Raw genomic sequence first — 115,343 nt, forward strand, 5'->3', positions numbered from 1 at the left:
TCTCCGCTGTTCTTGCTTTATCGTTCATTTCCTATTTAATGAACTGGAAGGCAGACCAAAGCCAGGCAGGAACAATGCTGGATAAGAGTATAAAATCTTCAAACATCTTCGGTAAGGCCGGAGATTGGTTTGGAAATATTTTCATATTTGAAAGCATCGGTATAGCCTCATTTATTATAGCATTCCTATTTCTGGTTGTTGGAACTCTGATTCTTAAAAAGAAGACCTTCAAGCCATGGAAAACAATTGGTCATTCTCTGTTTTTCATTTGCTGGCTTCCTATTTTTATGGGAGCGCTTACCAAAGGACAAGGTGTTCTTGGAGGTGTTTACGGATACCAGGTTATGGATTACTTAAATGCAATTATCGGATCTGTAGGATTATGGACTGTATTGGCAGCAAGTATCCTTTTATATTTTATTCTTGAATTTAATCTTCGCCCAAGTTCTATCAAAGCAAAACTAAGTAAGATCAACGAAAATACTATTGGAAAAGTAAAATCAATGATGCCTGATTCTAATGAGGACTTTGAATCAGATGAAGAATTAAAAGAAGAAATTAATGAAACAGAAATCGAAAAAGAAGTAGCTCCAAATGTTAAAGTAAGTGACATCACCAATTCTATATCTAATGGCTCCATCAATAAGGTTAAAGAACCGGAACCGGTAAATACTCCAAAAGGGTTCCCTGAAGTTCCGGCAACAAGTACTATTGAAACAATCACTACTCCTAATCATACTTCATTTGATAATGAGCCACAACAGGTTGCTCAACCTGTAAGCTTAAATCTTTCTACAAAGCCAACAATTCCGGTTTCAAGCCCGGAAGATGCTTTTGATATGAACCCTGCTATTTCTATTCCTGTTCCTACTCCGGCTCCTGTAGTTCCTGCAACACCAGCGCCTGCACAGGAAAACATTAAGTTTAATGTAGAAGTAGCCCCGGTAATTGATGTTTTGGATGATTCTGACAAAAAATCTCAGGAGCTTGTTGAAAAACATGGTTTGTATGATCATAAATTAGATCTGGCTAATTTCCAAATGCCGCCTGTTGAATTATTAAAAGATTATGGTAACGAGGAAATTTCCATCAACAAAGAAGAATTAGAAGAAAATAAAAACAAAATCGTTGGACTTCTGAAGAACTTCAACGTAGGAATTGCAGAGATTAAAGCGACCATTGGTCCAACAGTTACTTTATACGAGATTGTACCCGAAGCTGGAATCCGTGTTGCAGCCATTAAAAAGTTACAGGACGATATCGCATTAAACCTTTCTGCATTGGGAATCAGAATTATTGCTCCAATGCCAGGAAAAGGAACCATTGGTATTGAAGTACCAAGAAAAAATCCTACGATGGTTTCTATGCGTTCTGTAATTGCCTCTCATAAATTCCAGAATACGGATATGGATCTTCCGGTGGTTTTCGGAAAAACGATTTCCAACGAGATCTTTATGGCTGACCTTTCAAAAATGCCTCACTTATTGATGGCTGGAGCAACAGGACAAGGTAAGTCTGTCGGGATTAATGCAATCCTTACTTCCCTACTCTACAAGAAGCATCCAAGCGAACTTAAATTCGTAATGGTTGACCCTAAAAAAGTGGAACTTTCTCTATATTCAAAAATTGAAAGACATTATTTAGCAAAATTACCGGATGCTGAAGAAGCCATTATCACAGATACCAATAAAGTAATCAATACCCTGAACTCCTTGTGTATTGAAATGGATACAAGATATGACCTTCTTAAGAATGCTTTCTGTAAAAACCTTAAAGAATACAACAAGAAGTTTGCGGAAAGAAAATTAAATCCTGAAAACGGACACCGTTTCCTTCCTTATATTGTATTGGTAGTAGACGAGTTTGCAGACTTAATTATGACTGCAGGAAAAGAAGTTGAATTACCGATTGCCAGATTAGCACAGCTTGCAAGAGCTGTAGGTATCCACCTAATTGTTGCAACTCAGAGACCATCCGTGAATGTAATTACAGGTATGATTAAAGCCAACTTCCCGGCAAGAGCTGCCTTTAGAGTAATATCAAGTGTAGACTCAAGAACGATCCTTGATTCTCCGGGAGCAGATCAGCTGATTGGTAAAGGAGATATGCTTTATTTCAACGGTAATGAAATACTAAGACTTCAGTGTGCTTTTGTAGATACTCCGGAAGTTGAAAGACTTGCAGAATTCATTGGAGAACAGAAAGGATATTCATCTGCATTCCTTCTGCCGGAATATGTTTCAGAAGATGCGAACAGTTCTGCTGTAGGTGCTTTTGATCCTAATGAAAAGGATGCATTATTTGAAGAAGCTGCAAGAATTATTGTTTCTACCCAACAGGGATCCACTTCAATGCTTCAGAGACAATTGAAACTTGGATACAACAGAGCCGGAAGAATCATGGATCAGCTAGAAGCAAGTGGTATTGTAGGCGGTTTCAATGGAGCTAAAGCAAGAGAAGTTATCATCAGTGACCTTCATTCTTTGGAACAGTTTTTGGAAGATCTGCGTAGTTAAAGGGAAAATGTCAAAATCTTTAACCTTGAAAGTTTAAAATTATCTAAAGATTATTAAATAAGAAAAATGAAAAATATTATTTCAAAAGTTATATTGGGAAGTTTTGTTGTAGGTGCAGTAGGTATGGCAAATGCTCAGAAAATAGATGCAAAAGCTAAAAAGATATTGGATGATATTACAGCCAACTATAATTCTAAAAAGAATTCTTACTTCAAATTTTCTTTTGGAAGCGGACTGAACGGACAGGTTAACAAAACAGAACCTGGTATCTATTATACTGCCGGAGATAAATACAAACTGAAGATTATGGATACGGAACAAATCTTCGATGGAAATAAAATCTACAACATCAATGCAGATGATATGGAAGTAACCATTGCAAAGCCTAACGGAAACAGTGCCATGTTCTCCCCTATCAACTATCTTACTACCTACAGAAACGAATACAACGTAACTTATAATGGTAAGAAAACAGTAAATGGTGTAAATGCAGATTTCATTAAGCTTACTCCGATAAAAGCAAATGGAATCCAATTTGTTTACATTTTTGTAGACTCTGTGAAAAAGCAAATGGTAAAACTGGAACAGCACGGAAATAATAAAGACGTTGCAGTAATTGCGATTAAAGAGTACAAAGAGAATCAGGATCTGGATCCTAATATGTTCGTTTTCGACAAAAATAAGTTCAAAAACTACGTAATTACAGAACTTTAAAAGTTGAAAATCAAAAGGGTAAATTCACCTTTTGGGAATTTCACTTCAGAAAAAAAATAACAAAATATAAAAGCCGCAAGTTTGCGGCTTTTTGATTAATTTTGGTGCATGTTAAAAATACTAGACAAATATATTATAAAAACCTTCTTTGGACCGTTTTTCTTTATATTCAGCGTATTGTTTTTCATTTTCATTGTAAACATTATCTGGGTTCAATTAGGACAGTTTATGGGAAAAGGATTAAGCTACTGGCAGATCCTGAAACTTCTTTTTTACCTTGGGGTAAACGTTATCAGTATGGTTCTTCCGCTCACGATTCTTCTGGCGAGTATCATGTCATTTGGAGAATTTGGAGAACGTTATGAGCTGGCGGCCATGAAAGCGGCAGGAATTCCCCTTACCAGAGTAATGGCACCTCTGTTAGGAATTACTACGATTCTTGCCATCATGCTGTTTTTCTTCTCCAACAATATTATTCCGGATTTTCAGAGGAAGGCAAAGAATATGCTTTTTAATATTGCTCAAACAAAACCTGCGATCAACTTTACTCCCGGGCAGTTCATTGACCAAATCCCAGGATACATGGTGAAGTTCGACAAGATCTATGGGGAGAACGGAGAAAATATTGAAGGTGTTTTTGTTCATAAAAAAGCCAATACTTACGAAAACCAGCAATCTGTTGTGGCTGAAAAAGGAAAATTTGTACCGGCAGCCAATAAGAATTTTCTAAAACTAATCCTTTATAATGGATATGTATTTGAAGATAATTTTGCAGGAAAAGGAGAAGATGTAAGAAAAAAACAGCCTGACCAGGCAATTAAGTTCGATACTCTCGTGAATCACTTTGACATTAGTGAGCTCATCAACAAGGCCATCGAAAAAGAGCAGATTACGGATGATTATCGTTTTCAAACTTATAATGAACTTAATACAACCATTGCAGTCAGTAAAAAGGAAAATGCATTGTTCTTTAAGGGTGTAGGAACTGATGTTTTAAACCAAACCAATAGTGTAATTGCTTATATGGATCAGTCTAACAAACCTAAAGTAGCGCCAAAAGCACAGATAAAAATGGATACTGTAAAAAGTGATAAAAAGCTTGAAATGATTTACAGTTCCTACAACAGACTTGAAAATCTGAAATCAACACTTGAGGTTAAAAAGAATGAGTTCAGTACTAATGTAAAATACTTCAGTAAGGTTGTTATTTATCAGCAGAGATACATCTCTTATTCAGTTACCTGTCTTATTTTCTTTCTGATTGGTGCAAGTTTGGGATCTATCATCAGAAAAGGAGGAATGGGACTTCCGGTAATTATAGCGATTGTTATCTTCATCATTTTCTATGTGATTAATGTTGGGGTGGAAAACATGTCCTGGAGTGGTAAAATAAACCCTTATTTAGCAGCATGGCTTCCTAATTTCATTCTATTTCCATTCGGAGTATGGATGACTTATAAAGCGCTTACAGATTCACAGTTGTTTGATGCAGAAAAATACAAAGTCCTGCTCAAACCGATTACAAAAAGATTCTCAAAAAGTAAAGAGCATAAGAGATATCAATAATTTCAAGAAACAGACAGGCCCGGAAAATCCGGGCCTGTTTGTTTCTTGAAATCCGGAAGAGAGAAGCAGAAAGTTCATATTGGCCATTTCATCAATAAAGATAAATAGATTTTAAAGTAGTTCTGGAGACTTATGATTCTTGATTTTTATTCACCCTAAAAATTTATACTTTTCCTTCCCTTAAAAACGAACTCGACCTGCTGGGTAAACGACTATAAACTTCCCTCTTCCAGCCTCCAGCTTCCAACGTTTCAAAAACTATTTTCCCAGAAACGATAAAAGATTATATTTGTAAAAAATAAAACTGTAACTACATGAAAAAAGTACTGGCTTTAAGCCTGTTTGCAATGGTTTCTTTAAATGCTTACGCACAGGAAGACAACAACACGGATTATGCATTAAGAGGCGATGAAATATATGGTTATATTATAGACAAAAGTGGTAAAAAAACCGAAGGGATCGTAAGACTGAACGGAGATGCCATGTCTCCCTGGGACAATCAGAAGAAAGTAAAATTTGTTGCCGTATCTGACATTGATAAATCTAAAAAGAAACAGAAGTTTAAAACACTGGATACTGATGACATCAAAGAATATGTTGCTATTGATAATGACAATAGCGAAAGGCACTTTGAAAACATTAAGTACACTAATACCAAAGAAGGATTCAATACAGCAACAGGAGGTTTAAGCGGTAATATCAAAGCTTTTAATAACCTTACAAAAAGCACACAGTTTGCCGAAATCGTAACAGACGGCAAGATTAAGGTATATAAATTATATGGTTATCCTACTACCTTTTCAGCCGGAATCAGCCAAATTGCTGCCGCCGATGCAGAAACCAAGAAAATGAGAGAAAACCCATCTTATATCTACAGTAAAAAAGGTGGTAAAATTGAAGAACTTACTTTAGCCAAAGCCAAAATAATCATTGGAGACTGCAGCTATACTAAAAGCAAAATGACCAGTGGTACTTATGCTTCCCTAAAAAATGACGAAAAGAAAAGATCTGGTCTTGGCAGACTGATTAAAAGCCAGATTGACGATGTTATGTCAAACATCCCGGAAATTGTAGAGGAAGTCATTATGGATTACAATAAAAACTGTAAATAAATTACTAAATATGATAAAGAGACTACCAGAATCTGGAGTCTCTTTTTTGTTAAAAATCGAATTTATTTAATGAATGATTAAAACTGATAAACAAAAGCGTTAATATTCATGCCAGCTCCTACTGAAGCAAATAGAACAACATCATTCTTTTTGATCTCATGATCTTCTAATTCACCCTTTAAAATCATAGCAAGTAAAGATGGAATAGTTGCAACACTGCTGTTACCCAGTTTATGAATCACCATAGGCATGATGTGCTCCGGAGTTGGAGTATTATATAGCTGATAAAACCTACTAACAATGGCTTCATCCATTTTTTCATTAGCCTGATGAATGATAATTTTATTTAATTCATGGATTGAATATCCACTACTATCCAGACACTTTTTCATGGCTTCAGGAACATGCACAAGGGCAAATTCATAAATTTTCCTTCCATCCATTTTAATATATTTGGTATCCGGACAACGCTCATTGTTGTAAGACTTTCCAAAATATAAGTAGTCTTTTTCTGTAAAAGTATGGGAAGCAGATAAATGAGATTTGATCCCCGATTCGTTATCTGTATTAGTTTCAAGAACAGCGGCACCGGCGCCATCTGCATAAATCATACTATCTCTGTCATGGACATCCACAACACGGGAAAGTGTTTCAGCTCCAATCACCAAACAACGCTTGGCAATCCCTGCCTTGATAAATGCATTCGCCTGTATTACTCCTTCAATCCATCCCGGACATCCGAACAAAACATCGTATGCAACACAGAAATTATTTCGTATTCTTAATAAATGCTTCACGCGGGCCGCAAGACTTGGAACCATATCAGATTGAACAGTTCCAAACCGAACATCTCCAAAATTATGGGCGAATATAATATAGTCTAATGTTTCAGGATCTATTCCTGCATTTTCTATGGCAGCCTGAGCCGCTTTAAGTCCCAAATCTGAAGTGACTTGTGTACTTTTGGCATATCTTCTTTCTTCAATGCCTGTAATTTTTTTTAGTTTCTCTGTGATAGAGGCATTATTGTCTTTTAATAAAACACCTTCCTCATTAAGGAAAATATGCTTGTCAAAAAATAAATTGGTAATTGTTTCAGATGGGATATAGTTCCCCACTCCAATAATTCTGGTCATCATCTTTATGCTGTTATCCTGCTCTATAGTACTTTCAGGAATAATCCGATAAATATAACGATAATACTTAGCAATATATTATAACAAACTGATAATTCTAATTAATTTATAAATAATATTATGCAAAAAAGAGGATTCCATTGTTGGAATCCTCTTTCTATATTTTCAAAAACTGAAAATTATACTTTCATAATTTCAGCTTCTTTTGTCTTAAGATGCTCATCGCAAAGCTTCACATACTTATCTGTATACGTCTGGATTTCTTCTTCCACACCTTTCACAACATCTTCAGAAACTCCATCCAACTTTTTAAGCTCTTTCAAACCTTCCTGTCTTGCGTTTCTTACAACAATTTTTGTCTGCTCAGTTTCGCTTTTAGCTTGTTTTGCCAAATCTCTTCTTCTTTCCTCCGTTAAAGGTGGTACATTAAGAATGATATTTTCCCCATTGTTAGAAGGTGCAAAACCTAAATTAGAATTGATAATTGCTTTTTCAATAGCATTGATTGCTGTTCTGTCCCAAGGTTGAATAGAGATAGTCATTGCATCTGGAATAGAAACATTGGCAACCTGGTTGATTGGAGTCATTGCTCCATAATATTCAACCATTACATCCTGAACCATTGATGTAGAAGCACGTCCTGCTCTGATTCTTTGAAATGCATGGTCAAGGTGTTTTACCGCTGCATCCATGTCCTGTTTTACAGATTCTAATATTAGATCTAATTCTTCCATTATTATAGTATAGTTTGATAAATTACACATTAATTAATACTTACTGTAAATCAAATAGTTAAATCTTGTGAACTTTCTATTTTCAAGCTGTTTTTTTACTATTTTTTACTATTCAGTGGTGCAAAAATAATGATTGTTTTCGATATTTCACTAAGCTTACATTCTCTATTTTTGGGAAAACAGCTCTTTTTTACGATCAATCGTTACTTGTTTAGTGTTTGCTATTCATAGTTTCTTATGATGAAGGATTAGAATGGAGTATATTCATCAGCTCAAAATTTATCCTTTCCATTCAAAAGAAAAGAATTGACACATAAACAATTAAAATACAACTTTACCAATTTATCAAATACGGTTTTATTTTGCTTTACTTAGGTTTAATACCTGAAAATCTGTGAATCATTACCCATATAAAAACGACAGGTACAAATACCTACAGAACATTTCGGATGTTTCCACGCTTATAGACATCATTTTTTCTCCCTTACTTTACAATATTCTTTTTAATAAAGCTTTTTTATTCAGAAACATCACAGATTACAGAATCTGGAAATGAATATCCATACAGGCCTAAAAGACCCGATTAAAATCATTTATCTATAATTTGTGATGAAGTGCAATTATGGAATGGAGTATTCTACAAAGGTTACTCCACAGAAATAAACAACCTTACTCATTTTTAAACTCATTTTAAATTACCCAAATCATGACAAATCCATCGTTAGATGCCTATCAGCAGATCTTCAGCCTTGCATGCCTCGCAAACCGTGCCGGAGGCTATAATGGCACTCGCAGTCAGTTGCAAGAACAGCTTCAGTATGACTTATCCTTTTACTTCAATACTGTTCCGCCTGTTGCAGTAGCAGGGCAGCAGAGCCCTTCAGTTGCTGACCCTTCGGTTCTACCGATGCTAGGGAGCTGGAATCTTGTCTGGGGCCCGGCACTGGTTGAAGAAACAGACCCAAATAGCCAACCGACAGGAGTTGCAGACAATGCATTATATGTAGCCCAATGTGATGCTCTTGCATTTCCTGGAGGCCCTATATTGCCTGTCTATGTAGTAGCAATTGCAGCTACCAACCCAGCCTCTCTCTATGACTGGGAGACAGAAGATTTTTCAGTATCGGAGGTTGTTAACTGGACAACCTATGATCCTTCAGAAATCATAATATCAGACTATAATAAAAACGATCCGTTTATTTCAAAAGGCACTGCCACAGGTATAAGTATACTTCTCGGGCTCACCAGCCCTGAAACAGCAGCCTCTCCCGGCACTACTCTTCAGCAGTTCCTTGCGGGTTTACAACCCGATACTGAAACAGCAATTATATTTTGCGGTCATAGTCTGGCTGGAGCCTTATCTCCTACTTTGGCTCTTTATCTGCAAGAACAGCAACAACTGGAAGCCTTCGGTATTACCCTTGTATACCCTACCGCCGGGCCTACTCCGGGTGACGTCAACTTTGCCAATCGATTTAACGATACATTTCCTCCATTACCGTCAGGCTGGGTGTCTCAACCGGGAGATTACCAGAGCTGGAATACCATGCACTGGAATGATCTGGATGTTGTGCCACACGCCTGGCAGGAAACTGACATGGAGCTGATTGCAGACCTATACGGTACATCGCTTGATCCATACACATACGGTATCTTGAAAGCACTCCAGGACTTTGCGGTTATTGATTCGCTGAAATCAGACGCACCTTATACCATGATCAGAAATCAATCATTACCTGGTATACTTCAAAACTATGGATCTTCAGGTAAAATTGCTAGCCCGCCTCAGTCTATTCATGATTACATTTCTCAGTTGTTCCTGCAACATACTTATCTGTATTATGGCCGTATTGCCAGCAAGAATACCCCTGCAATATCCGGAATTATCCTATCACATCCACTCCCTGAGTCAAAAACTGATTACTTGGTACCGGGAATAACTTCAGTAACAGAGGATGAGATGATTTTAAAAATAATCGGACAGATTAGTCAATGGATTAAATCTCATATTCATTTTACAGAAAAACAATCCATAGAAACTGAAGCTAATAAATAATACTCAGAAATTTTTTAATACTATGGAGGAAGCCGAAAATCCTAATAAGAGTAGGCCTAAAATTAATACCAATACAAAATGAACTCATTACAACAAATCACAGATGCCTGGGGTAAATGGTACTCACAGCAACATGGCACTACCTGCAGATTTACCGCAAGTACAGATTATTCAAGCCAAAGCTTTCTCGATGATTACCATCAGTATCAGGTAAGCACCACAGCTCAGAGCATCGTTTATGATGGTAGTTCACTGCCAACCAATGGTTCAAACGTGGCTTTTGAAACCATTTATAACAACAATACACAGGTTTCCAATCAGCAAAGCCTTATAGAAACGGAAACATCAACCCAAACATTTGAATGGTCTATTACAGAAGCTCTTTCTATTGGCGTTGAAATATCAGCTACCGAGGGCGTTCCTGCCGTTGCGTCCAGTACTCAAAAAGTAACCGTTAATCTATCACTTTCCTCAACACAAAAAAGTACTGTTACCAATACACAGTCCTGGTCTGTAAACACCATGTTAACCATACCTCCACAAAGCTCCATAAAAGCAGATATTGTGATTGGTACTCAGAGTTATAATATCAATTTTACAGTATCTGTCATGCTAAACGGATATGTAGCCATCTGGAACAATGATAAAGTAAATGGCCACTGGCTGTGGTTTATTCCTATTACTCAGGTTTTTTCAGATTGTATAGCAAATAATATCATAGATACTTCAGGGTATGATATTGTAGGCGGAGGAGTATCCACTACTGCAAGCGGTGTATTTACGGGAAGTCAGGGGGTAAATGTTGTTGTCAACACCATTCAGTATCCATTAAACAGTAATGATACATCGGCAAAAAATTCCGATTTCATTGACCCTCCTAAAGTAAATACCATAGTCGCTATGACAGGTAAAGAATAAATGAAGGACAAATAAAAACCACTTGCCATGGCTTTAATTACCGCGACAAGTGGTTTATTTTTTATAGAAAACTGATTTCCGGCAAAAGATAAGAAATAACAGGATATATTGTAATCCTACCTTGTATTCTTTAATCTTTGTTCTGCCTGATATCTGATTATAAATCAACTAGAGTACCTACATTTTCCCCATCCACAATTTTCACTAAATTTCCATCTTTATTCATATCGAATACAATGATAGGTAATTTATTCTCGTGGCTCAAAGTAAAGGCAGTCATATCCATTACCTTAAGGTTTTTCTCAAATACTTCGTCGAAAGATAATGAGTTATATTTTACTGCATCAGCATTCTTCTCGGGATCGCTGTCATAAATTCCGTCTACTCTTGTTCCTTTAAGAATTACATCTGCCCCAATTTCAATTGCTCTCAATGTTGCTGCTGTATCTGTTGTAAAATAAGGGTTTCCTGTTCCTGCACCGAAGATCACTACTCTCCCTTTTTCAAGGTGTCTTACCGCTCTTCTTTTGATGAAAGGTTCAGCTACTTTATCCATTTCAATCGCAGACTGAAGTCTTGTCTTGATACCAGCATCCTCCAATGCACCCTGTAATGCCATACCATTGATTACAGTGGCTAACATTCCCATGTAGTCTCCCTGTACTCTGTCCATTCCTTTAGCAGCCCCTGCAACACCACGGAAAATATTTCCTCCTCCAATGACGATCGCTACTTCACAGCCTCTTTCAACTACTTTTTTGATCTCCGCAGCATATTCCTGCAGTCTTTCGTTGTCAATACCGTACTGTCTGTTCCCCATTAAGGCCTCACCACTAAGTTTTAGAAGGATTCTTTTATATTTCATCTTTTATTTTTAATAAGCTTTTATTAGAATGGGTTTCCCCAAAATTTGATTTTGCAAATATAATCATTAAAAATATTGGTAAAAGAAAAATATTTAATTAGAAATAATGTAAGAAATATTTTGAAAAGTACGAAAAAGGATTATTTTTGCATTAATTATAAATTGAGTTGAAGAAAATTATCATTTTTTCATTATTTCTATCAGGAATTGTTTCTTATGCGCAAACAGGAACAAATGTGTATCCGTTCTTAAATGTACCTGTATCTGCAAGACAGGCAGCCTTGGGTGGAGATGCAATTTCGATAAGAGATTATGATGTTTCCTTTGCTATTGCAAACCCGGCCCTGTTAAACAAAGATTCAGATAAACAGCTTTCTGTTAACGCTACCGCTTATCTTGCCGACTCCAAATACGGAACCATTGCTTATGCCAAAGACTTTGAAAATGGTCACATGGCCACTATCAATGCCAGGTATATGAGCTATGGAAGTATTCCGAGAACTGATGAAAGTGGTTTTCAGGACGGAGAATATAAGGCTTCCGATGTTGCTATCGGCGCCGGATATGCTTACCAGTTTGAAGAAGACTGGACCATTGGTGGAGGATTAAACTTCATTACCTCAAAAATAGACAACTATACTTCTTCGGCAATCTCAGGAACTGCCGGAATTACGTATCATAATAAAAAGAACAAAGAAGTTCTTTCCCTTGTATTGAGAAACTTTGGTTTCCAGCTGAAATCATTCAACGGAACCCGTGAAAATCTTCCATTCAGAGTGGATGTGGGATATACAAGAATATTGAAAAACTTCCCTCTTGCCATAACCATTACGGCACACGATCTTCAGCAATTTAATATTTCATCAGAATATAATAAGGATGGTCAGGAAGTGAAGGCAGGCAGAAAAATTGCAGATCACTTCTCTTTAGGGGCAGAATTATTCCCTGAAAAAAACTTTAATATCAGATTGGGGTATAATGTAAAAAGAGGAAATGAACTTGCTGTGGCAGATCAAAGAAACTTTTCAGGACTTTCCGGCGGATTCGGAATTAAAGTTTCAAGATTTCGTATAGATTATGCTCACATAAGATACCACAACTCCTCGAACGTCAATCAGATAGGGATTTCCATGGACCTTTCCAGCCACAGAGGAGAATAAAAAAATCTTAAATACCTCTTAAAATTTCTTATTAGTTCTTGATTTTCTAAAAAAAATCTTGAAATTTGCAGTATGAAAAAACCTGTAATAGCTATCGATGGGTACTCGTCTACCGGAAAAAGTTCTATCTCCAAAATCATTGCTGATAAGCTAGGACTTATTCATATGGATACAGGAGCGCTTTACAGAGGAGTTACCTGGTTTGCTCTGCAACATTGTCTGAATGAAGAAGGCAGGATTAATCTGAACTCTTTATTTTCATCTTTAGATCAAATTCATCTTGAATTTAAAAATAATGATGGAACACTTGTTCTTTATCTTAATAATGTAGATATTTCTAAGAAAATCCGCACCCATGAAGTTTCTGATAATGTAAGCCTTGTAGCTAAGCAAAAAGAAGTGAGAGATTATTTATTACAATCTCAACGTTCTATCGCAGAAAAAGGAGGTGTCATTATGGATGGACGTGACATAGGGACAGTAGTTCTGCCAAATGCGGACTATAAATTCTTTCTTACTGCCAGCATAGATGAAAGAACCAACAGAAGATTTCTGGAATTAAAAGGACTGGGAATTGAAGCAGATAAAGATCAGGTAAAGCAAAACCTCATTGAAAGAGACAAGATCGACAGTGAACGTGAAATAGCACCATTGAAGCAGGCTGATGATGCTACGGTAATTGATAACTCTGAGCTTACTAAAGAAGAAACCATAGAACTGATTCTTTCTTACATCGAAAAGATTTAACAATTTTTAATAGGCATAGAGTCTCCTTTGGTATACAAATTGTAAGTTTTACTAGTGTAAAAACTAATCTATTATTAACTATTAAAAAACTTAAAATGTCTAAAAACGGAAAAAATACAGCAGGTATATTAGCGGGACTTCTTGCAGGTGCTGCAGCAGGTGTAATCTTAGGAATGTTATATGCACCGGAAGAAGGAAAAGAAACAAGAAAAAAAATCAGAAATAAAGCCAATGATCTGAAGGATCAGGCAAAAGACAAATACGGAGAGGTTTCTGAAAAAGTAAAAGATCAATATGGCAATATTTCTTCTACTTTTAAAGAAACAGCTAATAACGTAGCACATACTGTGAAAGACGGATATGACAAATACAAAGATCAGATTGTTTCTAAAACAGCGGATGTAGTAAAAGATGTAGAAGCGGAACTGAACGATCTTAAATCATAAGTAATTTATCTTTTTTAAGTAAATTACAGAAAGGAACTTTTGTGCGAAAGTTCCTTTTTTTGTAACTTTAAAAAAAAACAATGATAGAAACTATTAAAGAATACGCCTCCAAGAGAATAGACCTTCTGAAAATAGAAGCTACAGAAAAGTCTTCCCTTTCTGCCGGGCTCATTACCTACTTTGTAGTACTGCTTGTTGCTTTTGCTTTTTTTATTATCCTTTTCAATTTTGGAATTGCTTTTCTTATTGGCAAGGCATTGGATAATTACTCGTACGGTTTCTTAATTGTTGCGGCATTTTATGCTGTAGTAATGGCTTTCGTCATTGCATTCAAAAACAAAATCGTGAATACAGTTGCAGATCAGGTTATTAAATTTTTAAATCATTAAGCTATGGGCAGAAAATACGAAAGCATAGAAGAGCTAAGAAGAAAGAAAAAACTGCTTCAAGGTGAAATTAATGATCTGGAAAACCTTCTTACTTTTAAGAATACAAAAGAAAGTCTTAGTGCTTTCACCAACGGTCTAAGCGATCAATACCTTCAGGAAAAAATAGATGAAGATGGTGATGAAAAAGTGGTTCTGAGAAAGGATATCATTGCCAAGCAACTTACTTCAGAGGTTAAAGACCTTCTGATCAGTAAAAATACAGCAGTAGGACTTGCCAGTACGGCCTTCAAGGGGAATATTGCGGATAGTATTATTAAGTTGGGTGTTACTGCTATTATTGGTAACTATGCCAAAAAGAATATGAAAAGTTCCAATTGGAAGAATAAACTGGTAGGAGCTGCATTAATTTACCTCGCTCCTATTGCTCTGAAATATGTCAGAAAAAAATTGGAAGTATACCAAAAAAATAAAAGTGTTTCCAGTATGGAACAGTTAATTTAAGGAATTATGGCTTAGGAAATATAAATTATTCTCTAAGCCATAATTTTTTTATTTCGAAAATAATTGTCCTAAAATAATTCCGGCCGCCATTGATACATTCAGGCTTTCTGTAGACTGGGATTTTCCAAATCGTGGAATGGTGATGCATTTTTGCAATAATTTTTCTGTTTCCGGTCTCATTCCGTTTCCTTCATTTCCAAGAATCAGATTGATTTTTTCAGGTTTCTCAAATGTATAGATGTTTTCTCCATCCATATCTGTTCCGATATTTACATTTTCCGTTTTAGAAAGGTATTCAACAAGATCTGTATACACCATATTTACTCTTGTAAACGATCCCATTGTTGCCTGAATTACCTTTGGGTTATAAACATCTACCGTATCTTCACTGCAGATGATCTGTTCTATACCAAACCAATCTGCCAACCGGATGATTGTTCCCAAATTCCCAGGATCCTGTATTCCATCCAAAACAAGCTGTATTTTCTTATCTGTCCATGATTCTTCCTCTGCCAGATAGCACACGGCAGCAGAATCTTTCGGGGTTTTAAGAAAACTGATTTTTTTTAACTCATTTTCAGAGATATGGGTAATAGGGATATCAGTACGGTCCAATTTTTGCGGATCGGTTGATAATATTTCTTTAACTTTAAAGTTAGAATTGAAAAGTTCACAAATGATTTTATTACCTTCAACCAAAAACAAATTGTATTTTTGTCTGAACTTCTTTTTATCTAAAGATTGTAAAACTTTTATTGTATGAGCTGTAAGCATTATAAGAATTCTCCTCAAAAATATTATAAAATTATTTCATTTGCAACATTTGTTGGTCTCCTTTATGCTTGTAGTACCACAAAAAAAGTTCCAGATGGTGATTACCTGCTTACTAAGAATAATTTTGAATTCGAGGATAAGAAAGAATTTTTTGATGAAGAGCTGAAAGATTACGTTCAGCAGAAGCCTAATAAGAAGCAAGTTCTTTTTATGCCATTGGGTCTTATGTTTTATAATATGGCCACTCCAAAATATGACACAATCTTTAATGAATATATGACCTATCCTCGTGAAATGAGAGATCAGAAACTGAGGGACTCTTTATTTATTAAGTATAATATGAAAAACAGTGTTGGGAAAAACCTTTTCTTTGACCGTTTATTGCATACATGGGGTTCACCACCGGTTATTTTAGATCAGACCAGAAGTGAAAAGGGTGCAGAGTCCATCAAAAAAAGATTGACTTACAGAGGGTTTTGGGATGCAGAAGTGAAATACAGACATGATTTAGATTCTGCTTCTAAGAAAGCAACAGTAAACTATTTCATCAAACATAATGATCCTACCTATATTAAAGATTACTTTTTTAATATTCCGGACCAAGGTATCAAACAGATTTACAATGCTCATCTGAATAAAACATTGGTAAGATCAGGTAAGATCCTTGACCAGACTGTTCTTGAAAAGGAAGTAACGAGGATTACAGACTTAATGCGAGAATATGGGTATTATAAATTCAACAATACCAATGAAGAAGTGTATTTTGTTGCTGACTCCTTAAAAAGCAAGAAACAAGTTCCTGTTACTCTGGAAATTCATAAAGATTCTCTGGACCGACCTTATAAAAAGGCTACTTTCGGCAATATTGACGTTGCTATTGTAGATGATGTTAATGATTATCCTAAAAATACAGTTAAAGATAGCTTGAGGAGGATCAGATTCCATAAAATGAATGACAAATACAGAACATCATCATTATGGAGAACCATTATTGTAGATAGTAAACAGGCTTACGATCAGCAGAAGCTGGACGTCACCAAGAGGAATCTTCTTACGATGAACAATTTCAGTATTGTAAAAGCAAGAGATTCTTTAAGACAAGGTGGTTTTACTGCACCTAATGACAGTATTGTAGATGTTTTATATATCTTGAAACCGCTTCCTAAGTATGAGCTTAAAGTAGGAACAGACCTTAATTATTCCCAGATTCTGAATCTTGGGGTCTCTCCTTCTGTAGACCTTACTACCCGAAATCTTTTCAAAGGGGCAGAAAACCTTTCTACCAGCCTTTCCGGTACATTTGGATCTATTGCAAGCACGGAAAATACTGATAAGAGAGTATTAGCATATGAAATATCAGCTCAGGCATCCCTGAACTTCCCAAGATTGCTGTTGCCGTTTAATTATTATAAATTCATTCCTAAAAGGTATACCCCTACTTCATCTATTCTGTTGGGAGCATCTATACAGAATAATATTGGTCTGGGAAGGGTTAACTTTAACACCGGATTAAATTACCAGGCAACGGTAAATGATTTGGTATATCATAAGCTTACCTTATTTAATACACAAATCAGTTTAACAAAAAATAAAAGTGCCTATTATGATTACTTCGTTAACGATGAAGTGGTAAGAAAAGCAATATTTGCTGACTATTCCGCTCATTATCCAGGGCCTACTCTTGATGAAAAAATAAAAGCCGGTGAGCTTACCATAGACAGTGCTTCCGAGCAAATCATTAATGATCCTAAATATCGTGCTTCTCTTAATGAACAAGGTTTAGATCTATTAACAACATTCAGAGGAAGTCTTATTAATAAAGAAAGACAGACGGAAGATGTCTTTATTTCTTCTATGATCTACAATTTTGTTTATAATGAAATTGGGAAAAAAGATTATCCTAATGCATTTTATTTTAATGGTAAAGTGGAACTTGCCGGTAATATCCTAAGTTTATTCAATAAGAAAAGTAATGACGGAGGAATTGTTACAGCACCACAAAAAACAATTTTTGGTATTCCTTATGCTCAATTCGTAAAGTTTGATATTGATACAAGAAAGTATTTCAAATTCAATGGCAACCAGACTTTGGTTCTTCGTCAATTTATTGGGGTGGGTATTCCGTACGGAAACTCCAAAGACATGCCGATCATCAAATCTTATTTCAATGGAGGTTCTAATGATATCAGAGCTTGGGTGGCATTCGGAGGGTTGGGTCCTGCCGCTTCCCAGGTAGATGAAAGAATACGTGCTTACATGACCAATGATGTAAAACTGACAACCAATATTGAGTACAGAATTCCTTTTAATAGTATGTATGAAGGAGCCTTATTTACGGATATAGGAAACACATGGAGCCTTCGTAACCATAATGATGCTCATCAGGATGAATTCAGGTTCAATAAGTTCTTAGGACAAATGGGTATTGGTAGCGGATTCGGCTTAAGAATAAATGTAGCCTATATCACCCTGAGATTAGATTTTGCTTATAAGATCTTTGACCCTAATAAGCCAGAAGGTGACCGCTGGAGATTCAAAACGTTACAGCCTTTCAAACCAACCATTAACTTTGCTTTCGGATATCCTTTCTAATCCGGAGAAACTCCCAAAATAAAATACACTACAGCAATAACACGGGCGAGGATTTCCCTCGCCTGATTTCTGTAGAAACTTTCAGGCTTCGTTACGTCCTGCGCATCAAAACCCAGCGCATTCATATCATTATTTCTTGCAAAAAATAAAGCGCGGAGGTTATGGTATCCCTGAGAAACAATAATGACATTTTTCTTCTTATAAACATCTTTACAACGAAGAATACTTTTGTAAGTGTTAAAACCTTTCGGATCTTCAACAATAATATCTTCAGGAACACCTTCCTGATAGATTAGATAGTTTTTCATTGCAGCAGGTTCATTGTAACCTTTACTTTTCTCCCCACTTACAATAATTTTCTTGATTTTTCCATGGTGATAAAGAAGAGCTGCAGCATCCATCCTTTTGGTAAAATAAGGATTGGAAAGACCTGATCTCATCTTTGGAGAAGTTCCCAGCACTAAGGCTACTTCCCTTGGCGGGATTTTTGAAATTTTGGTATAGGTACGTCCGTTGGTGAGTCCGAAAACCCACACATTACAGAAACATATCATTAAAATTCCTAATTCTAATGATATAAAACTCAAGTTAAATATGTTCCTAATAATTCTCAACTAAGATCAAAGTTAAGCTTTATTTTTTTACTTTTCACTATTGACATGCAAGCTAATATATGTCCCTGCCTTTCCTCTTTCTCGGTAAGATACTCATTCTCCAGCAGTTCCACTTCACCTTCTTCTAAAGAACATTCACAACTTCCGCAGATTCCTGATTTGCATGAATAAGGAACCGGAAATTTCTGAAGCAAAAGTTGCTGTAGGATTCTACCCTTATTATCAGGGAGTTGAGTTGCATATTTCTTTCCTAGCATCGTAAATTCCACCTCTATATTTTCAATCAATGGAAATTCTTTTTCTACAGGATAAATATCATCATTATATTCTTCAAAAAGTTCAAAATGAATATTTCTTTTCAGAATCCCGTGATGGTAACAAGCGTTTGCCAAAGTTTTAATCATCTCTCCTTTTCCGCAGATCAACACTTCATCCACAGCATCCCAAATGGTAGATTCTTCATCAGTGTCATCCAAATGAAGAATTTGATTGATAATTAAGTTTAATTTCTTCTCATCCAGCCGCCCAAAGAAAAACTGATCGGCCGTTTTCTCCTGTGAAAAGAAGTAAAAAATCTGAAGTCTGTCTCCACAGGTTCTGGCAAGGTTATCCAGCTGGTCTCTGTAAATAAGTTCTTCTGAGTTTTTATTTCCAAAAAATAAAAACAGCCTTGTTCTGGGTTCGTTATGAAGAATATTCTTGAAATGGCTTAAAATAGGTGTAATTCCAATACCGGCAGCAAAAGCAACAATTGTTCTGAACTCACTGGGCTTAGATACAATCGTAAATCTGCCTGCAGGTTCACTTATCATTAACTCATCACCTTCACTGTAGTTTTGAAACAGCTGAGAAGTAGCTCCGTCAGGAGAATTAATCTTGATTCCCAGACATATTTTCCCTTCATAAGGAGCAGAAGTCATCGAGTAATCATTAATAACCTCTTCCCCATGCGATTGAAATTTAACACTAACGAACTGCCCGGCATCAAACTTAAAGTTTTCTTTCAAATTCTCCGGAATATCGAACTCCAGAGAAAAAGTATTTTTGGTCAGCTCTACCTTTTTCGCTATTTTTAACGGATGAAACTGTATCAGTTTCCCTTTATAGATTTGTTGTTCCATACTTCAATTCAAAAATAGATAAAAAATAATTTATGAAGAAGATAATTTTATCCACGTTGATCCTTACTGCTCTTTACAGCTGTAAAAAAGAAGCTTCAAAAACAGAAGATGGTACTACGGCTACAGATTCAGTAGCTGTAACCCAAAATACACCGGATCAAACGGCTACATATATTCCTAAAGAACTTTCTCCTGAAAATGTAGGTCAGCACTTAGCTAAAAATAATGACACTTTATATGTTACCAATTTTTTTGCAACATGGTGTGGCCCATGCATCAGAGAAATTCCAAGTTTTAAAAATAAAATGCAGGAATTAAAAGATAAACCTGTAAAGTTTACCTTCGTAAACCTTGATGACAGGGCAGATTGGGATACTGCTGTGAAAGATTTTGTGATAGAAAACAATCTTGGAACTAATGTCATTTTATTGGATGGACAAAAACTGGATCCAAATTTCTTTTCCAAAAACTTTAAACAGTGGGATGGTGGTTCCATTCCTTTTACTTTCATGAGAAAAGGAGATAAAACAGATGAATTTTTAGGAATGATGACTGAGGAAGCATTAAACTCTAAAATTGATGCTTTTCTAAAATAAAATATACATCTTTCTGAATCATGTCAAAAAGATTTAAGATCCTGTGTTTATTGTTGGCCATTGCAATCATTGGAGGCGCAATTGTTAATCTGAACACAGGATTTTTGAGTTTAAGCCTTCAGGATTTCTTTCAGGATTCTGCACAAAGTCAAATCGCTGAAATCCGTATTAACAGGGTTCTTGTTATGTTGCTGGCCGGAATTTCAATTCCAACTTCAGGTTTCCTGATGCAGGAATATTTTCAAAATCCATTAGCCGGACCTGACATTCTTGGAATCACCTCTGTTGCCAGCTTATCGGTAACATTTTATATTTTCTTCTCTCATAATATCCTGATCCCGGAATTTCTGCAAAACAGTTTTCTGAGCCTATCAGCTATTGGAGGAAGTTTATTATTGATGCTGATCCTGCTATCTATGTCTCATAAATTTCAGGATAAATCTTATCTGATTATTTTCGGATTTCTGGTGTCAGCTTTTGCCGGAGCTATCGTTTCTCTATTACAGTTTTATGCAGAAAATCAAAGTCTGAAAAACTATATTCTATGGTCTTTTGGGGCTAATAATATGGTCACAAGAAATCAGATTTATGTTTTATCTATCTTAGTATTGATAGGATTATTTTTCTGTTTCAGGTCTATAAAACCATTAATAGGAAATTCTCTGGGCACGTCATATGCTCAGAGCTTGGGAGTTAATCTAAAGCATTTAAAGCTTTTAATAATAGTAGCTTCTTCCCTACTTTCCGCATCTATTACCGCTTTTTTAGGGCCTATCCTGTTTATTGGAATTATTGTTCCTCACTTTTGCCGGTTAATCTATAATCCTTCAAAACTATGGCAACAATGGATCTTAAATATGTTCCTGGGAATGCTAATTATGTTATTTTTTTCTGTTATTGCAGAAAAAACCCAGATCCCTCTGAATGTGATAAGTTCTGTATTTGGAATTCCTGTGATCTTGTTAATGCTTTTGAAACAGAATAAAGTTTAGTTTTTGTTAGGTAAACGCAAAGACGCAAGTTGTTTTACCTACATCATGCTTTAAGGCGCAAAGATTTTATCTCCGATAAAATTGAATACTTAGATTTAAATTTAAAACTCTACACTCACGCTTGTTGAAAATCTTTGATTTCTTGCGCCTTAAAAATATGTACTATATTATGATAAATCTTTGCGCCTTTGTACTTATCCAACATTCCTTATAATAAGTATAAAGCACAACAAATGATAGAAAATAGGTCCTCTATTTGAAATCCATGTGAACTTATTTATACTCTTAAAATAAAATGTAGTTTTTGTTGATAATCGCAAAGACGCAAGTTGTTTTACCTACATCATGCTTTAAGGCGCAAAGATTTTATCTCCGATAAAATTGAATACTTAGATTTAAATTTAAAACTCTACACTCACGCTTGCTGAAAATCTTTGATTTTCTTGCGCCTTAAAATATGCGCTATATTATGATAAATCTTTGCGCCCTTGCGTTTATCCAACAATCCTTATATTTATTAAGTATAAAACACAACAAATGATAGAAAATGAATTATCAAAAATTGTTTTTGAAGCAGGTTTAAAAATTCATAAAAAGCTTGGATCAGGCCTATTTGAACACGTATATGAAGAATGCATGTTCTACGAACTAACAAAATCAGGATTCTTGGTGGAGAAACAAAAGCTTCTTCCTATTATTTATGAGGATTTGAAAATTGAAAATGCCTTCAGACTCGATATAATAATAGAAAACAAAGTCATCTTAGAAATAAAAACAGTAGACTTTATCAGTCCAATTCATAAAGCTCAACTTTTAACGTATTTGAAAATGACTCATTGCAAACTAGGAATGTTACTCAATTTTCAATCAGATGTTTTTAAAAATGGAGTCACAAGAGTTGTCAATCATTTATAAATTAAAAACAATATAAAAATTTGACAAAGTCAAATTCATTGTGCCTTAAAACAGTATTTTTGCAAAAAACAATTAGCAACTTTGCTTTTTATCCAACATCAAATATGCACCTACATATCAAACAAGCCAATATCGGATATAATAAAACATTAATTTCAAATGCTAATGCAGAATTGAAGCTTGGTGATGTATGTTTACTGATTGGAAATAATGGAGTGGGAAAAACAACTTTAATCAAATCAATTCTTCATCAGACCCCTTTACTGGATGGAGAAATATTAATAAATGGTAAGAATGTAAAAAAGCTTTCTGTAAAAGAAATTGCAGAAAATATTGCTATTGTTTTTTCAAAATCGGTGATTCCGCAGCATTATACAGTGGAAGATCTTATCTCTTTAGGGAAATACATCTACTACCCTTTTTATTTTGAATTGAAGAAAGAAGATCGTGAAGAGGTGGCCAATATCATTGAAGAGTTAGATCTGGGACAATACAAATACACACTTCTTAAGAATCTTTCGGATGGAAACCTTCAAAAAGCATTTATTGGCCGTGCTATTACCCAAAACTCCCCTGTTATTATTCTGGATGAACCAACTACCCATTTGGATGAAAAAAATAAGATCATTATTCTGAAAGCCCTGAGAAAGCTGGCTAAGGGACAAAACAAAATCATTCTGTTTTCTTCACACGACTGGCGTCTGGCCAAAGAATTTGCCGATAAAATATGGTACGTGAAAGACTCTCAGCTTTATACAGGAATTGTGGAAGATGTATTACTGCAACATGATGAACTTACCAACCCTTCATTATTTCAAATACACGAGAGTTTTATTCCGCCACACATCTCTGCACCACAGGTTCAGAAGGAAATGCTCTATTCTTTGCTTCAGAAAAACTTCTCGAAAGACCTTTCTTCTCTTAGTTTTGAATATCAGAACAGTTTTTGGGTGATTACTAATGAATCCCAGAAACAACAATGCGAATCCTTCGAAGAAATCATAAATTTCATTGGAAACATTTACTAATCAATAGTTTTCTTTGATTATTCCACATACTATGCATGCATAGTATTATGCTAATCATACAATTTAAAACACTAACTATCAGATTATTAACAAAATTTAACGTTAATAAATATTATGCATGCATAATATTTACTAAATTTGGATAAAACCATTGGCGCAAAAATGATGGATAATAATAAGGAAAAAATAGAAAACGTAGATTTAATTTTAAAACAGACCTGGCTGGCTGTTTCTAAAATGTACACAGAATTGGCTCAGGAACACGATTCCACAGCAGTACAAGCCCTCACCCTTCTTAAAATTGATCCCAAAGAAGGTACGCGAAGTACAAATCTTGGACCTAAAATGGCCATAGAACCCACTTCCCTCACAAGAATCATTAAACTTCTGGAAGATAACGGATATATCTATAAGGAGAAAACCACCACTGATAAAAGAGAGGTGATTATCAAACTTACAGATAAAGGATTAAACTCCAGAAACATGTCCAAAGAAGTTGTTGTCAACTTTAATAAAAAGGTAATGGAAAAAATTAGCCCGGAAAAAATGGACACTTTTAAGGATGTGATGACTGAGATCATGAAAATAGCCAATGAGCTTTTAAACAACAGAAAGTAAATTATAGTAAAACCGTATGGTTCGTATAACCTTATAAATAATAAAAAATTAGATATGAAAAGAAGAATCAAACATGTAACGGTTCTTGGTTCAGGAATTATGGGTAGCGGTATCGCAGCTCACTTCGCCAACATTGGTGTGGAAGTGTCACTTTTGGATATTGTTCCCTTTGAATTGACTGAAGCTGAACAGAAGAAAGGTTTGACCAAAGAAGATAAGGTAGTAAGAAACAGAATTGCTACTGAAAACTTCGAAAAACTTAAAAAAGCAAGTCCTGCACTTCTTTATTCACCAAAGTTCGCAGACAGAATCAAAGTAGGAAACTTTGACGATGATTTACCAAAAATTAAAAATACTGACTGGATTATTGAAGTAGTTGTTGAAAGACTTGATATCAAAAAGTCTGTATACGAAAAAATAGAACAGTTCAGAAAACCGGGAACATTAATTTCTTCCAATACTTCTGGGATTCCAATTCACTTTTTAACAGAAGGAAGAAGCGAAGATTTCAAAAAATACTTTGCAGGAACTCACTTCTTCAACCCGGTAAGATATCTGCCTCTTCTTGAGATTATTCCAACAAATGATACAGATCCGGAAATCATTGATTTCTACATGAATTATGGAGCTAAATTCCTAGGTAAAACTACCGTTTTAGCAAAAGATACTCCTGCTTTCATCGCAAACAGAATTGGGGTATTCTCTATGATGGATCTTCTTCACAATGTACAGAAATTAGGACTTACCGTTTCTGACGTTGATAAATTAACAGGTCCTGTAATCGGACGTCCAAAATCGGCTACTTTCAGAACAGCTGACGTTGTAGGTCTTGATACATTAGTAATGGTAGCCAACGGTGTTCGTCAAAGCGGTGCTGAAGCCAATGACTTTAACGATGTATTTGCTCTTCCTGCCTATATCCAGAAAATGATGGATAATAAATGGTTAGGCTCAAAAACTGAGCAGGGATTCTATAAAAAAGTGAAAAACGCAGAGGGTAAATCTGAAATTCACGGATTGAATCTTGATACTTTGGAATATGAACTTCAAGGAAAATCTTCATTCCCTACTTTAGAATTAACAAAATCCATTGATAAGCCAATCGACAGATTCAAGGTATTAATTGGTGGTAAAGATAAAGCTGGTGAACTATACAGAAAGTCATTAGGAGCATTATTCGCTTATGTTTCTCATAAAGTTCCGGAAATTTCTGACGAAGTTTACAAAATCGACGACGCTATGAGAGCTGGTTTCGGATGGGAAAACGGTCCATTTGAAATCTGGGATGCCGTAGGTGTTCAGAAAGGTATTGAATTAGCTAAAGATGCCGGCTACGAAGTTTCTGAATGGGTTAAAAATGTAGAAACATTCTACAAAGTTAATGATGAAGGTCAAAGCATTTATGTGGATAAAAATTCAGGAGCATACAACAAGATCCCTGGACAGGATGCTTTCATTATCCTTGATAACATCAGAAAAAACAAAACACTTTGGAGTAATTCAGGTGCTGCTATTTTAGATTTAGGTGATGGTATCATCAACTTCGAGATCCGTTCCAAAATGAATTCTCTTGGAGGCGAAGTTTTAGATGGACTAAACAGAGCTATTGATTTAGCTGAAAAAGAATACGACGGATTAGTAGTAGGAAACCAAGGGGCAAATTTCTCTGTAGGAGCTAACCTTGCAATGATCCTTATGATGGCTATTGAGCAGGATTGGGATGATTTGAATATGGCTATTGCTTACTTCCAGAAATCGATGATGAGAGTACGCTACTCCTCTATTCCTGTTGTAGTTGCTCCTCACGGAATGACTTTAGGAGGTGGATGTGAAATGACAATGCACGCAGACAGAGTGGTTGCAGCAGCAGAAACATACATTGGACTGGTTGAAACCGGAGTGGGTGTAATTCCTGGTGGTGGTGGTACTAAAGAACTTACTTTAAGAACTTCCAGAGAATTCCACAGTGATGATGTGAAGAATAACAGACTTCGTGATGCTTTCATGAACATTGCTATGGGTAAAGTAGCTACATCAGCTTATGAAGCTTACGATATGGGAATTCTTGAAAAAGGTAAAGACATCGTTTCTGTAAGCAAAAACAGACAGATTGCAGAAGCTAAAAAAGTAGCAAAACTATTAGCGGAACAAGGTTATACTCAACCTATCGAGCAAAAAGTAAAAGTTCTTGGTAAAGATGCCCTTGGGATGTTCTACGTAGGAACAGACCAGATGTTAACAGGAAACTTCATTTCCGCCCACGATAAGAAAATTGCCGATAAACTAGCTAACGTAATGGTAGGTGGAAACTTATCTGAACCAACAGTGGTTACTGAGCAATATCTATTGAATCTTGAAAGAGAAACGTTCCTTCAGCTTTGTGGTGAAAGAAAAACTTTGGAGAGAATTCAGTATATGTTACAGAACGGAAAACCATTGAGAAACTAACGGGGAGCTCCGTAGGAGCGAACTGTTAATAGAAACGAATAATATAAAAAATCAGAGCCTCGTAGAGGCGACCTGTTAGTTTTATGGCCAATACCTATACACAGATTTATATTCAAATTGTTTTCGCAGTAAAAGGAAGACAAAATCTGATTTCAAAAGAAAACAGAGAAGAATTACATAAATTGATTACAGGTATAGTCGCTAACAGAAATCAAAAATTATTCGCAGTTTTTGCAATGCCTGACCACGTTCATATCCTTATAAGTATGAATCCAACATTGTCAGTTTCAGATTTAGTAAGAGATATTAAAGCAGGTTCTTCAAAATTCATCAATGAAAAAGGATGGACAAATGGAAAGTTCAATTGGCAGGAAGGATACGGAGCTTTCTCTTATTCTAAAAGCAATGTTGATGCGGTTGTAAAATATATTTTAAACCAGGAAGAACATCATAAAAAGAAAACTTTTAGAGAAGAATATCTGGATTTTATGTCAAAGTTTGAAATTGAATATGATTCAAAATATTTATTTGAATGGATTGAGAACTAACAGGTCGCTCCTACGGAGCTCCACAAATTGCAAAACAATAGATCTATGAACAGTTTACCGCTATGAGGCAAAATCTTTCAAAAACAATTTAATTAAACAAAAAAAATGAAAACAGCATATATTGTAAAAGGATTCAGATCAGCAGTAGGAAAAGCACCCAAAGGTTCCTTACGCTTTACACGTCCTGACGTAATGGCAGCTACCGTTATTGAAAAATTAATGGCTGAGCTACCGCAATTAGATAAAAACAGAATTGATGACCTTATTGTAGGAAATGCAATGCCTGAGGCAGAGCAAGGATTAAACGTAGCCCGTTTGATTTCCTTAATGGGTTTAAATACAGATAAAGTTCCGGGAGTAACCGTAAACAGATACTGTGCATCAGGAAGTGAAGCCATTGCGATTGCTTCTGCAAAAATTCAGGCTGGAATGGCAGATTGCATCATCGCTGGAGGTACAGAATCTATGTCTTATATTCCAATGGGTGGTTATAAGCCTGTTCCGGAAACGGAGATTGCAAAAACAAACCCTGATTATTATTGGGGAATGGGTTACACTGCTGAAGAAGTAGCAAAACAATACAATATTACCAGAGAAGAACAAGATCAGTTTGCTTTTGAATCTCACATGAAAGCTTTAAAAGCAAATCAGGAAGGGAAATTTGCTAACCAAATTGTTCCGATCCCTGTAGAATATAACTTTTTAGATGAAAATCAGAAGCTTCAGACTAAGAAATTTGATTTCTCTGTAGATGAAGGTCCAAGAGCAGATACTTCTCTTGCTGGTTTGGCTAAACTTAGACCTGTTTTCGCTAACGGAGGAAGCGTAACTGCCGGAAACTCTTCTCAGATGAGTGATGGTGCTGCTTTTGTGGTAGTAATGAGCGAGGAAATGGTAAAAGAATTAGGTCTTGAGCCAGAAGCAAGGTTAGCAGCGTACGCAGCGGCTGGTCTTGAACCAAGAATTATGGGAATGGGACCAGTGTATGCTATTCCAAAAGCTTTGAAACAAGCAGGTCTTGAATTAAAAGATATCGACTTGATCGAATTAAACGAAGCATTCGCATCACAATCAGTTGCAATTAAGAAAGAATTAGGATTAAATCCTGATATCTTAAACGTAAACGGAGGAGCAATCGCTTTAGGGCACCCACTAGGATGTACCGGAACAAAATTAACCGTTCAACTTCTAGACGAAATGAGAAGACGTGGTAACAAATATGGAATGGTTTCTATGTGTGTGGGAACCGGACAAGGAGCAGCAAGTATTTTTGAACTACTTTAATTAATTATAAATTTTAGATGAGTTTCAAGGAAGACAATCTGATTCAAACCAAAACATTTGAATTTGCTTTAAGAATAATAAAATTTTATACTGAGTGTAAATCTCAAAACGAATTTATTTTATCAAAACAAATTCTTCGTTCTGGAACTTCTATTGGAGCAAATGTAGAAGAAGCTATTGCAGCTCAATCTAAAAAAGATTTTATATCAAAACTTTCTATTGCAAATAAAGAAGCGAGAGAAACAAGGTATTGGCTGAAGCTGTATCATTCTTCGAACCTTGTTCAAATTGAAATCGATACTTATTTAAAAGATATAGAAATGATTATTAATATTTTGACTAAAATCATTAAAACGTCATCTGAAAATTTATAACGACAAAATCTAATTTAAAATTTATAATCTAAAATTTAAAATAATAACAAATGAGCAACATAGTTAAAGGCGGGGAATTCTTAATTAAACAAATTCCTGCAAACGAAATTTTCAGTATTGAAGAACTGAATGAAGAACAAAAAATGCTTCGCGATTCTGCGAAGGAATTCATAGATAGAGAGGTTGTCCCTCAAAGAGAGCGCTTTGAAAAGAAAGATTATGCATTTACTGAAGAAACAATGCGTAAGCTTGGAGATATGGGAATGTTGGGAATTGCAGTTCCTGAAGAGTACGGAGGTCTTGGAATGGGCTTTGTAACAACGATGTTAGCTTGTGATTACCTTTCGGGAACTACGGGTTCATTGGCTACTGCATATGGAGCACATACAGGAATCGGAACTTTACCAATTGTTCTTTATGGAACTGAAGAGCAAAAGAAAAAATACCTTCCGGACTTAGCAACAGGAACAAAATTCGGAGCTTACTGCTTAACGGAGCCGGATGCAGGTTCTGACGCCAACTCAGGAAAAACAAGAGCTAAACTTTCCGAAGACGGAAAACATTATATCATCAATGGTCAGAAAATGTGGATTTCTAATGCAGGATTTGCAGATACATTCACTTTATTTGCTAAAATTGATGATGATAAAAACATCACTGGTTTTGTCATCAACCGTTCTGAACTGGAAAACCCTGAAAGCTTAACTTTCGGTGAAGAAGAGCACAAATTAGGTATTCGTGCCTCTTCTACCCGTCAGGTTTTCTTCAATGATATGAAGATTCCTGTAGAGAACCTTTTAGGAGAAAGAAACAATGGTTTCAAAATCGCTTTAAATGCATTGAACGTGGGTCGTATCAAATTAGCGGCGGCTTGTTTAGATGCACAAAGAAGAATCTTAAACCACTCTATTCAGTATTCTAACGAAAGAAAGCAGTTTGGAGTTTCCATCGCTACTTTCGGAGCCATCAGAAAGAAGCTTGCTGAAATGGCAACAGGTATTTTCGTAAGTGAGGCAGGTTCTTACAGAGCAGCGAAAAATGTTCAGGATAAAATTGACGAATTGGTAGCGGGTGGAATGGATCACCAAGCTGCAGAGCTTAAAGGTGTTGAAGAATTTGCTGTAGAATGTTCAATCCTTAAAGTATTCGTTTCTGATCTTGCACAACACACTGCTGATGAAGGAATCCAGGTATACGGAGGTATGGGATTCTCTGAAGATACTCCAATGGAAGCTGCTTGGAGAGATTCAAGAATTTCAAGAATCTATGAAGGGACGAACGAAATCAACAGATTACTAGCAGTAGGAATGCTTATTAAGAGAGCAATGAAAGGTGAATTAGACCTTTTATCTCCTGCCATGGCAATCAGCAAAGAATTAATGGGTATTCCTTCATTCGAAGCTCCTGATTATTCAGAATTTATGAGCGAAGAAAAAGCAATTATCGCTAACCTTAAGAAAGTATTCCTTATGGTTTCCGGAGCAGCTCTTCAAAAATATATGACGGAAATTGAAAAACAACAACACTTATTATTAAATGCTTCTGAAATCCTTAACCAGATTTATATGGCAGAATCTGCTGTATTAAGAGCAGAGAAACACTTCTCTTCTGATTCTGTAGAAGCGGCTATGGCTCAATTGAACCTTTATAAAGCTGTTGAGAAAATCACCGTTGCAGCTAAAGAAGGAATTATTTCTTTCGCTGAAGGAGATGAGCAGAGAATGATGCTTTCTGGATTAAGAAGATTCACTAAATATACTAATCATCCTAATGTAGTGGCATTAACTGAAAAAGTGGCTGCTCACTATATTGAAAAAGGAACTTATTAGTCTTTATAACATAAATTTGATTTCAAAACGTCCCATTTGGGGCGTTTTTTTATTGAATTTTTACTATTGAAATCTTAAAGAATTTCAGATTTCAATATTTTTTCTTAATTTTATTATAGCTAAAACCATTTAACTCAAAATACAAACTTATGGGAAAATTTATTATTTCTAAAAGAGCCAATGGCGATTTTCAATTCAATCTTAAAGCCGGAAACGGTCAGGTTATCTTAACAAGCCAGGGATACAGTACAAAACCATCCTGTGAAAATGGGATCAATTCTGTAAAGACCAATTCACAGGAAGATGCCAAATTTGAAAGGAATACGGCCAGAGATGGCAGATGTTATTTTAGCCTTAAAGCCGGGAATGGACAAATCATTGGAACCAGCCAGATGTATGAAACAGATAACGGAATGGAAAACGGAATAGAATCAGTAAAAAACAATGCTCCCAATGCCTCCATAGAGGATGAAATAATTTTGTAGAATAATCATAAATATTCTCTAAAAAAAATGCTTTATTTTTTAAGGCATTTTTTATTTTTGTACTCTATTTTCATAGAAAAAATGACAAAAGAAGAATTACTAAATAAAGCTATAAAGATTGCTGACAAAGCACATAAAGGACAAACTGATAAATACCATGCTCCTTATATAGGACATGTTATGCGTGTAATGGAATATGGCAAAACAATAGATGAGAAAATCGTTGGTGTATTGCATGATGTAGTAGAAGATCATCCATTAGAATTCAGCCTTGATTATTTAAGAGCCGAAGGATTTCCTGAATATATCATTTTTGCCATCAGCTGCCTTACTAAATTTGATCCGGAAGAAGATTATGATGAATTCATTAAAAGAACGGAAAGATCTCTCTTATCCGTTGCCGTAAAAATTAATGACCTTCGTGATAATATGGACCTTAGAAGGGTAAACCGTGAGCTTACTCCTAAGGACATTAAAAGGTTCAATAAATATCTTAAAGCCTATCGTTATCTGATAGAGAAATACTAATAAAAACAAAATGACTAATAACCTGCCCAAAATTTCAACTGCTTATCAATCTAAGCTGATTTCTGCTATCGTATCAGTTTCAGCTTTTTTTTTCATTTACTTAGTACTCATTGTGGCCTCTCTCCTGATGATTTTCCTCTTAGGGTATGGTGCAATAAAGCTATTGATAATTAAAGTCAATTATTTTACGATTTTTGGCGCTGTAGGTTTATTGAGTATAGGTGTTTTTGTATTCATCTTTCTTATCAGATTTATTTTCAGGAAAAACTATTACAGTACCCGTCATCTGATAGAAATTTCACGCTCCCATCAGCCCGAACTTTTTGACATGATTGATGAAATTGTAAAGGAAACAAAAGTTCAGTCTCCCAAAAAAGTTTTTCTTTCACCGGATGTAAACGCCAGTGTAAGCTATAATTCTATTTTCTGGAGTATGTTTTTACCTGTAAAGAAAAACCTTACTATTGGCATGGGACTGATTAATACAACAAGTGCAGGAGAATTAAAAACAGTTCTTGCTCACGAGTTTGGTCATTTTTCTCAAAGAAGTATGAAGATAGGTGGCTATGTGAACCAGGCTGAAAAAATTATTTTTGAAACCGTTTACAATAATAAGGACTATGAAAATTTCATTATGGAGTTTTCGGGAGGTAATGTATTTTTTAAAATTTTTGGCTTAATATCTGTAAGCTTTATTAGTGCATTTCAATATATTCTTAAGAGCATATCCAATTTTCTTTTTAAAAACCATGCTTCTCTACAAAGAGAGATGGAATATCATGCAGATGCCATTTCAACTTTTGTAACGAATCCGGATGAGCAGATTTCATCCTTATTAAGATTAGAATTAAGTGATGCAGCCTTTAACTATGCAACCAATTTCTATATTGAAAGCAATCAGAAATATCTTCCAAAAAATCTTTATGAAAATCAGATTTCTTTAATGAAGATTTTCAGCGAAAGAAATAATCATCCTTATGTAAATGGACTTCCAAAAATAGATATTGCGGATTTGACCCGTTATAATAAATCCAGAATAGAGATTGAAGACCAATGGTCATCCCACCCTGACATTGACAAAAGAGTTGAAAGAATTAGAAAGAATATAACCCAAAATACAGCCAGTGACCATAGACACGCCGGAGAAATCATAAAAGGCTATGAAAATATATGCGAAACGCTCACTGCAAAATACCTCACACTGCTAAGTATTAAAAATGTTGGAGAAGTTATAGATGGTACAACCTTTACAACGCTCTATCTGGAAAACAATAGGTATCAGAATCTGATTTCCGGATTTAATGGCTATTATGAAAGACATAACCCCATTTTAGAAAATATTGAAACGATGATTCCGGATTCCGGGTTTTATCATGAATCTGATTTGTTCAGCGATAAAAAGGTTTCTCTTGTGTATGAAAAAATGGGTATAGAACAAGATCTGCAAACTTTAAAATATTTGGTTTCACAACCAAAAGAAATAAAAACATTCAGGTATAATGGGACTTTACACAAGGCAAAAGATGCAGGAAACATGATTTCTCAACTTGAAAATGAGCTTAAAAATGTGACAGCTGAACTTCATGAAAACGATAAATTAGTTTTCCAGTATTATTATCACATAGGCAATAATGAATACAAAATGAGTCTGATGAGTAAGTACAAAAAAATGACTGCAATAGATAAAGAATTCGATGAATTTCAGGCAAGTCTTAATGAATTTATCGGGTACTTACAGTTTATGACGGTCACTTTACCTTTTGAAGAAATCCGTAAGCACAGAGCAAAGCTTTTGAAGGCTGAGAAACCGTTTAAACAAAAGATCAGAAACCTTCTTGAAGATTCTGCTTACAAAGAATTACTCACTGTTGAAGAAAGTAATCTTCTTCAACAGTTTGTAAATGCTGAATATATTTATTTCAACAATGACAGATACCTTCAGAATGAAGTTGATTCCGTGTCATTATTGATTGAAAAATATCAAGGTCTATTAAATACTTATTACCTTAATACGAAACAAGAACTTTTAAAATTACAGTCAGAGATAAGCCAGGCATCTTAATCCGCACCAGGGAAATCGTATGTTTTCACTTCATGGTTTGTACCATCAATATTGATGTTTAAGGCCAGGTAGATGAAATGTAGGTTTTTATTTCCTTTTGCTTCAAATTCACGCTGCCAAAGGTATCCGCTCACAATTCCGAAATAATCATCGATCTGATAGCCGAAACCGCCATAGACTCTGTTTCGGGCAAAAGTAGGCTTCATAGGGGTTACCAGGAAAAGTTCATCATAAGCATTGGCAAAAACAGTCCCTTTTTTAATCGTTTTAGAGTTTAGAGGAACACTTATATTCAGACGGTAACGATAACGCATTCTTTGAGAGGCTTTGTCAATTTGTGGCTCATAAAACCAGCTTTTTTCCACACGAAAACGGTTTTCAAACTTCACAATGCCTTTTTTAATATCAATGACATCCTGAAGCCAAACCCTGAATTCTTCTCTGCTTAATTTCTTATCCTTATAGTTGACATATCTTCCAAGCCCCACAAATGGTTTGTGATTCTTGGTAAGGTTATACCCTATTCCCCCTTTTATTTCGTAATAATCCGGGTAAGTGTAATCTTCGTTACCTCGCAACTGACCTTCTCCGTAGATAAAAAATTTAGGATGAAACTTATAGGTTAGAGTCACTGCATTGAAGCTGGAAATATTTTCCTGAGCTTTGAAGAAAGATAGACTAAGAAGTAGACTTATACCTAGAAAACGTTTCATAAAAAATTTTTGCAAAAATAATTTTTTTAACAATTTGTTAATATTAACTTTAATTAATATTGAATTAACACTTACTTCATATTAATTGTGTAAGAAAAACCAATATGGAACCACCTTTGCGGCATTTCCACTCCAAATGCTTCTGTGTATTTTGTATTGGTGATATTATTCACTAAAATATATACAGAATAATCTTTTTTGCTAAAGCTTAATTTATCATCCAATAGCTGATAGCTTCCTAAATTCATTCTTTCGTTGTACCTGTAAACAACTTCATTAGTAAAAGCACCAAGGAATTTTGTTTCCACTTTACCGATGAACTGGTGTCTCAGGTTATCCATAATATACTTTGAAACAAACTCATTGGATTTCTGAAATTGACCATCAATATAAGTATACCCTGCCATCATTTTCAGCCAGTTAGTCATTTTATAGTTGATCTCAGTTTCTATTCCTTTAATTTTTATGTTTCCTACATTTTCAGCGGCCCAAGTTTTATCATTGATATCTTTTTTTATCCAATCAATAGAATTCTTTGAATCTCTTAAAAACCCACTGATTTTGGCTAAAATCTTCTGATCCTGATATTGGTATCCCACCTCAGATGAAATCCCATTTTCAGGCAACAGATTTGGGTTACCGCGTTCCTGCGGACTTACATAATAAAGATCGGTAAAAGTCGGAATACGGTGCACCTTAGCAATATTTCCATACACTTTGTTGTTAGGATTAAAGTTATACCCTACATCCAACCCCGGATAGAAAAAGTTTCCTTCTTTAGAATAGTTAGCCCATGAAATTCCCGGGCTGATGTTCAGTTTTTTATCCAATAATGAGAAATGATGTTCAAAGAAAACCTGAGAAACAAAACGGTTCGGATTTCCCAAATTGCTGCTCACCAGAAACTCTTTTCTCAGTTCCACACCCACTCCGGTAGTTCCCAAGCCCCATTGGTAGCTGGAGTTTACTTCCCCACCTATATTATTCCCAATATGCATATTCCTATAAACAGAAGGCTTTTGCCTGTTGTAAAGGTACATGTCTTGCCCTCTTCTCCAGTATATATTGGAATTAAGCTTTAGTTTCCCGAAAGTCTGCTGATGGGCAACGCTTACAATGGAAGCCTGCATTTCCTCATATTGGTCTATGGCAGCTTTGGATGCATAAAATCCGTTAGCTCCAAATTTCTTTTCTGAAAAACCAGCCTGAAGCCTCAAATCTCCGTTCTTAATATTCAGTTTTCCCTGATAAAATACATTTCGGATTTCATAATCCGTATTGTACATGTATCCTTGTGATCCTGAAGCATTAGCCTGAAGGGTATTGGCAAATTTTTCATTTCCCATCTGAGCATTAAACCCTAGTCCATAAGAACTATAATCACCACCTTCTGCACTTATTTTAACCTTTTTACCTATTCCAGGTCTGGTAATTACATTAATAACTCCAGCATAGGCATTCTGTCCAAAACGTCTCGCAGCAGGCCCTTTTATGATCTCAATCTTTTCCACATCTTCCAAATCAACCGGAAGATTCATAGAGTTGTGTCCTGTTTGTGAATCGTTTATTCTTACCCCGTTCAGCAATAACAGAACCTGTTCAAAGGAACTTCCACGGAAACTGATATCACTCTGAACTCCATTGGATCCTCTCCTTCTGATGTCCATACCCGGAACCTGCTGAAGGATTTCATCAATACTTTTAGATGGAGCATTGGCAATATCTTCTTTGGTAATAACAGTGATATTCTGGTTGGCACTTTTATAAGGAGTGGAGATAAATTTCCCCTGAAATTCAATGTTTTCAATATCTGTAGTTTTTTCCTGTGCATTTACCAAAAGTAAAGATCCCAGAAAAAAAACACTTCCTATCTTTTTGATCATAATCATTTCCGTAGTTTCTTTTAACAAGGTTCAAAAGTAAGGGAGTTCATGAAGACAGGCAAATGATACTTGTCATAAAAAAAGACGCAGTGTAGATGCTGCGTCTTTGTTTTTTGAGGGAATTCTTCTATCTTTTTCTCATTAAATGTGTAACTAGATCTCTGAATAGTTTTCTCATTTCTATATTACATATTTATGAATACAATTTTAAATAATTTTAAAACATAAAACAATACCCAGATAAAAAAACCTGTTAAAAAATCAAAAACTATTTTAAATTCAACAAAAACGAATGATAAAAAGAAAATAATTCCACAAAAAATACCTGAAATATTCTTTTTTTGAGTACCATATTTGGGTATCAACACCTCATTTTTTATTTTTTGTATATCATTTTAGTCATAAGAGAAGCATATAATTTTCGCTAAAAAATTCGTAATTTTGTGGGTCTTAATTTTACAATGAAAACATATTTTTTATCTATATTCTTTTTTAGCATTTCTGTAAATGCACAGTTTACTTATCCGGACCCTAAAATATCTAATCCTGAAGAAGATATGGCAGAAAAGGATGAGCTTATTAATTTGATTATTGGCAAGCAGAAGATTAAGGAATCATATACAAAAACACATGGAGTAGAGAATGAGACTATTATCGAACTTAAGAAATTTGACACTCAGGGAAATATACTTTTTGCTAGTAATATAACAGAGGTATTCAATAAACCAACAAGAAAAGATGAATATAAAATTGCTGTATCAAGCAATAAAATCGTTTCTTTTGAGCAATCATCTCTTGACCTTCCAACAGATAAAAGTGAGATATTTTATGACTTAAAAAATAATATTTCAAAAATAACAGGAAAGGGAAAAGAATATGAATATATATATGAAAAGGGAAAACTGATAAAAAAAAAGGAAAATTATGCGGGGGAAAAGGGAGTAAACACCTATAAATATAGTGCTAAAGGAAAAGTTACGGCAATATCCACTGAATATATTTCTTCCAAAGGCAAGTTATCAACAAGCCTTAATTCTTTTGTATATGATATGGATGATAATATTCTATCAAATTCTCTTGAAAGCACAGGAACCGTTATAGAAAAAAAATATTCTTATACAGACAATCTTCTCACAAACTACACTCTTACTTTCAATGGAAATAAAGCTGAAGAAGAACAATATGATTACGATGAAGATCGAAGAATAAAAAAAAAGGTAAAAGCTTCATACAACCCGGATAAAAACACTTCTATCAGTACCAGTTCACTTGTTTTTAAGTACAATTACAAAAATGGCTTACTGGCTGAAAGAATCACATTATTTGATGGTAAAGAACCCGGCTATGTGGAAACATTTTATTATGATGATCAGAAAAGAATGGTTAAAGTTAAAACTCAATCAGAAAATAAAGTTGTGGCAAATGTAAACATTAGTTACGAAAACAAAACAATCACACTGGCTGGTGGTACCTTCAAGTCAGAATATACTTTATATGAATAAACAAAATATGGCTGATACTACAGAAATAGACATAAAAAAACAGATTTTTGTTAAGAATGCCCATCTTAATAATCTGAAACATATAGATGTCCTGATCCCGAAAAATAAACTGATTGTTATTACCGGAGTATCAGGAAGTGGTAAATCATCTTTGGCTTTTGACACAATTTATGCTGAAGGACAAAGAAGATATGTGGAAAGTTTGAGTTCTTATGCCCGTCAGTTCTTGGGAAAATTAGAAAAACCTAAAGTTGATGACATTAAAGGACTGGCTCCATCCATCGCAATCCAGCAGAAAGTAATTTCATCCAATCCGCGTTCTACAGTAGGAACGTCTACAGAAATCTATGATTATATGAAGCTTTTGTTTGCGAGGATTGGAAAAACGTTTTCTCCGGTTTCAGGAGAAGAAGTGAAAAAAGATTCCGTTTCGGATGTGGTTGACTTTATTAAGGCTTCCAAAAAAGATACGTCCTTTTTATTAACCGCTCCTTTGGAGTATGATGCTGATAATTTTAAGGAAACTTTAAACATTTTAAAACTAGCTGGTTTCACAAGACTTGAGATCAACGGAAATCTAGCAGGAATTGAGGATCTGGAAAGCTTCGGATTTGCTCCGGAAAAAGGAATGAAGATCAATCTTGTGATTGACCGTTTTTCTTATGAAGAGGATGAAAGCTTTTTACAGCGATTGGCAGATTCTATTCAGATGGCATTTTATGAGGGTCGTGGCTACTGTTCTTTAAAAAATACAGACACTGAAAAGGTAAAGGAGTTTTCCAATAAATTTGAATTGGATGGAATGGAATTCCTTGAACCGAATGTTCATTTCTTCAGTTTCAATAACCCGTACGGCGCCTGTCCGGCTTGTGAAGGTTATGGAAAGGTAATCGGAATAGATGAAGACCTGGTAATTCCTAATAAAACATTATCCATCTACGAAGACGCCGTAGTTTGCTGGAAAGGAGAAACTATGAGCGAATGGAAAAAAGATTTTATCAAAAAAGCCGGAGACTTTCCTATTCATAAACCCTACCATCAGTTAACCAAGGAGCAGAAAAACTTCCTTTGGAAAGGCGATGGTAAAAGCAATTTCCCATGCATCAACAATTTCTTCAAAATGCTTGAAGAAAACCTTTATAAAATCCAGTACAGAGTTATGCTTTCCCGTTACAGAGGGAAAACGCTTTGCCCAACCTGTGAAGGATTGAGACTGCGTGAAGAAACAAGCTGGGTAAAAGTAGATGGTCACAACATCCAATCAATGATCGAGCTTCCATTGGACGAACTGGAACCAATGATTAACAGTTTACAACTATCTGACCATGATAAAGAGGTTGCCAAGAGATTATTGTACGAGATTACCACTCGTCTTGAGTTCTTATTAAAGGTTGGTTTAGGATATTTAACATTAAACAGAACATCCAATACCCTTTCCGGGGGAGAAAGTCAAAGAATTAATCTGGCAACAAGTTTAGGAAGTTCTTTAGTAGGTTCCATTTATATATTGGATGAGCCTTCTATCGGATTACATTCCAAGGATACTGAAAATCTCATCGAAGTATTGAAAAACCTTCGTGATTTAGGAAATACTGTGATCGTAGTAGAACACGATGAAGATGTGATGCGTGCTGCCGATTATATCATTGATATTGGTCCGGAAGCAGGTTATCTTGGTGGTGAACTCGTATTTGCAGGAGATTATAAGGATTTGAAAAAAGCCAATACCCTTACTTCAGAATATCTTACCGGAAGACTGGAAATAGAAGTTCCTAAGAAACGCCGAAAAGCAAAAGAATGGATTCATATTAAAGGAGCCCGTCAGAATAACCTTAAAAATATTGATGTAGATGTTCCTTTAGAAAGTTTAACCGTTATTTCAGGAGTTTCAGGAAGTGGAAAATCTACTTTGATGAAGGAAATCCTTACCAATGACATTCAGATTCAGCTGGGAATGGGTGGCAAAAAAGGAGACTATGATTCTGTAGAATTCCCGAAAAAACTCATCAAAAATATTGAATTGATTGATCAGAACCCTATTGGAAAATCTTCTCGTTCAAACCCTGTAACCTACCTTAAAGCTTATGATGACATCCGTGATCTTTTTGCCAAGCAGAAAATAGCTAAAATGATGGGCTACAAACCTAAACACTTCTCTTTTAACGTAGATGGTGGAAGATGTGATGAATGTAAAGGAGAAGGCGTAATCAATGTTTCGATGCAGTTTATGGCTGATATTGAACTGGAATGCGAAGTTTGTAAAGGCACCCGTTTCAAAAGTGAAATCCTTGAGGTGAAGTTCGATGAGAAAAGTATTTCCGATATTCTTCACATGACTGTGGATGAAGCACTGGAATTCTTTAAAGATAATAATGAAGAGAAAATTGTGACTAAACTGAGACCTTTACAGGAAGTTGGATTGGGTTATTTACAGCTGGGACAAAGCTCTTCTACCCTTTCCGGTGGTGAGGCACAACGTGTGAAGCTGGCTTCATTCCTTGTGAAAGGTGTTACTACGGACAAAACATTATTTATCTTCGATGAGCCTTCTACAGGTCTTCATTTCCATGATATTCAAAAGCTGTTGAAATCATTACAGGCATTGATTGACCTTGGACATTCAGTGATTGTTATTGAACACCAGCCGGATATTATCAAATGTGCTGATTATATCATTGATATTGGCCCTGAAGCAGGAAAACATGGTGGCGAGGTAGTTTTTGCCGGCACACCTGAAGATCTGATAAAAAATAAAAAGTCTTATACAGCAAAATACATCAAGGAAAAACTTGAGAAATAAATAAAGAACAGAGAGCCGTTGAGCTCTCTGTTTTTTTTGATTAACACTCATAAAAATTATTTTAAAAACAACCTCTTTATATCAGGAAAATTCAGACTTTTGTAATCAACCTATTTTACCATGACATTTAAAAAAACAATACACTTTCTCCCTGCCTCTCTCCTTCTTTTGAATTGTTCTGTAAAGAATAATGTAAGTTCGGATCATGATTATGAAGTGAAGCGGGATACGTTAACGCTATTTGACCAAAGCAGAAACCGCAAAATCCCTGTTGCTTATTATCTGCCCAAAACCCATAAGAAAATTCCGAATCAGCAGGTGATTATTTTTAATCATGGATATGGTTTTAATAAAGGCGGCGATTATTTTGTATACTCTTATTTAACAGAAAAACTAGCTTCAAAAGGATATTTTACTGTAAGCATTCAACATGAACAGACTACAGATGCTCCACTGCCTGTGGAAGGAAATCTGCAGATGGTAAGAAGGCCGTTCTGGCAAAGCGGTTCTGACAATATATTGTATGTATTGAATGAACTTAAAAAAACGAATCCTGATCTGGATTATAAACACCTTACTTTAATCGGACATTCCAATGGCGGTGATATGGTCGCTTTATTTGGAAATCAGCATCCTAATCTTGTATATAAAATGATTACCATGGATAATCGCAGAATGTTCCTTCCAAGGACAAGCATTCCTAAAATTTATTCATTACGTTCCAATGACTATCCTGCTGATGAAGGCGTACTCCCTACAGAAGAAGAACAGAAAAAGTATCACATGACGATTCAGCCTACTTCCATCAACCATAGTCATATGGACAATAAAGGCAGTGATGATGAGAAAAAGATATTGAATGATTTTGTCTTAAAATATCTGGAAGAAGGCTAGTATTATTAGCAGGTTAGTCTTTTTAAAAATAAAAGAATTCGCTCTTTAGGAGCGAATTCAGTAGATAAGACATCTCATTTTTTTAATTAGACAACAATAAAAAAGCACAGCCGACAATGCTGTGCTTAAATTTTTATTTCAAATTTAATTGCAATTTCAATAGTAGTAAGAAAAGCAAATAAAGTTTCCACTTCGATGTTTATTACATAGTAAATGTAGTAATATTTTTAATACGAAATATGAATTTAATGTTAAAATTCACAAGTTATCCACAATTTACTGTGGATAAACCTACCGCTACTCCATAAATCGCCTCTTTAAAAGGGAAAAGCATCCAACAGCATTGTAATTATTCAATAGAGAAACGCAGGCATCTGTGGTTAAATAAGATCCAATATATAAACATTCGATTTTAAAGTATTTAAAAGAATAATTTGTATTTTTATTTTCCAATAGGCCTCATAGTTCAATGGATAGAACAAAAGTTTCCTAAACTTTAGATCCAGGTTCGATTCCTGGTGAGGCCACTCACAGAATCCCAATACCCAATATGCTTATCAGTCTTTATACTCACCCAACAATTTCCTCATATCCCCAGCACTCCTATTCAACTTCTCTTGTTTCTCTTTCAGCCATACTTGCTTTATTTTAAAAATAAAGCCTAAACTAAAGCAACTAAACTGCATTACATAAAATTGATTGAATAACCAGATTTTGAATCCCTTTTTTAAAACGGTTGGAAAATAGTAATTTGCTGTCTAATATACCTTAGCTACATTTTTATTAGTTTATTAAGGATAAATATTTTACTATAACAGATGAAAAACGCACCAAATTTATTGATGCGTTTTTTAAATGTTTTTTTTAATCAATAAACTGCATATTTTCAAAGAATCAAAAAAAACGTATTCCGTAAAATCCTAAATGAGATAAGCTGTCACTACTTACCAACTTAAGAAAGTTCGTCAATTATAGCAGTATAATCCGGAAAAATTTGTTTCAAATGATCTAAAAAAACTTTGCGTTCCTTGTCATCACTTGGTAAAGATGTACTGCAGCCGTCATGAAAACCTGGTGCTAAACTGCAACTGCTTACATTAAAATCTTCATTTACAACTTTAGCGCCAAACCATGTATTTTTAGGTACTATAACTTGTAACTTTTCTCCTTTACTGGTATTCCGCCCTATCACTTTAACAACAGCTTTCTTTTTCTCCAAATCGAAAATATAAATTTGCAATGGAGAACCTTCGTGAAAAAACCATTGTTCATCCATCGTAAGTTTATGCAGTTTTAGCTTTGGTTGATTATCTATCAGAATAAAATTCAAGGAATAGGTGCTATCTTTGTCAGCTTCATGAGTATGATCAATACCAAAATAACCGACACCGTTTACTAACTTAAGCCCCAAATCTTTAATCCACGCTTTTTTAGTCTTCTGCAATGCGAAGTTAACAGTAGTACCCAAAATTTCAAATTCATTTGTTGAACATCGCCATAAACCCTTTTGTGTAAGAATAGGCTGTTGCGATCCGTCTGGTAGCTGTATTACTTCGCGATGATTCAATAATGGGACACCGGACTTTCGTACAGCTTCATCATCTTTTACATGTTGTGCTCTATCATCAATTGTCCCTATAATATCAGAGACAGAACTTCCTACTAATTTTGCAAAGTTTTCATTGCAAAATACAAATCTGGAATCAACATCTTTTACGCAGGTATAGACACCGTCCATATTTAATATAGAACTTGAATCCAGCCTAGTTTCTACAAGTGTAGCCGTTTCGTTATTATCCATAATACTTAAAATTTAGATTGGTCCATTAAAGAAAAAGCTTCAATAGGTTCGGTATATTCACCATTAGCATGTTTTCCTGTACCGTTAACATTTTTAGCTTTAATACCCTTACGCGCTTCTTTTGCAGCAAATCTTTTATCAGCTAATTGTAATGCCATTGCTGTCATGGTCAAAGTAGGATTCCAGGCACCGCTCTGTGCCCATAGTGACGCTCCTGTTATAAATAAATTAGATACAGGTTTGTCTGGGTTTAGCAATTGATACTCTAAATTTACTACAGCTTTAATACCATTCTCATTTTCTATAGGTAATGTAGAACCTTCGTGCACCATTGCCGGGACGTGCGGGTAAAGTGTACGTGCATCTTTCTTTACCCATGAATTTTGCATTTCAGAACGCTTCTCCAAATCTTTGACCACATCCTTGCCTAATTGAGACTCTTGATAATAGTTCAAATCGCTATACCAGTATTCAGGGTCACCAAATAAGTAATCAAGAATATCATAGGTTGCTTTACCCATATCATCCCATGTTTCTTTATCCAGATCACTTGGATTACAGCGCAATACACTTGCAGTAGTAGCATCGTGATCGTGATTAGCATGGAAATATGCATTTGGATTATGAATATCTAATTCACCCAGAATAGCACACACTAATATCACATGGTTTTCTGAGTGTGCCAATTGTTCCGGAGAGGCTGTAGATACAACATCCGGCATATAGCGCATGGCAAGTTCTCTATTCTTATCCGGGTGAGGATCATGAATGATGGACAACTGAATATGAAACTGCTGCTTATTTTTCGCAAAAAATGGCAGGTAAATGGCTCCCATCTGCAAATTGTCATTTTCTGAAATCGAATCTTTTCCTATAAGCTCCAAAAATTTATATTTCTCTACTCTAGCCGTTATTGCAGAAATCGTATGGGCTGTAAAATGCTGACCAGCCGATTCATGATTGAATGATTTCTGAATCAGCGTAGCAGGCGGCATAGCTCCGGTTGCTAATATCAATTCTGCATCATTCAATGCTATTGTACCCCTAGTTGTTGATAAGCCATAGGCTTTATTATCTTCATTCAAAATCTCTTCTACCACACACTCTGTAAGAATATGTAACCTGTTTGGATACATATTATTTCTTTCTTTTCGTCTTTTTTCTTCAATAGGATCTTTTTTAGTGTCAAATGCAGTACTGTCTACCAAATTCAAAATCGCAGTTGGAGTAGAGAACTTATTAAAATCAATCCCTTTATTCTCGCCATCACCACAAGCCAAAGAAGCGTATTCAACCTTCATCAGTTGAGCACCTGTATTATTTCCTCCATAAACATTCGAGTTAAAATTTTTTCTATTGTTATTAAATTTATCGTAAATAGCATCTTGCAATACTCCATATTCTGGTAATTGTAATTTACTCAAATTGTCTTCCAAATCCAGTCCTTTTAATTTTTTTAAGTTTTTCACAAAAGGCAAACTATTAGACTTATGAACATGCAATAACTCGGTGGCATCTTCAAAATAAGACTTTGCTTTACCGTCCTTTTCTGTTAGAGATTTAAATAAAACTGGAGACCATTTTTCAGCTTGATCTACTTCGGGTTGTGGACACCAGGCACTCCACAAGAAACTTCTCCCACCAAAATAAGGTAACATACCATGCTGTGTTACACGATAAGGTGCCTTTTCAAGCATAGTAGATTGAGATAAGCTCCAAGGGAAAGTTTCAGAGATAGGGCCAACCAGTTTCTTATAGCTTGCCCCTAAATTCTGAAAATGGGTTGGCAATAAGAATCCTCCCCTTTCAATCATTAGAATTGTAGCTTCTTTGTCTTTTTCCAAAATTCTTTTAGCGAAGGCATACCCACAGAACCCCGAGCCAATAACGATATAGTCATAAGAATTATTTTCTTTTGCTTCTTTCCATTGACCTTCTGTCAAGAAATAAGCGTGATTCATGATATCCTGAATGTCAGGTCGCTGAGGGCCCGGAGTTGGATATCCATTACCCAGATTTTTTGATGATGCAAAATTTCCCATAGTTATTAGTTTATTTTTATGGATTAATATTATGGGATAAAAATAATAAGTTCAAAATAATACATATTCAGTATTTATACTTAATTATGACATAAATATCAATAATTCAAACAAAAAATAATAAATAAATGATTGACATCAATCTCTGCTTTTTGAAGGCAGGAATTTAAAATGTTAATAGGATTTACAATACAATATTTAAATATTTTGTTAAATTTGCCAGATTTTTTAAAAATACTAAACTAATTTCAATGAAAACAAGAAAATTATTCACACCACTGTTTATAATGTTATGTCTTGGCATTAATGCACAGATAAAGATTAATGATAATAAATACAATAAATTAATTAAAGGAGAAAAGTATACCGAGGCATTAGCCTATTTAAAAGAAAAAGGAGGTGTTAATAATCAAAGTTATTGGTTCAGTGAAGATGCTAAACAATTAGTCACTTATTGCTTTGATCCTAATTTTGATGACAACAAGTACAATATCATCATTTCATACGTGAATAGCTGCTTCAAAGGTATGGACCACAAGGACAGAAGTTATTATGATGTTGCCAACTGATATCTTGTGAAGGCCAATCATTATTTATGGAAAGAGGATTATCAAAATGCAGCACTGGCTTACAAAGAATCTTTGGAAAGATTAGATAAATTTAAGAAAGAAAGCGATATTAATCCTGAAGACATAAAAAAAATAAAAAGTGTCATTGACAGATATTATTTCAATCAGGTAGAAACTCATAAAATGGCGCAGGCATTAAGAAATTTCGATGTGAGTAAGTTAAATTTATCTGAACAGCAAACTTTTGAAACAAAGCAGGCGATAAAAACATTACTGGCTGAGTATGATAAGCCTCATAAGGTTCATTTCATTACCTATGAGAATAATTCTACTATCAATAAAGATTTCGCATCTTATTATTTTACAATGGGTAATTATTTTGCTAATTATTTCAGTGGCAGTTTTTTCTATAATATGTCTAAAACAATGAAGGATAAACTTTTCCCAACCATTGATTTAAAAACTCTTTTTGATAATGATAAATATAAAACCAAAGAGGAGGAATCACAGCAAACGGAACAAAGAAAAGCTTCATTAGTTAAAAAGTATGGTAAAAACTTTGGAGAATCAATTTTTAATGGAAAGATAATTATAGGAATGACTAAGAAGATACTGGAAGATGAATTTAATAAACCAAGAGCTGTAGATACTTATGAGTATTCTGAGTTTTGGACATGGTCTAATATAATGGTTACCATTGATAAAAAAACACAGAAAGTAACAGGTGTAACTCAGTTACAATAATCTGATAAAATAACTCAATATAAAGGCTTTTCTTTTTTACAAGGAAAGCCTTTTTAATAGATCTTTTTTACAACAATAATTTATCTGTAATAGCCACGACTTGGTCTAACATTATAAAAGGTTCTATAATTATATTTTGACATAGCATAAACAATCTTTCAACTGTTTTTCAATGTATTCTATATAATCATATTCCATAAGACCTATCGTGTATTTCTCCCATGGAGCTACTAGATTTTCATTTTTGTTGATATAAAAATTAATTAACTCTAACAGGGCTTTTCTACTAAATTCCTCTTCTGTATAATTTTCAATTCTTTCAAATTCTTCATTATTGATAATTACATTGTACAGAGATAATAACTGCTGTTTACAATTATTTTCGCCAAAAAGAATTATTGAATTTTCTAGTTTGGAAGATGAAAATCTTTTTAAAATGAAAACAGGAGTATAATCCTGATAAGGCTCTCCCCATTCAAATTTTCCCTCTTCAATTTTACAATTAGGTATTGTTTTTATGTCTATATAATTCTCCATAATCTAGTAAACCTCATGTTTCTTTACCTGTTTTAAATTTCTATATCAACAGCGATTTGATTTCCTGCCTATTATAAAATAATTAATACTCTTTTCATGTATTAATCTTCACCAATATAAATATATACATTCTCTTCCTTTACTGGTTTAATACAGCTTTATATTCCTTTACATTAATCAAAAATTTCCGACATTTGCACCAATTAAATAATAATGGAAGAATTTGAACTCCCCGTAACCTATAAAGGAAAAGAAGAACTTTTCAATGTAAAACTGGCAACATTTACCCATGGTTATAAATTCTATGTAGATGTAAAGGGTAACGAAGTTGTTTTTGAACGGGATGATTCAGGCAATATGCGGGCGCTTGTACAGGATACCTCATCAGAATCTAAAGTAGATAAAGGACTTATTGAAGCCATTATGGAGGTATTTAATGCTCTTTAATCTAAGCTGATTCCAGTTTATAGGCTTTAAGGCGTTTCACACATTGAGAATCATTTTATAGGTCCGTTGTATGAGTTAATAGAAAAGAATGGCTAGACACCATCACAGGATTGGCCATCACCAATTCTTTATAAACTTTAAAATACTTCCAGATCCTTAGTTCCCTTGGGACGATAGAGATAAAGGGTAATATAAGTTGTAGTTATATTATCCTTACCTTTTCTTTTAAAGCCACCCCAAAGAGTTGATTTTTCATTATTGATTTTCTGCAGGCATACGATTTTACCCTCAGCATAAAAAGTCATTTTATAGTCTTCTATTGGTTTTAAATCAAAAAATGTAATATCAGTATTTGTTCGGAATACATATTCATTCCATCTATCCTTTATCTCATTTGGCAGTAAGTACAGTTGTTTTGCTACTCTTTTTTCTCTGTTATAATAAATCGTTGCCAATGTGCTCCATGAGCCGGTCATGTAAATATCTCTTATCTTATTGTATTTAGCAGCTACTTCCTGCTCTAGAGCCTGCAGTTTATCTTTATCATCAGTTAATAAAACCTCAGCATTTTCAAGAGTTTCTATATGATAAGGAATGTCTGCAAAAAAAGTGAATGCATCTTCAAAAGTATTATTATTTACCCGTTTCTTTTTAGATGTTGAATATTTTCTCACTTCGTCTTCTTCAGGGTTTCCAGTCTTATTTTTCAGTGATTTTACAATCTTCACCTGTATTTCTGAATTAGGAGAAAGCTCCGTATTTAAAACATTCTTATCCTGATTAAATCCCGGAGTCATTTTAATGGTAATTTTCTGATTTCCTTTTTTTGTAATCCATTCATTCAATGGAAAATAAGAACCGGCCAGACCACTACCGGAGATATCAATATGTTTTATAACAGGAATATCATTAATTAAGACTTCAAAAGAACAGTTGTTGGTAGAGATATAAACACCATAACGCGGTCCATCCTCAAAATATCGGATTCCCTGAACCGTTGTGGGATTATTCTGATGGAATATAACAGGCTCAGTGTTCTTCTCAGCATGAGCTGGCAAGGATAATATCAAGCCTACTAAAATATATTTTTTCATAATTATTACCTTATCTTATAATTTGCAAAGATTTAGCTCCTTTCGGAATATATAACAGCATATCAATAAAAGTTGTTCTGCTCATCCCATTTTTACCGCTTTCCGTATACCTCAACAGTGATTCTCCCCGATGAACTCCATCTTTGGGTTCTAATCTCACCATTTTATTGTTGCCATACAGTTTCATCACATAGTTTTCAATGGGATAGATACTCTGCATAGAAATTTCTGAATCCGAACGCACTGAAGCATTGGATTTTCCTTTTCTTCCTTTTAAAGTTTGAAATTTAGTCATAATATCCTTAGGAAAATACTCCGCCTGATACCATTCTGTGTCTGCATTCAGAAATTGGGTATTCAAATAATCATAATCTTTTTCTTTGAGAGCAGAAGCAATGGTATTATAAAAACTAACCACTTTTAATTCCAAATCTTTTTGATCCATTTGAGACAGGTCTTCTCCATTTCCCCAGCCTTGGAGAGTGTATGGGACAGAAGCATCAAAATTTAAACTGGTTCTATAGTCTGTTAATTTAGAAAAATCAATTTTCTGTTCATTATTTTTAAATACTAATACCTGTGTAGGTTCTATCAGGGATTTATCTTTATTCCAACCTGTTTTTTCTATTTTTAAAATAAAGTTTTCACCATTTTCAAGATAATGCTTTTGAATTCCATCCTTTTCATATCCGGGATAAAGTTCAATTTCTATTTTCTGCTTTCCAGCCTTTAGGATAGATGGATTAATATTTACTCTTGTTGTTACCGGAGATTGATCAAAATTTGAAAAAACAGGACACCCATTTATTAGTATTTTAAAATTAAATAAAGATTGAATATCCATTTGGTAAAGCGGTTCATTTTTATACGGAATGATCTTCCCTGATAAATGCTCCAATCTTTGCTCAGTTGGCATTGTGACTTTTTTGTCCTGACTGTTGCAGGGTATAGAAAAAAGGAAATAGAAAAACAATAAGTTTAAACGCATAAGTTTTCAGGATAATTAGTTCATTCTCTATACAATCAAGAATAATTATTTTCCTGATCTGATAAAAATAAGAATATTTTTATATTATTCTAATGGTTAAAAATAGACTTATGCATCTAGGTGGGAATAAAGTATGTTTTAAAATATACAAAGGAGACCTTTTCGGGATCTCCTTTTCTTTTTACACTATTCTATAATGATTATTGAAACACTACATAATTAACTTTATCTACGCCGGTATTCCCTGTCTTCTCATGATAAGCATAGAGGGTAAGTTCATAATTTCCCGGAGTGTTAATGATATGATTTCCTTCAAATAAGTTGGTGGTCACCCATGACATATCAATATTTTTAATGAATTTCCCGTCTTTCTTCAGAATTCCTTTCACTTCAATCTCATCAGAATTCCATACGCCGCCTTTTTCAATCACACAGCCACACATCATCACAATATTGGCCTGAAACAGGAAAGGTTTATCCTTAATGGTGTTCAATGCAATATACTGATGGGTTCTTGGTTTCAAAATATCAATAATATATCCTGGAATTTCGAGGATGATGCCCTCTCCTAAAATATTTTTCCCGGGAATCAGCCATAACTCAGTACTTACAACAGCCTGTGCCTGTCTGCTGTTTAAGGGGGAAATCACTTCTATTGTAACCAATGTAGGTTCTTCAATATCAACCGTTGCTATAAATCCGCCTGTTTGATCGTCAGTAATTGAATTTCCTCTCACTTTAGGAGTTTTCATAATCAGATCAGTGTTTCCAGTGCTTCCCGTTGTATTTCCCTCTGCTAAAATTCGTTGATTTAGTTTATTTCGGACAATAATGTGAGCGCCGCCCAATGAACTTCCAATAAATTTAGCATCCCTTGCTTTTGCTCTTACCATCACTTTAGTTTCGGTAGCAAAAATCATAAGATGAGAAAAGAATAATGCGGTAATGAGAAAAATTGTTTTCATGATTGTATTGATTTTAAGTATTCCTTTTTGAAACGTTTGTGGAAAGATTCATCTTTCAGCTCCTGATCTATTGCATCCAGGTAAGAAAAAACAGATAAATCCTCTGACAGTAATTTTAAAATAGCCTTTTCACAGCTGTCCCAAACCTTTTCCAATTTGGGAAGCATCTCAATAGCTTTAGGAGACAATGAGATCATCTGTTTTCGTTTATCCTCATGATCTTTTTTAATAATCAGATATCCTTTTTCTGTCATTTTCTTTACAATAACCACTACAGACGGATGAGAATATCCTAACGGTTCTGCAATATCCGTAATGGAAATCTCACCTCTTTTCTGAAGCAACATAAAAACCAGGTACCAGTTAGGTTCAACATCAATTCCAAATTCTTTGTAAAATTTCCTGACATCATGAGACATTCGATCACTGATTCTTTTCAATCTGCTGTCCAATGCTTTATATCCCAATTCTTTAATAAAGTCAAAATCCATCTTAAATATCTTTGATGTAAATATATAAAAAATACATAGCAAACTATATAGTCAACTATATTAATTTCAAAAATACCTTTAAAATATAATGAATCAACGATTTACACCGCCAAAGAAATAGATATATAACAGTACTTTCTACTTATTTTTCTTCCTGTATTCACCGGGAGTAACTCCTCTATACTTTTTAAAGAGTTTGGAAAGATGGCTCTCATCACTAAACTGTAACTCATAAGCAATCTCACTCAGCCTTATACTGCTGTATTTCAGATAGGTTTCAACCAACTTCAACCGATAATCCAGTAAATAATCCTGATAAGAAACTCCGGTTTGCTGTTTAAAATATTCTCCGAAATAATTTCCTGAAATCCCAAAATGATCTGCAATAACCTGAATCCCTGTCTTTTCTCTATCTTTTATATGCTTTTGAATATACGTAATGATCTTCATAATAGAGAAAGCTTTTTTATTTTCCTGCAGGTCTGAAGTCTCACTTTGGATGATATTTCTGGCAATAAGATTAAGCAGAATCGAAATGCAGTTGCGAATGATAAGATAATCCTCTGCTTTATTCCTGAATTCATTCGCTATCTGTTGAATAATAGTCTTCGCAAAATCTTCATCATTTTTATTCCTAAACACACATCCGGCACGAGCATGGTAGTTATTACTAATATATTGCAGCTTGTATAAGTTTTCGCAACTTTCAATACGGTCTGCTTCCAGACGAATCTTATCTATAAACTCTATTGGACATTCTATACTAATCAGTTCTGCATTCTCACTTTCAAAACAATAAGATTCCTGTTGTGGAATAATAAAAAGTTTACCCTCAGTAAATTCAATATAGCGTTCGTCATACAGTAGTTTCCCTTTTCCTTTTACGATATAGATAAATGAAAGAAAAGTTGTAGTCTTAAAAACAGTTTCTCCTTTAAGCTTTATTTCTTTCACGTTAATTCCTTCAAAATGGAGTCCTTTCATGGGTACACACTATATTTTCCTCCAAAAGTACAATTTTACCAGAACACAGCGAGGTTATTTTTGCATAAAAAAAGATGAACACTTATCCGAAACGATGGCAGGCCCTCAATTTCCTGATTGCCGGAGCCTTTCTTTCACCGCTGGATTATTTTATTGTGAATATGGCGTTACCTTCCATCAAAAATGCTTTCAAAGCCAGTGACCACCAACTGCAAATGGTTATTGCCATTTACGGACTCACCTATGGAGCCCTAGTAGTCTGCGGCGGGCGCCTGGGAGACCTCTATGGACGTAAGAAAATTTTCACACTGGGATTATATACCTTTTTATTATCTTCTCTGGCTTGCGCTTTTTCCCCTACTGTAACATGGCTTATCATAGCAAGATTATTTCAGGGAGTTGGCGCTTCACTGCTTGCTCCCCAGGTTTTAGCCTCCATAAAAGTCCTGTTCAGCAGTCAGGAGCAACCTAAGGCAGTAAGTCTCTTTAGTTCAGTATTTGGTTTGGCTTCTGTCATTGGGCAATTACTTGGAGGTTTGCTTCTCAGTATGCATTGGGGAACTTTTTCCTGGGAACTGGTATTTCTTGTGAATGTTCCTATCACTATCATTTGTATTGCAGGAATTCATTTTACGATGGATAACAGTCACAAAGAATCCAATGCAGGAATTGATTTTAAAGGTTCATTACTGCTTATTCTGGCTTTGCTCATGCTGATATGTCCCCTTATTTTTGGGCAGAAATACCAATGGACATGGTGGATATTTGCAATGATGATATCAGGAATATCTTTATTGGTTGTTTTTGTAAGATACGAAATGTATCTAATAAAGAATAACCACCCTATCCTTATAGATCCCACTCTCCTTCAGCATAAGCCTTTTGCATTAAGTCTTGTGATTCTCTTTTTTTACAATTTCACCTCAGGCTTATTTATTTGTTATCCTTATTACCTGCAGGAATTTCTCCATCAGGATTCCATGCAGACAGGACTGGCCATTGTCCCTTACGGAATTGCCTTTTTCTTAGGCCCACTGATGGTATCCAGAATAAAACTATCCTCTTACAAAATGATCTATATCGGTCTGGGATTATTAATGGGAGGTTTTATTTTCAGTGCATTGTGTTTCTATTTGCAGCAAAGACCTTCTTTAATGACCAATATTACTCTGTTTATGGCAGGATTAGGCCATGGTACAATCATGCCGGTAATGATGCGTACTGCCATTACTTTTACGACCAGAGAAAAAGCAGGACAAGCTTCCGGTTTGGTAAGTATCGGAATGCAGGTTGGTGGTGTAATGGGAGGAGCAGTAATCGGAACTTTATTTTTCAATATGATTGATGTATTGGGATTTCCAAAGGCATTTGCACTATCTATTTGTATGATCGGGGCTATTCAGATCATAGGCATATTCGTAAATGGCAGGCTGCGCAAATATATTAATGCTTAATTTCTATCAACAAAAAATATTATAAATTTTAAATCTATGAATAACAAAGAAAAAATCAATACAGAATTACAAGACTTCTGTGAAAATATTGAAAAATGGTTTCAGGGGAATGAACAGGATCAGCATGCATTATTCAGAAAAATTATTTCCGGATTTTCTCCTGATTTCAAAATGATTAATGGGGACGGAAATACAGCTGCCTTATCCATGTTTTCAGAATGGCTCCCTACCGTTTTTGGAAAATTTCCGGATCGTAGTGTGCAGATTGAAAATATAGAGATTCACTGCTCTGAGCATCATGGTATAGCCACTTATACTGAAATTCAGACTACGGAGGGAATAGCCAACAGGAGAAAATCATCAGCCGTTTTCCTTTTCAATGAAGATAAAGCGTTATGGTTTCATCTTATAGAGAATTGGATATAAAAATAAACGGTTTGTTTTCCCAAACAAACCGTTTTATCTTTTCGTGACGGGTTAATTTTTATTCCTGAATATATCCATCTTTCCGGCCATAATACTTAATAATATCCCAAAGCAGGCAAAAAGTCCGAAAGAATACCTTAAGTCAAAACCTTCTGCAATATATCCAATTAACGGAGGTCCTATCAGAAAGCCTAAAAATGAAATACTGGATACAAATGACAATGCAATACTTGGGGCTACCGTATTTACCTTACCGATGGTGCTGTACACGGATGGTACACTTAAAGAAGCTCCAAGCCCTATAATCATAAAGGCAATGATGCAAATCCATAGTTCAGGGAAGAAAACACTCAGAAAAAGGCCGATACTCATCAGGATACCACAGAACTGTAATACCTTTCTTTTTCCTAACTTTTCAATGATCCTGTTTCCAATAAACCTTCCTAAAGTCATCATTAAAATAAAACTTGTGTATCCCAATATCACAAGATTTTCCGGTGCTTTTACAATGGTTTGAAAATAAACACCACTCCAGTCAAACATGGCGCCTTCAATGGCCATACTTAGAAAGCCAATGATTCCCAATCCAACTAATGTAGGATTTACAGATTTAAAAATAGACTGAGTTTGTGGCTCAGCTTTATGAATAACATTGGTAAGATTGTTCTTACTATACAGCCAGATCAGAGTGACCAGAATAAACGTAAGAACAAAATGATGAAACGTTTCTATATGCAGATTAATAGTAAGCATTCCTACAACCGCACCAATCAGTCCGGCAAAGCACCAGGCACCATGATAAGAGGACAATAATGTTCTTTTTGTGATTGATTCTATTTCAATCGCCTGGGTATTGACTGCAATATTGCACAGGTTTCCGGTCACTCCAAAGAAAAACAGAACGGCTGCCAGTATCCAGTAAGATGGAGAAAGTCCAATTAGTAAGAGAAAGCCCGGATACAATAAAAAACAACTTTTTATAATCCGGCTGCTTCCATATCTGCTGATTAATTTTCCGGATAACATCATGGTAGAAAGCTGACCTATCGGCATCAGAAGCAAAAGAGTCCCAAGCTGGGCTTCATTGATGGAAAGAGCGTCTTTAATAATGGGAATCCGGCTGGCCCATGACGAGAAAACAAGCCCATGGGCAAAGAAAAGTAAAAAACAGGCCGTAGGCATTTTCGCATTGAATGATTCTCTATCTTGCATTAAAACAGTGTTTGATTAAAATTTCCGTTTGCGAAGTTATGAACACTCAGCCAATAAAATACATTCCATTTTTGATATTTTATATTCCATTTTAAACAACGCATTCAAAAAGAAAAATTAACTGCTTACCTTTGATCGCAGGAAAGCCAACAGCAAAATTATTAACCATTCTAAGAAGTCATACACTGTATAATGATAGAGATCAAACCCAACTTTGAAGGATTGCGTATTGAAAAATACACAATAAACAGCCTCTCAGAATTTCATGCAAAAGCAGGAAACCTGAATAAACTGCTGCTTTGCTTTGTATCAAATGGTACATTGGATCTTCAAATCAATGCTCTTCCTTTTCATATACAGACCAATTCAATCATCATGCTGCTGCCAGATACAGATATGGGAAACATTTCCTGCAGCAATGATCTTGAATTATCTGTATTTTACATTTCTCTGGACTTTATCAGCACCTATAGCTTTCTGACCGTTCTTCTTGCCAGTGATGAGATCAAATTCAATCCGGTTATGAAAGCTGAATCTCCAGCAAGAAAACTTATTTGGTCCACCGTAAAATTAATTCAGGATTACCATTCCAAAACCAAGGAGGAAAGCACAGTAGAATCAGTACAGTATCTACTCTATGCCCTCCTGGAATTGGTTTCAAAGCTCTATCTGCCAGTCATCAAGAACAACAGTCTTTTACAGACCAGAAGTCAGGATATCATCGATCAGTTTTTTCAATTACTAAATAAACATGGGCATCTGGAGAGAAGTGTAATATTTTATTCTGACCAATTGCACCTTTCTCCACAATACCTAAGCAGTTTAATAAAAAAAGAAACCGGAAAACCTATCAAACAATGGATAAGCTATAGGGTAATAAAACAGGCTGAAGAACTTCTCAAAACCACCTCATTCTCCATTAAAGAAATCAGCAACCAGTTACAGTTTGTAGATTCTTCCCTATTTTGTAGGTATTTCAGGCGTTGTACAGGGATTACTGCCAATACGTATCGGGAAAATTACAGGATTAAGAAATAAAGTATCCATATAAAGTTCCACACCCGCCTTATCAGCACTCGTATATTCATAGCAATCATTATAGAACCCAGCTAATGATGGTCCTCCCCATGGATTTGATTATGATTATTTTTTCAAAACCAAAGACGATTATCAATCTGATTTAAACCGTATTGAAGCAATAAAATTTACTGTAAAACCAGTCAATTCTCAGTTATCTTATGTAGAATTCCACCTGAAAAACTGTGGGATGACCTATAAAGTACACACTTGTCAAAAATAATGGGAACCAATGGTTAATCGATTCATTGAAAATATCAGCAGATAGAAATTTTATTCATTTAGAATCAAAATCCAATTCATTAAATACTATTATACTCTATTTTTCATTAAATTAGCTATTCAAAAAAATATTTTATGAAGGAGAAATGGATTTCACATCCAACCATTTTAGAAGGAACAAATGTTGAATTGATTCCTTTGGAAAAAGAACATTTTGAAGAATTGTATGCCGCAGCCGCAGATAAAGACCTTTGGACATTAATTCCTACTGACGGTTCAGATAAAACTATATTTTATCAAAACTATGAGTTCGCCTTATCAGAAAGGGAAAACGGAAACCAATATCCTTTCGTCATCAGACACAAAGAAACCCAAAAACTGATAGGCTCCACCAGATTTTTTGAAATCTATCCTTCAGATAAAAAATTAGAAATCGGATGGACATGGATCATAAAGGATTTTTGGGGAACTTCCGTTAATTTAGAGTGTAAATTATTATTACTCACTTATTGTTTTGAAGTATTAAAAACCAACCGTGTACAGCTGAAAACGAAGGATGATAACTTCAGATCAAGAAAAGCAATCGAAAAAATCGGCGGTGTATTTGAAGGAATTTTACGTAAAGATAAAATTCAGAGTGATGGAACCACAAGAAATGCAGCCTATTATAGCATTCTGAATGATGAATGGGATACCACAAAACTGAAAATTGAAACATTAATCAGAGAAAAAGAAGCTTCTGCAAAAGAGTTTCAATAATAAGCATTTGAAAAAATAAAAATCAGGCATAGAAGATCTAACTTTTATACCTGATTCTATATTAAAGACCCATTTACTTTTTGATAAGTTTCTTTGAAATAACAGTTCCATTTTTTAATTCTCCCTGAAGGATATACACCCCTTTAGGAAGCTTGGAAACATCAATATTCCTAGAACTTTCGGCAGTTAAAACAGCCTTACCATCCATAGAATTAATGATCACCTTTTTAATATCTTCTTTTGAAGTGATCGTAATATAATCTGTACTTGGGTTAGGATAAACAGAGAGATCTCTTTTTTTGCTATCCAAATCAACAGTTGACAATACCTCAGTATCAAGATAAGATACTGTTTTTGATACATTCGTATTTCCATTAAATACAGAAGTATTGATGGCAAAGCTAAACACCATACCATCCGTCTGGCTCACCCATTGATAAGATTCATTGGTAAAAGTAGCGATAATAGGTGCAGGCGAAGCAGAAATAGTTTGTGTTGCTGTTCTTATTCTTTTTATCCTCAACACATTAGAATACGTTCCTCTGGGAGTAATTACTGTACCATAACCATCAACCGTAACACTCACCTGACCTGTTTCGTTTGAATTCCCAATGGCTGCAGAAACACTGTTGAACTCATAAGTATCATCAAACTGTTGCTGGTAAGTGATCGGAAACTTATACTCAATCAAAGGGTTGACATAAGTAACCGTAATATCTCCCAATGTAGGCCCTGAGTAAGATCCCAACATCGTAGCTTCAGTGTCTGTCATTGCACTAAAATTATGAGTATCAACACTGGTGAGTGTTGTAATTCTGTTGGCTCCCGGAAACCTGAAACAGTTAGACTGTCCCGGACATACTCTGCTCACATAAGCAACGGGATTAGTTCCCGTATACGTTGAAAAATCCCAAGTAATATTAGCTCCGGAAGAACCTGCTGTAATAGAAGTTCCGGTTACATCTTCGGATTTCAGATTAATTGTACTGTTAATGCGGTCAACACCCGTCCTTGTTATTGATGGCTGGGCATACAATAGTATTCCGAAAAAAAGGAATAAGATAAAGTTTAATTTTTTCATAATATTTGGATTTAAGGTTGATTGCTTATTGATGTTAATGATGAAAATAAGGAACATCATTTCCTGAAAATACTTTTTATCTATCCAAAACCTTATTCTTTCTACCAAATGCACTAAAGAGAATGCCCAGCCGGTACGGCTGGGCATTATTGTGCTCAATTAAATAACTGTCTGTAACTTAAAGGTGTTTGATCTGTTTTCTTTTTAAATAATTTATTGAAAGACTGTGGATGTTCAAACCCTAATGCATAAGCAACTTCCGATACTGAAAAATTAGTTGCTGTGAGATACTCTTTTGCTTTTTCAATCAACTTCTCATGAATATGTTGCTGTGCATTCTGTCCTGTGATATTCCTTAACATATCACTGAGATAATGAGGTGAGAGATTGAGTTCCGAAGCCAGAAACTCCACAGTAGGAAGCCCGGTTGTCAACGTTTGCTGATCATTAAAATAATCCGCCAGAACTTTTTCCATTTTAGTCAGAAGATCACTATTCACAGCCTTTCTTGTAATGAACTGTCTTTTATAAAAACGATTGCTATAATTGAGGAGAACTTCAGTATAGGAAACAATCACATCCTGACTTACTTCATCAATGGCAGTATTCAATTCATTTTTAATACTGTCCAGAAGCCCTTTCATAATCGTCTTTTCCTGATCAGACAAATGAAGAGCTTCATTGGTATCATAAGAAAAGAACCCAAGGTTTTTTATATTTTTTGCCAGAGGATAGTTTCTGATAAAATCCGGATGGATCAAAAGTGTAGAGCCACAGTATTCTGCATTCTCTTCAGGAGAAAGTATCTGTCCCGGAGCTGTAAACATCATTCCGCCTTCATTAAAATCATAATATCCTTGTCCATACCCCATTTTTCCGCTTGTAGAATATTTATAGGAAATTTTATAGAAATTAAACATAAAGCTTCTTCCCGCCCAATCCTCTTTTATGCTCATCTTTTCATTATCTATAAGACTCACCAATGGATGAAGCGGACCCGGAAGCTGCAGCAAATTGTGTAACTCCGATATTGAAGAAATTTTTATTATAGAATTTTCTTTCTTTTCCATATCATAAAGTTATTATTTTTTCATGAAATGTAATGCAAAAAACATTTCAATCTACACTGTATAAAACTGACAGACAATTAAATAAACTGCTTGCCTAATTGTTCTCTGAATAACTCATCACCCAATTCCTTGCGTTGTGCATATAAAGCTTTTGCATCCTCACCCGCCACATATCTTAACTGCTTTTTATCATCTGTAGCCGCTTCATAAACTACTGCTGCAATTTGTTCCGGTGTAGAAGCAGCCTCCATCATTCCTTCCATACCGGAATACAGAGAATTAATCATTTCTTCATAGGCAGGACTCGTTGCAGAATCCAGAGAACGGCTTACAAAATCAGTTTTAATTCCTCCGGGAGAAACAGTTTTTATATCTATCCCGAATTGATTCAATTCAAAAGCCATACTTTCACTCCAACCCTCTAAAGCCCATTTTGTAGCATGATAAATTGAATTCAAAGGGAAAGCCATTAATCCACCAATGGATGTTGTTGAAATGAACATACCTTTCTTTTTCTCTCTGAAATAAGGAATGAATTCTTGAGTAACACGAATTGTACCCAATAAATTTGTATTCAGCTGTCTTACAATCTGCTCATCGCTTAGCGCTTCCAAAGGCCCTAAAAGACCATAACCGGCATTGTTAAAAACTACATCCACATCCCCAGATTCCAGTGATTGTTTTACGGCAGCCTGTATCTGTTCCGGTTGGGTAACATCCAATGGGAGCACCATTACATTCTCCAGAGAAGCAAGATCTGATGCCACTTCAGGATTTCGCATGGTAGCAATTACTTTCCATCCTTTTTGCTGAAATAATTGTGCAGTAGCTTTACCTAATCCTGTAGAAGCTCCTGTTATAAAAATTGTTTTCATTTTTTCTTGTTTAAAATTACAGGACAAAGGTCAGCATCAGAAAAAAGATATGAGTTGCCAAAACGGACTAACCTGTAGCCAAAATGGACTTTAATAAATGGAATATATATCAATGCAACAGTTTACCAATTATCGGTACATTATCTGTTGGAATAAAAATATTTTATAAGACTCAGGGTTTTAAAAACCCTTTCATTTTGTCGTTTTTTTGTAAGTTTGCTCTGATCAATTTTTATGGCAGAATATATTCTTGAAAACATTAATATCAGTACCCTTTCCGTATATGATTTACTAAAGCATACCTCAGAAAGTTCATTTATTGGAATCACTGATTTTCGTGAAGTTTATCCCATTGCCATTGAAAATAATACAGGAATCTTTACAAAAAAATCTTCCCTGCATGATTTCCCTGCGGTTTCTATAAGCCGGATAAACAACTCATTGCTTTGCAGCTGCACTTGTGAGAATGCTAAAGCTCAGCTTTGTATTCATCAGGCAGAAATCATCCATTGTATTCTGGAAGAAAAAAATTACCGGATCTTCTTTGATGATATACTCCGTAAGAAAACATTACTTCCCAAAGCCAAAAGCTATGGTTTAGAAAATGAACCGGATCTTGACCAATATTTTCAGCCGGAACTGAAGGAAGGAAAACTTGAAATTTCGCCCAAAATCAAGGAAATGCTTCCTATGGATGAGCAGATGTTCCAAAGAGAGCTTCTGCCCCAGCTTCCTTCTAAACTGGATGAACTGGCAGCACTGGAAACAGGCAAAAAACAAATATTGGTTATCGGTAAACACCGATACTACAATCATCTGGTATTTTCCCTCATGGAAGCAGAAATCACACAAACCGGGAAAATAAAAAATCCGGTTACTTCAGTAGATGCAATGCAATTGATATGGAAAGCCGAGAAACCTTTGGATATAAAATTCTACACTGCTATTTCTTCTTTTCAGAATAATTACAATGAAGATTATAATGCTGCTGAGTTGGAAGCTTTGAAGCTCATTGTGAAAAATCCTCTCGATCTGGAAGTGTACTATCATGACCGTGAAATCACAGAAACAATCTCCGCAAAGTCATTAACACCCACTAAACTTAATACTTTAGATGCGGATGTACAACTCTCTGTATTTAAGAAAGATCCATTCTATGAAATTACTGGAGAATTGCTATTTAATGATTCTTCTGTTCCTTTTAAAAATATAGTGATAAGGAATGAGTATTTCGTATATAACAATCAAACATTCAGCCTAATAGACCATCCTGACATACTCAGAATTATCAGATTTTTCAAGGCTAACAATGAGATCTTACTGATTCATTCTTCAAAATTTGAGGATTTTATGAAACAAATTTTATCTAACCTTGAAGAACATATACATATAAATTACAGCTACATACAGACTGCAACAAAAGTACAGCTTGAAGAAAAAAAATTTCAGACAGAAAGAGTTATTTATCTTCGACAGCAGGACAATTATATTGGAATTACGCCTGTCATGAAATACGGACAGGTAGAAGTTCCGGTATATTCCAGAAAGCAGATTTTCGATACCGATCAGAATGGAAACCCTTTCAAAATAGAAAGAAATGATGCTGCAGAAGCCCGCTTTACTTCTTTGGTAATGCAACAGCACCCTGACTTTGAAGAACAGATGGATAGCTACCAGTACTTCTATCTGCACAGGGATAAATTCCTTGATGATAACTGGTTTTTGAACGCTTTTGAACTATGGAGAAATGAAGGCATTATCATTTTAGGTTTTAATGAATTAAAAAACAACAAACTGAATCCTCACCGCGCCAAGATTAACATTCAGATCACCAGTGGGCTGGATTGGTTTAACGCGAAGTTAAAAGTAGGTTTTGGTCAGAAAGAAGCTACTTTGAAACAGCTTCACAGAACAATCCGCAATAAAAGTAAATTTGTCCAGTTGGATGATGGCAGCCTGGGTATTCTTCCTGAGGAATGGATGGATAAGATTGCTGCCTATTTTCAAGCCGGAGAGATTGATGAAGAACTATTAAAGATTCCGAAAATCAACTTTACAGAAATCTCCTCCCTTTTTGAAAAGGAAGTATTAAGTACTGAGATTCAGAATGAAATTGCCACGTATTCTACTCAGTTTTCGACTTTTAAAAATATTCCTCATATCAATATTCCTGCGGAATTAAATGCGGAATTAAGAGATTATCAGCATGATGGATTAAATTGGCTCAATTTTCTGGATGGTTTCAACTTCGGAGGCTGTCTTGCGGATGATATGGGACTGGGAAAAACCCTTCAGATCATTGCATTTATTCTTTCCCAGAGAGAAAAACGAGGACATACCACCAATCTTGTAGTAGTACCTACTTCCCTGCTTTTCAACTGGCAGGAAGAGATCGGTAAGTTTGCCCCTTCTATAAAAGTTTTAGTACATTATGGTCCGGACCGGCTAAAAACAACTTCTCATCTGGCAGATTATGAAGTAATTCTCACCAGCTACGGAATGTTGCTTTCTGATATCCGTTTTCTTAAAACTTTTAATTTCAATTATATTTTTCTTGATGAGTCTCAGACTATTAAGAACCCTAATTCTGAAAGATATAAAGCAGCAAGACTTCTTCAGGCCAGAAACAGGATTGTTTTAACAGGTACTCCTATTGAAAACAGCACTTTTGATCTTTACAGTCAGCTTTCCTTTGCCTGCCCGGGTTTATTGGGTAGTAAACAGTCTTTCAAAGATATTTATGCTATTCCCATTGATAAATTTGAATACAGTAAACGGGCACTGGAACTTCAGCAGAAAATAAAACCGTTTATTCTCCGCAGAACAAAGAAACAGGTTGCCAAAGAACTTCCGGAGAAAACGGAAACCGTTATTTATTGTGAAATGAACACAGAACAACGCAGGATTTATGATGCTTATGAAAAAGAGCTTCGCGAGTTTATTGCTGCCAATGATGACGATGATCTTAATAAAAACAGCATGCATGTTCTTACAGGTCTTACGAGGCTCAGACAGATCTGTAACTCTCCTGTACTGATTAAAGAAGGATATTCCGGAGAACATGCGGTTAAAATTGAGATTCTGATGGAGCAGATCCTTGGAAAATCAAAAGACCATAAAATCCTTGTATTCTCTCAATTTGTTGGGATGCTCGATTTATTGAAACCTGAACTGGAACGTCACGGAATTCCTTTCGAATATCTTACCGGACAAACCAAAGACAGAGGGAAGAAAGTGGCTAATTTCCAGGAAAATGAAGACATCCGGGTCTTTTTAATAAGCTTAAAGGCTGGAGGTGTTGGTCTTAATCTTACTCAGGCTGATTATATTTACCTGATTGATCCATGGTGGAATCCAGCCACTGAAAACCAAGCTATTGACCGAAGTTATCGTATAGGACAGACTAAAAATGTAATTGCTGTCCGTATGATCTGTTCCAATACGGTGGAAGAGAAAATTCTTACCCTTCAGAAAAAGAAAACCCTATTGGCTCAAAATCTTCTTAAAACAGATGGTACAAAGTTTCAGGGACTTTCAAAACAGGATCTGCTGGATATTTTGGATCAGGAATAAAATATTGAAAATATTTGAACCATTAAGATGTTTTTATGGGGTTAAGAATAGTTACGAAACCAGCAAGCTATTTATACAAACCAGGTTCTTAATTCATCTTTGATGAAGCTTAACTTTCCTTACCATCTTAATTCTCTTAATGATTTGAGTTTAATCTTTTTCAATCAAAAGTTTTTAGCACAAAACAAAACCGACAGATAAAATCTGCCGGTAAAAAAACAAAAATTGATATGGATATGATTAGATATGTGTTTTATTTTTTAATAACCTTTTCAGTGATTATTTTTTTGTCTCTTGTCTGTATTTTAATCAGATAAGTTCCTGGAACAAAACTGTTCATATTCACCATTTCTGACTTCCCTTCTGAAAGCTTTTGCCCTGAAATGTTATAAACTTCATACTTCTCCAGTCCTTCTTTCATTCTGATTGTTACATTTCCAGAGGTTGGATTAGGGTATATTTTCACTTCAATAGATGTATCCTTAGAAACTTCAGTAGTAGCAAGACTTTCCGGGTGTATATTGATTGTATAATCTTCTACCTGGCCAATGAACCAGCCTGCAGGACAAGGCAGATTCTCCAGCGTTCCCATCCATGAATTGGATTCGTAAGCTTTAACCAGTCGGAAACGTGTATTCCCCAACAATGCATGAGCAGGAATAGTAATGGTTTCTGAAGTAACTCCAGATTCATGACCGGAAACCGGATTTGAATTGTCCAGATACCCCAGATTAAACTTTTCATCAGCATCAAACTGATTGTTATGATTAAAATCGATGTAAGCATAAGCAGAAACCGTTGTTTGCCCATGAGTTCCTCCTGTTACAGTGATCGGATATCCATTTCCACGGCTTAGATTAAAGACAGAACCTGTAAAGTCCTCTATAACTGCAGAGTTTCCACCCATTGGGCTCTCATTTTCAATTCCAGCAAATTCCACCTTAGTTATTTCACTCACTGTAAGACTTGTTACCCCTTCAGCACCACAATAAGGAGACGGAAAAGTGGAGCCATTTCCCTGAATATTCACTGTATAATCCTCTGTTTGACCAGCTCTTAAGCCAGAATCACAAGCAGAATGAATGGAATTCTCAGCATTAGGATCCGAATAAGCAGACACATTTGTATTTTTAAGAACTCTCATTCTCTTACTACCAGCAGATACGTTAGCAGGTATCACAATGTCACTGTCGATGGTAAAAGCATTAGCTGGATTAGCAGCTTCCAGCCTTCCTATATAAAAACCCTCTCCTGCATCATCAAAACTACCATTCCCGTTAAAATCAATATAAACCATTACATCACTGGGAAAAGTGCTTGAGGGCCCTTTAATTGCTATTGGATATGCATTTCCAGCTACCAGATCAGTGGACAATGAAGTAAAGTCTTCATATTCCTGAGCTGTTGATGAATTGGTTGATGATGGATTATTGATACTCCCAAAGGAGATATTGCTTATCATATTACTTCCTGCACCATACTGAAAAGTCGGAGTGCAGTATTGAGCTTTGCTCAGCCCACATAATACGATAACAGAAAGAGTAGTTATTTTTTTCATAGAGTTCTTCATTTTTATGGAGACAAATTTATATTTATTTAGAATCAATAAAAATAAGAAAGTAATGATATTTATCAGTTTAAAGACATTTATCCTTAAAACACTAAAAAATAAGCAATGAAATCAAAGTTAATTATATAGTTGTCAATAAGTTTGAATCATTAGCGTTTTTGAATTATTTCTCTGGCATTTTGCTTATGATCCTCATATTTTTTAAAGTAAGCCTCTAATTTCCTATGGGCATCAGGATGATTAAGCTTTATTCTACCCTCTCCTTTTCCCAATAAACTTACATACCCCTGATCTATATAATCTATATTGATAGACAAAGGCTGTTTCCAGTCTAGTGTTCCGCTAATATGAAGATATTTAAGGTTTTTAATTCCTCTTAAGCCATCAAAGCTGGAAACTTTCCTGAGATTTTCAAAATGCAATGCTTTCAGTTTTGGAAGATTTTGGAACGGAGACAGATCTGAAAAGCCTGAAACATATTCCAATGATAATTCTTCTAAATCTGTCAGAGAACTGATAAATTAAATATCATTAGCACGGAAATACTTTATTCTTAACCTTTTAAGACTCCTCATCTCAGCAATTGCTTTAATTTGTTAAGGATTAGGTTGATCCAGATTTGTTTCTTCAAGGTTGGGACACTCAAAGATCAGTTTCCAGTTTTGATGATGCTTACCTATTGTTAAAACCTGAACCAATCCAGGATCAGACATCTCTTTATCCACAGAATATGACAGCGTATGATGGGTTGAAGTTATTTTCCAATAATGATCTATTTTTCCTAATAATCCTTCACTTTCCTGTTTCATACCTGATATTTCTTATGGATGTAAATAATGCCCAAAATCCTTTGAGTCCTCTTTTTGCTGTATAAAAATAGGTATTTAATTCAGGTTTTCAATAAGAACGGCTGAAGCTCCACCACCACCATTACAAATCGCAGCAATACCATACTTACCTCCTTCCTGACGCAATACATTCACTAATGTCGCCATAATCCTTGCTCCGGAGGCTCCAATCGGATGTCCCATAGCTACAGCGCCGCCATATACATTTACTTTGTCCAGATCATAGCCAAGGATCTGCTGATTGGACAGAATTACAGAAGAATAGGCTTCATTGATTTCAAAATAATCAATATCAGACAGACTAAGTCCCGTGATTTTAAGAACTTTTTGAATAGCAACTGAGGGAGAAGTCGTAAACCATTCCGGGGATTGAGCGGCATCAGCATACGCTATAATTCTAGCCAATGGTTTAAGAGCATACTTCTGTACAGCTTCTGAAGAACCCAATAATAGTGCTGCTGCCCCATCGTTCAGATTACTTGAATTGGCTGCAGTGAGCATACCATCATTTTCAAAAGCCGGTTTAAGCAGGGAAATCTTTTCAGGAATAAGTTTATCTATATCTTCATCTCTTTCTATAAAAACAGCTCCTTTCTTTCCTTCTATTGAGATACTGAACAATTCAGCATTGAATTTGTTTCCGGCTGCTGCTTCCTGAGCTCTTTGGTAGGACATTAAAGCATAATCATCCAGTTGTTGCCTTGTTAAGCCGTATTTTTTAACGCCTAACTCTGCAGCACTTCCCATGTGAAAATCATGATACACATCCCAAAGACCATCTTTTATCAACCCATCTGTAAATTGGGTATCTCCCAATTTCTGACCTTTCCGTAGATAATTATAGTGAGGCACATTGCTCATGCTTTCCATTCCGCCTGTCATAACAAGATTTTCCAATCCGAGTTGGATCTGCTGTGCTCCGATCATTGCTGCTTTCATTCCGGAAGCACACACTTTATTAACCGTTGTAGCATCTTTGTCTACCGGAATTTTTGAAAAAATAGCGGCCTGCCTCGCTGGTGACTGCCCTACACCTGCACTTAAAACATTTCCCATGTATACACTATCTATATTTTCCGGGGAAATCAATACACTTTCATAAGTCTTTTGTATAGCCATAGCTCCCAGCTGAGACGCTGTAAAATTGGACAGACTTCCCATAAAACCTCCAATAGGAGTTCTTTTTGCTGCAATAATGAATGCTTCTTTCATAGTTTTGTTTATTTAAAAAAATACCAATCGGTATATTAAGGGGTGAAAATTTCCATTTATTTTACTATTCAGACAAATATAACAAAAAATATACTGATCGGTATATTTATAAAGCAAAAAAAGATGAAACTAATTTAAATGCCTCATCCTGTACATACTTCTATGAGCTTCGTTAATGAAATATAGTAAAGAATTCTGAATATAGAGATTCTTCGCTGCTCTCAGAATGACAAAAGACTGTTTTTGTCATTTAAGCTAGTATCATTTCTTATTCTCTGCTTAACTGATCCAGCTTTTTTAGCAAGGTAGGAATTCTGTAAGGGCCATGCATTTGTTCTACATTTGCCTTCACATAATCTACATCTATTCCTTTCGCTGTTACAAAAAGCGGTGTTTTACTATCACCACGCAGAACATTTCTTCTTTGGGAATCTGGTGTTGTAAATTCATTTTTGGCAATGCCTATTACCGGATATTTCTCATGTAACGCTTCATAAAGATGTCCTCCCAGTCCTATTTTCCCATCATTATCAAGGGTAACATATCCGTCAACGATGATAATATCTTCTTCTTTTACTACTATTTTATTGAGTAAGCTCAGAATACATGGCAGTTCTCTTTTGTAGAAGGCACCGCTTTCATATCCTGAACTGATGGATGTCTGCTCTGTAAAGATTTCGACTTCCCGGTCGGATGTCCAGTCTTCAAAAGCAATACATACGGTATTAGCATAGTCTTCATAATAGTAAGTATCAAATGCGTAAATCATTTTGTTTTAATTATACAGCCAAGATAAACCATCTATCGATAGCAAGCAAAAAGTCTGTACAACTAATGAATAGTTATTTTTCAGAAAATTTACTTTTTGATAATAGATCTTAGCAAATAAGAGCCAGTACAACTTTGCTTGATAAAAAAATCACTTCCTTATAATTTTTGACCACAGATGACTCTACTTATTCCTTTGCAAATAATTATAAAAAATCTGTGAAAATCAGGAAAACCTGTGGTTGATATTTTTTAGGTCTTTACTGGATTTTTTTTTTGAAGCCTATTTCAATGATTTTCCGGATTAAAAAAACTCACCGAAATGCCATAAAATCCCTGATGGATCGTGTACGAAACACTCTTTTCCCCAATGCATAGTTCTTACAGGAGTAAGTCTTACATTTTCATATTTATCTGTAAGTTCTAAAGTCAAAAGTTCTTTCCAGAATTCATCTGTACTGGCTACTTCCATAAAAATCATGGTATTGTCAACCCAGTCTTTTGCATAATAGTCCTGAAGATAAAAACCTATTTCTTCCCTTTTAAACAATGAAAGTTTAGGCTCAAGGATCACTTCTTCAAATCCCAGATCTTTATAAAAGTTTCTGCTTATCTCAAAGTTCATTGCTCCGATAAAAGGTCTGATGGATTTCAGCTGTGGTCTCATACTATTCTATCTTTCCAGTTATCGTAGGTCATTTCAAACTTGATCTCGTTTTTCCCATGAACTCCAATTTCTTTCCAGCCTGATTTCCTATAAAAAGTTTCGGCTCTTGTCTGAGGCGAGGTTCCAAGCCAAATATGCTCCTTTGTCTGCTCAAAATACCAATCAAGCATTATATCATGGAGCTTCCTTCCAACCCTTTTGTTTTCAAAATCAGGATGTACAAACAATGCCCAGACATTCTTTTCTTGCAGATCAACAATCGAAAAGCCTGCAATCTGTCCTTCTGCTTCGCCCACCCAGCCTTTTCCTCTTTCAAACATAAACAGCTCACAATCTCTGTCTGTAACCAGTCCGGGATCTGATAAGGTATTTTCCTTCACTGCATTTCTTATGACCTGAATTTGAGGGATATCTTCTAATCTGGCTTCACGGGTTATTATATTCATAGATAAAAATAAGTTAAGTTTTGAATATGACAAAGGTGCAAAAAATATGTTTATCAAATTAACTTAAAGAATACTATCTATCCTTAAAAATCTGAATACATGATTCCCTGCACCTCAGGATGTAAGTTATAGTCTAATTAAACTCGTTATCCTTATTTTTTATCTACCACAATTCTGTCTGCTCTATTCGCAATATCCCATGCCGTAGTAAAAACAAGTTGAGTTCTTTTTTCCAATAGTTTATAATCAATTTTATCTGGCTTATCCGTTGGTTTATGATAATCTTCATGAATTCCGTCGAAGAAGAATGCTACCGGAACATTGTTTTTAGCAAAATTATAATGATCTGAACGATAATATAACTGTTGAGGATCATTAAGATCATCATATTTATAGTTCAGTTCAAGGTTGTTGGTCTTTTTGTTAGCTACCTCATTAATAACTTTAAGTTCGGAGCTTAACATATCGGAACCTATCACATATACATATTGTTTTCCTCTGTTGTCAGGATCGTCACGTCCAATCATATCAATGTTAAGGTCAACAACGGTATTCGCTAATGGAAAAACCGGGTTATCGGTATAGTATTCTGAACCGAATAAGCCATGTTCTTCGCCTGTTACATGAAGAAACAAGACAGATCTTTTAGGACCTTTCCCTGCCTTTTTAGCTTCCTGGAAGGCTTTAGCCATTTCCATCACAGCAACCGTTCCGCTTCCGTCATCATCAGCTCCATTATATACTACCCCATTTTTTGTTCCCACATGGTCATAATGTGCAGAAACCACCACAATTTCTTCGGGTTTTTCACTTCCTTCAATGAAAGCCAGAATATTTTCCGAATCCGGAAGATTACCACCGCCTCTTTTTTTCATAAAATCCGAAGGAACTTTCTGATAATAAGATCCTAGCGCCTTTGGATAAGAAACCCCAAGACTTTTATAATAGTTAACAATATACTCTCCCGCTTTTTTCTGCCCTTTGCTACCGGTATCTCTGCCTTCCATCTCATCTGAGGCAATAACATACAGGTTTTTCTTTAAGTCCTCTGCCTTAATCATCTTGTAAGCATCGGCAAACGCTTTATCATGTTTTACTGCAACAGGGTTTGCGGATACACCATCAGCAACCTGTGCCGTTCCGCAACTCGTCATCAAAGCAAGAGCAAATAACGGAATAAGTAGTTTTTTCATACTGAATAATTTTCTTAAAAATAATAATTTTTATTGAATCTGGAATATACAGGAGAAGATCCTGCAAAGTAATTCCCAACAAGCAGACATTGGAAACTCCTACAATGTATCATCAGCCTCTCTTTACAATATAGAATATTCATAAAATAGAAATAAATTTTATCATATTTAAAAAAATAACCCCAATCCAATATCATTTTTTATTATTTTTGACTAAAATACAAAATAGATGAAAGAAATTCAAGGGTTTACTCATTATTCCTTTTTTACCGAAATGTCTGAACTAGCCACAAAACACGGAAGTTTTGATCTTTCACTGGGCTTACCTGATTTTGATATTGATGAACGCCTGAAATTCTTTTTAAAAGAGGCTTCTGATATCGATACTCATCATTATGAACCTCTTGCTGGAAACCCTTTATTAATCGAAAATATTATCAGTTTTAACAATAAAAGGAAAAACAGTATTTCTTTAAAAGCAAATGAAATAACTATTGTACCCTGTGCAACTTTTGCTTTATATACCGCACTTAAATCTATTTTGAATCAGGGAGATGAAGTTGTCATCGTTCAGCCTTCTTATTATACTTATGCTCCTTCTGTTGTGATGAACGGGGGCATTCCTGTTTATTACGACCTTGAATTCGACTTTACCATAAACTGGACCCAATTTAAAGCCTGCATCTCTGAAAAGACCAAAGCAATTATCATCAATTCTCCACAAAATCCAACCGGAAAAGTATGGAAACAGAATGATTGGAAACATTTGTATGAATTGATAAGCAACCGGGAAATCTATTTAATTTCGGAAGAGATCTACGATACTTATTGTTTTGATGAAGCGGAACATTACAGTTCATTTATTCATCCTGAGCTTAGAAACAGAACATTCTGTATCTTTTCATTCGGGAAAATGTTTCATACTTCAGGATGGAAAGTAAGTTATATGCTCGCTTCAGAAGAGTTAACAACCTTATTCAGAAATCATCAGCAGTACATTTCCTATAGTGCCAACGCCCCAGCTCAATATGCCCTGGCAAAGTATCTGGAAGTATTTGATACTTCGGAAAACAAAAAAATAATGCAGCGAAAACGGGATATTTTTAATCAATTACTTAAAGAAACGCCTCTTTACATTGAGCAAGAAGCTGAGGGAAGTGTTTTTCAAATTGTTAACTTCAGAAACGTTTCCAAGACCATGACGGATGTAGAGTTTTCAAAATGGCTGACCATTGATAAAAAGGTAGCCTGTCTTCCACTTTCGGCTTTTTATAATTCCAGACAGAATTCAGATTATATCCGGTTCAGCTTTGCCAAAAAAGATGAAGTGATTATTCAGGCATTGGAGCATCTGAGAAAGAATCTATAACAGTCATACGCTTTTACTGGATTGGACATCGCAAAAGACGCCAAAATTATTTTAAAAAGACGTTTTTAAGGCGCAAGAATATTTCGACTTCGCTCAATATAAGATTTTCAGCAAGAAAGACAGCTAATATTTTGCCACGAATAAAAACCTTTCACTTTCTACAAGATTCTATACTCCTATATGGTTCAAAAAAATATTTAAACCCCATATTCGTAAAACTAAGCATACATTATGTTATTCGTTCATTCGTAGCATTAAAATAAGAAGTAAAAAATTTTATCACAGATAAAATCCTAGTGCTTTAAAAATATGATTTCGATATTTCAAGCTCTTTACATCCTTTGCGCTACTCCAACAAAACATAAAAAAAGCACCGCTAATGCAGTGCTTTAGTATTATTGATTAATATTGATTAAAGAGCCAGAACTCTCACATCAATTCTTCTGTTTTTGGCTTTACATTCATCTGTATCATTGGCTTCACAAATTGGATGCTGTGAACCATACCCTTCTGCTTCAATTCTATCGGCCGAGATTCCCAACTCCAACAGCTTAAGTTTTGCAGTCTGAGCTCTCAGATTAGATAACTTCTGATTGCTTTCTTCATTACCGCTGTTATCTGTATACCCTCCTAATTTTACTTTCAGATCAGGATATGCATTTAAAATTTCCGCAATATTGTTCAGCTGTAGCTCATAGCCTGTTTTAAAATCACTTGATCCTGTTTCAAAATAAAGATTTTCGATGGTATACCATTTGTTAGGGTCCAGAATAGCCTTATCTTTTTGATTAACGGCATTATAAAGCTGATATAACTGACTGGTTTCACCTAGTTCAATTGTTTTTCCACCTTTCAGTTTTACTTTTTGCAGATTTCCCGTTTCATATACAAAGTCTCCACTTTCATTAAGATGCCCTTTCACTTCACCCGGAGCAACGGAAGCCTTAAGATTTGATGATGTTGAGAATGTTCCTGAGACTCCGGTTAAGCTTTCTATTTTTGCTTTTCTGTTTGCTTCAATTTTATCCTTATGTATTACTGCTAAAGTAGGTGCAATCACCAATGAAACAATTGACATCAGTTTAATCAGAATATTCATTGATGGTCCGGAAGTATCTTTAAAAGGATCTCCTACCGTATCTCCTGTTACAGAAGCCTTATGGGGTTCTGAACCTTTATAATACATCTTACCATTGATCTCAACCCCTTTCTCAAATGATTTTTTTGCATTATCCCAAGCACCTCCGGCATTGTTCTGAAACATTCCCATCAGTACGCCACATACAGTAGCTCCAGCAAGAAAACCTCCTAATACTTCAGGACCAAAGATAAACCCGATCAGTAATGGTGAAATAATCGCAATAGCTCCCGGCAACATCATTTTTCGGATAGATGCATCAGTAGAAATCGCAACGCACTTTTCATACTCCGGCTGGGCTTTTCCTTCTAAAATTCCGGGAATTTCACGGAACTGCCTTCTTACTTCTTCTACCATCGCCATGGCGGCTTGTCCAACGGCTGTGATGGCTAATGAAGAGAATATAAACGGGATCATTCCACCAACAAAGAGACCTGCCAGAACATCAGCTCTGTAAATATCAATACCATCAATACCTGCAATTCCTACAAAGGCTGCAAACAATGCCAGTGCAGTTAACGCTGCAGAAGCAATAGCAAACCCTTTTCCTGTAGCTGCCGTTGTATTTCCTACAGCATCCAAAATATCGGTTCTTTCACGAACTTCTTTAGGGAGCTCACTCATTTCAGCAATACCTCCAGCATTATCTGCAATGGGACCGAAAGCATCAATAGCTAACTGCATTGCTGTAGTGGCCATCATTCCGGCAGCGGCAATCGCAACTCCATATAATCCGGCACATAGATAAGATCCGTAAATACCTCCCGCGAGTACAAGAATCGGAAGTAATGTTGATTCCATTCCTACAGAAAGTCCGCCGATAATATTAGTGGCATGTCCGGTTGAAGACTGTCTCACAATACTGGAAACGGGTCTTTTCCCCATCGCTGTATAATATTCTGTAATAATACTCATCAGGGTTCCCACAACCAATCCAACCATGATGGCTCCGAATACACCCATTTTTGTAAACTCATGACCTCTTAAAACCATTTTTTCTGGGAGAAGATAGGTTACCAGAAAATAAGAAGCAATGGCTGTAATAACAATACTGCCCCAATTTCCTAAATTCAGTGCATTTTGTACACTGGAAGTGGATGAACCCTCATTATCATTGATCTTCACAAATAAAGTTCCTATCATTGAAAAGATAATTCCTGTTCCTGCAATCAACATGGGTAAAAGAATTGGTGCAAAACCTCCGAATGCATCATCAGAAATTGTTTCTCGTCCCAATACCATTGTTGCCAATACAGTAGCTACATAAGACCCGAAAAGGTCGGCACCCATCCCTGCAACGTCTCCCACATTATCTCCCACATTATCTGCAATAGTTGCTGGATTTCTTGGATCATCTTCCGGAATTCCGGCTTCTACTTTCCCTACCAGGTCAGCTCCAACATCTGCTGCTTTTGTATAAATTCCACCACCTACTCTTGCGAAAAGAGCGATAGATTCAGCACCAAGGGAAAATCCGGTAAGAATTTCTATGGTTGTTTCCATTTCGTGGGAATCTACTGTGACTTCCGGTGCAAAAATCTGTTTAATAATTAAAAACAAAGCTCCTAACCCTAACACCGCAAGTCCCGCTACTCCCATTCCCATCACAGAACCTCCTGTAAAAGATACTTTAAGGGCTTTGGACAAGGACGTCCTTGCTGCTTCTGCAGTTCTTACATTGGCTTTGGTTGCAATTTTCATCCCTATAAAACCGGCTGTAGCAGAAAAAATAGCTCCTACTGCAAAGGCAAGTCCTATACTCCAGTGTGAGTTGGCATTACTTGATCCCATTACTGCTAAAAGAATGGCTACAACGACGACAAAATAGGCTAAGATTTTATATTCGGCCTTTAAGAAGGCCATGGCACCATCAGCAATATGTCCGCTGATTATTTTCATTTTTTCATTTCCTGCATTCTGTTTACTTACCCAGTTGCTCTGAAGAAATGTATAAAGTAAAGCTACGACACCAAAAATTGGCACTAACACAAATAGATCCATAGTTTAATATTTTTTTGGTAATAGAAAATTAAATATAATAAATAATTATCATCAAAACATTAAAAAAATCGCAGACATACAATTACCAATTAAAATAATCTTACATATGGATGATGATTGTATCAAAAATACGGAGGTTTGAGAATCAATGTAAAAGCCGATAAAATAAGGTATACAAGTGATTCTTATTTTTTTTAACCATTAAATTAAAATAAGCTTCGCTTTAAGTGGAAACGTTATCTTTACTTCAATAAAAAAGGATAAACAGTTTCCCGTTTATCCTTTTTATTATTTACATCAGAGCGTCTTATCCTCCGAATTTATCTGCATAGTCTGTTTGAGAAGCTTTAATCACTTTTCTTGCATGTTCAGCACCGTAAACTTCTTGAATTCTGCATTTTGCAGGCTCATCCGGTAAGTTTTTGTACGTTAAGAAGTAGTGCATCAATCTTTTAACTTCTGCTTCCGGTAACTCAGTAATGTCTCTGAAGTGTCCGAATGCGTGGTCATTAATCATTACCGCTACAATTTTATCATCAGCTTCTCCACCATCTATCATTTTAAAACCACCGATTGGAATAGCTTCCATCAATAAGCCTCCTGCATGGATATTGTGAGAACTTAAAACACAAATATCAAGTGGATCATGATCTCCCATTGTCACATCAGTAGCTCCTGCTTCTACAGCAAGTTTCATCACTTCTTTATCACAATATGTTCTTGGAACAAAACCATATAAAGCAGGGATAATGTTAGAGAATTTCTGAGGCCTGTCTACTTTTAAATATCCTGTTTCTTTATCTACTTCATATTTAATAGTATCTGAAGGAACAATTTCCACAAATACATTTACAACATTTGGCGCATCTTCTCCTGCAGAAATTCCGTGCCATGGATGTGCTTTAAAATTTGGAATCATTATTTATCTGTTATTTTTTAAGTTATTATTAAAATTTCTTTTCTTAAATCTTCTATTGTTTCCGCAACATAGTCATTGCTTTCCATATAGTTCATGATGAAGATGGCTTTAAATTCATCAAGTTTCACTTCACCTTTCAATCCATCGTAAGTCTTATGAAGAAGGTCTATAATGGCATTTTTAGAGTCCACAATATTTTTCCAGGAGTTCTTCGTTACATACAGCTGTTGAGAGGAATTGTATTCAAACTCTTCGTTGATTGCTTTTTCTGTAAGGAAGATAAACTCATGAACAGCCAATCCTTTATCAAATCGCTGAATCAGGTTCGAAGGTTTTATTCTGTCAAGGAACAAAGTCATTCTTTCATAAGAATGTGCTTTATTCTCTGAATTTGACTTTACGGTAAGTAATTTTAGTTCCTGGTTTTTTAAGCTTATATACGAGTGTACAAATTGTCTCAGCAAAACCAGAAAAGGAATTGCAATAATTAGTGCAAATGCATAGGGTAGATATCCTGAAAGACTCGTCATAATTTTAGGATGCAAAATTACTAATATTTTCTGATATTACAGTTCAAATAATGCGGGTCTTTGTGTAACTTCATGATAACATACACTGTTTTCATCAAAAAAGTGATATACCAGGCTTTTTCTGGTTCTGTTTTTATCTGTATGAGGCTCTCCACCATGAAGAATATTGGCATGCCAGATCAGCATATCTCCTTTTTTTGCTCTGAAAACTTCTTTTTTCAATCCTAATTCTCTGACTTTGTTTTCCAAAAATTCTTCATAAGCCTTATAGCTTTTCTTCCCTATTTTTAAAGCTGTCCCTTCATTACCGTAATCTGAATTCAGGAAATAAGGTAATTTATGGCTTCCAGGAATATAATGTAGAGCTCCATTATTTTCATCTACATCTTCTAAGGCAATCCACACCCCTAGAAGCCCGCCCAACGGGAACGTTGTCATATGAATGCTGTCGGAATGGGTTTTCTGCTGGCTTCCGTTAATAAAGTTGATACTTTGAAACAATTTGGCTTTACCATCAAGCAAAACAGACAGAAACTCCAGCAAATTTTTATCGTTTCCGATATTTCTAATGATTTCAGAATGATGAATAGCAAACATGAGCTTCCCGCCATAACGGAATTTTAATGTTCCGTCTTTCATCAGTTTTTCAATCTCAATATTGATATTTTCTGCGGCTTCCGGACTAATAAAATTTCTTATAATCATGTATCCGTTATCATCATAACGAAGAGCACTTTCTTTATTTTCTTCTGATAAATCTTTAAAAAAAGCAGTGGATAAGAGTTTTTCTTCAGCAATACTTCTTTCTGTCTGAGGAAGATGAGCAAAATCCTTACTTGAAATGCTCGAAAAGTAACTCTTTTTGACACCGTATTTTTTATATAGTGGAATATTATGCTTTAACTTACTTTTTTTAAAGAAATTATAAAGCATATAGGATAATTTATAATTACGAACTTGCTGTAACATAAAGGTTATTATAAGTTTTATAAAGGTACGGAATAATACTAAATTAGAACCAATCTAAACAATACTTTTTATCATTTAAAAAACCTTCCTTTTACCAGTAAAGATCCTAATTTTTTGAAAAGATCTTTTTTTGAACGCTCTATAGTCCCATAAGGTTTCAACTCCGGTCGGAACCCTCTGAAAAACTCTTCAATATTCGGAATATCTCCTCCTTCAAAGTCAAAGATGTTGGTTTCAATGGTTTCTTTAATCATCCGGTCAATCAGTACAGAAGCTCCGGATAATTTTACATATTCTTTATCACTAAAGTTCCCCAAAAGAGCCACCATACCACAGTCTGAATAAGTAGCAATAACATTGATGATTTTTCCCTGATAATAAAAAGCAAGAAAATTCAAATATTTCAGATGATAGAAGGTTTCATAAATCTCCATAAAACCGGACAGATCACTTTCTTTACTCAATCCTATAATATTGGATTCTATAAAAGACTTCACTTCATCATAAGAAACAGTCTTCAGTTCCGACACATCCCAAACCTCCTGATCCAGCCTAAGCTTCCTCTTTCTTTTAGGTGAATATCTAGCATACACCTTTTCATAGGCATCAGGATAAATTAAAAAATTTTTCTTTATTCTGAAATCTGTACGAAGTTCATTACCATCATTAAAAGGATATGCTCTTATCAGATAGTGACTTTCCAGATAGTCCAGAAATTTTTCATTAAGATTCACATCATCTTTTCCTGAAAAAACTCCCAATTGCTGGCAAAGTTTCGGATTATGAACGATTTTCACTCCATATTTCCTAACGAAAGGGATGGGCATTACAGCTTCATAATCATTATATACAAGTATCTCCCATTGATTAGGTGCCGTAGTGTCTAAAAAGTCTTTTGTAGCGGAGTATTTTCTTTGCTCAGAATTTTCTAAGCATTGAGAATATTTTACAAAATCAATTTCATGGTATTTCAATCTTCTAATCATAATAATCCTGCGTCCGAAAAACTAAAATAGGAATCCTGTGTAATGATAATATGGTCTAAAAGCTGGATGCTTAATACTTTTCCCGCTTCTTTTATTTTTTGGGTAATGTTAATATCTTCTTTACTTGGCTTAAGACTTCCTGAAGGATGATTGTGAGCAATAATAACTCCTGTGGAAAAATGTTCAAGTGCTGTTTTAAACAATACCCTTACATCTACAATAGATTGGCTTATTCCACCTTGTGTCAGTTGTGAAGTGTGTAATACTTTGTTGCTGTTATTCAGAAAAATAGCCCAAAACTCTTCAGTTCTCAGATCTGACAATTGATTTTTCAGGATCGCATAAGCGTCATGACTGTTCCCAATAATTGATTTTTCAGGGATTTCCTGCCCGGCTCTTCTTCTTCCTATTTCCAGCGCTGTAATAATGGAAATAGCTTTTGCCTCTCCTATCCCTTTGAATTTCATCAGATCTTTAACAGAAAGCAAACTTAGCTGATGCCAGTTATTATTGACGGATGCTAAAATTTTTCTTGCCAGTTCTAAAACGCTCTCTTCCCTATTCCCGCTTCCCATAATAATGGCTAAAAGTTCAGAATCGGAAAGTGCATTCTTACCTTTTTGTAAGAACTTTTCCCGGGGTCTGTCGTCTTCTGCCAAAAATTTTAAGGACATGGATTAAGTATAAAAGATTAATAGAAAGTGTATAAGATAATAGGTTTCTCTGAGTTATCAATATATTTTGCTGTTTCATTAAAAGAATTGATGGAAAGCATCGGACAGCCTAAACTCAAACATGCTGGCTTCTCGGATTCTACATCAGGAACACTGCTAAAGGAATGAAGAACAATGGCCCTCTGCATGGCATTATCGTTGGTGGGATCCAGTCCTTTTAAACGGTAAGCTTTCCCAAATTGTCCAACATAACTTCCTCCAACTGCATATTTCCCAAGCGAAGACTGATAAGATCCTTCAATATTACTGAACTTCAAAGCATTTGACCCTGAAATTACAGATCCTGAACCATGAGCTACAATAGCTTTTTGTACGATTTTATTATTCTTCAGGTTGTAAACGAAGTAACGGTATTTTCCTGATGGAATTTTAAAGTTAATAAAGATGGCCAGATCCTGATTATAGTCTTTATCTTTAATAAATTTTTTAATTTCTGAGATCCTGGATTCAGGTATCCCCAATCCTTCTGCCTGCTGCGATTCAGCTTTTGAGCAGGAAACTAAAAGTATAAAAAGAAAAATAACGTGTTTCATCATCTGTGTAAGAAAGCTATTCTATAATCATTCCATCTTTCATGACAAGCTTACGGTCTGTAATTTCAGCCAGATTCGGGTTGTGGGTAACAATCACAAAGGTTTGATTATACTTATCTCTAAGGTCAAAAAACAGCCTGTGAAGGTCATCCGCATTTTTTGAATCCAGGTTTCCCGTAGGTTCATCAGCAAAGATAATTTTCGGTGAATTGATTAAAGCTCTTGCAACAGCTACCCTTTGCGCTTCTCCACCGGAAAGCTGGTTGGGTTTATGATTCAGTCGTTGTTCAATTTTAAGGTCTTCAAATAAAGCATACGCCTTTTCCATGGCTTCTCTTTCATTAGCGCCTGCAATTCTGGTAGGAAGTAATACATTTTCCAAAGCAGTAAACTCAGGAAGCAGCTGATGAAACTGAAATACAAAACCGATATTCTGGTTTCTGAATTTTGATAACTGTTTATCATTCATGTTGATAAATGATTCTCCTGCAATCTCAATTTCAGTATCATATTTCCCTGATTGAGAGGGAAGATCCAAAGTTCCTAAAATCTGCAGCAATGTTGATTTACCTGCTCCGGATTCTCCTACAATAGAAACCACTTCCCCTACTTTAATATGAATATCAACTCCTTTCAGTACTTCTAAATTCCCATAAGATTTATGGATATTTCTTGCTTTAATCATGATTCAAAAATAGTAACATATTGTCGATTTTACAACAGATTATACCAACAATATTGATATTAAAACAAAAAACCTCCCGATTGGGAGGTTTTAGTATAAATCTTTTAGAAATTACAGTAACAAAGTTAATGGATTTTCTAAATATGTTCTTAAAGTTTGTAAGAATTGAGCACCTGTAGCACCGTCTACAACTCTGTGGTCACATGCTAATGAAAGCTTCATTGTGTTGCCCACTACAATCTGGCCATTCTTAACGATTGGCTTCTCAATAATAGCTCCTACTGAAAGGATTGCAGAGTTTGGTTGGTTGATGATACTTGTAAATGTCTCGATTCCGAACATTCCAAGGTTAGAAATAGAGAATGTAGATCCTTCCATTTCGTTAGCCTTAAGACCTTTACTCTTAGCTCTTGAAGCCATATCTTTTACAGCTGCAGAGATTTGAGTGTAAGACATTTGATCTGTATTTTTCAATACCGGAACTACCAATCCGTCAGGAATAGCTACTGCTACTCCAACATTGATATTTCCTCTGTGGATGATCTTATCACCTGCCCAGCTTGAATTTACTTGTGGGTGTTTTCTTAAAGCAATTGCTGTTGCCTTAATAATCATATCATTGAATGAAATCTTCGTATCCGGAATAGAGTTGATCTCTTTTCTAGCTTCGATCGCTTTATCCATGTTGATTTCAACCATTAAATAATAATGCGGAGCAGAGAACTTACTTTCAGAAAGACGTTTTGCAATAATATTTCTTACCTGCGAGTTTGGAGTCTCTGTATCTTCTCCCTGAACGAAGTTTACAGCAACCTGAGCAGCAGCACTTGCAGCCGGAGCTGAAGCAGCTGGTTTTGCAGCCGGCTGATAGTTTTCAATATCTTTTTTAACGATTCTTCCGTTTTCACCTGAACCTTGAACACTGTTGATGTCAACTCCTTTATCCTGAGCCATTTTCTTAGCTAATGGAGAAATTGCCACTCTGTCTGAAGACGAAGTATTAGCAGCCGGAGCAGCTTTTTCTTCAGTTTTAGCTTCTGCCTTCTGTTCAGCTGGTTTTTCTGATGACTGAGTTGCTGTTTTAGGAGCTCCTATTGCTGAAACGTCTGTTCCTGCAGGGCCAATAATAGCCAATACAGTGTCAACCGGAGAAGCACCACCTTCTTCCACACCTTGCTTCAATAATACTCCATTGAATTCAGATTCGAAATCCTGTACCGCTTTATCTGTTTCAATTTCAGCAAGAAGATCACCTTCTTTTACTGTATCACCTACATTTTTGTGCCATTTAGCAACTTTACCTTCTGTCATTGTATCAGAAAGTCTTGGCATTGTAATCACTTCTACTCCTGCCGGAACTTCTGCGGAAGCAGTTTCCACAGCTTCTGCTTTAGGCTGTTCTTCTGATTTTGTTTCTTCAGCACCTGCAGCCGGAGCAGCAGCCCCTCCTGTTAATCCTGAAATATCTTCTCCTTCATTACCGATAATTGCTAAAACTGAGTCTACAGCAGCTGCAGCACCTTCTTCTACACCAACGTATAAAAGGGTACCTTCTACTTCAGATTCGAAATCCTGAACTGCTTTGTCAGTTTCAATTTCAGCTAAAATATCTCCTTCCTTTACTTTATCTCCTACTTTTTTATGCCATTTCGCCACCTTACCTTCCGTCATAGTGTCAGAAAGGCGGGGCATCGTAATTACTTCTGCCATAATTTATTTTAATTTGAAAATTTAGCAATCTGAAAATCTGAAAATTAAAAAAGGACATATCATATCACATTCTCAAATTTTCAAATTGTCAAATTAACTCATTATCTTTTAGTTTTCTAATTTGTCTAAGAATGGATAATCTTCCTGAGCATATACATACTCATAGATTTTCTCAGCATCCGGATATGGAGAATTCTCCATGAATTCTATACACTCTTCAACAAAGTCTCTTGACTTGTTATCCATAACTTCTAATTCAGCTTCTGTAGCCCATCCGTTTTCAAGAATTCTGTGTTTTACCAATTCAATCGGGTCATCATTCTTGTGAACAGCTACTTCTTCTTTAGATCTGTAAGGCTCAGCATCAGACATAGAGTGTCCTCTGTAACGGTAAGTTCTTGCTTCAATGAATGTTGGTCCGTCTCCTCTTCTAGCTCTTTCAATAGCTTCGTAAGCCGCTTCAGCTACTTTTACAGGGTCCATTGCATCTACAGCAAGACAAGGCATTTCGTACCCTAATCCTAATTTATAGATATCTTCGTGGTTTGCTGTTCTTTTTACAGAAGTACCCATAGCGTACTGGTTGTTTTCTACTACAAATACTACAGGAAGTTTCCAGTTCATTGCCATGTTGAATGTTTCATGTAATGAACCTTGTCTTGCAGCACCATCTCCGAAGAAACAAATGTTTACAGCTTTTCTGTCGAAATATTTATCTGCAAAAGCAATACCTGCTCCCAAAGGAATTTGTCCTCCAACAATACCATGACCTCCGTAGAAACGGTGCTCTTTACTGAAAATGTGCATAGATCCACCCATACCTCCGGATGTACCTGTAGCTTTACCACAAAGTTCAGCCATGATTCTCTTAGGATCTACTCCCATCGCCATTGGATGGATGTGGCATCTGTAAGCAGTAATCATACTGTCTTTTGTAAGATCCATTGCATGTGTAAACCCGGCAGGGATTGCTTCCTGACCATTATACAAATGTAAAAATCCTCTGATCTTTTGTTTTAGGTAAAGAGAACGGCATTTGTCTTCAAACCTTCTCCACATTGTCATATCTTCATACCACTTCAGGTATACCTCTTTAGAAAATTCTTTCATGTGTTAGCTCTTGCTTTTTTATGATGAAATAGTTGAGCAAAATTATGAAAAAAACTTTGTTTTTATTGTATGCATAAGTAACTTTTCGTTTTTTCTCTAAAATCTACTTGCAGGCGGAGTGGATTATTCTTAATTTTCGACCCAAAGAAATGTTTGTAAAATGGCACCCCAACTGTTATTTTCTTATGGCAACATCTAAGAAATCAGCCTGTGCATATAGTATTTTTGATATAATTAATAAAACTGGTTATCAAAAAAACATTGCGTTTTATACCTCTTCTTCTTTCATCTTTAATTATTGTTAACATCTCTTTTGGTTATTTCAACAGCTTCTTTTCCGGTGAAAATTCTGAAAGTTTCAGCGTTCGGTCTTCAATAGTATTAACAAAATCACCGTGTAATTTTGCTGTCCGTATCTTAATATCTTTCCATTCCTGATCTGCCATAAAACTCTGCCATGCTATTTTCTTTGTATTTTCATCTTTCCATTCAAGCAGATAGACAAATTCCGTTTTCCCTTCAAATTCAGACTCCCAGATAGACACGATATTGAATCCATGCTTTTTCATGATTCTCAGGGCATGATCCCTGAACCGGTCTAAAAAGACCTGTCTGTTTTCTTTTGGGATTTCATAAATTCTCAACTGGTGAAGAGGATGTACCAAAGGCAAAGATTCTTTTGAAGAATAGGTTTGTCCAAAAACAAAACCGCCCAGAACAAACAAAAATAATGCAAATAGTTGTTTCATTATATTATTGTATTTGATGTAATTGATTAATCCTTATATATCATGTATTTCATATGATATTTCAAAAATGGTCACCGGAAAATCACTCCTTATTCTCTTTAAAAACAGAAGTAATTAAAATTAAATATTTTCGAAAATAATGTGTATAATTTTCAATAAAAACAGAGGATTTTTTTTATATAGTAGAGATCATCGATACTTACCTGCGTTTTCAGTATCTTAAAAACAGCATCATCATCCGATCTTCATTTGTTTTTTGGCCTTATAATCTTATATTTGACTTTTAAACTTAAATATGGAAGAAAAAAAGTCTTCGCTTCTCCACAAAATCTCAAAGGTTATCTCAGATTTTTTCAATCCACTGGTTTCTCTGGTTATCTTTTTTGTGTACATGAGCCTCAGGGAATATACTTTTAAGGAAGCTCTTCTTTATTTTCTACCTGTATTATTAATGATTATTGCACCGGTCGTCATCTGGCTGGTATGGAATGTAAAAACAGGAAGATATACCAATATGGATGTTTCCAACCGGGTACAGAGAAAGACACTTTATGTATTTATTGCTGCCTGTGTTGTTGTTTATCTTATTTTCAACTATGTCAAAAATGGATACATTGATCTGGTTATGCTTTTTATTTTAATCCTGCTTTTTGCTCTTCAAATCAGTAATTTTTTCATTAAAAGTTCAATGCATACTGCATTCAATATATTTGTGGCAGCATTATTTTTCACCTTAGACTGGAAAATGGGCCTTGTATGGCTTGGGATCGCCAGCCTGGTAGGACTCACCAGAATTATTTTAAAAAGGCATACGGTAAAAGAAGTATTTATGGGAGCTGGAATAGCTTTTATGGTATCTTTTATTTATCTTTATTGCAATATACAATTTCAACATTAGAAGCATATATGAAAATCAATCATCTTACCGCCGCAGAAGAAAACTTTATGAAACTGTTTTGGAAAATGGAATCTTTCTATCTGAAGGACGTTATGGAGCAGCATCCGGAACCTAAACCACACCAAAACACAGTTTCCACATATTTGAAAATATTGGTTGAAAAGGGTTATTTATCTACTGTAAAAGAAGGAAGAATCTTCAAATATACCGTACTTGTTCCGTTTGAAGAATACAGAAAGTTTCTATTAAAAGAACTTACACACAACTTTTTTAATGATTCAGGAAAGGAAATCCTTGAGTTTTTATTCAGTGAAAAACTGCTTAATCAAGATGATCTTAAGGGGTATTTTGATCTTAAAATTGAAATCAAGCCTGCGAAAATTGAAGATCCAAAGTTTGAGGTTGCTGATGAGATATTAAATCCGAAGAAAGAGAAAAAGGTAAAAGCCAGCAAGGACAAAGACAAGGACAAAGAGAAAAAGAAGAAGAAAAAGAAACCATAAAAAAAGCGGCTTAAAAAGCCGCTTCATATTTTTTACCAACGATTTCCGCCGCCGTTACCACCACGGTTACCACCGCCGTAGCCACCGCCACCATTTCCACGGTTGTTACCACCGTAACCTCCGCCTCTGTTGTTATCGAAGCTTCTTCTTGGCTTCTCTTCTCTTGGCTTAGCTTCAGATACGTTTAATGTTTTTCCGTTGAATTCTTTTTGATTAAGAGCTTCAATAGCCTGCTGTCCTTCTTCATCACCCATCTCAATGAAACCAAAACCTCTTGAACGGCCAGTTTCTCTGTCTGTTACGATTTTAGCTGATGATACATCACCAAATTCTGCAAATAGATCGTGCAACTCATACTCTTTAGTTGCGTAATTGATGTTTGAAACAAAAATGTTCATTTTAAAATAAATTAAAAAATTAATAAAAATTTGGTATATAAAAGAAAAGCAACATAAATTAATGAACAAATATTGATTCCAAATATAAACGTATGCAAGATACAATTAAAAACTTTAAATCAAAGCTTTTTTTATCTCTTTCTCACATTGGTTTGAATTTAAATTATATATTTCATTAAAAAATACAAGTAAATATTTGATTACAAGCGTTTTAAGGTTAAAAGTTATTGAAAAGTTAAAGTTAGTTAACATAATAAATTATCCCTCAAAGTAATTGTAAAAAGAAATAATTGTTCGTCAAAACTCACAGCTATCAATAGCCAACCGGATGATATTAGCAAGATATAGAGAATAGCAGTATATTTATGACTCTTTTTAATATCATATAATACAGCCTTTAATCGGATTTTATGATGAAACAACATTCCACCAATTACACCAATACCCTTATAGAAGTCGCAGAAGATTGTCCCGTTTCCCAGGCACAGATTCCCCCTGAAAAGAAAGAAAAGACATTAGCGAATCTTCAATATGAAAAGATCAGTAAGAATCCTTATCAATATACTTCCGATGATATTATTTTTGAATGTTATGTTTTTAAGAATGCTATTTCAGAGAATGAAAAACCAGAGGTAAGAGACCAATTCTTTTCCAAAGGCCAAGCATGCCTTCGATCTTCTCCTCTAGCCAAAAGATACGGATTCGGGTTTCATTATAATAAGGAAGGAAAAGTAGCCCTATACCCAAGAGAAAGCGAAGAGTATCAAAAGTTGTTAAACGATCCTAATATTACAAAGACAAAAGCAATGCGTTCCAAAAGAAAATGATTGAGAAAATGAATAATTCTCTTCAGATCAATAAATACGATTCTTTTGATAACCCCAGCTTTTAACACTAGATTTGTACTGCAAATTATTAAGAACATGAACTACCATACAAGAAAATGGGTAAAACCCGAAGATTTAAATCCTAATCACTCACTATTCGGAGGAAGACTTTTACAATGGATAGATGAAGAAGCAGCATTATATGCCATCATTCAGCTTGAAAACACTAAAGTAGTTACTAAATTTATTTCAGAGATCAATTTTGTAAGCTCCGCAAAACAGGGAGATATTATAGAAATTGGTATTGAAGCCACTCATTTTGGCTCCTCCTCTATTACTTTAAAATGCAATGTCCGTAATAAAATGACTCATCAGACGATTATCACAGTTGATAAAATTGTTATGGTTAATCTGGATAGCGAAGGAAATCCTGCTCCACATGGTAAAACCCAGATTGAGTTTGTAAAAGACAGATTAAACAGCGGAGCATGAAGATCTTCATCAAAAATATGGTCTGCAACAGATGCATTGCTGCAGTAGAAACCATCTTTAATAATGCAGATATAAAAACCAGCTCCGTTATTCTGGGAGAAGTAGAAACAGAATCGGAAGTTTCTCCAACCATTATGCAGTCCATTGAAGAAACCCTGCTTGCAACCGGTTTTGAAAGAATCATGGACTCTTCACATCAGCTTATTGAGAAAATTAAAAATCTCGTCATTGTAAAAATCAGTGAACTTGACATTGATGAAGATTTTCTTCTTTCTGAATTTTTAAGTTCTAGACTTCACAAAGATTACAGTTCGCTTTCAAAAACATTTTCACAGAATGAGAATATTACGCTGGAACAGTTTTTTATCCTTCAGAAAATAGAAAAAGTAAAGGAACTCCTTTTATATAATGAGTTCAACCTTACAGAAATTGCAGGAAAATTGGGTTATAAAAGTGTCCAGCATCTTTCTACCCAATTCCGTAATGTTACCGGATTTACACCTACTGAGTTCAAGAAATTAAAAGACCATCACAGGAAACCCCTTGATGGCCTTTAATTGGGTTGGAGAGTATTAGAGTTTGAGAGTCGGAGCGTTCGAATGTAATAGGGTTTGATATTACAGCAAATAATCAATCACTCCGCCACTCTAATACTCTCAAATCCAAATTCTATAACTATTATCCTTAAATTTATAACAACCTTAGATTTTCATTTTGGAAATTTGTACTATAAATTTAAGACTCATGGAACAACAGTATAAAATACTCGGAATGACCTGTTCAGGTTGCCAGAAAAAAATATCCAATCAACTGAACAGCATTAACGGGGTTACAGCCGATGTAAATCTGGAAGACAACACCGCCACCATCACTTCTGACCATGTGGTTGCTCTTTCGGTTTTAAATGATTCCCTGGCAGAAATAGGAAAATACAGACTGGAAGATCCCAACAATCCAGAAAAAGCTTTTATAAAACCTCAGGATCGCGTATCACCATCTTCAGTATATTATTGTCCGATGGAATGCGAAGGAGATAAAGTATATTTCAAACAGGGAGAAAGATGTCCGGATTGTAATATGTACTTAGTTCCGATTGAGGAAAAGTTAGCAAAAGACCCTAACCATAAGCCTACTTATTCAGCCACCAATCTTCCTGAAAATTTTAAAGACAATGTTGGGAAATACTATTGTCCAATGTTCTGTGAAGGAGATAAAGTGTATCATGAAAAAGGAGACTGTCCTATATGCCATATGCATTTGGAAGAAATCTCTGAAAATATGGCTAAAAATGCAGTTTCACATCATAGCCATTCACATTCTCACGCTCATAATCACAGCCACCATCATGAAGCGCCTAAAGTTACTGATGAAATGGAAGGAAAATACTACTGCCCAATGTATTGTGAGGGAGACAAAACTTATGATTCCAACGTGGGATGTCCGGTTTGTGGAATGGATCTGGTAAAATATCCGGAAAAGAAAACTGCAAAATATACCTGCCCGATGCATCCTGAAATCATTAGTGATGAACCGGGAAGCTGCTCTATCTGTGGAATGGATCTGGTAAGAATGCCCGACAGCGGAGATGATGATGAAGATGAGACCTACAACATCCTGAAAAGAAAATTTCTGATTTCACTCACATTTACTGTCCCTGTTTTTATACTCTCCATGGGTGGAATGTTCATTAACTTTCCATTCTCCCATCAGATTCAGGGGCTTATTGAATTAGCACTAACCCTACCCGTTATGTTTTATTCAGGATGGTTCCTGTTAAAAAGAGGTTGGGTTTCATTTAAAACATGGAACCTTAATATGTTCAGTTTAATTGCTCTTGGTGTAGCCGCTGCATTTATTTTCAGTATTACAGCCATAGCTTTCCCAGATATCATTCCTCATGAAATCCGTGGGCATAATCATGAAATCCCATTATACTTTGAGGCAGTCTGTGTTATTCTGACCCTTGTTATTCTGGGACAATTAATGGAAGCTGCTGCTCATAAAAAAACAGGAAATGCCATCAAAGAACTCATGAACCTGTCTCCGGATGAAGCCAATCTTATCGTGAATGGCGAAGAAAAAAAAGTATTGCTTTCTCAGGTGAAAATCGGGGATTTATTAAAGGTTAAACCAGGTGAAAAAATTCCGGTTGACGGGAAAATTATAGAAGGCAGCTCCATTGTAGATGAAAGTATGATTACCGGAGAACCTATTCCTGTTGAAAAAACAGTTGATGATAAAGTCTCTTCAGGAACTATTAACGGAAATCAGGTATTCATCATGACAGCTGAAAAAGTAGGTGATGAAACCTTACTTTCACAGATCATTAAAATGGTAAATGAAGCCAGCCGAAGCAGAGCTCCTATTCAAAAGCTAACGGACAAAGTATCAAAAGTATTTGTTCCGGTTGTCATCCTTATTGCTGCTCTTACTTTTGTCTCATGGCAGTTCTTTGGCCCGGAAGGAAAAAGAAGTTTATTTGCCTTCGTGAATGCTGTAGCTGTTTTAATTGTAGCATGTCCTTGTGCTTTAGGACTGGCAACCCCTATGTCTTTAATGGTAGGAATTGGAAAAGGAGCTAAAAACGGGATCTTAATCAAAAATGCAGAAGCCTTGGAACAAATGAATAAGGTAAACGTTTTGATTACTGATAAAACAGGAACCTTAACCGAAGGAAAACCTTCAGTAGAGTATATTGAAACAGTAAACAATGAAGATAAAAGCCAGATTTTAAAGCTTGCCTTTTCACTGAATCAAAACTCTGAGCATCCGCTCTCCAATGCAGTTATTAAAAGAGCAAAGGATGAAAATATATCCGCTGAAAAGGTGGATCAGTTTGAAAACGTTTCAGGAAAAGGAGTAAAAGGAAACATCAACGGAAAAACAGCTTATCTTGGAAATGAGAGCTTATTAACGTCTCATCAGATCCAGATTCCCAACGCATTAAAACAGAAAGCAGTAGAAGTACAATCAAAGGCTCACACGATTTCTTATGTGGCACAGGATCAGAATGTGTTAGGATTTATCAGCTTTACGGATAAAATTAAAGCGAGTTCTAAAAAAGCCGTAGAACGATTAATGAGTGAAGGTGTTGACGTCATTATGATGACCGGAGACAACGAACACACCGCAAAAGCTGTTGCTGAAGAACTAGGAATTAAACATTTTAAAGCCAACTGTCTTCCTGAAGACAAACTGAATGAAGTAAAAAAATTACAGCAACAAGGTAAAATTGTAGCCATGACCGGAGACGGAATTAACGATTCTCCTGCCCTTGCCCAATCCGATATAGGAATTGCGATGGGAACCGGTACCGATGTAGCCATTGAAAGCGCTGAAATAACCTTATTAAAAGGAGATATTTTAGGAGTAGCCAAAGCAAAATTATTAAGCGAAAAACTTCTTAAAAACATTAAAGAAAACCTATTTTTCGCCTTTATCTACAATGTTTTGGGAATTCCGGTTGCAGCAGGGTTATTGTATCCATTCTTTGGAATTCTGTTATCACCGATGATTGCAGCAGCAGCAATGAGCGTCAGTTCATTATCCGTTATTCTGAATTCATTGAGATTAAACTCAGTGGATCTGGAGATCAAGTAATATTTTTAAGACATACATAAAAGCCTTTTCATACTGAGATGAAAAGGCTTTTTATTTTTAAATACATCTGAGTAACACCATTTTTCTTCATTCTTTTGCTTGAATTCTATGTTTTTAAAACCATCTTTATTATAAAAAAATAATCTCTTACTATAAGGATACCAAAACTTTTCGGAAAAGCTGTTTTCAGGCTAAAGTAATAATCAGCGTATATTAAAATTTTACTAATAAAAAATTAATTCCCTATCAATTGAAGAATATCGTTACTTCAACAAAAATAGAGAAAGACTATCGTTTTACCATTTATAAATGTTAAGATTTACAGAAAACAAAACCATAACTTAACAATGGGTACTTTAATAAAAAAAGGCTTTAAAATAAAGTTCTTAAAATAAACTTAAAAACAGAAAACACAGAGAAGCATGGCATATAATTTGTTAACATTCAATCGTTATTTTTAACGATTTTTAACAATTTAAATTCCAATTATCTTTATGAGAAAATTTTTTGCGGGAAAGTCAACAAATAAGGCTTTTCTCGGGATGTTTGCATTGATGAGTGCAACTTCAGTAGTATTACACAGCTGTAATTTTAAAAATGATGTGAATGACACCGTGAGTTCACAGGAACATCCTACCGCAGAAACTACCCCCAAAATGGACGATGAGAGTGTAGATCCGGACAAAAGAGTAATCTACCTTACCTTTGATGATGGTCCTAATCAGGGAACAGAAAATCTTCTAAAGATTCTTGACAAAAGAAATGTGTGTGCCACTGCTTTTTTAGTAGGAAGACATGCCTATGGAAGTACAAAGCAAAAAAATGATTTTAAGCTTTTAAAGGAAAGCCCTCTTATTGAATTGGCTAACCATAGCTTCACCCATGCCCATAACAAGTACTCTGCCTTTTATAAAAGTGCTGATGCAGTGGTACGTGATTTTGATATTGCCAAAGACAGCCTGAAGCTTCACGATAAAATAGCAAGAACTCCCGGAAGAAATATCTGGAGACTTAACAATATTAATATAACCGATATCAAAAGTTCTACTGCGGCTGCAGATGGTCTTAAAAGAGCAGGTTATAAAGTGATCGGTTGGGATCTTGAATGGAGACCCACTCATAAGATGACCTTGAAAGGAAGTCATGAAGCTATGCTTAAAAAAGTAGACAGCATCTTCCTTAATGACCTTGAAAAAACTTCAAGACACCTGGTTTTCCTTACTCACGACCAATACCTTAGAGATACCGACTCCATCAACGAATTGGATCTGTTTATTGAAAAATTGCAAAAAAGCAACAAGTTTGTTTTCAGAAAAATCTCTCAGTATCCCAAAATCAAGGAGGTATTGAACTAGTTTAAGAATTGAAAAAAATTCTGTTTTTTTCTATAGGTTTAAACTTTGAACCTTAGCCTAAATTTCGGAAATTTGCATTTATGAGTATTAAAGAAAATTATAAAGCGATACAGGATCAACTTACTTCCGGTGCACAACTGGTTGCCGTTTCAAAAACGCATCCGGTTTCTGCTATTCAGGAGGTTTATGATCTTGGACAAAGAGTCTTTGGAGAAAATAAGGTTCAGGAACTGATGGAAAAGGCCCCTCTCCTGCCTCAGGATATTCAATGGCATCTGATTGGACACCTTCAGACCAATAAAGTAAAGTATATCGCTCCATTCATAGATACGATCCAAAGTGTAGATTCAGAAAAACTATTGGCTGAAATCAACAAAGAAGCTGGTAAAAACAACAGATCTATTAAAGTGTTGCTTCAGGTGAAAATCGCCGCAGAAGAAAGTAAATTCGGACTTGAAATATCAGAAGCGAAAGCTATTTTCAAACAATATATTGATGGTAATTTCCCTCATATTGAAATTACCGGCTTAATGGGAATGGCAACTTTTACAGATAATGAGCCACAGATCAGAAAAGAATTTTTAACTTTAAAGATGCTTTTTGATGAATTAAATCAACTAAAATCTTTAAAAACCTTATCGATGGGAATGAGTGACGATTTCCCTGTTGCGATTGAATGTGGTGCTAACTCTGTGAGGGTTGGATCTGCAATTTTCGGAAGAAGAGACTATTTCCAATAGAATTTTAGGTATAGTTTTTGCTAATAATTGAAACAAAAAATCTAAATTTGCGACTATGCAAAAAATCCTTATAGTAGAAGACGAAAAAGCAATCTCAGGAGTACTTCACAGTATTCTTTCTGACGAACTCACAGATTATGAATTTGTTATCGCCGAAGACGGCCTTGAAGGTTACAAACAGGTAGAAAAAGAAGATTTCGCTTTGGTGATCTCTGATATTAAAATGCCTAAACTTTCAGGAACCGAGCTTTTGAAGCAAAGTCTGTTATTAAAACCTGAAACTACTTTTATCATGATTTCAGGTCACGCAGACATTGATTCTGCCGTTTCATGCTTAAAAGAGGGTGCATACGACTTTATCTCCAAGCCAATTGACATCAACAGGCTTATTACCAGCGTAAAAAATGCTTTGGTTAAAGAAACCCTGAAGAAAGAAAACAAAAATCTTCAGACTGAAAATAAAACGTTAAAGAGAAAGGTAAATAAAAAATACCAGATGATCGGAACCTCTCCTGCCCTGCAGAAGATTCAGGATATGATCGAAAAGGTAGCTGTTTCTGATGCCAGAGTTCTAATCACAGGACCAAACGGCGCCGGAAAAGAATTGGTAGCTCATGCTATTCACAACCAAAGTGAGCGCGCAAGAGGACCTATGATAGAAGTAAACTGTGCTGCTATCCCATCTGAACTTATTGAATCTGAACTTTTCGGACACGTAAAGGGTTCTTTTACCGGTGCGATTAAAGATAAGCAGGGAAAATTCGAACAAGCTAACGGAGGTACAATCTTCCTTGATGAAATTGGAGACATGAGCCTTATTGCTCAGGCTAAGGTATTGAGAGCCCTTCAGGAAAGCAAAGTATCTCCTGTAGGAAGCGACAAAGAAATAAAAGTTGATGTAAGAGTAATTGCAGCAACCAACAAAAATATGCAGAAAGAGATTGAGGAAGGGAAATTCAGAGAAGACCTTTACCACAGGCTTTCTGTAATTGAAATCTACGTTCCGCCATTGGATGACAGAAAAGATGATATCAAGTTATTGGTTGAACATTTCTCCGGTATGATTGCTGATGAGCATGGTACTGCTATGAAAAAGTTTGATGATAAAGCTATTGATGCTTTAAAAGCACTTTCATGGACTGGAAATATCAGGGAGTTAAGAAATGTTGTGGAAAGATTAATTATTCTTGGTGGAAATACTGTTTCTGAAAGTGACGTTGCAAGTTTTGTAAGGAAATAATACAACTATTATTACAATATTATAAAAATTTGCAGTACAACTACTGCAAATTTTTTTTTTGGACTATTATGAACGATAAACTATATGAATCTTAAAATATTATGAATTTTTTAAACAAAAACTACACAAAAGAATGCCTGACTTTGGCTCTGCCTGTGATGCTCACCCAGGTAGGGCAAGTTTCAGTGAATTTATTTGACAATATTATTGTCGGGAAACTCTTAGGGGCAGATGCATTAGCCTCTGTTTCATTAGGGAATGCCGTGTTCTTCTCCATATTCGTATTGGCTCTTGGTTTTTCATTTGCCATACCGCCATTGGTTTCAGAAGCACACTCAAAGGAGGATCATGCTACTATTAATTCTGTGTTCAGTCATGGTTTTATCATTAATATGGCTGTGGGAATTATCCTGATGCTGGTGTTATTTGCAGTAATGCCTCTACTCTATCATTCCGGGCAGCCAGCGAAGATCATTCCTGATACAATAGGTTTTTTAAGTATTATGGTGGTTAGTATGATACCCATCATGGCCTTCCAGACGCTTCGTGAAGTTTCAGAAGGCTTATCCTATACCATTGGGGTTACCAAGGCTACCATTATTGCTAACATTATCAATATTGCCCTAAACTACGTGTTCATCAAAGGGCTTTGGGGAATTCCTCCAATGGGAGTACAAGGTTCTGCTTTAGCAACCTTAATTTCCAGAATTTTCATGGTGGTTTTCCTTTATTTTGTATTGTTGAAGGAAAAAAGAACAAGACGTTACATCAAGGATTTTTCATTAAAAATCCAAAACTTCTCAAAGGTAATGTTTGATAAAATGGTAAGATTAGGATTACCAACAGCTTTACAGATGTTCTTTGAGGTGACTGCTTTTGCAGGAGCAGCATTCATCTGCGGATTAATTTCAGCTCATGATATTGCTTCTCACCAGATCGCCCTGAGTATGGCTTCATTTACCTTCAATCTTTGCGTTGGATTCAGTGTTGCTTCTACAGTAATGATCGGAAGAAAACTGGGTGAACAGAACTTTGTAGAATTAAGAAAAGTCGGCATCAATAACTTAAAGATTGCTTTTATCTTTATGTGTATCTGTGGATTGTTTTTTATTTTAGGCAAAAATATATTGCCTACCTTCTTTACTAAAAAAGAAGAAGTTGAAGTCATTACATTAGCTTCAAAACTGATGATTATCGCCGCTCTATTCCAGCTTTCTGATGGTATTCAGGTAACAGCCCTGGGTATGTTGAGAGGATTACAGGATGTAAAAATCCCATCTATTTATACTTTCATTGCCTATTGGGTCATTACCATTCCATTAGGATATTTCTTCTGTGTAACATTGGAAATGGGAGCTTTCGGAATGTGGATCGCTCTAGGACTAGGATTAACTGTTTCAGCCGTATTCCTCGTAAAACGATTCCTGAATATGTCTGCAAAGCGAATTAAGCAGACTATATAATACTTAAAAGGCTGTTTCTATTGAAGCAGCCTTTTATTTTTCTCGCAGATTATTGGGATTACGCAGATTTTTAATACAATAGGCATCTTCGTAATCTGCTAAATCAGCGAGAGACCTTTAAATAACACCAAAGAAAAAGGTTATCCTAAAATGAGATAACCTTTTATATTTTATTTGATTCTTTTCCCTAAAATCTTCAGACTTCGTTCAATACCTTCCAAGACAGCTACATCAGGAAGTGTTCCCCAATCTTCAAATCCAAAGTGTCTGAACAGCTTTAAACTAGGCTCATTATGAAGGAAAATAAGGGCAACCAAGTTAGTCACTCCAAATTTTCCAGCGTTGTCAGTGCAATACTGAAGAATCGTTTTGCCATACCCTTTTCCCCTGCAGCTTTCATCGAGATAAATACTCACTTCCACCGTTCCACGGTAAGCAGGCCTTTCATGGAATGAACTGAAACTTGCCCATCCTACAATCTGTCCTTCAACATCTTCTACCATCCAAAGCGGTCTGGTTTCAGGATTATGCTCCTTGAACCATTGTACTTTGCTTTCTACAGAAACTTCTTCTACATCTGCCGTCACCATTCTTGAAGCGATGGTTGAGTTGTAAATGGCTACAATTTTATTTAAATCGGCTAATTCAGCATTTCTGAATTGTATATTTCCCATGGGTTATTATATTCAATATTTACGGCACAAAAATAATAAATTTCAAAAAATACCCCTATCAATTTTGACCGAAAATTCAATTTTAAAATAAAAATTCATAAACATCCCTCAAAAAAAACACATCTTATAAAATATTTTTTTGAAATACGCAAAGGCGCAATAAAATTTGATATTGGAAATTTTTTAAGGCGCAAAAATTTTATCTTTGATAAAATTGAATGCTGCGGATATTATAGCCACTAATGCACGAATAATATAATTAATATAAACATCCATGTTTTTTAAATAAATACCGTTTGAAAACGTATTTTCCTTACTGAGAATCTTCGATTCTCTTGCGCCTTAAAAACATACATAAAGTTGGTTTAAAACCTTTGCGCCCTTGCGTTATCCAACAACGTTTATTTTAGATCCTTCAGAATTCTATTTAAGCTTCTTACAGTAATTCCGAGGTATGCAGCCATGTCTTCTTTAGATATCTGGATATTCTGTTTCGACTGCATTTTAAGCAACTGTGTAAGTGTATGTTCCACCGTATAAAGCTGCTGATATGATGCTCTGCTTGAGGTATTGATAATCCTTTCTGCAAAGGAGTTCAGTAATAAGTTATTTAAGATAAGATCTTTTTGAATTAACTTATTAAAATATGGTAGACTTATAGTGTAGACCAAAACTTCTGTTAATGCTTCAATACCACACAAGCAAGGGATATTTTTAATCAGTTCCACTTCACCTAGGATTTCACCACCTCCCAGAAATTCAACAATATATTCTTTTCCATTTTCTTCTTCAAAGTAACATTTTGTAATTCCATCTTTAATCAGCATGACTTTAGAAACGGATTGATCCTGAGTTAATAACTTCTGCCCTTTTGAGAATGACTGCAAGACAATATTTCCTCCTTTTTGTTGCTGATAAAGCTCTTCAATATGGCTTAAAAAAGACTGATTCGTTCGTAACATAAGTCTTCGGGACAATTGTCCTTTGCTGGTTTATTTTTTATATAGAAATTTGAAGCAGAAATTTACAAAACTAAAATGAATAATCACATTACCACCATAGCCTTTGATGCGGATGACACCCTTTGGATTAACGAACCTTACTTTCAGGAAGCAGAAAAGGAATTCTGTGCACTGCTTGAAGACTATCTTCCTCACCATTCTGTATCTCAGGAGCTTTTTAGAACAGAAATGAAGAATCTTCATTTATATGGATATGGAGTAAAAGGATTTATGCTTTGTATGATTGAGACTATTGGAAGCGTTTCAAATAATACAGCCTCTTTACAATTGGTTAATAAAGCGATTGAACTAGGCCAGGAACTCCTTCAAAAACCCATTGAACTTTTAGATGGAGTAACGGAGACTCTGGAAAGTTTAAAGGGAAAATACAGGCTTGTAGTGGCCACAAAAGGAGATTTGCTGGATCAGGAACGTAAACTGAAAAAATCAGGGTTACAGGATTATTTCCACCATATCGAAATCATGAGTGATAAAAAGGAATATGATTATAAAAAACTGCTAAAGCATCTTGACTGCCAGCCGGAAAATTTCCTGATGCTTGGAAATTCCATTAAATCGGACATTTTACCTGTATTGGAAATTGGTGGATCAGCGGCTCATATTCCTTATCATATTACATGGAGCCATGAACAGCATGATATTAACCTGGAACATGAACATTTTATGGAATTGAAAGCTATTAATGAGATCTTACAATTTCTTTAACCATTAAGATTGATTCAGCTCTTAAAAATAGTAAGTGAAGCTTCACCTAAAGTTAGATTTCCTTATTCTTGTACAATAAATTATCCCACTTAGCTTTTCTTATCATCCATAAAAGGAAAAAGGCTGTTTCATTTCTGAAACAGCCTTTTCATATTATTTTTTCAGACACTTTTCAAGGAACTGATCCTGCTCCCATAAAACGTGGAAAATATTCTCTTTAGCCTGGTATCCGTGAGATTCTTTTGGAAGAAGAACCATTCTTACCGGTGCCCCAAGGTTTTTCAATGCCTGGAAATATCTTTCTGTCTGCAAAGTGAAAGTCCCCGGGTTGTTATCTGCATCACCGTGGATCAGAAGCAATGGGGTTTTCATTTTATCTGCATTCATAAACGGAGACATTGTATTGTAGATCTCCGGAACATCCCAATAATTTCTTTGCTCGCTCTGGAAACCAAATGGTGTCAATGTTCTGTTATAAGCGCCACTTCTTGCGATACCACAAGCAAAAAGGTTGGAATGTGTCAATAAGTTAGCCGTCATGAATGCTCCATAAGAGTGACCACCAACAGCTACTTTCTTTTTATCAATATACCCTAACTGATCTACAGCATTAATAGCAGCATCAGCATTAGCAACCAATTGAGTAATGAAGGTATCATTCGGTTCTGTTTTTCCTTCTCCAATGATTGGAAACGCTGCGTGATCTAAAACGGCATATCCTTTAGTTGTCCAGTACACGAAGGATCCGTAAGACGGGAACGTAAAATCATTATCATTCTGCGTACTCTGCCCTGCTGTATTTTTGTCTTTATATTCTCTTGGATAAGCCCAAATTAATAATGGCAGTTTCTCTTTTTTAGCTTTTCTGTCATAATTTGCAGGTAAGTATAGGATCCCACTCAATGTAACTCCATCATTTCGCTTATAAGTAATGACTTCTTTATGAACATCTTTGATGCTTTCAAAAGGATTTGCAAAATGAGTTACGGCTTCAGCCTTACCAGACTTCATATTCTTCTTGTAGAAGTTCGGATACTGGCTTGATGATTCCTGCGTTGTTAAGATCTCTCCTTTTGAAGGGTTTAAAATATCAACAATGCTTTCCTTAGCTCCTTTAAGATTGGACGTATATAGCCTCTTTTTCTTCAGAGATTTGATGTCCATTTCATCAACAAACGGATGTTGGCCGTCTTTTGTAAATCCATCACCCATAAGGTAGGCTTTTCCGCCTTTCAAGTCGACAACAGATCTGCCATATTGGTTTTTCACTTTATTGAAATTTCCCGGGTCACTGTAAACATCCTGAGAGTTTCTGTCATCAATAACTTTTGATTCCCCATTGTTAAGATCAACCAGGAAAGTTTTGGTATTTCTGGTATCATACCATTCTTCAGATACTAAGGCATAATGGTCATTCGTCCAGTCTACATCATTAAATCTCTGCTTGATCCTGAAGAACGACTTTGGAGCTGTGGCAAACGGAGCTTCCCACATAAAGATTTCGTCTCTGTATTCTGCCGTTTTATACTGGTCTCCTCCATCAAGAGCCTCTGTAAAGACCAACGTTGCCGGAGCATCACTTCTCCATGACATCTCTCTCTTCCCGGTTCTTACAGATGAAAAACCTTTAGGCATAATTTCATTCAATGGAATTTCATTCACAACCTTTACCGTATTTCCTTTCGTATCATATACGGTTGTAGCCATAGGGAACCTACTCAAAGGAACAATATAAGAGAATGGCTTTTTAATGACTGAAGACAACAGGTAATTTCCATCAGGAGAAAAACTTAATCCTGTATACATATCCTGGTTCATTACCTTTTTAAGGTTTCCGTTCAGATCTACGTTGAAAACTTCAGAAGTAACCAATGTTTCAAAGTTTTTCTCATCTTGTGGATTCTTTAAAAGATCCTGATAGGTCCTGTTCTGGGAAACTTTTCCATCTGCTGTAGAAACAATTGGCCCTGTTGGAAGATCTTTCCCTGAATCAATCAAGGCAGGTCTGTTTTGAGGCAGTGTTCTGATTAACAAGCTTTGGGAATCATTATACCAAAGATATGGAGTTCCTAAATTGGCATTCAGGATGTCTCCGGTAATTTTTTTGGCTGTAGCGGTTTCCATGTCCACTATCCACAGCTCTACTCCTTTATTGGTTGTATTGGTAAAAGTTAGTTTCTTTTCGTCCGGTGAAAACTGAACGTAGGCAATTTTAGCTCCCGCAGGCAGGTTTTTCACCTGAACTTCATTTTTATCACTGAACTTTCTTATTTTAAGATTGTTGAAATACGTAGTGGTACTTGCAATATTCGTAACCGGATTAATTCTTAAACCACCCAGTTTCATTTCCTGCTGGTTAAGATCATCCAATGTTTTATACGTTGAACGGTAAGTAAAAACCACCCAATCTTTTTTGTTATTCATCAAGACAGATGGTGGTCTTTCATAATCTGCCAGTTTCAGGATTTCAGCAGAAGGCTTTTGATAAGTAATATTTTCCTGTGCATCATAAAAATTGAGAAATGCCAGAAGGCAAATTGTCAGTTTTATCTTCATATAGATTCATTTTCTACGAATGTAGTGATTTTTGAGAGAAATAAGTATAAAATATCACCTTAAACCCCAATAATAAAGACATTTTCAAAAATAACTCCAACAAAAAAGAGCATCTGAAGATGCTCTTTTTATTATATATTGTATACATTTTACCAGTCTGAAGCTCGTTTTCTTCTCTCAATCAAATGATCTACGGAAACCTTTCCGGCTCCAATAATCATCAGAAGAAGATATACTGAAAGATAAATAAGGCTCATTTCTCTTTTTTCAAAAGGATCAGCCCCATGAACTACAAATCCTGCAATAACCATTGTAAAGATCAGAAAACCTAAGGAAACCCTTGTAAAAAGTCCTAGTATGAGTAGGATTGAACAAACAAATTCAGCAAGCACCGTAAGAATCAGGGTAATCTGTGGCCCCATTCCCAAAAAATCAAAAAATTCAATTTTACCACCTGCCAATAACATTTGGAGTTTTGGGTATCCATGAGAAAGCATTGCGAAACCAACAAATACTCTCACTGCTAATAAAATAATATCTTTTGGTATAGAGCTCGAATTTGAATTATTATAGTTCATTTACTAAAAAATTTAGACTAAGGTAATAAAAATCTTTTAATACAACGGGCTTTACAGCATTTTTAGTCTATCTGTAACCAAAATTTTTAAGGTCTCTGTCATTCTTTCTCCAGTCTTTTTTCACTTTCACAAATAAATTTAAGTGAATTTTCTTGGAAAAGAACTTCTCAAGGTCTAATCTTGCTTCTGTACCTACCTTTTTGATAGCTTCTCCTTTATGCCCGATAATAATTCCTTTTTGGGTATCTCTTTCTACATAAATAATAGAATCAATAAAGATAATTCCTTCTTTTTCCTTGAATTGCTCAGTCACCACTTCCACAGAATATGGAATTTCCTTATCATAGTTCAAAAGGATTTTTTCACGAATAGCCTCATTCACGAAGAATCTTTCAGGTTTATCCGTCAACTGATCCTTATCGTAATAAGGCGGGCTTTCAGGTAATAAAGACTTTATTTTAGGTAAAATAATTTCTGTATTGAAAGCATTCAGAGCAGAAATTGGAAGGATTTCCGCTTTTGGGATTCTATTATGCCAAGTTTCTACCAATGTTTCAAGACCTGCCTGATCAGTCTGATCTACTTTGTTTAATAATAAAAGTACAGGAACAGGGATTTTATTTAGTTTATCAATTAAGAACTCTGAAGGCTCAGCTTTGTCTGTTACATCAACAATAAATAGGAAGACATCGGCATCCTGAAGGGAATCCTTTACAAAATCCATCATCTTTTCCTGCAATCCGTATTTAGGATCCAATACTCCCGGAGTATCGGAAAATACGATCTGAAGATCCTCTTCATTATAAATACCAAAAATTCTGTGACGGGTTGTCTGGGCTTTCTGCGTTACAATCGCCAGCTTCTCACCCATTAATTGGTTAAGAAGTGTTGATTTTCCGGCATTGGGCTTTCCAACTATATTTACAAATCCAGCTTTGTGCATAAAAATAATATTACGAACTGCAAAGTTACTAAAACAAAATTGGTCTTTACGGTTAATCTCAATATTTAAAAGAAAAAAAGCGAGTTATTTGTCTTTGGAGTACATTTCAAAAGATTTTTGAAGAGATTCTAGCACTCGTCTTTTAAACTTATCTATTTTAACCACAAAGTCGCAAAAGCTTTTAACACTTAAGTTCACTTTAGAAAGTTTAAAATGACACTGCAAGAAAGAACACTTAAGTTTTGAAAATCATAGGTTTTCATGGGTTTGCAAGAAAATATCAAAATTTAATATGATCCTTCTTTAATGGAGTTAGACATCGATAGGCAGCTCTTTGTATTCCTTTATCACAAAAAACCACAAAATAATTTTGTGTTGCATTGCCTAAAACTGATATTTTTGAATATTAGAATTCATCTTTTATGAATATAGACCAGATTCTTGACCAGATTTATATCCTTCCGGAAACATCCAAAAATAGCTTAAAAGCATATATCACTGAAGTTTCACATCCTAAGGGACATTGTCTGATGGAAGCAGACAAGGTTATTCCTTTTGTTTATTTTATCCGTAAAGGAATTGCTCGTGCTTATTCTTCTACTTCGGATAATGATATTACATTTTGGTTCGGAAGTGAAGGACAGTGTGTGCTTTCTATGAAAAGTTATGTGGAAAACAAACCCGGTTATGAAAGTATAGAATTACTTGAAGACTGCGATCTGTACATACTGGAGACTGAGAGTTTAAGAAAACTCTTTAATGAGGATATTCATATTGCCAACTGGGGAAGAAAATTGGCGGAAGCAGAGATGATAAAATCGGAAGAGCTGATTATTTCAAGACAATTTAAAACTTCTCTGGAACGTTACAAAGATATTATCCAGTATCAGCCTAACCTGCTTAAAAGGGTTCAGCTTGGTCATATTGCCTCCTACCTTGGAATTACTCAGGTGAGTTTAAGCAGAATCCGGGCGGAGATTAAGTAAGTTGCTGTTTTATGGAGTGAAGCTGGAAGATGGAGGATGTAAGTACTATTCTACCTACGATTAAACATCAACATATATAAGAGATTTTTTAAGTTTTGGCTAAAGATTTATATTGAAAGTGGACTAAAGTCCGCTTCTATTGACATTACAGTGTATATCATATTAATGATTATTTATTGAAAGAAAAGTAAATAGATAACAGCCTCATATTCATTGATAAAAATAACAGAAAATCCGGTTCGGACTACCGCTACTTCCCTCTTCCTGCCTCCAGCTTCCTTACTAAAATATCATTTTTTAACAATTGTAAAATTTTTTCTCCTTTCAAATGCTGAAATTTGCAGTAGAAAAATTTAAAAATGAATTGGATCATATTAGTTATCGCTGGATTATTTGAGGTTGCCTTCGCATCATGTTTAGGAAAGGCAAAAGAAACATCAGGAACTGAGATGTATTTATGGTATGCAGGTTTCCTCGTAACCATGACGATCAGTATGCTTCTTCTTATCAAAGCCACTCAGACGTTACCTATTGGAACGGCATATGCAGTATGGACAGGAATTGGAGCTGTAGGAACTGCCTTAATGGGAATTATCTTTTTTAAAGATCCTGTAAGCTTTTGGAGAGTTTTCTTTATTGTAACTCTTATTGGTTCTGTTGTAGGATTAAAAGCTGTGTCTTCATCACACTAACAGGCGCATAAACATCTATCAATACTTTAAAATGAAAACCGTCTTCAGATTTTGAAGACGGTTTTTTTATTTTTTATAAACTATAGGTAAGATTTCATTGCTTCTTAACCCGTATTTCTTTATTTCTTCTTCAGAAAATTTCTGCGAATAGAAATTAGGCTCTACTTCAAAACCTACTTTTCTTAAACGATCGAAATAATCCATTCCGTACCAGCGAACATGATCGTACTGGCCAAAATGTTTCTGGCGTTCTTTCGGATCTTTGATGGTAAAGTCTTCATAGGTTTTTTCCAGCGAATTTTTCATCGGAACCTGAAGAATCCCCCATCCGCCGGGTTTCATTACCCTGTACAGTTCACTCATTGCTTTTGCATCGTCTTCAATGTGCTCCAACACATGGTTACAGAAAACGATATCAAAGCTGTCATTCTCAAAAGGTAAATCAAGAATATCGGCCTTTACATCCACAATGGGAGAATATAGATCTGCAGAAATATAATTCAGGTTGCTCATTCTCTTGAATTTCCTTAAAAATTCCTGTTCAGGAGCAATATGCAGTACTTTATAATTTTTAATAAAAAAATCGGTTTCATTCTGAAGATACAGCCACATCTGGCGGTGTCTTTCCAGACTTAAAGTTCCCGGTGAAAGAGCATTTTCCCTTTGTTTTCCATAGCCGTAAGGCAGAAACTTCCGGTATGATCTTCCATCAATAGGATCATAAAACTGATCTCCTTTGAAAAACTGATAAATAAGCGGTCTTGCCCAGATGCTCATCTTAATAAGCATTGGACGTGGAATTTTATTCAGTAAAAGCTTAGTTATCTTCTTCATTAAAAATCCAGTTGGAAAGGCTTTTCTTCGTCACTTACAATCCCTAAAGCTTCATACACATAATCGAATGTGGAAAGCAATACCGGCTTACCATTGATTACTGCTACATCATGCTCAAAGTGCGCAGATGGCAGATTATCTAAAGTAGTTACCGTCCAGCCATCGTTATGGAATTTTACTTTTTCAGTTCCAAGGTTAATCATCGGCTCAATAGCAATAGCCAAACCGTCTTTGATTACTTTTCCGCTTCCCTGTTTTCCATAGTTAGGAACTTGTGGATCTTCGTGCATCTGTCTTCCCAAACCATGCCCTACAAGCTCTCTTACCACTCCGTATCCTTCTTTTTCACAATGTGCCTGGATAGCATGAGAGATATCTCCGATTCTTTTTCCTCTGATACATTGCTCAATTCCTTTATAAAGGGATTCTTTAGCAACTTTCAATAATTTTTTAACTTCCGGCTTTACTTCACCAATTTCAAAGGTATAAGCGTGATCTCCTACGAATCCGTTCAAAATAACGCCACAGTCTACAGAAAGAACATCTCCTTCTTTTACCACTTCATTATTTGGGAAACCGTGAACTACCTGCTCATTTGGAGAAATACACAGAGAGTTAGGGAAACCTCCATATCCTAAGAACGCAGGTTCAGCACCGTGATCTTTAATAAAATCGTGTGCTAATTTATCTAAATATAAAGTCGTAATTCCCGGCTTAATTTCTTTTGCCAACATTCCCAATGTTTTAGAAACCAATCGGGCGCTCTCCTTCATCAGACGCAGTTCGTCTATTGTTTTTAATTGAATCATTGTATTAATTTACCAATGTATTAATATATCAGTGTAGCAGCAATTTACAGATGAGTACACTTCTAGATTGTTATATTTTTATTTTACCAGAAAAGTCCTTTTTTCTTTTCTTTTTTAAGTTTTGAATAGGCCAAAACTTCTTTTCCTTCTACACGGAACTCTATTCTTTCCTGAATAATATTGTAGATTTCACCCCATCCAGGGAATCCACCAATATTTCTGTCATCAATGAACCAGTCTGCATCTAACTTTCTGGATTGATTTGCAGAATCAAAAACTTCTCCTTCGAAACTTGAGTTCACTGCATAAAATTCCACTCCGTTCTTTTTGCAGAATTCTACTGCTTCATCTAACGTTTTTCCGTGTCTGTATGTCCAAAGAATAAGCCTAAACCCTTCTGCCTGTAATCTTTTCAAGGTCTCGAAAGCGAAGATCTTTGCCTTTCCGATTCCCGGATAAGCATCATCAACAATAGTCCCGTCAAAGTCAACAGCAATCTTTTTATTATTTAACATTTTGTTCTTTTTTTAGCTTTGCAAAGATAAGAAATAAAAAAGAGTGCCAAAAAGAAAGGCACTCAATACTTTTATAATTTAAAATAATAATATGGGCTATTAGCTCTTAACCCAGCTAAACTGGAACTGAAGATCCGGAGTAGAAACTCTGTCTGTAATCTTCTGTAATCTTGCAGGAAGCTTCATCAGATATTCCTGAGCTTTTTCTGCTTTTTCTGTAAGACCTTTTACATGCTCAATCTTCCATTCATCCAACAGATCTTTCATAATATTGATATAATCCTGACCTGTATACACCATACATCTTTGTGCAGCATCTGAGAAATGTCCCCAAAGTTCACCTGCCTTCTGTCCTGACTGTCTCATTAAGTGAGCAGGCATTACTATTTTCTTACGCATCATATCTTCGAATGCAAGAATCATTTCTGATGGATCTATTTCAAGGATTTTAGCTACGAAATGTTTGTACGCTTTTGCATGTCTTGCTTCATCAGCTGCAATTACACCGCACATTTTAGCTAATTTTCCGTTTCCGGATTGTTTTGCCAATGTTCCTACTCTTCTGTGGGAGATATTGGTTGCCGTTTCCTGAAAACTTGTGTAAATAAAGTTTCTGTATGGATCCATACTTGTTCCCAAGTCAAATCCATCACTAATAAGATATTGAGTAGTAATTTCAACTTCTCTCATATTTACTCTACCACACAGGTAAAGGTATTTGTTTAATAGATCTCCGTGTCTGTTTTCTTCTGCTGTCCAGGATCTCACCCAGTTAGCCCAACCTACTTTTTCTTCCTGATTAATTCCATCAACTCCCATTAACCAAGACTCATAGGAAGGAAGAGCTTCTTCTGTAATACAGTCTCCGATCAGTGTTACGAAAAGATCATAAGGCATTTCACGGGCAAAAGTCTGAATTTCTTCAAGATCATGTTTAAATTCTTCGCTTGAAGGGTCTGGTAGGTAATCTGAGGGCTGCCAGATTTTTTCAATTGGCGTTAAAAATTTATCAAGAAAAGAACCTACTTCCTTTTCCAATATTCCCATTACTTCTTTCCTAACAAGCTTTTGATACATTTTACTATTCAGTTTTTAATTAGCAAAGATATGATTTATTTATTATTTAACGCATAATAAAGTATGCAACTCATACCTTATCTGACATAAATCATAAAAAAATACAGATATATAGTTATAACGACATTTTTTTAACAATATTATTGAATTTTAGTTAACTAAAATATCTCCTGTCATTGCATTTGGTATTTCAACGCCCATTACTTTCAGGATTGTAGGGGCTACATCGCCCAGTTTTCCTGGTTTTAAGTTCCATGTATGGTCTTTATCCATCACAATAAAAGGAACTAAGTTGGTTGAGTGCTGAGTATTAGGTGTTCCATCAGGATTCAGCATTACATCTGAGTTTCCGTGATCTGCAAGAATGAACACTGTATATCCGTTTTCATAAGCAGCAATGGCTACTTTTTCGATGCATGCGTCTACTGTTTCAGCGGCTTTTACAGCAGCTTCAAATACTCCTGTGTGTCCTACCATATCAGTATTGGCAAAGTTCAGACATACAAAATCAGCAGTTCCCTGTTCTAGCTCCGGTACGATAGCATTGGTGATATCGTAAGCAGACATTTCAGGTTTTAAATCGTAAGTAGGAACGTCTTTTGGACTTGGGCATAAAAGCCTTTTTTCTCCATTAAACTCCTCTTCTCTTCCTCCTGAGAAGAAGAAGGTAACGTGTGGATATTTTTCAGTTTCAGCAATTCTGATCTGAGTTTTTCCATTCTTCTCCAATACTTCACCCATTGTTTCGGTTAAAACATTTTCATCAAAAACAACCTGAACATTCTGAAATGTCTTGTCATAATTGGTTAATGTAATATAGTTAAGGTTAAGTTTCTTCATAGAATATTCAGGGAAATCCTTTTGGGAAAGAACTTCTGTAATTTCTCGCCCTCTGTCTGTACGGAAGTTGAAGCAAATTACCACATCATTCTCAATAATTTTTGCCACCGGAACAACGTTTCCTGTAGCGGTTGTATTGACTAAAATGATTGGCTTAAGGAATTCATCTGTTACATTATTATCATATGAATCTTTAATGGCTGCCAATGCATCTGTAGTTTCGAATCCAACTCCTTCTACAAGAGCATCGTAAGCTAATTTTACACGCTCCCATCTTTTATCTCTGTCCATTGCGTAGTATCTTCCTACCACAGTAGCCAGCTTTCCGGTAGTTGCTTCCATATGATTCTGAAGCTCTTCAATAAACCCTAATCCGGAATGTGGATCGCAGTCTCTTCCATCTGTGAATGCATGTACAAAGACATTTTCATTCAAGCCAAATTCTTTGGCTGCTGTTAATAACCCTTTCAGGTGATTGATATGTGAGTGTACTCCTCCATTGGAAACCAAGCCGATGAAATGTACTTTTTTATTTTCTTTTTTAGCATAATCAAAAGCATCCTGGATCACTTTTTCCTGTCCCAGAGTTCCGTTTTCAACGGCCATATTCAGTTTTACCAGATTTTGGTAAACAACTCTTCCGGCTCCAAGGTTCATGTGTCCTACTTCGGAATTCCCCATCTGTCCGGCAGGAAGACCAACTGCTAAACCACTTGCTTCAAGGGTTGTGTGTGGAAATTTTTGATAACAGCTATCTATAAATGGTGTATTTGCTTTGTCTATGGCAGAAACGTCCGGGTTTGTTCCCAATCCCCATCCGTCAAGAATTGCTAATATTGCTTTTTTTGACATTTTGTAAAACTTTAGTTATACAAATTTATCGAATTTCCTATGAATAGAAGAATTTGGAGTTCTGAATTTTATGTATTCAGAGTAAAATGAAAAAATATGTGAGCTATATTATTCTCGCAGCTCTTGCTGATTTCGCAGATTTATAAATTAAAGCTGTTTAAACTTTTTTATTAAACCACAAAGGAGACACAAAAGCTTTTACACACTTAAGCTATTTAAATGATATACTTTATGTACAAGAAGTGCACTAAAGTTTTGTTGAAAATCAAAAATTTTCATCTTATGTGAACTTAATTGTGCCTGAGTTCGGGATAAGAAAATTAAGGATAATAGGTTGGAAGTTACTATCGGAGCTACAATTTCTGACGTTGCCATAAAATTTGATGAAGCAGTCTTTAAAGGAATCATAAATGACAGGGTTATAAGTGTTTTTTTTAACCTCAACTCACTTCCCTCTCCCAGCTCCAGGCTTCCTTACGTACTAAAAACAGAAATATCTTATCACAAACTCAGGTTAATTGTGCGGTATTTCCTTAAACTTTCTAAAGTGCACTACAGTGTTTAAAGAATAAAACTTTTGTGGTTAAGTTTAAACAGACTTATTATCTTACGTTACCTATCCTTTAAAATAATCATCAAAATTTATGTTATTTTGCTTTATGTATTCCTTGATATAGGGATCTAAGAAACCACTTTCTTTTAAGAACAATAAAGGATCGGTCATATTTAAAATATCATGGATTGCTTTATGTTTATCTGTTTGTTTATTGAAATAGGCTTCTGTAATTTTATAACCCATCCAATATCCAAGGTCATTGGGGCGGTCATCTTTTTTAGTGGTTCCGTAAAGCCAATCCATAGGACTGCTTGTTTTTAATACGGTTACAAATTCTCTGTATAATGCATCAGAATGAGCCTCACCATATTGATAAAATGGGCTGTTATTAGTTTCTCCGGAGTTCAACTCACTGATAAAGTCTGCACTTCCTTCACTAAGGCAATATTTCAGCAAATTATCTTTTCCTTTAATATTCTGTTGAAAATGCACTAGCTCGTGGGAAATAAGACCAACAACTCCATCCAGGTTTCTAAGGTTTTCTGTTCCAATCATTACTCCGTCTTTGGAAAAAGTACCACCAGTATTGAATCTTCCATATACAAAATAGAGGGGTGGAAATTGAGCTTCAGGATACCAATACTTCATTCCACAATAAATAGATCTGATTCTTTTTTCTTTTTGCTTCAATCCCGACAAAACGTTACGACTTTCCAAGTAATCGGCTTTTCTCCTTTTTACCATTGTATATAAAGAATCAGCATTGATGATTCTGTTTTCTGTAAAACCTTTCACACCTGGAGATCCATTTTTCATATAATCTATGAATGGATTTTGTTTTGAGGTTTCCATTCTATCAAATGCTTTCCAGAAGTTTTCGGCATCTCTTGTTTCAAAAACAGCATTTAAAGGATCTGTGGAAAAACCGGTTTGAGCATTTGTCATCCCAAAAGTCAGAAATAAGGCAGCAAGAATATGGTTGGTCTTCATATTAGTTTTTAAAGGGAACGGTTAAAAATATGAAAAAATTGTACTTAATGTACATTTGAAAATATATTTTCAGCTTCATGACTCTTCTTTAGCTTTAGATGAAACCTATTTTTCTAAAAAAGGTTTATAATTTCAGAATTAGATCCTCTATAAATTCATAAATCTTTTTTAATTTTGCTGTATGGACTTACGTGATCAATTGAAGAATCTTTTTCCTGAACATGAAGAGCAGGATTTTGAAATGCCTGAAGAAGAATTCAAGCAGAAAGAACCTTTAGTGTGCAAATTTGAGAAGAAAGGAAGAAATGGTAAGCCCGTAACCATTGTTGAAGGCTGGGAAGGTAATGAAGAAGACCTCAAAAAAATCTCAAAGAAAATAAAAACCACCTTAGGAATAGGCGGTTCTGAAAAGGATGGAACGATTATCATTCAGGGAGATAACCGTGATAAAATAATGGCTATCCTTAAAGATATGGGTTATAAAACCAAACGGGTTGGCGGATAGGTCTAGAAATAGACCTGGGTTTCCGGAAGTAAGGTTTTTAATTTTTCAATTTTAGATTTTTCTATAGGATTTCCTATAAGAATGAGGGTTTTCAGGTTTTTCAGCTGACTGATTTCTACAGGAATATCTTTCAGATTATTATTAGCCAGATTCATACTGACAATGCTCTTTAATCCTTTTATTCCGGATGAAATTTCTGTGATATTGTTGTCACTTACATTCAGAAATTCAAGTTCCTGAGCTTTAAAAAGATTCTCCGGAAGCCTGATAATTGCATTCTGCTGTAATTCAAGATATTTTATTTTTTTTGGAAACGACAGGTTCCCCATGTCATTGATCTGATTATTGGCCAGATTTAAAAATTTTAGATTTTTGATCCGATACAATCGGTCAGTAATAAAACTGATCTGATTTCCCTGTAAATTTATTTCTTCTAAAGTTGAAATTTCCATTAGAGCTTCAGGAAAGGTATTAAGATTATTGGCATCAAAATGAACTGTCTTAAGGTTTTGAAGCTTTGCAACATTCGGATTGATGCTTGTCAAACTGTTCAGGTTCATAGAGAAAGTAATCAGTTTTTTTAATTGACTGATTTCATCGGGAATGTATTTGATGCTGTTTTCATTCACATTCAAAAATTCCAGTTCTTTTAGGCTAAATAGCTCCTGATCCATTTTCTCAAACTTATTCGCCATTATATTTAAAAAGAATAAGGAATCCAGTTTTACAATCTGAGGAGGAAGGTTGAACAATCCTTTTTCTCTGAAACTCATACTGTAAACAGCCTTTTTGCTGTTCAAAGCGTCTTCAATATTGGTAAAAGTGGGATATTTAACAGGATCAATCTGAGCGTTGACCTGAGAAAGTGATACAATGGTAATAAGTAAGAAAAACTTTTTCATATGAAGATGTTTATCGTTTTTTAAGGTCATATGCAATTGCAGTCTCTTAATCAGTGTTTGTGTTTGTAAATCATAGTGATTTCATAAACAGAAAATGTCTGCCGGCGACAAGAGCTACCGACAGACAGGAATTATAAATAATTTTACTTCTTTAAAAGTTTTACAGTTTTCTGGAATCCTCCCTCTGCTTCAATATTCAGAATTAAAACACGAGATCCTTCCAATTGTTGTGTAAAGTCTAAGTCTAATGCCTTGTTCGTTCCATTGAACTTCTTGGTATAAACAATCTTTCCATCTATACTGTAAGCAGTTACTGAAATATCCTTCAATCCTTTTGGTGAATTGATCTTCACAATTCCTGAAGTAGGATTTGGCGCTATTGTTACCGTATTTTCAGCAGCTACATTTTCAATGGTTCCCAAAGATCCTTGTGTTCCCAGGTTTCCTTTAAGTGCAATTACAACCGTAGCCGATTTCCCTCTATAGTCAATAGTATTTCCTGTAGCATCAATATCTGTAGAGATCGTAGAACTCGGATGCTGAATAGAGAAGAAACCGAATTTATGATCAGGTGTAAAAGTTAATCCTGTAGGCTCAGATCCTGCAGGCATTGAAGCAAATAATTTCACTTTCGGATTGGCCTGTGTATGATCCGGAGCAATTACCCAGATATAGTTTTTACCGCCATCCTGAAGTACCCAAAGGTTTCCGAGTTCGTCAAACGTAAGGTTATCATTTCCATCGCCCCAGGCTTCGGATTTTGTTCCCTGTGTTGTTTCGAAAGAATATACAGAATTGGCACCTCCAACAAATGTTTCTACCTGAGAAGCTGTTGTTCCGTTATCCTGTAAACGGTAAACTTTATCTAATCCTTTTGCTGTAAAGTAAATCTTTCCATCCAGAGGACTGATATCTACGTCTTCAACTCCATTAAATCTAGTTCCTAAAGACTGAGCAAGTGATGCTGTATTGTTTTGATCAGCCTTCGTTTTATTAGGTACCTGAACCCATGTTGCTGTAGTTGCTACCGGATCTCCCGCTGTTGTTAATCCCTGATCTAACTTTAATACATAAAGGTTTCCTGAAGAAAGATCATTAGGCGTATCCATCACATATTTATATACCATATGAGTACCGCCGTCTTCACCATAATATGCTATTGTTCCGGCGTTATTGATGACCACATTTTCATGGTTCATAATTCCCATTTGCCAAAGTTTTCCTTTAGAACCGTCTGCATTTTTAGAAATAACCTGAGCTGTTGCAGGATCAATTTCTACAAGCCATCCGTAATCCTTGTATCCATCTCCGTTTACATCATTAGCAGTTACAGATTCTTCCGCTGTTACTACCGTACCCCAAGGAGTAATTCCTCCTGAACAGTTTCTGATAGTCTGCACCAAACCAGGATCTGAAAAATTTACTGCTCTTGATCTTGTTAACTGCCAAAGTTTTGTAGAAGAATTATAATTAACCTCAGCCATAGTAACCCCACCCGGATTGGTTTCGTGGTTTACTGAAAGGTAACCGTTTGTACTGCTTCCTGATTTGCCCACATAAGCTGTAAAGTCGTTCTGACCACCTACCATACCTCCACCTTCAGTATAACTATCTCCTTCTTTTAAAACAAGCTGATACTTGTGCTCTCCTGGAATAATAAGTTTATTGGTTTGTGCTGTAGGTACAATAGAAGTAAAACAGCTGATATGTGTTCCGTTGCAGGCAACAGGTGTAGGCGTAGTGTTAACTTTTGTCTTAAGATAGGCATCAATTCTAAGATCTGAACTTCCTACACTTCTATTATGTAATTCAACGGAAATTCTGTTAACTCCGTTGATGAATTTTGATTTTGGAATAGAGAAAATATTATATACATTCTCGGCAGCACCATCAACCGTTGTACTTGATAAAGTATTGAATGTAACGGCACCTGCAGGCATATTATCTCTTACTACTTCCTCACCGTTAAGATAAACTACAATACCATCATCTCTCATTACACCAAGTTCCATATTATCGGAAAGTGTTGAAAGATTTACAGTAAAATCTTTAGCAAAATATGCTGTTATCAGTCCTGTTGTACCAGAATGAATGGTAGTGGTAACAGGATCACCATATCCTAATGGTCCATTACCCACAGGCCAGGAAGAAATGTCATAGTTTTGTGTTTTCCACGCATCAGGTTGTGCCTGGTCAAGGTCCTTGTAACTCCAGGATGTTCCCTTATCAAAAATAGTGGTCTGTGCCTGAATGGTTGACCCTGCAAATAGAGCTAACGCTCCAATTGTTAGTAGTTTTTTCTTCATTTTTAAGTTTGATTTATTAGACCTTGCAAAACTATTTTTTAAAGAGCACGTTCCTGTTAATAGGACTTTAAATATGGGTGGGAGAATGTTAATTAATTTAAAACCTAATGTTAAGGGGATTAAGTTTTTATTAAATTAAAGAGATCATTCTTCGTGATGCGTATATGAGGATAGAAAGATTCTTTATTGTTATTGTGAATACTCTTATTTCATAGACAAGAAAACCTAACAGGTTTTAGAAACCTGTTAGGTTTAATTAGATATCGTAGAAAAAGCTATAGCTCAACTTCTGTATCCCGGAAACTCCCCTACTTGGCTTTACTCACATCAGTAAGAGCATTCAGAAAGGCAATAATCTGGTTCATCTCTGTTTGGGTAAGGTTTAATTTATCTGGAGCAAGTGTTTGGTTTTTCATCTTCAGTCCCAGTCCTTCTCCTCCACCTTCATTATAGAAATCAAGAACTTCTTCTAAAGTGTTGAAGGCTCCATTGTGGAAATAAGGTTTAGTAAGGGCACTATTTCTTACGGTAACGGTTTTGAATGAATAATCATATATCCATGATTTTTCTTTTTTTACCGGGCTGTTTCCTCTTCCGGGATCCTGATCCAGTTCTACAGGGAGCTGTTTTATTGGTTTTGTGGTTACCCCAAGAACTTCGGACTCATTTTCATTAAAGAACGGCGGTACCAACCCTGAAAAATGAGGAGCAAAATGACAGGTTGCACAATTGGCTTTTCCCATGAACAGGTTAAAGCCTTTTTTCACATCCTCAGAAATATTTTTTTCATTTCTCATGAAACGATCGAAATCGCTATCAAAAGAATATAAGGAGGCAACATAAGAGCTTAAAGCCTTTGAAAAATTTTCTTTACTAATTTTTCCATCTTTAAAAACCGTACGGAATGCTTTTTTATATTCAGGTTTTGTTTTTAACTTCTGAATGATGCTTTCGTAGCTTGTATTGAATTCATCTTCATTATAAATCACGTGTTCAGCCTGTTGTTCCAAATAAAAAGCACGCAGATCATAGAAAAATCTTTTGGCAAAAACGGCATTATATAAAGATGGTGAATTTCTCAACACCGGTTTTCCTTCTACATTACTTGTAGATTTAGCTTTAAGATCTGTAAAGGCATTTTCCTGAAGATGACAGGTTGCACAGCTCATTCTTCCGTTACCACTTAGATTCTGATCATAGAAAATTGATTTTCCAAGATTTTGAAGATCCGGATTATCTTCTGAAGACTTCAGCAGTGTATAAAAATAAGGATCTAAAAAATCACTGCTGAAAAGGTTTTTATTACTGACATTCCAGCCTGAGAATTCCTTCAGATCATCAGGTCTGCCATCCCATCTTCCTAATTCTTCATACAGAGGCTGTATATATTTTTTATAAAACTCAATTCTGTCAAAAGTTTCAAAATCGTTATTCTTTGAAAGATAGCTGATAGCTTCCGTTAAGGTCTGATCTGCTT

General features: G+C 35.4%; 105 protein-coding genes and 1 tRNA gene (2 of these 106 cut by a window edge). 52 read left to right on the forward strand and 54 right to left on the reverse strand.

The features are described from left to right. The 4 genes from J2772_RS13380 to J2772_RS13395 form a co-directional block, all read left to right on the forward strand. Positions 1 to 2,516, forward strand: partial view of an FtsK/SpoIIIE family DNA translocase gene (locus tag J2772_RS13380; protein ID WP_209917454.1) — the 3' portion only. The gene continues 97 nt to the left of window position 1, outside the view; 2,516 of the gene's 2,613 nt are visible here — the last part of the coding sequence; its start codon lies off the left edge, out of view; its stop codon occupies positions 2,514 to 2,516. A gap of 66 nt (positions 2,517 to 2,582) precedes the next feature. Next, positions 2,583 to 3,230 (forward strand): LolA family protein, encoded by a 648-nt coding sequence (locus tag J2772_RS13385; RefSeq protein WP_209917456.1) that lies wholly within the window; start codon positions 2,583 to 2,585, stop codon positions 3,228 to 3,230. Between the two features lie 108 nt (positions 3,231 to 3,338). Next, positions 3,339 to 4,796 carry an LptF/LptG family permease gene (locus J2772_RS13390; protein ID WP_209917458.1) on the forward strand — a complete coding sequence of 486 codons (1,458 nt, stop codon included), beginning with the start codon at positions 3,339 to 3,341 and terminating at the stop codon, positions 4,794 to 4,796. A gap of 314 nt (positions 4,797 to 5,110) precedes the next feature. Then, complete coding sequence (locus tag J2772_RS13395; protein ID WP_209917459.1) at positions 5,111 to 5,908, forward strand: hypothetical protein; 798 nt, start codon at positions 5,111 to 5,113, stop codon at positions 5,906 to 5,908. Between the two features lie 77 nt (positions 5,909 to 5,985). On the opposite strand, the gene J2772_RS13400 is transcribed toward J2772_RS13395, so the two are convergent. Both J2772_RS13400 and frr read right to left on the reverse strand, forming a co-directional pair. Continuing rightward, positions 5,986 to 7,047, reverse strand: a complete 1,062-nt coding sequence (locus tag J2772_RS13400) for a 3-oxoacyl-ACP synthase III family protein (protein ID WP_209917461.1) — start codon at positions 7,045 to 7,047, stop codon at positions 5,986 to 5,988. 176 nt (positions 7,048 to 7,223) lie between these two features. Then, positions 7,224 to 7,778 (reverse strand): ribosome recycling factor, encoded by a 555-nt coding sequence (gene frr / locus J2772_RS13405; RefSeq protein ID WP_209917462.1) that lies wholly within the window; start codon positions 7,776 to 7,778, stop codon positions 7,224 to 7,226. Positions 7,779 to 8,484: 706 nt separating this feature from the next. On the opposite strand from frr, the gene J2772_RS13410 reads away from it, so the two are divergent. Both J2772_RS13410 and J2772_RS13415 read left to right on the forward strand, forming a co-directional pair. Continuing rightward, positions 8,485 to 9,834 carry a lipase family protein gene (locus J2772_RS13410; protein ID WP_209917463.1) on the forward strand — a complete coding sequence of 450 codons (1,350 nt, stop codon included), beginning with the start codon at positions 8,485 to 8,487 and terminating at the stop codon, positions 9,832 to 9,834. A gap of 78 nt (positions 9,835 to 9,912) precedes the next feature. Continuing rightward, positions 9,913 to 10,752, forward strand: a complete 840-nt coding sequence (locus J2772_RS13415) for an ETX/MTX2 family pore-forming toxin (RefSeq protein ID WP_209917465.1) — start codon at positions 9,913 to 9,915, stop codon at positions 10,750 to 10,752. Positions 10,753 to 10,909: 157 nt separating this feature from the next. Here the strand turns inward: J2772_RS13415 and pyrH are convergent, their stop codons facing one another. Beyond that, a complete protein-coding gene (pyrH, locus tag J2772_RS13420; RefSeq protein ID WP_089734180.1) occupies positions 10,910 to 11,617 on the reverse strand; it encodes a UMP kinase in 708 nt (235 codons plus the stop codon). 167 nt (positions 11,618 to 11,784) lie between these two features. Between pyrH and porQ the strand changes: the two genes are divergently transcribed. The 5 genes from porQ (at position 11,785) to J2772_RS13445 (ending at position 14,860) form a co-directional block, all read left to right on the forward strand. Further along, positions 11,785 to 12,777: a type IX secretion system protein PorQ gene (gene porQ / locus J2772_RS13425; RefSeq protein WP_209917467.1), complete on the forward strand. Its 993-nt coding sequence runs from the start codon at positions 11,785 to 11,787 to the stop codon at positions 12,775 to 12,777. A 72-nt stretch (positions 12,778 to 12,849) separates the two neighbouring features. After that, positions 12,850 to 13,524: a (d)CMP kinase gene (gene cmk, locus J2772_RS13430; RefSeq protein WP_209917469.1), complete on the forward strand. Its 675-nt coding sequence runs from the start codon at positions 12,850 to 12,852 to the stop codon at positions 13,522 to 13,524. Between the two features lie 95 nt (positions 13,525 to 13,619). Further along, positions 13,620 to 13,970, forward strand: a complete 351-nt coding sequence (locus J2772_RS13435; RefSeq protein WP_045496352.1) for a YtxH domain-containing protein — start codon at positions 13,620 to 13,622, stop codon at positions 13,968 to 13,970. A gap of 80 nt (positions 13,971 to 14,050) precedes the next feature. Then, positions 14,051 to 14,359 carry a phage holin family protein gene (locus J2772_RS13440; RefSeq protein ID WP_209917471.1) on the forward strand — a complete coding sequence of 103 codons (309 nt, stop codon included), beginning with the start codon at positions 14,051 to 14,053 and terminating at the stop codon, positions 14,357 to 14,359. Positions 14,360 to 14,362: 3 nt separating this feature from the next. Beyond that, positions 14,363 to 14,860 (forward strand): phosphoribosyl-ATP pyrophosphatase, encoded by a 498-nt coding sequence (locus tag J2772_RS13445; protein ID WP_209917473.1) that lies wholly within the window; start codon positions 14,363 to 14,365, stop codon positions 14,858 to 14,860. A 48-nt stretch (positions 14,861 to 14,908) separates the two neighbouring features. Here the strand turns inward: J2772_RS13445 and J2772_RS13450 are convergent, their stop codons facing one another. Next, positions 14,909 to 15,634, reverse strand: coding sequence for a TrmH family RNA methyltransferase (locus J2772_RS13450; protein WP_209917475.1), 726 nt, complete (start codon positions 15,632 to 15,634; stop codon positions 14,909 to 14,911). Between J2772_RS13450 and J2772_RS13455 the strand changes: the two genes are divergently transcribed. Next, positions 15,620 to 18,226, forward strand: coding sequence for a BamA/TamA family outer membrane protein (locus J2772_RS13455; RefSeq protein WP_209917477.1), 2,607 nt, complete (start codon positions 15,620 to 15,622; stop codon positions 18,224 to 18,226). The genes J2772_RS13450 and J2772_RS13455 overlap by 15 nt on opposite strands. Here J2772_RS13455 and J2772_RS13460 read toward each other — a convergent pair. Continuing rightward, entirely contained in the window at positions 18,223 to 18,780 is a 558-nt protein-coding gene (locus tag J2772_RS13460; RefSeq protein WP_410492580.1) for a vancomycin high temperature exclusion protein, read from the reverse strand. The two genes, J2772_RS13455 and J2772_RS13460, sit on opposite strands and share 4 nt — an antisense overlap. Positions 18,781 to 18,836: 56 nt before the next feature. Continuing rightward, a complete protein-coding gene (locus tag J2772_RS13465; protein ID WP_209917482.1) occupies positions 18,837 to 19,961 on the reverse strand; it encodes a ferredoxin--NADP reductase in 1,125 nt (374 codons plus the stop codon). A gap of 32 nt (positions 19,962 to 19,993) precedes the next feature. Here J2772_RS13465 and J2772_RS13470 point away from each other — a divergent pair, with 32 nt between their 5' ends. The 13 genes from J2772_RS13470 to J2772_RS13530 all read left to right on the forward strand — a co-directional run bounded on the left by J2772_RS13470 (position 19,994) and on the right by J2772_RS13530 (position 33,668). Then, positions 19,994 to 20,557, forward strand: a complete 564-nt coding sequence (locus J2772_RS13470) for a TlpA family protein disulfide reductase (protein ID WP_209917484.1) — start codon at positions 19,994 to 19,996, stop codon at positions 20,555 to 20,557. Between the two features lie 20 nt (positions 20,558 to 20,577). Beyond that, complete coding sequence (locus tag J2772_RS13475) at positions 20,578 to 21,549, forward strand: iron ABC transporter permease (protein ID WP_209917486.1); 972 nt, start codon at positions 20,578 to 20,580, stop codon at positions 21,547 to 21,549. A gap of 537 nt (positions 21,550 to 22,086) precedes the next feature. Next, a complete protein-coding gene (locus tag J2772_RS13480) occupies positions 22,087 to 22,464 on the forward strand; it encodes a GxxExxY protein (protein ID WP_209917488.1) in 378 nt (125 codons plus the stop codon). A gap of 104 nt (positions 22,465 to 22,568) precedes the next feature. Then, positions 22,569 to 23,492 carry an ABC transporter ATP-binding protein gene (locus J2772_RS13485; RefSeq protein ID WP_209917490.1) on the forward strand — a complete coding sequence of 308 codons (924 nt, stop codon included), beginning with the start codon at positions 22,569 to 22,571 and terminating at the stop codon, positions 23,490 to 23,492. A 165-nt stretch (positions 23,493 to 23,657) separates the two neighbouring features. Beyond that, positions 23,658 to 24,110 (forward strand): MarR family winged helix-turn-helix transcriptional regulator, encoded by a 453-nt coding sequence (locus tag J2772_RS13490; protein ID WP_045502437.1) that lies wholly within the window; start codon positions 23,658 to 23,660, stop codon positions 24,108 to 24,110. Positions 24,111 to 24,164: 54 nt separating this feature from the next. Then, the gene (locus J2772_RS13495) at positions 24,165 to 26,558 is read left to right on the forward strand and encodes a 3-hydroxyacyl-CoA dehydrogenase/enoyl-CoA hydratase family protein (RefSeq protein ID WP_209917492.1); all 2,394 of its coding nucleotides are present in this window, start codon (positions 24,165 to 24,167) and stop codon (positions 26,556 to 26,558) included. Positions 26,559 to 26,641: 83 nt separating this feature from the next. Next, on the forward strand, positions 26,642 to 27,106 hold the full coding sequence (gene tnpA, locus J2772_RS13500) for an IS200/IS605 family transposase (RefSeq protein ID WP_209917495.1): 465 nt from the start codon (positions 26,642 to 26,644) through the stop codon (positions 27,104 to 27,106). 105 nt (positions 27,107 to 27,211) lie between these two features. Further along, positions 27,212 to 28,390, forward strand: a complete 1,179-nt coding sequence (locus J2772_RS13505; RefSeq protein ID WP_089734154.1) for an acetyl-CoA C-acyltransferase — start codon at positions 27,212 to 27,214, stop codon at positions 28,388 to 28,390. A gap of 17 nt (positions 28,391 to 28,407) precedes the next feature. Further along, positions 28,408 to 28,764 (forward strand): four helix bundle protein, encoded by a 357-nt coding sequence (locus J2772_RS13510; RefSeq protein WP_209917496.1) that lies wholly within the window; start codon positions 28,408 to 28,410, stop codon positions 28,762 to 28,764. Between the two features lie 50 nt (positions 28,765 to 28,814). Continuing rightward, the gene (locus tag J2772_RS13515; protein ID WP_209917498.1) at positions 28,815 to 30,593 is read left to right on the forward strand and encodes an acyl-CoA dehydrogenase family protein; all 1,779 of its coding nucleotides are present in this window, start codon (positions 28,815 to 28,817) and stop codon (positions 30,591 to 30,593) included. Positions 30,594 to 30,742: 149 nt separating this feature from the next. Continuing rightward, positions 30,743 to 31,078 carry a YegP family protein gene (locus J2772_RS13520; RefSeq protein ID WP_209917500.1) on the forward strand — a complete coding sequence of 112 codons (336 nt, stop codon included), beginning with the start codon at positions 30,743 to 30,745 and terminating at the stop codon, positions 31,076 to 31,078. Between the two features lie 81 nt (positions 31,079 to 31,159). Next, positions 31,160 to 31,606, forward strand: coding sequence for a phosphohydrolase (locus J2772_RS13525; RefSeq protein WP_045496324.1), 447 nt, complete (start codon positions 31,160 to 31,162; stop codon positions 31,604 to 31,606). Positions 31,607 to 31,616: 10 nt separating this feature from the next. Next, the gene (locus tag J2772_RS13530; RefSeq protein WP_209917502.1) at positions 31,617 to 33,668 is read left to right on the forward strand and encodes a M48 family metalloprotease; all 2,052 of its coding nucleotides are present in this window, start codon (positions 31,617 to 31,619) and stop codon (positions 33,666 to 33,668) included. Here J2772_RS13530 and J2772_RS13535 read toward each other — a convergent pair. Beyond that, on the reverse strand, positions 33,665 to 34,381 hold the full coding sequence (locus tag J2772_RS13535; protein ID WP_209917504.1) for a DUF2490 domain-containing protein: 717 nt from the start codon (positions 34,379 to 34,381) through the stop codon (positions 33,665 to 33,667). The two genes, J2772_RS13530 and J2772_RS13535, sit on opposite strands and share 4 nt — an antisense overlap. Positions 34,382 to 34,452: 71 nt before the next feature. Next, complete coding sequence (locus tag J2772_RS13540) at positions 34,453 to 36,264, reverse strand: TonB-dependent receptor plug domain-containing protein (RefSeq protein WP_209917506.1); 1,812 nt, start codon at positions 36,262 to 36,264, stop codon at positions 34,453 to 34,455. Positions 36,265 to 36,725: 461 nt separating this feature from the next. On the opposite strand from J2772_RS13540, the gene J2772_RS13545 reads away from it, so the two are divergent. From J2772_RS13545 to J2772_RS13560, 4 genes are all read left to right on the forward strand, one after another. After that, positions 36,726 to 37,766: a hypothetical protein gene (locus tag J2772_RS13545; RefSeq protein ID WP_209917514.1), complete on the forward strand. Its 1,041-nt coding sequence runs from the start codon at positions 36,726 to 36,728 to the stop codon at positions 37,764 to 37,766. A 7-nt stretch (positions 37,767 to 37,773) separates the two neighbouring features. Then, complete coding sequence (gene uvrA, locus J2772_RS13550) at positions 37,774 to 40,566, forward strand: excinuclease ABC subunit UvrA (RefSeq protein WP_209918036.1); 2,793 nt, start codon at positions 37,774 to 37,776, stop codon at positions 40,564 to 40,566. A 120-nt stretch (positions 40,567 to 40,686) separates the two neighbouring features. Further along, complete coding sequence (locus J2772_RS13555) at positions 40,687 to 41,460, forward strand: alpha/beta hydrolase family protein (protein ID WP_209917516.1); 774 nt, start codon at positions 40,687 to 40,689, stop codon at positions 41,458 to 41,460. 455 nt (positions 41,461 to 41,915) lie between these two features. After that, positions 41,916 to 41,987, forward strand: a tRNA-Arg gene (locus tag J2772_RS13560). A gap of 425 nt (positions 41,988 to 42,412) precedes the next feature. Here J2772_RS13560 and J2772_RS13565 read toward each other — a convergent pair. Both J2772_RS13565 and J2772_RS13570 read right to left on the reverse strand, forming a co-directional pair. Then, entirely contained in the window at positions 42,413 to 43,261 is an 849-nt protein-coding gene (locus J2772_RS13565; protein WP_209917518.1) for a cupin domain-containing protein, read from the reverse strand. A gap of 5 nt (positions 43,262 to 43,266) precedes the next feature. Then, positions 43,267 to 45,303, reverse strand: coding sequence for a hypothetical protein (locus J2772_RS13570; RefSeq protein ID WP_209917520.1), 2,037 nt, complete (start codon positions 45,301 to 45,303; stop codon positions 43,267 to 43,269). Positions 45,304 to 45,554: 251 nt separating this feature from the next. Here J2772_RS13570 and J2772_RS13575 point away from each other — a divergent pair, with 251 nt between their 5' ends. Both J2772_RS13575 and J2772_RS13580 read left to right on the forward strand, forming a co-directional pair. Continuing rightward, positions 45,555 to 45,872, forward strand: coding sequence for a hypothetical protein (locus J2772_RS13575; protein WP_209917522.1), 318 nt, complete (start codon positions 45,555 to 45,557; stop codon positions 45,870 to 45,872). A 6-nt stretch (positions 45,873 to 45,878) separates the two neighbouring features. Then, positions 45,879 to 46,616: a hypothetical protein gene (locus tag J2772_RS13580; RefSeq protein WP_209917524.1), complete on the forward strand. Its 738-nt coding sequence runs from the start codon at positions 45,879 to 45,881 to the stop codon at positions 46,614 to 46,616. A gap of 129 nt (positions 46,617 to 46,745) precedes the next feature. On the opposite strand, the gene J2772_RS13585 is transcribed toward J2772_RS13580, so the two are convergent. Further along, complete coding sequence (locus J2772_RS13585) at positions 46,746 to 47,153, reverse strand: hypothetical protein (protein ID WP_209917526.1); 408 nt, start codon at positions 47,151 to 47,153, stop codon at positions 46,746 to 46,748. Between the two features lie 213 nt (positions 47,154 to 47,366). Between J2772_RS13585 and J2772_RS13590 the strand changes: the two genes are divergently transcribed. After that, entirely contained in the window at positions 47,367 to 47,600 is a 234-nt protein-coding gene (locus J2772_RS13590) for a hypothetical protein (RefSeq protein WP_045496283.1), read from the forward strand. A gap of 137 nt (positions 47,601 to 47,737) precedes the next feature. Here the strand turns inward: J2772_RS13590 and J2772_RS13595 are convergent, their stop codons facing one another. From J2772_RS13595 to J2772_RS13615, 5 genes are all read right to left on the reverse strand, one after another. Further along, positions 47,738 to 48,694: a hypothetical protein gene (locus tag J2772_RS13595; RefSeq protein ID WP_209917529.1), complete on the reverse strand. Its 957-nt coding sequence runs from the start codon at positions 48,692 to 48,694 to the stop codon at positions 47,738 to 47,740. Between the two features lie 10 nt (positions 48,695 to 48,704). Continuing rightward, positions 48,705 to 49,610 carry a hypothetical protein gene (locus tag J2772_RS13600; protein ID WP_209917530.1) on the reverse strand — a complete coding sequence of 302 codons (906 nt, stop codon included), beginning with the start codon at positions 49,608 to 49,610 and terminating at the stop codon, positions 48,705 to 48,707. Between the two features lie 272 nt (positions 49,611 to 49,882). Then, positions 49,883 to 50,647: a hypothetical protein gene (locus J2772_RS13605; protein WP_209917533.1), complete on the reverse strand. Its 765-nt coding sequence runs from the start codon at positions 50,645 to 50,647 to the stop codon at positions 49,883 to 49,885. Beyond that, entirely contained in the window at positions 50,644 to 51,138 is a 495-nt protein-coding gene (locus J2772_RS13610; RefSeq protein ID WP_209917535.1) for a MarR family winged helix-turn-helix transcriptional regulator, read from the reverse strand. The genes J2772_RS13605 and J2772_RS13610 overlap by 4 nt, the downstream gene beginning before the upstream one ends. 138 nt (positions 51,139 to 51,276) lie before the next feature. Beyond that, positions 51,277 to 52,122 (reverse strand): AraC family transcriptional regulator, encoded by an 846-nt coding sequence (locus J2772_RS13615; protein ID WP_209917537.1) that lies wholly within the window; start codon positions 52,120 to 52,122, stop codon positions 51,277 to 51,279. 74 nt (positions 52,123 to 52,196) lie between these two features. Here J2772_RS13615 and J2772_RS13620 point away from each other — a divergent pair, with 74 nt between their 5' ends. Then, on the forward strand, positions 52,197 to 53,576 hold the full coding sequence (locus J2772_RS13620) for an MFS transporter (protein ID WP_209917539.1): 1,380 nt from the start codon (positions 52,197 to 52,199) through the stop codon (positions 53,574 to 53,576). Between the two features lie 36 nt (positions 53,577 to 53,612). Next, positions 53,613 to 54,002 carry a hypothetical protein gene (locus J2772_RS13625; protein WP_209917541.1) on the forward strand — a complete coding sequence of 130 codons (390 nt, stop codon included), beginning with the start codon at positions 53,613 to 53,615 and terminating at the stop codon, positions 54,000 to 54,002. Positions 54,003 to 54,053: 51 nt separating this feature from the next. Here J2772_RS13625 and J2772_RS13630 read toward each other — a convergent pair whose 3' ends face one another. Further along, positions 54,054 to 55,214 carry an MFS transporter gene (locus tag J2772_RS13630; RefSeq protein WP_209917543.1) on the reverse strand — a complete coding sequence of 387 codons (1,161 nt, stop codon included), beginning with the start codon at positions 55,212 to 55,214 and terminating at the stop codon, positions 54,054 to 54,056. 192 nt (positions 55,215 to 55,406) lie between these two features. On the opposite strand from J2772_RS13630, the gene J2772_RS13635 reads away from it, so the two are divergent. Both J2772_RS13635 and J2772_RS13640 read left to right on the forward strand, forming a co-directional pair. Further along, positions 55,407 to 56,252, forward strand: coding sequence for a helix-turn-helix domain-containing protein (locus J2772_RS13635; protein WP_245365224.1), 846 nt, complete (start codon positions 55,407 to 55,409; stop codon positions 56,250 to 56,252). Between the two features lie 396 nt (positions 56,253 to 56,648). Further along, positions 56,649 to 57,272, forward strand: coding sequence for a GNAT family N-acetyltransferase (locus J2772_RS13640; RefSeq protein ID WP_209917545.1), 624 nt, complete (start codon positions 56,649 to 56,651; stop codon positions 57,270 to 57,272). 73 nt (positions 57,273 to 57,345) lie between these two features. On the opposite strand, the gene J2772_RS13645 is transcribed toward J2772_RS13640, so the two are convergent. From J2772_RS13645 to J2772_RS13655, 3 genes are all read right to left on the reverse strand, one after another. Beyond that, the gene (locus J2772_RS13645) at positions 57,346 to 58,500 is read right to left on the reverse strand and encodes a T9SS type A sorting domain-containing protein (RefSeq protein WP_209917547.1); all 1,155 of its coding nucleotides are present in this window, start codon (positions 58,498 to 58,500) and stop codon (positions 57,346 to 57,348) included. Positions 58,501 to 58,508: 8 nt separating this feature from the next. Further along, entirely contained in the window at positions 58,509 to 59,423 is a 915-nt protein-coding gene (locus J2772_RS13650) for a helix-turn-helix domain-containing protein (protein WP_209917549.1), read from the reverse strand. 77 nt (positions 59,424 to 59,500) lie between these two features. Beyond that, positions 59,501 to 60,298 (reverse strand): SDR family oxidoreductase, encoded by a 798-nt coding sequence (locus J2772_RS13655; protein WP_209917551.1) that lies wholly within the window; start codon positions 60,296 to 60,298, stop codon positions 59,501 to 59,503. 234 nt (positions 60,299 to 60,532) lie between these two features. Between J2772_RS13655 and J2772_RS13660 the strand changes: the two genes are divergently transcribed. After that, positions 60,533 to 63,871 carry a DEAD/DEAH box helicase gene (locus J2772_RS13660; RefSeq protein WP_209917554.1) on the forward strand — a complete coding sequence of 1,113 codons (3,339 nt, stop codon included), beginning with the start codon at positions 60,533 to 60,535 and terminating at the stop codon, positions 63,869 to 63,871. 253 nt (positions 63,872 to 64,124) lie between these two features. On the opposite strand, the gene J2772_RS13665 is transcribed toward J2772_RS13660, so the two are convergent. From J2772_RS13665 to J2772_RS13700, 8 genes are all read right to left on the reverse strand, one after another. Then, on the reverse strand, positions 64,125 to 65,429 hold the full coding sequence (locus J2772_RS13665) for a T9SS type A sorting domain-containing protein (protein ID WP_209917556.1): 1,305 nt from the start codon (positions 65,427 to 65,429) through the stop codon (positions 64,125 to 64,127). 161 nt (positions 65,430 to 65,590) lie between these two features. Beyond that, the gene (locus J2772_RS13670) at positions 65,591 to 65,926 is read right to left on the reverse strand and encodes a hypothetical protein (RefSeq protein ID WP_209917558.1); all 336 of its coding nucleotides are present in this window, start codon (positions 65,924 to 65,926) and stop codon (positions 65,591 to 65,593) included. Positions 65,927 to 66,037: 111 nt separating this feature from the next. Further along, entirely contained in the window at positions 66,038 to 66,250 is a 213-nt protein-coding gene (locus tag J2772_RS13675) for a hypothetical protein (RefSeq protein WP_209917560.1), read from the reverse strand. Positions 66,251 to 66,325: 75 nt separating this feature from the next. Then, positions 66,326 to 67,501, reverse strand: coding sequence for an acetyl-CoA C-acyltransferase (locus J2772_RS13680; RefSeq protein ID WP_209917562.1), 1,176 nt, complete (start codon positions 67,499 to 67,501; stop codon positions 66,326 to 66,328). 268 nt (positions 67,502 to 67,769) lie between these two features. Then, positions 67,770 to 68,270 (reverse strand): endonuclease V, encoded by a 501-nt coding sequence (locus tag J2772_RS13685; protein WP_209917563.1) that lies wholly within the window; start codon positions 68,268 to 68,270, stop codon positions 67,770 to 67,772. Between the two features lie 303 nt (positions 68,271 to 68,573). Further along, positions 68,574 to 68,936, reverse strand: a complete 363-nt coding sequence (locus tag J2772_RS13690) for a glyoxalase (protein WP_209917565.1) — start codon at positions 68,934 to 68,936, stop codon at positions 68,574 to 68,576. Beyond that, the gene (locus tag J2772_RS13695; protein ID WP_245365225.1) at positions 68,933 to 69,382 is read right to left on the reverse strand and encodes a GNAT family N-acetyltransferase; all 450 of its coding nucleotides are present in this window, start codon (positions 69,380 to 69,382) and stop codon (positions 68,933 to 68,935) included. Before J2772_RS13695 ends, J2772_RS13690 begins: the two co-directional genes overlap by 4 nt. A 152-nt stretch (positions 69,383 to 69,534) precedes the next feature. Next, complete coding sequence (locus tag J2772_RS13700; RefSeq protein WP_209917567.1) at positions 69,535 to 70,575, reverse strand: M28 family metallopeptidase; 1,041 nt, start codon at positions 70,573 to 70,575, stop codon at positions 69,535 to 69,537. Positions 70,576 to 70,804: 229 nt separating this feature from the next. Here J2772_RS13700 and J2772_RS13705 point away from each other — a divergent pair, with 229 nt between their 5' ends. Then, positions 70,805 to 71,944 (forward strand): aminotransferase class I/II-fold pyridoxal phosphate-dependent enzyme, encoded by a 1,140-nt coding sequence (locus J2772_RS13705; protein WP_209917569.1) that lies wholly within the window; start codon positions 70,805 to 70,807, stop codon positions 71,942 to 71,944. Between the two features lie 412 nt (positions 71,945 to 72,356). Here J2772_RS13705 and J2772_RS13710 read toward each other — a convergent pair whose 3' ends face one another. The 11 genes from J2772_RS13710 to J2772_RS13760 all read right to left on the reverse strand — a co-directional run bounded on the left by J2772_RS13710 (position 72,357) and on the right by J2772_RS13760 (position 84,008). Further along, positions 72,357 to 75,083 carry a sodium-translocating pyrophosphatase gene (locus J2772_RS13710; RefSeq protein ID WP_209917571.1) on the reverse strand — a complete coding sequence of 909 codons (2,727 nt, stop codon included), beginning with the start codon at positions 75,081 to 75,083 and terminating at the stop codon, positions 72,357 to 72,359. A gap of 307 nt (positions 75,084 to 75,390) precedes the next feature. After that, positions 75,391 to 76,002 carry an inorganic pyrophosphatase gene (locus J2772_RS13715; RefSeq protein WP_209917573.1) on the reverse strand — a complete coding sequence of 204 codons (612 nt, stop codon included), beginning with the start codon at positions 76,000 to 76,002 and terminating at the stop codon, positions 75,391 to 75,393. Between the two features lie 17 nt (positions 76,003 to 76,019). Continuing rightward, the gene (locus J2772_RS13720) at positions 76,020 to 76,532 is read right to left on the reverse strand and encodes a hypothetical protein (RefSeq protein WP_209917575.1); all 513 of its coding nucleotides are present in this window, start codon (positions 76,530 to 76,532) and stop codon (positions 76,020 to 76,022) included. Between the two features lie 36 nt (positions 76,533 to 76,568). Next, positions 76,569 to 77,501 carry a phytanoyl-CoA dioxygenase family protein gene (locus tag J2772_RS13725; RefSeq protein WP_209917588.1) on the reverse strand — a complete coding sequence of 311 codons (933 nt, stop codon included), beginning with the start codon at positions 77,499 to 77,501 and terminating at the stop codon, positions 76,569 to 76,571. A 71-nt stretch (positions 77,502 to 77,572) separates the two neighbouring features. Continuing rightward, entirely contained in the window at positions 77,573 to 78,487 is a 915-nt protein-coding gene (locus J2772_RS13730) for a hypothetical protein (protein ID WP_209917590.1), read from the reverse strand. After that, on the reverse strand, positions 78,484 to 79,161 hold the full coding sequence (gene radC / locus J2772_RS13735) for a RadC family protein (protein WP_209917592.1): 678 nt from the start codon (positions 79,159 to 79,161) through the stop codon (positions 78,484 to 78,486). Before radC ends, J2772_RS13730 begins: the two co-directional genes overlap by 4 nt. Positions 79,162 to 79,178: 17 nt before the next feature. After that, the gene (locus J2772_RS13740; RefSeq protein ID WP_209917594.1) at positions 79,179 to 79,757 is read right to left on the reverse strand and encodes a murein L,D-transpeptidase catalytic domain-containing protein; all 579 of its coding nucleotides are present in this window, start codon (positions 79,755 to 79,757) and stop codon (positions 79,179 to 79,181) included. A gap of 13 nt (positions 79,758 to 79,770) precedes the next feature. Next, positions 79,771 to 80,439 (reverse strand): ABC transporter ATP-binding protein, encoded by a 669-nt coding sequence (locus tag J2772_RS13745; protein ID WP_209917596.1) that lies wholly within the window; start codon positions 80,437 to 80,439, stop codon positions 79,771 to 79,773. A 111-nt stretch (positions 80,440 to 80,550) separates the two neighbouring features. Next, positions 80,551 to 82,149, reverse strand: coding sequence for a pyruvate dehydrogenase complex dihydrolipoamide acetyltransferase (locus tag J2772_RS13750; protein ID WP_209917599.1), 1,599 nt, complete (start codon positions 82,147 to 82,149; stop codon positions 80,551 to 80,553). A gap of 108 nt (positions 82,150 to 82,257) precedes the next feature. Beyond that, complete coding sequence (pdhA, locus tag J2772_RS13755) at positions 82,258 to 83,259, reverse strand: pyruvate dehydrogenase (acetyl-transferring) E1 component subunit alpha (RefSeq protein WP_045496217.1); 1,002 nt, start codon at positions 83,257 to 83,259, stop codon at positions 82,258 to 82,260. A 317-nt stretch (positions 83,260 to 83,576) separates the two neighbouring features. Continuing rightward, complete coding sequence (locus tag J2772_RS13760; RefSeq protein WP_209917600.1) at positions 83,577 to 84,008, reverse strand: NIPSNAP family protein; 432 nt, start codon at positions 84,006 to 84,008, stop codon at positions 83,577 to 83,579. 295 nt (positions 84,009 to 84,303) lie between these two features. Between J2772_RS13760 and J2772_RS13765 the strand changes: the two genes are divergently transcribed. Together J2772_RS13765 and J2772_RS13770 are read left to right on the forward strand one after the other, a co-directional pair. Further along, on the forward strand, positions 84,304 to 84,906 hold the full coding sequence (locus J2772_RS13765; RefSeq protein WP_209917602.1) for a phosphatase PAP2 family protein: 603 nt from the start codon (positions 84,304 to 84,306) through the stop codon (positions 84,904 to 84,906). 8 nt (positions 84,907 to 84,914) lie between these two features. Next, positions 84,915 to 85,409 carry a BlaI/MecI/CopY family transcriptional regulator gene (locus tag J2772_RS13770; protein ID WP_209917604.1) on the forward strand — a complete coding sequence of 165 codons (495 nt, stop codon included), beginning with the start codon at positions 84,915 to 84,917 and terminating at the stop codon, positions 85,407 to 85,409. A gap of 32 nt (positions 85,410 to 85,441) precedes the next feature. Here the strand turns inward: J2772_RS13770 and J2772_RS13775 are convergent, their stop codons facing one another. After that, positions 85,442 to 85,807, reverse strand: a complete 366-nt coding sequence (locus J2772_RS13775; RefSeq protein ID WP_045496213.1) for an RNA recognition motif domain-containing protein — start codon at positions 85,805 to 85,807, stop codon at positions 85,442 to 85,444. Between the two features lie 410 nt (positions 85,808 to 86,217). On the opposite strand from J2772_RS13775, the gene J2772_RS13780 reads away from it, so the two are divergent. From J2772_RS13780 to J2772_RS13815, 8 genes are all read left to right on the forward strand, one after another. Next, positions 86,218 to 86,634 carry a DUF6157 family protein gene (locus tag J2772_RS13780; RefSeq protein WP_245365226.1) on the forward strand — a complete coding sequence of 139 codons (417 nt, stop codon included), beginning with the start codon at positions 86,218 to 86,220 and terminating at the stop codon, positions 86,632 to 86,634. Positions 86,635 to 86,730: 96 nt separating this feature from the next. Further along, on the forward strand, positions 86,731 to 87,126 hold the full coding sequence (locus J2772_RS13785) for an acyl-CoA thioesterase (RefSeq protein ID WP_209917605.1): 396 nt from the start codon (positions 86,731 to 86,733) through the stop codon (positions 87,124 to 87,126). Beyond that, a complete protein-coding gene (locus J2772_RS13790; RefSeq protein ID WP_209917608.1) occupies positions 87,123 to 87,683 on the forward strand; it encodes a helix-turn-helix domain-containing protein in 561 nt (186 codons plus the stop codon). The genes J2772_RS13785 and J2772_RS13790 overlap by 4 nt, the downstream gene beginning before the upstream one ends. A gap of 187 nt (positions 87,684 to 87,870) precedes the next feature. Continuing rightward, positions 87,871 to 90,726, forward strand: coding sequence for a heavy metal translocating P-type ATPase (locus J2772_RS13795; protein ID WP_209917610.1), 2,856 nt, complete (start codon positions 87,871 to 87,873; stop codon positions 90,724 to 90,726). Positions 90,727 to 91,220: 494 nt separating this feature from the next. Then, positions 91,221 to 92,081, forward strand: a complete 861-nt coding sequence (locus J2772_RS13800) for a polysaccharide deacetylase family protein (RefSeq protein ID WP_209917611.1) — start codon at positions 91,221 to 91,223, stop codon at positions 92,079 to 92,081. Between the two features lie 80 nt (positions 92,082 to 92,161). After that, on the forward strand, positions 92,162 to 92,821 hold the full coding sequence (locus J2772_RS13805) for a YggS family pyridoxal phosphate-dependent enzyme (protein ID WP_209917613.1): 660 nt from the start codon (positions 92,162 to 92,164) through the stop codon (positions 92,819 to 92,821). 55 nt (positions 92,822 to 92,876) lie between these two features. Continuing rightward, positions 92,877 to 94,061, forward strand: coding sequence for a sigma-54-dependent transcriptional regulator (locus J2772_RS13810; protein ID WP_089734031.1), 1,185 nt, complete (start codon positions 92,877 to 92,879; stop codon positions 94,059 to 94,061). A gap of 101 nt (positions 94,062 to 94,162) precedes the next feature. Next, positions 94,163 to 95,524, forward strand: coding sequence for an MATE family efflux transporter (locus J2772_RS13815; RefSeq protein ID WP_209917615.1), 1,362 nt, complete (start codon positions 94,163 to 94,165; stop codon positions 95,522 to 95,524). A 170-nt stretch (positions 95,525 to 95,694) separates the two neighbouring features. Here the strand turns inward: J2772_RS13815 and J2772_RS13820 are convergent, their stop codons facing one another. Both J2772_RS13820 and J2772_RS13825 read right to left on the reverse strand, forming a co-directional pair. Further along, complete coding sequence (locus tag J2772_RS13820; protein ID WP_209917617.1) at positions 95,695 to 96,198, reverse strand: GNAT family N-acetyltransferase; 504 nt, start codon at positions 96,196 to 96,198, stop codon at positions 95,695 to 95,697. Between the two features lie 401 nt (positions 96,199 to 96,599). Then, a complete protein-coding gene (locus tag J2772_RS13825; RefSeq protein ID WP_209917619.1) occupies positions 96,600 to 97,160 on the reverse strand; it encodes a Crp/Fnr family transcriptional regulator in 561 nt (186 codons plus the stop codon). Positions 97,161 to 97,235: 75 nt separating this feature from the next. Here J2772_RS13825 and J2772_RS13830 point away from each other — a divergent pair, with 75 nt between their 5' ends. Continuing rightward, on the forward strand, positions 97,236 to 97,925 hold the full coding sequence (locus J2772_RS13830; protein ID WP_209917629.1) for an HAD family hydrolase: 690 nt from the start codon (positions 97,236 to 97,238) through the stop codon (positions 97,923 to 97,925). A 153-nt stretch (positions 97,926 to 98,078) separates the two neighbouring features. Here the strand turns inward: J2772_RS13830 and J2772_RS13835 are convergent, their stop codons facing one another. From J2772_RS13835 to era, 3 genes are all read right to left on the reverse strand, one after another. Further along, positions 98,079 to 100,481, reverse strand: coding sequence for an alpha/beta hydrolase family protein (locus tag J2772_RS13835; protein ID WP_209917631.1), 2,403 nt, complete (start codon positions 100,479 to 100,481; stop codon positions 98,079 to 98,081). Between the two features lie 149 nt (positions 100,482 to 100,630). After that, positions 100,631 to 101,059, reverse strand: coding sequence for a DoxX family protein (locus J2772_RS13840; protein ID WP_068943072.1), 429 nt, complete (start codon positions 101,057 to 101,059; stop codon positions 100,631 to 100,633). A 67-nt stretch (positions 101,060 to 101,126) separates the two neighbouring features. Continuing rightward, positions 101,127 to 102,002 (reverse strand): GTPase Era, encoded by an 876-nt coding sequence (gene era / locus J2772_RS13845; RefSeq protein WP_209917633.1) that lies wholly within the window; start codon positions 102,000 to 102,002, stop codon positions 101,127 to 101,129. Positions 102,003 to 102,424: 422 nt separating this feature from the next. Between era and J2772_RS13850 the strand changes: the two genes are divergently transcribed. Then, positions 102,425 to 102,988, forward strand: coding sequence for a Crp/Fnr family transcriptional regulator (locus tag J2772_RS13850; protein ID WP_209917635.1), 564 nt, complete (start codon positions 102,425 to 102,427; stop codon positions 102,986 to 102,988). Positions 102,989 to 103,347: 359 nt separating this feature from the next. Beyond that, positions 103,348 to 103,680, forward strand: coding sequence for a DMT family transporter (locus J2772_RS13855; RefSeq protein WP_126650457.1), 333 nt, complete (start codon positions 103,348 to 103,350; stop codon positions 103,678 to 103,680). Between the two features lie 66 nt (positions 103,681 to 103,746). Here J2772_RS13855 and J2772_RS13860 read toward each other — a convergent pair whose 3' ends face one another. The 6 genes from J2772_RS13860 to J2772_RS13885 form a co-directional block, all read right to left on the reverse strand. Beyond that, positions 103,747 to 104,514 (reverse strand): class I SAM-dependent methyltransferase, encoded by a 768-nt coding sequence (locus tag J2772_RS13860; protein WP_209917637.1) that lies wholly within the window; start codon positions 104,512 to 104,514, stop codon positions 103,747 to 103,749. Continuing rightward, complete coding sequence (gene map, locus J2772_RS13865) at positions 104,514 to 105,323, reverse strand: type I methionyl aminopeptidase (protein ID WP_045496192.1); 810 nt, start codon at positions 105,321 to 105,323, stop codon at positions 104,514 to 104,516. The genes J2772_RS13860 and map overlap by 1 nt, the downstream gene beginning before the upstream one ends. 83 nt (positions 105,324 to 105,406) lie before the next feature. Beyond that, entirely contained in the window at positions 105,407 to 105,838 is a 432-nt protein-coding gene (locus J2772_RS13870; RefSeq protein WP_209917639.1) for a BT0820 family HAD-type phosphatase, read from the reverse strand. A 99-nt stretch (positions 105,839 to 105,937) separates the two neighbouring features. After that, entirely contained in the window at positions 105,938 to 106,915 is a 978-nt protein-coding gene (locus J2772_RS13875; protein WP_045496188.1) for an acyl-ACP desaturase, read from the reverse strand. 150 nt (positions 106,916 to 107,065) lie between these two features. Further along, complete coding sequence (gpmI, locus tag J2772_RS13880) at positions 107,066 to 108,607, reverse strand: 2,3-bisphosphoglycerate-independent phosphoglycerate mutase (RefSeq protein ID WP_209917641.1); 1,542 nt, start codon at positions 108,605 to 108,607, stop codon at positions 107,066 to 107,068. A gap of 616 nt (positions 108,608 to 109,223) precedes the next feature. Next, positions 109,224 to 110,153: a DUF2268 domain-containing putative Zn-dependent protease gene (locus tag J2772_RS13885; protein WP_209917643.1), complete on the reverse strand. Its 930-nt coding sequence runs from the start codon at positions 110,151 to 110,153 to the stop codon at positions 109,224 to 109,226. Positions 110,154 to 110,334: 181 nt separating this feature from the next. Between J2772_RS13885 and J2772_RS13890 the strand changes: the two genes are divergently transcribed. Next, on the forward strand, positions 110,335 to 110,658 hold the full coding sequence (locus tag J2772_RS13890; protein ID WP_045496184.1) for a translation initiation factor: 324 nt from the start codon (positions 110,335 to 110,337) through the stop codon (positions 110,656 to 110,658). 2 nt (positions 110,659 to 110,660) lie between these two features. On the opposite strand, the gene J2772_RS13895 is transcribed toward J2772_RS13890, so the two are convergent. From J2772_RS13895 to J2772_RS13905, 3 genes are all read right to left on the reverse strand, one after another. Then, on the reverse strand, positions 110,661 to 111,560 hold the full coding sequence (locus J2772_RS13895) for a leucine-rich repeat domain-containing protein (RefSeq protein WP_209917645.1): 900 nt from the start codon (positions 111,558 to 111,560) through the stop codon (positions 110,661 to 110,663). Positions 111,561 to 111,703: 143 nt separating this feature from the next. Continuing rightward, positions 111,704 to 113,866, reverse strand: a complete 2,163-nt coding sequence (locus tag J2772_RS13900; RefSeq protein WP_209917647.1) for an alkaline phosphatase PhoX — start codon at positions 113,864 to 113,866, stop codon at positions 111,704 to 111,706. A 308-nt stretch (positions 113,867 to 114,174) separates the two neighbouring features. Beyond that, positions 114,175 to 115,343 carry the 3' portion of a cytochrome-c peroxidase gene (locus J2772_RS13905; RefSeq protein WP_209917649.1) on the reverse strand. It continues 661 nt past the right edge of the window, so 1,169 of the gene's 1,830 nt are visible here — the last part of the coding sequence; its start codon lies off the right edge, out of view; the stop codon is at positions 114,175 to 114,177.

It is taken from the genome of Chryseobacterium jejuense (assembly GCF_017877355.1).
GTDB lineage: Bacteria > Bacteroidota > Bacteroidia > Flavobacteriales > Weeksellaceae > Chryseobacterium > Chryseobacterium jejuense_A.

Bases quoted from the DNA above. Each gene is read 5' to 3' on its own strand.
- J2772_RS13385 (WP_209917456.1), top strand. From the start codon at position 2,583: ATGAAAAATATTATTTCAAAAGTTATATTGGGAAGTTTTGTTGTAGGT.
- J2772_RS13675 (WP_209917560.1), bottom strand. From the start codon at position 66,250: ATGAAACAGGAAAGTGAAGGATTATTAGGAAAAATAGATCATTATTGG.
- J2772_RS13790 (WP_209917608.1), top strand. From the start codon at position 87,123: ATGAAGATCTTCATCAAAAATATGGTCTGCAACAGATGCATTGCTGCA.
- J2772_RS13435 (WP_045496352.1), top strand. From the start codon at position 13,620: ATGTCTAAAAACGGAAAAAATACAGCAGGTATATTAGCGGGACTTCTT.
- J2772_RS13630 (WP_209917543.1), bottom strand. From the start codon at position 55,214: ATGCAAGATAGAGAATCATTCAATGCGAAAATGCCTACGGCCTGTTTT.
- J2772_RS13770 (WP_209917604.1), top strand. From the start codon at position 84,915: ATGAAAATCAATCATCTTACCGCCGCAGAAGAAAACTTTATGAAACTG.
- J2772_RS13440 (WP_209917471.1), top strand. From the start codon at position 14,051: ATGATAGAAACTATTAAAGAATACGCCTCCAAGAGAATAGACCTTCTG.
- J2772_RS13775 (WP_045496213.1), bottom strand. From the start codon at position 85,807: ATGAACATTTTTGTTTCAAACATCAATTACGCAACTAAAGAGTATGAG.
- J2772_RS13515 (WP_209917498.1), top strand. From the start codon at position 28,815: ATGAGCAACATAGTTAAAGGCGGGGAATTCTTAATTAAACAAATTCCT.
- map (WP_045496192.1), bottom strand. From the start codon at position 105,323: ATGATTCAATTAAAAACAATAGACGAACTGCGTCTGATGAAGGAGAGC.
- era (WP_209917633.1), bottom strand. From the start codon at position 102,002: ATGCACAAAGCTGGATTTGTAAATATAGTTGGAAAGCCCAATGCCGGA.
- J2772_RS13820 (WP_209917617.1), bottom strand. From the start codon at position 96,198: ATGGGAAATATACAATTCAGAAATGCTGAATTAGCCGATTTAAATAAA.
- J2772_RS13700 (WP_209917567.1), bottom strand. From the start codon at position 70,575: ATGAAAAAACTACTTATTCCGTTATTTGCTCTTGCTTTGATGACGAGT.
- J2772_RS13860 (WP_209917637.1), bottom strand. From the start codon at position 104,514: ATGAAGAAGATAACTAAGCTTTTACTGAATAAAATTCCACGTCCAATG.
- J2772_RS13475 (WP_209917486.1), top strand. From the start codon at position 20,578: ATGTCAAAAAGATTTAAGATCCTGTGTTTATTGTTGGCCATTGCAATC.
- J2772_RS13455 (WP_209917477.1), top strand. From the start codon at position 15,620: ATGAGCTGTAAGCATTATAAGAATTCTCCTCAAAAATATTATAAAATT.
- J2772_RS13575 (WP_209917522.1), top strand. From the start codon at position 45,555: ATGAAAACAAGAAAATTATTCACACCACTGTTTATAATGTTATGTCTT.
- J2772_RS13625 (WP_209917541.1), top strand. From the start codon at position 53,613: ATGAATAACAAAGAAAAAATCAATACAGAATTACAAGACTTCTGTGAA.
- J2772_RS13465 (WP_209917482.1), bottom strand. From the start codon at position 19,961: ATGGAACAACAAATCTATAAAGGGAAACTGATACAGTTTCATCCGTTA.
- frr (WP_209917462.1), bottom strand. From the start codon at position 7,778: ATGGAAGAATTAGATCTAATATTAGAATCTGTAAAACAGGACATGGAT.
- J2772_RS13565 (WP_209917518.1), bottom strand. From the start codon at position 43,261: ATGGATAATAACGAAACGGCTACACTTGTAGAAACTAGGCTGGATTCA.
- J2772_RS13485 (WP_209917490.1), top strand. From the start codon at position 22,569: ATGCACCTACATATCAAACAAGCCAATATCGGATATAATAAAACATTA.
- J2772_RS13530 (WP_209917502.1), top strand. From the start codon at position 31,617: ATGACTAATAACCTGCCCAAAATTTCAACTGCTTATCAATCTAAGCTG.
- J2772_RS13655 (WP_209917551.1), bottom strand. From the start codon at position 60,298: ATGAAAACAATTTTTATAACAGGAGCTTCTACAGGATTAGGTAAAGCT.
- J2772_RS13805 (WP_209917613.1), top strand. From the start codon at position 92,162: ATGAGTATTAAAGAAAATTATAAAGCGATACAGGATCAACTTACTTCC.
- J2772_RS13525 (WP_045496324.1), top strand. From the start codon at position 31,160: ATGACAAAAGAAGAATTACTAAATAAAGCTATAAAGATTGCTGACAAA.
- J2772_RS13785 (WP_209917605.1), top strand. From the start codon at position 86,731: ATGAACTACCATACAAGAAAATGGGTAAAACCCGAAGATTTAAATCCT.
- J2772_RS13750 (WP_209917599.1), bottom strand. From the start codon at position 82,149: ATGGCAGAAGTAATTACGATGCCCCGCCTTTCTGACACTATGACGGAA.
- J2772_RS13640 (WP_209917545.1), top strand. From the start codon at position 56,649: ATGAAGGAGAAATGGATTTCACATCCAACCATTTTAGAAGGAACAAAT.
- J2772_RS13900 (WP_209917647.1), bottom strand. From the start codon at position 113,866: ATGAAGAAAAAACTACTAACAATTGGAGCGTTAGCTCTATTTGCAGGG.
- J2772_RS13730 (WP_209917590.1), bottom strand. From the start codon at position 78,487: ATGATTAGAAGATTGAAATACCATGAAATTGATTTTGTAAAATATTCT.
- J2772_RS13605 (WP_209917533.1), bottom strand. From the start codon at position 50,647: ATGAAAACAATTTTTCTCATTACCGCATTATTCTTTTCTCATCTTATG.
- J2772_RS13535 (WP_209917504.1), bottom strand. From the start codon at position 34,381: ATGAAACGTTTTCTAGGTATAAGTCTACTTCTTAGTCTATCTTTCTTC.
- J2772_RS13680 (WP_209917562.1), bottom strand. From the start codon at position 67,501: ATGAAAGAAGCATTCATTATTGCAGCAAAAAGAACTCCTATTGGAGGT.
- J2772_RS13710 (WP_209917571.1), bottom strand. From the start codon at position 75,083: ATGGATCTATTTGTGTTAGTGCCAATTTTTGGTGTCGTAGCTTTACTT.
- J2772_RS13470 (WP_209917484.1), top strand. From the start codon at position 19,994: ATGAAGAAGATAATTTTATCCACGTTGATCCTTACTGCTCTTTACAGC.
- J2772_RS13875 (WP_045496188.1), bottom strand. From the start codon at position 106,915: ATGTATCAAAAGCTTGTTAGGAAAGAAGTAATGGGAATATTGGAAAAG.
- J2772_RS13695 (WP_245365225.1), bottom strand. From the start codon at position 69,382: ATGAATATAATAACCCGTGAAGCCAGATTAGAAGATATCCCTCAAATT.
- radC (WP_209917592.1), bottom strand. From the start codon at position 79,161: ATGTCCTTAAAATTTTTGGCAGAAGACGACAGACCCCGGGAAAAGTTC.
- uvrA (WP_209918036.1), top strand. From the start codon at position 37,774: ATGGCTGATACTACAGAAATAGACATAAAAAAACAGATTTTTGTTAAG.
- J2772_RS13685 (WP_209917563.1), bottom strand. From the start codon at position 68,270: ATGATTTACGCATTTGATACTTACTATTATGAAGACTATGCTAATACC.
- J2772_RS13660 (WP_209917554.1), top strand. From the start codon at position 60,533: ATGGCAGAATATATTCTTGAAAACATTAATATCAGTACCCTTTCCGTA.
- J2772_RS13740 (WP_209917594.1), bottom strand. From the start codon at position 79,757: ATGATGAAACACGTTATTTTTCTTTTTATACTTTTAGTTTCCTGCTCA.
- J2772_RS13825 (WP_209917619.1), bottom strand. From the start codon at position 97,160: ATGTTACGAACGAATCAGTCTTTTTTAAGCCATATTGAAGAGCTTTAT.
- J2772_RS13570 (WP_209917520.1), bottom strand. From the start codon at position 45,303: ATGGGAAATTTTGCATCATCAAAAAATCTGGGTAATGGATATCCAACT.
- J2772_RS13445 (WP_209917473.1), top strand. From the start codon at position 14,363: ATGGGCAGAAAATACGAAAGCATAGAAGAGCTAAGAAGAAAGAAAAAA.
- J2772_RS13795 (WP_209917610.1), top strand. From the start codon at position 87,871: ATGGAACAACAGTATAAAATACTCGGAATGACCTGTTCAGGTTGCCAG.
- J2772_RS13460 (WP_410492580.1), bottom strand. From the start codon at position 18,780: ATGATATGTTTCTGTAATGTGTGGGTTTTCGGACTCACCAACGGACGT.
- J2772_RS13635 (WP_245365224.1), top strand. From the start codon at position 55,407: ATGATAGAGATCAAACCCAACTTTGAAGGATTGCGTATTGAAAAATAC.
- J2772_RS13510 (WP_209917496.1), top strand. From the start codon at position 28,408: ATGAGTTTCAAGGAAGACAATCTGATTCAAACCAAAACATTTGAATTT.
- J2772_RS13665 (WP_209917556.1), bottom strand. From the start codon at position 65,429: ATGAAAAAAATAACTACTCTTTCTGTTATCGTATTATGTGGGCTGAGC.
- J2772_RS13885 (WP_209917643.1), bottom strand. From the start codon at position 110,153: ATGAAGACCAACCATATTCTTGCTGCCTTATTTCTGACTTTTGGGATG.
- J2772_RS13450 (WP_209917475.1), bottom strand. From the start codon at position 15,634: ATGCTTACAGCTCATACAATAAAAGTTTTACAATCTTTAGATAAAAAG.
- J2772_RS13870 (WP_209917639.1), bottom strand. From the start codon at position 105,838: ATGTTAAATAATAAAAAGATTGCTGTTGACTTTGACGGGACTATTGTT.
- J2772_RS13600 (WP_209917530.1), bottom strand. From the start codon at position 49,610: ATGCCAACTGAGCAAAGATTGGAGCATTTATCAGGGAAGATCATTCCG.
- J2772_RS13620 (WP_209917539.1), top strand. From the start codon at position 52,197: ATGAACACTTATCCGAAACGATGGCAGGCCCTCAATTTCCTGATTGCC.
- J2772_RS13615 (WP_209917537.1), bottom strand. From the start codon at position 52,122: ATGAAAGGACTCCATTTTGAAGGAATTAACGTGAAAGAAATAAAGCTT.
- J2772_RS13645 (WP_209917547.1), bottom strand. From the start codon at position 58,500: ATGCCCAGCCGTACCGGCTGGGCATTCTCTTTAGTGCATTTGGTAGAA.
- J2772_RS13830 (WP_209917629.1), top strand. From the start codon at position 97,236: ATGAATAATCACATTACCACCATAGCCTTTGATGCGGATGACACCCTT.
- J2772_RS13545 (WP_209917514.1), top strand. From the start codon at position 36,726: ATGAAAACATATTTTTTATCTATATTCTTTTTTAGCATTTCTGTAAAT.
- J2772_RS13595 (WP_209917529.1), bottom strand. From the start codon at position 48,694: ATGAAAAAATATATTTTAGTAGGCTTGATATTATCCTTGCCAGCTCAT.
- J2772_RS13590 (WP_045496283.1), top strand. From the start codon at position 47,367: ATGGAAGAATTTGAACTCCCCGTAACCTATAAAGGAAAAGAAGAACTT.
- J2772_RS13495 (WP_209917492.1), top strand. From the start codon at position 24,165: ATGAAAAGAAGAATCAAACATGTAACGGTTCTTGGTTCAGGAATTATG.
- J2772_RS13725 (WP_209917588.1), bottom strand. From the start codon at position 77,501: ATGTTACAGCAAGTTCGTAATTATAAATTATCCTATATGCTTTATAAT.
- J2772_RS13780 (WP_245365226.1), top strand. From the start codon at position 86,218: ATGATGAAACAACATTCCACCAATTACACCAATACCCTTATAGAAGTC.
- J2772_RS13890 (WP_045496184.1), top strand. From the start codon at position 110,335: ATGGACTTACGTGATCAATTGAAGAATCTTTTTCCTGAACATGAAGAG.
- J2772_RS13895 (WP_209917645.1), bottom strand. From the start codon at position 111,560: ATGAAAAAGTTTTTCTTACTTATTACCATTGTATCACTTTCTCAGGTC.
- J2772_RS13650 (WP_209917549.1), bottom strand. From the start codon at position 59,423: ATGGAAAAGAAAGAAAATTCTATAATAAAAATTTCTTCAATATCGGAG.
- J2772_RS13520 (WP_209917500.1), top strand. From the start codon at position 30,743: ATGGGAAAATTTATTATTTCTAAAAGAGCCAATGGCGATTTTCAATTC.
- J2772_RS13720 (WP_209917575.1), bottom strand. From the start codon at position 76,532: ATGACGAGTCTTTCAGGATATCTACCCTATGCATTTGCACTAATTATT.
- J2772_RS13745 (WP_209917596.1), bottom strand. From the start codon at position 80,439: ATGATTAAAGCAAGAAATATCCATAAATCTTATGGGAATTTAGAAGTA.
- gpmI (WP_209917641.1), bottom strand. From the start codon at position 108,607: ATGTCAAAAAAAGCAATATTAGCAATTCTTGACGGATGGGGATTGGGA.
- pyrH (WP_089734180.1), bottom strand. From the start codon at position 11,617: ATGAAATATAAAAGAATCCTTCTAAAACTTAGTGGTGAGGCCTTAATG.
- pdhA (WP_045496217.1), bottom strand. From the start codon at position 83,259: ATGAAAGAATTTTCTAAAGAGGTATACCTGAAGTGGTATGAAGATATG.
- J2772_RS13585 (WP_209917526.1), bottom strand. From the start codon at position 47,153: ATGGAGAATTATATAGACATAAAAACAATACCTAATTGTAAAATTGAA.
- J2772_RS13415 (WP_209917465.1), top strand. From the start codon at position 9,913: ATGAACTCATTACAACAAATCACAGATGCCTGGGGTAAATGGTACTCA.
- J2772_RS13400 (WP_209917461.1), bottom strand. From the start codon at position 7,047: ATGATGACCAGAATTATTGGAGTGGGGAACTATATCCCATCTGAAACA.
- J2772_RS13765 (WP_209917602.1), top strand. From the start codon at position 84,304: ATGGAAGAAAAAAAGTCTTCGCTTCTCCACAAAATCTCAAAGGTTATC.
- J2772_RS13610 (WP_209917535.1), bottom strand. From the start codon at position 51,138: ATGGATTTTGACTTTATTAAAGAATTGGGATATAAAGCATTGGACAGC.
- J2772_RS13555 (WP_209917516.1), top strand. From the start codon at position 40,687: ATGACATTTAAAAAAACAATACACTTTCTCCCTGCCTCTCTCCTTCTT.
- J2772_RS13800 (WP_209917611.1), top strand. From the start codon at position 91,221: ATGAGAAAATTTTTTGCGGGAAAGTCAACAAATAAGGCTTTTCTCGGG.
- J2772_RS13390 (WP_209917458.1), top strand. From the start codon at position 3,339: ATGTTAAAAATACTAGACAAATATATTATAAAAACCTTCTTTGGACCG.
- J2772_RS13705 (WP_209917569.1), top strand. From the start codon at position 70,805: ATGAAAGAAATTCAAGGGTTTACTCATTATTCCTTTTTTACCGAAATG.
- J2772_RS13505 (WP_089734154.1), top strand. From the start codon at position 27,212: ATGAAAACAGCATATATTGTAAAAGGATTCAGATCAGCAGTAGGAAAA.
- J2772_RS13410 (WP_209917463.1), top strand. From the start codon at position 8,485: ATGACAAATCCATCGTTAGATGCCTATCAGCAGATCTTCAGCCTTGCA.
- J2772_RS13395 (WP_209917459.1), top strand. From the start codon at position 5,111: ATGAAAAAAGTACTGGCTTTAAGCCTGTTTGCAATGGTTTCTTTAAAT.
- J2772_RS13490 (WP_045502437.1), top strand. From the start codon at position 23,658: ATGGATAATAATAAGGAAAAAATAGAAAACGTAGATTTAATTTTAAAA.
- J2772_RS13835 (WP_209917631.1), bottom strand. From the start codon at position 100,481: ATGAAGATAAAACTGACAATTTGCCTTCTGGCATTTCTCAATTTTTAT.
- J2772_RS13480 (WP_209917488.1), top strand. From the start codon at position 22,087: ATGATAGAAAATGAATTATCAAAAATTGTTTTTGAAGCAGGTTTAAAA.
- tnpA (WP_209917495.1), top strand. From the start codon at position 26,642: ATGGCCAATACCTATACACAGATTTATATTCAAATTGTTTTCGCAGTA.
- J2772_RS13715 (WP_209917573.1), bottom strand. From the start codon at position 76,002: ATGATTCCAAATTTTAAAGCACATCCATGGCACGGAATTTCTGCAGGA.
- J2772_RS13850 (WP_209917635.1), top strand. From the start codon at position 102,425: ATGAATATAGACCAGATTCTTGACCAGATTTATATCCTTCCGGAAACA.
- J2772_RS13760 (WP_209917600.1), bottom strand. From the start codon at position 84,008: ATGAAACAACTATTTGCATTATTTTTGTTTGTTCTGGGCGGTTTTGTT.
- cmk (WP_209917469.1), top strand. From the start codon at position 12,850: ATGAAAAAACCTGTAATAGCTATCGATGGGTACTCGTCTACCGGAAAA.
- J2772_RS13815 (WP_209917615.1), top strand. From the start codon at position 94,163: ATGAATTTTTTAAACAAAAACTACACAAAAGAATGCCTGACTTTGGCT.
- J2772_RS13540 (WP_209917506.1), bottom strand. From the start codon at position 36,264: ATGATCAAAAAGATAGGAAGTGTTTTTTTTCTGGGATCTTTACTTTTG.
- J2772_RS13810 (WP_089734031.1), top strand. From the start codon at position 92,877: ATGCAAAAAATCCTTATAGTAGAAGACGAAAAAGCAATCTCAGGAGTA.
- J2772_RS13690 (WP_209917565.1), bottom strand. From the start codon at position 68,936: ATGAGACCACAGCTGAAATCCATCAGACCTTTTATCGGAGCAATGAAC.
- J2772_RS13840 (WP_068943072.1), bottom strand. From the start codon at position 101,059: ATGAACTATAATAATTCAAATTCGAGCTCTATACCAAAAGATATTATT.
- J2772_RS13855 (WP_126650457.1), top strand. From the start codon at position 103,348: ATGAATTGGATCATATTAGTTATCGCTGGATTATTTGAGGTTGCCTTC.